The sequence below is a fragment of the Nitrosomonas sp. Nm51 genome, from assembly GCF_900111165.1.
GTDB lineage: Bacteria > Pseudomonadota > Gammaproteobacteria > Burkholderiales > Nitrosomonadaceae > Nitrosomonas.
Genome location: NZ_FOGH01000002.1, coordinates 115344 through 197885, shown reverse-complemented (window position 1 = coordinate 197885; position 82542 = coordinate 115344). Strand labels below are relative to the sequence as shown.

The window sequence follows — 82542 nt, the reverse complement described above, 5'->3', positions numbered from 1 at the left end:
CCAAATCCTATGCGCTTGCGAAAATGAACCAGTTCCGTGCTATGGCAAGGCAGCCTGCGTTGAAATTCCTGCATGCCGCAAAAAGCCTGGTAGTAGGGATTACGTTTCCACTGCAATACCACTGCTTCATCGCTCAAGTTCTCCAACTGCTTGAGGATCAACAACCCAACCATCAGGCGAATCGGTTTACTGGGCGCACCTGTGTCTTCGGTGTAATGAACGCTAAACGCTTTATCAAACTCATGCCAGGGAATAACGGTTGATAGTTTGAGCAGCGGATCAGAAGAATCAAGCTGTAACAACAGGTCTGTTTCAAACAAACTGAGTTGATGAAAAGTTTTGCTGGGTGTGAGCATCGATAAATCACCATTTCGACCAGAAATAAGTGCTCATTTTATCATTTTCTGGTCGATCTGAACAGTACAATTATTGATATTTATAATTAATATCAATCACTTGAATGTATTTAAGCATCGACTAAATAAGTTTGAATATACTTACTCACGGCTGGAGCAGCCACCAGCATCTATTTTAGTAGTCCCAAAAAATCACTTACTTTCACACTCTTATAAACCAAGGATTCGACACAATTAATTTCTTTCCAAAAACAACTGCATATTTGGTTTTAAGTATTTAAAACGAAAAAAAATTCCTACATGATGGCTACACAACGAAATAAATAAAAATATAACCTAAATTAATATCACTAACCTAGTGATTTTATGGTGGGTCTGGTTGGACTCGAACCAACGACCAAGGGATTATGAGTCCCCTGCTCTAACCAACTGAGCTACAGACCCGAATATTGTAATTTATTAGTTACTGGTATCCAGAAAACTACGTAATCTTTCGGAACGTGCGGGATGGCGTAATTTCCGCAAGGCTTTGGCCTCAATCTGGCGGATACGTTCACGCGTTACATCAAATTGTTTTCCTACTTCTTCAAGTGTATGGTCAGTATTCATTTCGATACCGAAACGCATCCGCAACACTTTTGCCTCCCGTGGTGTTAATGAATCAAGTATATCCTTTGTGACACCACGCAAGCTAGCATAAACTGCCGCGTCGGAAGGTGCCATTGTGGCTGCATCCTCGATGAAATCGCCCAGATGAGAATCCTCGTCATCACCAATTGGTGTTTCCATGGAAATAGGTTCCTTGGAAATTTTGAGTATCTTGCGAATTTTCTCTTCCGGCATTTCCATTTTTTCAGCGAGCACTGCAGGTTCGGGTTCTTGTCCGGTTTCCTGAAGAATCTGGCGCGAGATACGATTCATTTTATTGATGGTTTCGATCATATGAACCGGAATACGAATAGTACGAGCCTGGTCCGCGATGGAACGTGTGATGGCTTGGCGTATCCACCAGGTTGCATAGGTGGAGAATTTATAGCCACGGCGGTATTCAAATTTATCAACCGCTTTCATCAAGCCTATATTACCTTCCTGTATTAAATCAAGAAACTGCAAACCACGGTTAGTATACTTTTTAGCAATTGATATAACCAAGCGCAGATTGGCTTCGGTCATTTCACGTTTTGCGCGACGCGCTTTGGCCTCACCGGTTGACATTTTCCGGTTGATTTCTCTGAGATCCTTTATTGAAATACCAATTGTATCTTTAAGCGCCAGCAGTTTTTGCTGCTGCTCAAGAATTTCCGGCTTGTAATGTTCCAGTGCCTGACTATATGTCTTGGCTGCATTGATTTCATTGTCAACCCAGTCAAAGTTTGTTTCATGACCAGGAAATGTTTTTAGGAAATGGCTGCGTGGCATTTTCGACTTGGATACACAAAGCTCCATTATTTTGCGTTCATAGCTGCGCACATTCCGAACTAGGCTGCGCTGTGTATCACAAAGCTTTTCAACCATTTTTGCAGAAAATCGAATACACATCAATTCGTTGGAAATTTTTTCCTGTAACTCCCGGTACTTGCGGCTTCCAGGCCCTTCTTCCTTGAGTACGGCTTGCATGTCCGAATAGCGTGCACGAACAATTTCAAAATGTTCTGACGCACCGGCTTTAAGCCTCATCAAGTCTGCGCTGCCAATTGTGTCGCTGTCATCGGACTCATCATCTGAATCATCATCCATGTCGTCCAGGTCCGCACCCAGCGATTCGCCCATCATTTCTTCATTAACAATATCTTGATCATCCGAGTCAACCAATCCATCGACCACTTCATCAATGCGCAGCTTGTCACTTTCCACTTCTGAAGCAAGTTTAATGATCTCCGCAATAATTGGCGGACACGCGGAGATGGCTTGAATCATATGACGTAACCCGCCTTCAATACGCTTGGCAATCTCGATTTCGCTCTCGCGGGTTAACAATCCGACCGAGCCCATTTCCCGCATGTACATTCGCACCGGATCGGTCGTACGCCCAAACTCCGAGTCTACTGAAGACAGTGCAGCTTCCGCTTCTTCTGCGACATCTTCATCGGCAACGGTAGTTGCAGCATCCGACATCAACAATGTCTCAGCATCAGGTGCTTCGTCATGCACGGAAATACCCATATCATTAATCATGCTGATGATGCTTTCTATTTGCTCGGCATCGAGCATATCGTCTGGCAAATGATCGTTTATTTCCGCATAGGTCAGATAACCACGTTCTTTGCCCAGCACAATCAGTCTCTTGAGGCGCATACGCCGCGCTTCAATATCCTGCGCCTGCAAATTATTTTCAGATGAAGCGGCAGCAGATTCAAGGCTATTGAGCTGTTCTGTAATTGCTGCAGCTTTTGATTTTTTACTGGCCCTGGTTTTTGTTTTCTTCAACGTCTTGGACAAGAAATCTTGTGTAACATCGCTGGAGCCTGAATTTTCAGCTGCACTACTGGCTTTTTTTCGCGCTTTTTTCACTGTATCCGCTGGTCTCTTTGTCTCTGTAGTATTTTGCGCTTGACCCTTTTGTAGTAAAATCTCTTTCCGATCTTCTGCTCCTGCGGCAGACTTTTTCGCCGTTGTCCCAATTGCTTTATCCGGTTTTGTCTTTGACATATACATTTCCAAAATTGGATGAAATTAATTAAAAGTATTAAAGCCGAAAGCGACGGATTATATCAAAAATCTCACTCGCTGGCATTCTGACGACATATCTATGCAACTAATCCTCTGGTATTATTGTCCTGCCCGGCCGTGAACACCAGTCGCCTAAATTCAGGATTGCATATCGATCATATCGTTTTAATCATTAGTGCATAGCCAAGCGCTGGAGTTCGCGCTTCTCCGCATCAGTCAGCAAATTTAAAGGTTTATTATGTAGTTCCTTCATCCGTTTTTTCCGCTGCATTTCCTGCAGTTTTTTTACAGCACCGGCAAATTCCGCTTCAAGATCCATTGCATCATCCCATTCCAGTATTTCGCTTTCGATTTTCTCCAGCAATACACGATAAGGATTATCCTGCAAAAATGACAGAATTGACATTGCTTGTGCGTTATCCACAATATCTGGGTGGCCGTTAAAAAATTCAACGAGGTATTTCAGTGCAGCCAATTCTTCATTAGTGTCATTGTCCAGCACTAGTGTCTCATTTTCCAGATTACGAAAAAATTTTGGATTGTACAACAACAGTAGCAGCAGCCAGCGGCAGGGCGATGCGGGCTGTTTCCGGGCTGTTTTTGCAGGCACACGAACTGAAGCGGTCTGTTTTATCTGTAATAGTGTTGCCAATTCATTCTGATCCAAAGCACTTAGTTCCGACAGCCGTTTCAACAGCATCAGCATCAAAGCTGGCGCTTTGATTCGCTGCAACATTGGCTTGACATCATGGATTAATCGGGCGCGACTTTCGCTCGTTTGCAGGCTTTGTCCACAAGACAATGTATGCAACAGAAATTCAGATAACGGTACTGCCTGTGCAACATGCTGTTCAAATGCATCTTTTCCGTTCTTTCTGACAAAACTGTCCGGATCTTCGCCCTCGGGCAAAAACAAAAAATGAATAGTTTTGCTATCGGTTAATTGATCGAGGCTGTTTTCAAGCGCACGCCATGCTGCTTTTTTACCGGCGTTGTCGCCATCAAAACAAAAAACGATTTTATCGGACTGGCGCAACAACTTTTGAATATGGACACTTGTTATCGCCGTACCCAATGTTGCGACGGCATTATCGATGTCATACTGTGACAAAGCCACAACATCCATATAACCCTCAACGACAATCACATAACCCGCATCCCGGATCGCCCTGCGCGCTAAGAACAGGTTATATACCTCTTGTCCTTTTACAAATAAATCTGTTTCGGGCGAATTAAGGTATTTGGGCTCGCCCTGCCCCACGATGCGCCCTCCAAAAGCAATAATTTGACCTTTTTGATTCAGAATCGGAAACATAATTCGGTCTCTGAACCGATCGTATTGCTTGCCATCCTCACCGGATACAGCCAGACCTGCATGCACCAGTTTTTTTCTTGTTTTCTCAGTTCTGTAATCAGCAAACAAAGCTGATAAGCTGTGCCAGTCATCGGGGGCATAGCCTAACCCGAATCGTGCTGCAGTTTCCCCGCTAACCCCTCGCTGTTTGAGATAGTCAACTGCCTTTTCCGACTGTTTCAATTGTTTCCGGTAAAATTGGGTTGCTGCGCGTATGATCTCGAGCAGATCATGTAAAACACAATCAGTATCACGATCCTCATTATGCGCCGTATTTGAACGGCCCGTACTTACGTCGGACTGCGGTTCAGGCACTTGTAAACCGACGGAAAAAGCCAGTTCCTTAACAGCTTCCACAAATCCGATTCCACGGTATTCCATCAGAAAATTAATCGCGTCGCCGTGAGCGCCGCAACCAAAACAATGGTAAAACTGTTTAACAGCACTTACTGTAAATGATGGTGTTTTTTCAGTATGAAAAGGGCAGCAAGCGACGTAATTGGCGCCGGCTTTTTTAAGAGAAACATGCCGGTCGACTGCATCTATTATATTGACGCGGGCAAGTAAATCATGAATGAATGACTCCGGTATCATGTTTTAAAATCAATCAACTCCCGGCAAAAAAGAAGAGTGAGAAAACAGATCAGTCTAATGATTTTGCCTATTCTAACCAGCTATTTTTGTTTTCACAATTGCCGATACCTTGCCCATATCGGCACGACCGCTAATATTAGGCTTTAATATTGTCATGACTTTACCCATATCCTGCATGCCTTTTGCATCAGCAATTGATATGGCCTCAATAACCAGTTTGTCAATTTCTTCTTCCGACAAACCCCTGGGCATATAAACGCTGAGAATATTCATTTCTTCTTTTTCTACGGTAGCCAGATCGTGGCGCTGCGCAGCTTCATATTGCTGAACTGAATCCCTGCGCTGTTTTAGCATTTTTTCAATTACCGTAATAATCGCCGTATCATCAAGCTCCCGATGTCCGTCGATTTCTTTTTGTTTGATGGCTGCCTGTAATAGCCGAATGGTATCGCGCTGCCGGACGTCACCCGCACGCATCGCGGCTTTCATATCATCGGTAATCTTTTGTTTAAGACTCATCTTCCATACTGAAGCACATTCAGCGCCAATTCAATTTCGATAGTGCAGGTCTTTTAGAAAAAGCTGCCACTAATAAAGTTTAGGCGGCAATAGCTGGCTACGAAGACGTTTGTAGTTGCGCTTGACAGCAGCTGCCAATTTACGCTTGCGCTCCGCTGTGGGTTTTTCATAGAATTCACGTGCACGCAATTCAGTCAACAAGCCGGTTTTCTCAATTGTACGTTTAAAACGACGCATTGCAACTTCAAACGGCTCATTTTCTTTAACTTTAACAGTTGTCATAAATCTTCAAAATCCTCCTATATTATCCTATATACGCACAAAAAGCCTTATATAATACCATAATTTTTTAAAATCGTGTATCTATGATTATTTTAGGGATAGAAACCTCTTGCGACGAAACAGGAATAGCACTTTACGACACAGACAGCGGTTTGTTAAATCATGCACTATATTCACAAATCGACATGCACAGTGAATATGGCGGCGTTGTACCGGAGCTTGCTTCCCGGGATCATATTCGACGTATTCTCCCGCTCATTGAACAGGTACTGAGCAAAGCGCAATTGGCGCTTGGCGATATCAATGCAATTGCCTGCACGCAGGGACCAGGCCTCGCAGGCGCCTTGTTGGTGGGCGCCAGTGTCGCCGCTGCACTTGGTTACGCGCTAAACATTCCTGTACTGGGTATCCATCATCTTGAAGGACACCTGCTCTCCCCGCTATTGTCAACACCAGCGCCACAATTTCCCTTTATCGCACTGCTGGTCTCAGGGGGTCACACGCAGCTCATGCAAGTTAATGGCGTAGGACAATACCGTTTATTGGGCGAAACCCTGGATGACGCCGCCGGAGAGGCTTTTGATAAAACAGCAAAACTGCTAGGACTCGGTTATCCCGGCGGTGCAGCCTTATCAGAACTTGCCCGGCAAGGCCGTCCCGGGAAATTCAAGTTGCCTTGCCCAATGATCGATAGCGGCGACCTCAATTTCAGTTTCAGCGGACTCAAAACTGCAGTGCTGACTCTGATTAACAAGCAGCACATGAATCCTCAGACAAGTGCAGATATTGCCTTGGCCTTTCAGGAAGCCATAGTTACCGTGCTCACCGAAAAATCACTCGCAGCGTTATCGCATACCAATTTAAATCAACTGGTCGTTGCTGGAGGAGTTGGCGCAAATCAGCGACTGCGCCGGCACTTGACACGCAAAACCGCTTCCATCGGCGCGACCGCTTTTTATCCACAGCTGGAGTTTTGTACCGATAACGGCGCCATGATCGCGCTTGCCGGTGCAATGCGATTACAGACAAACGATAAAATCCGTCAGGCTACGGCAGGCAGTTTTACTGTGCGAGCGCGCTGGAGCTTGTCCCCGGGGGGCGTTAACACAAAGCGATAATTCCAGCTAAGACATTATGTGCCCGGATTTATTTTTTTGCTATCAACGCTTCATATTTTGCGCGCAACTGCGCTTTGCTTTCAACAACATCCGGATTGGAAACGATGCAATCAACCGGACAGACCTCAACACATTGCGGCACATCGTAGTGCCCCACACATTCGGTACATTTCTCGGGATCAATCATGTAAATTTCTTCACCCTGTGAAATGGCGCCATTCGGACATTCCGGCTCGCAAACATCACAATTGATACACTCGTCCGTTATGATTAATGCCATTGCTTCCTCAAATATAAACCGTTATTTTCGTACAATTTTATCGTGCAACCTTTGCGCCACAATCGGATGTACAAATTTATCCGCCTTGCCGCCGAGTAACGCAATTTCCCGGACAATTGTTGCTGAAACAAACATGTACTGTTCGCTCGGTGTCATGAATAACGTTTCAACATCGGGATACATGCTGCGGTTCATACCCGCCATTTGGAACTCATACTCAAAGTCAGAAGCGGCGCGCAAACCACGTAAAATAATTTTGGCATCATGTTGCCGCAAAAAATCCATTAACAAACCTGAAAAAGGAATGATCGTCACATTATCACAACCGGATAAAACCTGCGTAGCCATATCAACGCGCTCTTCCAGGGAAAAAAACGGGTTTTTTCCGCTGCTGTCAGCAACAGCCACAATCACCTGATCAAAAAGACGTGCAGCACGCCTGACAAGCCCTTCATGTCCACGCGTCACCGGATCGAAGGTCCCGGGGTAAACAGCCCTATCCATTGCTCTCCACTGTTAAGGACAATTCCAGTAACTGATAATTCACCTTGCCAGCTTGTCCTTTACGCCGCACGCGCCACAGTTCATCGAATGTACAGTGTTGACCGCCTTCAATATATACTTGCCCTCCCTTTGCAAGTCGCTGCGGCAGTTGAGGCAGGATGCCGGGCAACAATTCCCGCCGGTAGGGCGGATCAAGAAAAATAAGGTCAAACCGACGCATGTCGGCAATCAAGAAAGTCAATGCATTCATTTGTACCAAGTCAACGCGATCGGCTTCTAATGCTTTTTTATTCTTCTGCAACGATTGAAATACGGCGCTGTCTGATTCTACCATTACCACTTGTGCAGCACCGCGCGAAGCCGCCTCAAAACCCAGCACGCCACTCCCGGAAAAAAGATCGAGGCAGCGCATGCCACTTAGACTCTGTCCCAGCCAGTTAAACAATGTCTCACGCACCCTGTCAGGCGTTGGACGCAGATCAGACCGGAAGGGAAAGGTGATCATGCGGCTGCGCCAGCTACCACCGATAATGCGCACCCTACTCTGATTCGACGCCATAACCGATATCCGGCTTATTCATCAACCGCTCCAACTATCACTGTCACCATGCTTTCCGGATGAATACGGCGGGAGAACGCATCTTTGATTTGCACCGTGGTTACAGCTTCGACCGCCTTTAAATAATCGTCAAGATACGTCAATGGCAGGTTATAAAAACCTATCATGGCAAGATAGGCCAGTATTTTTGAATTGCTGTCAAGCCTGAGTGGAAAACCACCTATCAAATTCTGTTTGGCTGCGGTCAGCTCCTGTTCGCCCGGTCCTTCGGCGATAAAATCCTTTAATACCGTCTGCGTTACTGCAAGCGCTTCTTCAGATTGTTCCTTTTTCGTCTGCAGGCCAATCTGGAAAGGTCCTTTTTCACGCAGCGGAGCAAAGAAACTGTATACACTGTAAGCCAGTCCTCTTTGCTGACGAATTTCCTCCATCAGACGCGATACAAAACCACCACCGCCCAAAATGTAGTTTCCGACCAGCAGAGGAAAATAATCCGGATCATTTCTACGCATGCCGGGATGGGCAAGTAGAATATGACTTTGTGTCGCAGGGTGGGCAATTCGTTCAATCTTCCCGTGTGTGTCTTTGACAGGTGGTACCGGGCTGTCATCTATTGCTTTACGTGGCAGTTCATTTGTCAATGATTCAGCAATGCTGGCCGCTTCCTGCCTACTGATATCGCCAATAATGGCAATCACCGCATTGGCAGCCGCATAGTGGGATTGATAAAACCTGAGCAGATCTTCTTGCTGCAATGCAGCAACGGTTTCAATGTCGCCTGATCCATTTAATCCGTAGGGATGGTCGCCATAAAGCATTTTCATAAGGGTTCGCCTGGCAATGTAATCCGGCTTGATGCTTGATTCTTTTATACTGGCAATGATTCTGGTTTTCTCACGCTGCAGGATATCCTGTGGAAATTCCGGGTATTGAATAATGCGGGAAAAAATATCTAATGCCACCCGGCGTTCGCGTGCGTGGCTTAACGTTCGAAGCGTAATACCTGCGCGATCTGCATCAAAATTTGAACCCAGCTGAGCACCTACATCGGCCAGTGCGTTAGCGATTTCATCTTCAGACAAACCGCCTGCGCCAAGTTTTAACATTCGGCGCGTCAAATTTGCCAAACCCGATTTCTCAGGAAGATTTTTGCTGCTGCCGGCAGCAAACTCGACACTGATATCGACAATAGGCAGAGCGTTATTTTTCACAAAGTAAACACGCGCTCCGTCTGAAGTCCGCCAAAATTGAATTTCAGGCGAAGCAAATACACTTTGTGAATAAATACTGATCAGTAAAACAAAGATATATTTTTTTATGTGCATAATGAATTCCGTGGAATACATATTAAATGGATCAGCCGCTGTTTCGCAATCCGGAAGTCACACCATTAATCGTTAGATGAATCGAACGTTTTACTTCATCGCTGTTTTCACCGGATCGATACCGTCGCAACAATTCCACCTGCAAATGGTTGAGCGGATCAATATAGGGTGTGCGATTATCAATACTACGTGCCAGCGTCGGATTATCCTGCAGCAACTCGGTATTGCCGGTTATGGCAAAAAGCCACTTAATGCTGCGCTCCCACTCTTGCCGGATACGCCCAAAAATTTGATCGCGCAAAGCCGCATCGGTTACCAATTCCGCATACCGGGAGGCAATACCCATGTCCGTTTTGGCCAGCACCATGTCCATGTTCGATAACAGGGTCTGCATAAATGGCCATGTCTGATACATTTCCTGCAGTAACGCCAGACCGTTTCCGCTTTGATCTTCTTGCAAGAAGGCCTCGACCGCCTGTCCGAACCCATACCATCCCGGTAGCATTGCACGGTTCAGCCCCCAGCTGAATACCCAGGGAATAGCGCGCAAATCCTCAATTTCGTCCGATGCTTTACGCGATGAAGGGCGGCTGCCGATATGCAGACCGGATATTTCACGTATTGGCGTAGATTCCTGAAAAAACTGTTTGAAACCGGGCGTCTCAAACACCAGATTCTGATAAGCCTTGAATGAGTGTACAGCAAGCTTCTCCATGGCTTGATAATAACGTCCGGCATTGTCTCCAATCGGATCATTTCCTAACAGTGTCGATTCGATTGTGGCAGCCACCAGCGTTTCAAGATTTCGCCGGCCGATTTCCGGTTCGGCATATTTGCTGCTGATGACTTCGCCTTGTTCCGTGACACGAATCTGGCCGTTAACGCTTCCCGGCGGCTGCGCCATTATACCTTGATAACTTGGACCGCCACCCCGGCCGACAGTACCGCCACGCCCATGAAAAAGCCTTAATTCGATTTGATGCTTGGCAAATATTCTGGTCAGCTCAATTTCGGCTTTGTAAATTTCCCAGTTGGAAGTGATAAATCCACCATCTTTATTGCTGTCAGAATATCCCAGCATAACTTCCTGTACACTACCGCGCGAAAAAAGCAACCTTTTGTAATAAGGCAAGGAAAACAATTGATCCATGATATCGCCGCAACCGCGCAAATCTGTTATGGTTTCGAACAAGGGAATGATATTTAAACCGAGATGCGGATTTTCTCCGGCCTGAAGCAAACCAACTTCCTTTAGCAGCAATGCCACTTCCAGTACATCTACGACATGGGTTGTCATGGAAATAATGTAATTGGGAATGGCTGCATGCCCAAAACGGCAATGAATTTCCGCCGCCATTTGAAGGATACGCAATTCATTCTGCGTGGATTCAGAATATTCCAGATACGGTGAAAGCAGCGGGCGCGGACTGCTGATCTCATCGAGCAGCCATTGAACGCGTTCATCTTTTGACATTTCTAAATAATTCTGTCCATGTGTTGTTTGCTCATACAGTTCGGCAACAACCTGTTCGTGCACTTTACTATGCTGACGCATGTCCAGTGGGGCCAGATGAAAACCAAAAACATCCGCGGCCCGCCGCAAGTTTCGCAGTGCACCGCGCGCTATCCAGTTTGCCTGATGATGTTTGAGTGATTTGATAATCGTGTCGAGATCATGCACGAATTCGGCGCTGTCCGCATAGGGCGCGGCGCCATCAATCGCTTCTTTTTGCCGAACGGTATGTCCCAACTGCTGACTGGTAGCCGTCAGACGCGCACCGATGCCGATGAATGCCCGACGATACGGCTCATCAATACGGCAGGCCGGAACCTCCGGGCATGTAGCGGCCAATTTTTCCAGTTCGTCAGTCATATTGATAAGCCGTTCGGCAAGACTCATGGTATGACCGATTCTTTCCACTTCCTCGATGTAATAATCAAGCGCCAGCGCCGATTGCTGTTCCACTGCATACAACATTACCTGATGGGTAACATACGGATTACCGTCTCTGTCGCCGCCAATCCAGCTGCCAATGCGCAGAAATGAATTTACCCGGGGCGCTTTGTCACCCAGATGACGTTCCAGCAGATTTTCTATCTTTGCATAAATATAAGGCACTTGCGACAAAAAGGTATAGCTGTAATATGCCAATCCGTTATCGATTTCATCGTTTACAGATAAACGAACTGACCGTAACATACGCGTCAACCACAAAATCTGAATCATAGTGCGCAAATTTTCCTCATTCTGACGCTCTTCATTCGGCGTCAACTGAGTCAGCGCACGCTCCCTTAATAAGCGTTCTATTGTCAACTGACAGTCCAGAATGCTTCTGCGCTGAACTTCAGTCGGATGCGCTGTCAACACTGGAGAAACGACCGCTTTGGCAAAAAATTTGGCCAGCGCTTCACTGTCGATGCCTTTTTCCAGAACCCGCTCCAACGCCCGCGTTACACTCCCGGCCTGAGGAGACGAACCCGCACAAAGATGCGCACGACGGCGGCGATTATGATGCACATCTTCAGCAATATTTGAAAGCTGTGAAAAATAACTAAAAGCACGCACCACCACAACGGTTGCTCTGTTGCTGAGTTCTGTAAGTATCTGGTCGAGCTCCTGGCGCGCTTGTGGATCCTGCTCCCGATGAAAACGAATGGCGGTTTGCCGAATTTTTTCCACCAGATCGAAAGCTGCGTCTCCTTCCTGTTCCCGCAGAATTTCTCCCAGTATACGACCTAATAAGCGAATATCCTCTCGAAGCGGCAAATCCTTATCATCAGAGGATTCTTTTACGGGATGATTTTCAATACCTACAATATGCATAGCGTTACTTCGCCTCTAGTTTAAAAATTTTTTGACATTGCCTTTAATTCAGGTCTGGAACAGTTTGTGTTTGTCCAAGCCGACGCGGGTCATGCTAGAATGGCCGCCTGATCAAAATAGAGAGAATCTTTCATTTTTATTATTTTTATTGAATGTCCAGCTCATTTCACACTCCCAAACGCATAATTATCGCTTCTCGTGAAAGCCTGCTAGCTATGTGGCAAGCTAAACATATCCGGCAACGGTTAATCCAATTATACCCGCAAACCGAAGTTAACATACTCGGCATGACAACCAAAGGGGATCAGATACTCGATCAGTCATTATCAAAAATTGGTGGAAAAGGTCTTTTTATCAAAGAATTGGAGCAGGCCTTGGAAGACGGACGCGCCGATATTGCCGTACATTCCATGAAAGACATGCCAATGAATGTACCTGATGAATTTATCCTGGCAGCCATCACCGAGCGCGAAGATCCGCGCGATGCGTTTGTTTCCAATCAATACAAAAATCTTGATGCACTACCCGCCGGCAGTATTGTCGGCACATCCAGCCTGCGGCGTGAAAGCCAATTGCGCGCGCAATTTCCGTATTTGAATGTCAAGCCGCTGCGGGGTAATGTACAAACGCGCCTGCGCAAACTGGACGAAGGTCAATATGCTGCTATTATTCTGGCTGCCGCCGGACTGAAGCGACTGGATTTGTCAGACCGCATCACCGCACTGCTAAATCCCGAACAAAGCTTGCCCGCAGTTGGGCAAGGTGCACTAGGCATTGAATGCCGTCATGATCGATCAGATCTTATCGCTTTACTGCAACCGCTGCACCATCAGAGAACAGCCTGTTGTGTTACAGCAGAACGCGCCATGAGCCGTGTGTTGGGCGGCAGCTGCCAGATACCGCTGGGCGCATTTGCTGAAATCGAGAACAATCAGCTGAAATTGCGTGGCTTTGTTGCCAGTCCTGACGGTTCACAATTTGTACGTGACGCATCAAGCGGAAACCTGGAAAACGGAGAAGATATGGGTGAGAAAATGGCGCACGACCTGATCGCGCAGGGTGCGGACAAAATTCTTGCTGCAATCGAAACCCAAAGTGGCTGGTAATAATGAATCAGGCGCACTGCCCCTTGCAAGGAATCAATGTACTGGTAACCAGGCCTGAACGTCAATGCGTTTTTCTGGCTGAAAGTATCCGCAAGCTGGGTGGTAATCCGGTTATTTTTCCGGTCTTGAAAATCTCTGACATTAAAAATAAAAAACCGTTGCTGGCGCTTATTCAGCGGCTGGATACATTTGATCTGGCGATTTTCGTCAGTCCCAACGCCGTTGACAAAGCCATGCCTCTGATTCAGTCGCACCATGAATCTCTTGATCCGTTGCTCGCACACATGAAAATTGCCGCTGTCGGCAAAGGCACTGCACATACATTAAAAAAACATGGTGTAAATGAAGTCATTTCGCCGGAAAATCGGTTCGACAGTGAAGCATTGCTTGAACAGAATGCATTACAGCATGTAACAGGAAAGCGCGTGGTTATTTTTCGTGGCAACGGTGGCCGGCCATTGCTCGGCGACACATTGATACAACGTGGCGCTTTGTTGGAATATGCAGAATGCTACCAGCGCAGCAAACCCGATATCAATCCCGGTGCGCTTATATCAGACTGGTCCCAGGGTAGAATTAATGCTGTTGTTATCACAAGTTCAGAGGGATTACAAAATTTGTTTGACATAATTGGCTTCCATGGCCAACAATTGCTGAAAATAACACCTGTATTTACTGCGCACGGCCGCATTGCCGCTAATGCCCGGAAAGCCGGACTTGAAACAGTCGTACAAACGGCGGACAGCGGAGATCAAGGTTTACTGCAGGGCATGCAGGATTATTTTTACAGAAATAAAAATAATCAATTGTTTTTATAAAATAATGTTGTTTACATGAAGTAAATCTAAAAGGGTTTATATGTTCTAACAGGGGAAGGGGAGCGTCAAACGTTGTTGATGGACTGATAGTGTAATGAAACCTGGGCCTTAAATTGAGTTGCTTAGAAAATTGAGATTGCATTGGTGGATAACAGGACAACGGTGTTAGACATGGCCAGTCAAATCCAGGCAAAATGAGCACAGACTGATTTCGGGCGTCAGAAATAACAAGGAGAGGATATGAGACTGATACTTTGGGTGTTAGTACTGTTTGGTGCAGCAGTTGCCGTTGCGCTGGCAATCGAAGAATATGGGACAGGTCATCTCGTCGTGGAAATCCCGCAGTATGAGCAAATTGAGTTGTCGCTCGATTATGCTATTGCCGGGCTTCTCGCAGCTTTTATTGTTTTTTATATTCTGGTTCGGATTCTGAGCAGTTTACTGAACCGCCGGGACATCAAAGCGGAATCTTTGATGCAAACCGGTATAAAAGCTTTTTTTGAGGGTGATTACGACTATGCCAAGAAATGCGCTGCAAAAGGCTTTAAATTGGCAAAAACACCACTTATCAAAGCCATTAATTCAGTAATCGCAATACGCGCGGCACAGCAGACAGCAGACATTTCGACGCGAAATAAACTGCTTAAAAAAACAGAACAAACGTTACAGGATGAAAGAACACTGCGGCTGGTGACCAAAGCCGAAATGCTGCTCAATGACGGCAATTATCAGGAAGCGCTGAACACGCTGCAGGACTTGTATTCCACCGGCGGATTGCAGCCGACCGCCGTTCTGGAACTGGAGATGGAAGCACACCGGCAGGCCGGCAATTGGGACGCTGCTCTTGAAATCAGCCGTATTCTTATCCGCCGTCATCCGCTGAACAAAAAGTATTACGAAATCATACAGCATCAGGCCCATTTGGAAAATTTCAAGATCAAAACCGCTGATATCGATGCTTTAAACAAATACTGGCACAGCCTGTCAGAAACAGAGCAAAAAAGCAGTCGCGTGGCAGTCGCCGCAGCACGTGCTTATATTGCTTCGGGTGATTGCGCCACAGCACATAAAATCATTGAACAGAATGTACAAACAGACTGGGATCCGGTACTCATTGCTTTGTATTCAGAATGTCTAAACTATCATGTCAGCAGGCAGATTGAATGCGCCGAAGTATGGCTGAAAGCACAGCCGGACAATGCGGGCCTGCTGTTAACGCTAGGCAAGTTATGCACGCACTGTGAACTGTGGGGCAAAGCACAGAATTATCTTGAAGCCAGCCTATCTGTTGAACCAACGCCGACCGCACATTTTGCTTTGGCGCAGTTGAATGAAAAACTGGGCAAACATGAACTCGCTATGGATCACTATAATAAAGCGCTTGGATTAACCATAAAACAGAATGACTCAAGCAGATAAAGACGCGCTTATGGCGAAATCTGCCTTGCTCAAATTCGACGGGAGCACGTATACGCTAAGAATGGCTGGTTGAAGGTGTAAATACATCTGAAAAAAAGCCGTCTCTGGAAAGTTTGCGCAAGGCAGTAAAATCGTGATAGGCGGCTTTAACCATCACCGGGGAGCCGCAGGCGTATACCTGGTGATGCTCAAGTGAAGAAAAGTCCTGCATGACAGCTTCATGCACAAGGCCCGTTCTGCCATCCCACCTATCTTCAGGCAGCGCATCGGACAGTACGGGAATAAACGTAAAGTGACCATGCTGCTGTTGCCATTGCTCGGCCAATTCTGCAAAATAAAGTTCGGCTCTGGTGCGCACGCCCCAGTAAAGTCTCATAGCGCGCTTGTGCTCCTTGCCGGCTTCCTGATAAAACACATGTTCAAGTATGCTTTTAATCGGTGCAAAGCCCGTACCACCGGCCAGAAAAATAATCGGCGCATCCTCCGCTGAATCACGCAGAAAGAATGAACCAAGCGGCCCCTCAAAACGCAGAATATCCTTTATCTTCATTTTGGTAAATACATGCGCTGCAAATACGCCACCTGGATAATTGCGCGCATGCAACTGCAGTACATCATCGTCATGTGGCGCATTCGCAAGTGAAAAACTGCGCCGCTTACCGTCTTTAAGCAAAATATCGATATACTGTCCGGCAAGAAATTGCAAGCGCTGGTTAGCGGGCAATTTTAAGGAAATAATCATCACGTCAGGTGCGACACGCTCGAGTTTCTCAACACGGGCAGGCAGTGTTTTTATTTCAATGTCCTTGACTGCGCCGATCTCCTGACATTCGATAACCAGATCGGATAGCGGCGAAGCACAGCAGAACAGTGCCATGCCAGCCAGTTTTTCTTCTTCTGTCAGCGTATCTTCATCATAACGCCCGTAATCGACAGTACCGCTCAACACTTTTCCTTTACAGATACCGCAAGATCCGTTACGGCATCCATACGGCAATGAAAATCCTTCACGCAAGGCGGATTGCAGAATAGTTTCACCGGGTGAAACATGCATAACATGCTCACTGGGTTTTATAATGATTTGTCGCGACATAGGTTGCTGAGGAATTAAAAAATAAACAGGATGAAAACATGCATGTAAAAAAAACAGCACTCATTGTAGGTTGCGGTGATATTGCGTTACGTACCGTGCGGCTTCTGCAAGCAAACTACCGGCTTTTCGGCTTATTTCGTAATCCGGATAATGCAGCGCCTTTTCGCTTACCCGGTGTCATTCCCGTTCAGGGTGACCTGGACCGTCCGGCCAGCCTTAAACGACTCGCCGGCATCGCGCAAATAGTGATTCATCTGGCGCCGCCACCCAATCGCGGTATCCGGGATACGCGTACCGCTCACTTACTTTCAACACTGTCAAAGCAGTCGAAAACTAAACCTAGAATTCTACCACAACGGTTTATCTATATCAGCACCAGCGGTGTATATGGCGATTGCCACGGCGCCATGATTGACGAAACCAGACCTTTGAACCCCATGAGTGATCGTGCAAAACGTAGGGCAGATGCTGAAAATCAAATCCGCAGATGGAGTGTGCGCAATCATGTGCCGGTTTCGATACTGCGTGTACCCGGCATATACGCTGAAAACCGCCTGCCATTGAAACGTATCCGGGAAAATCTGCCGGCCTTTGTTGCGGCCGATGACGGCTATTCCAATCATATCCATGCCGACGATCTTGCGTATATTATCTGCGCGGCCATACGCCACGGAAAACCTGGCAGAGCCTACAACGCCACCGACGACACGCAAATGAAAATGGGCGACTATTTCGACACCGTTGCCGACCATTTTGATCTTCCCCGGCCACCACGCATTCCGAAAACACAGGCAGCAGGCCGTATTTCACCCGGCATGCTGTCGTTTATGAACGAATCGAGACAGATAAGCAATTCGCGCATGAAAAAGGAATTGCATGTCACATTACGGTACTCGACGATTACAGCGGGAATACAGGATGCAAAAAAACATAACAAGGCGTGATAAAGCGAATCAAATCTTTAAATCGCGCCCGCCTAGTGCTCTTTCAACTTGATATTGCCGGCAGGCGATATGCCAGGTGCTCCAAAGCTGATGATTCGAAACCGGTCGCAAATGGTTTCAGAAACTTTGACTATTTACGTTGAAAACGTCACTGCCAGGCCAGCGAGAAAAAGAAAAGCATATTGCCGCAGCATTGGTTCAAGACGTTGCCTGGTACTCAGCCCATATGATATTGTCGGGTTCGGTGCGCTTGTCAGTGACTATGGCAACGCCGTGCCTGGCAATAGCATATGGATAGAGTACCAGGACAGCAATACCCGAGGAGACCCAGAGCCTTTCATAAATTGCATGCGCTGGATATGGTGCTGCCGGATTTGAATTTTCCGACCAGAACAAGGCTTGAAGAAACAATGCAAAACCATATCTTCTCTCAGACCAAGCTTATTGATCGATATCACAGCAACCAGAAACAACCCGCCAGATAAATTACGATGACTGCAGAACAGTTGGTTATTCTTGTGAATCGCAAAGCAGGCACAGCGAGAAAAATGGGGCATACGCATTTGCTTGAGTCGTTAAAGGTTGTCAACAGACCCATTCAACTGCAATGGCTTCACCCCTCAGAACTGTCGTTATGTATACAAAAGCTGGTTAATGACGGTAATATTAACGAACTTGCTGTCGGAGGCGGGGATGGAACGATAAGCCGCACAATCCAGCATCTGGTCGATACAAATATTGTGCTGTTTCCCCTTCCCTTGGGCACTATGAATCATTTTGTCAAGGACCTGAATCTTCCGGCCGATCTCGATAATTTTTTACCTTTATTGAATAGCCATTTAAGCCGCCGCGTTGATGTGGGGTGTGTAAATAATCAGTTTTTTTTGAATAATGTTTCCCTGGGAATGTATCCCCGCGTGGTGCGGTACAGGAGTGTTGTACGATTTTCTCAGCGGTTCCCCAAACTGATTGCAACGGCCTATGCATTGATAAAAGTGTTGCTGCGCCATCAATCCAGACGAGCATTTACATGGTGCACCAATAAAGGTGACGATATTAAATCTCCCATGTTTCTGGTTGCAAACAATTACTATAAATTTGACATGACCTCACTGGTACATCGCAAACGGCTTGACGAAGGGCATTTGATGATTATAGCACCTGCCGATACCAAACTATCTACCCTGTTGGAAGCAATATTGTATGCCTGGACGGATCGTATTGAGTATGCGCGCCGCCTTGACGTCCGTGCAGTAAAGGATATTGTCATCAACATTGATTCGGACACAACCCATGCTGTTATTGACGGCGAACTGACCAGATTGGATGTGCCAATTAAATTGCATATGAAAAAAGCGGCTTTGCGCGTAGTCAATTCGCAAGATGCTAGTGCTCTATCAATATGATATTGCCGGGCCTTCTTCGACAGAGGCAATGGCACAGCGGCGTTCCGCTGGGATCATATAATTTGCTGAATAATCTTTGAATTTGGAAAGCAGTACATATTGTTGAAGATCAATGACAAAAATCCTTCATTTATCTGATTTACATTTTGGAAAGCATTTTTTGCCCGAAGCAGGTGAAGCCGTTCTGGCGCAGGTTGATTCACTGTCGCCCGATATTATAGTGATAAGCGGCGATTTTACGCATCGCGCCAAACCCGGGGAATTTGAAGCGGCACTAAAATTTATGCAGCGTTTGCCGCCCAAGCCCCAGGTTGTCGTTCCCGGAAACCATGACGTACCCCTTTACCGCGTCTGGGAACGCATGCTGAGTCCACATGCCCTGTACCAACACTATATCGCCGGTACTCTGGATTCAAAACTGAACATCGATAATGGAATTATCGTCGGTCTGGATTCAACCGCACCATACAGCGCTATTAAGAATGGTCGGCTCAGCCGAAAGCAACTTCAATTCTGCGAGGATGCCTTTGCAGATGCGCCAGAGGACGCATTCAAAATGGTCGTTATGCATCACCACTTAGTGCCCGCGCCAACATTCGAGCGAACAAGACCGATGCCACAAGCAAAGCGCACGCTGGAAGCATTTACACGCATGCGTGTTGATGTTGTTCTGGCGGGGCATTTACACCGTGCCTATGTTGGCCACTCTCTCGACGTCTATGCAGGTGAAAACCGGAATCACGGTATCATTATCGTCCAATGCGGCACGACAACATCATGCCGTGGCCGCGGTCTGGAGCGCGAAAAAAACTCTTTTAATCTGGTGACGCTTTCAGCCACTAATATTCAAGTCGAGCACTATCATTATCTTGAGCGCAGCACTGTTTTTAAACCAGTAAGCCGGCATATTTTCAAACGCCAGTCGAACAGCAAAATAATAACAGCATAATACTGGCTGCCAGTACTGTCGCCGGAGGGAGCGCAATCTACTTGTCCATTCAGTATTTATAACGGTGTAAAGTTTTTCGACAAATTTCAGTTTTTTGGGATTAGCGCAAGCAAGAACAAGCGGTTGTTTGTTGATTGAGCAACATGGCATCCGTTAAAATGCCATGCTTGATTTTTTTAAGCAATAACAGTGTTGCTTCTGGAATTTCCTTGTTGTTCCATTAATCTGCCAGTGGCTTGAATAACTCTGTCAAGTCTTTGGCTGATAACTGCAGAGCTTCCTCTTTTTTGCCGCCTCGGTAGACGCTTTCGGACAGCGCGCGCTTTCTTTTTTGCATTTCCAGAATTTTTTCCTCAACGGTGTTTTCCGTGATCAGCTTGTATACAAACACCGCTTTATTCTGGCCGATGCGGTGTGCACGGTCCGCGGCCTGGCTTTCAACCGCCGGATTCCACCAGGGATCGTAAATGATGACGGTGTCAGCCTCAGTAAGATTCAGGCCGACGCCGCCTGCTTTCAAGCTGATCAGAAACACATCGGCTTGACCGCTCTTGAATAGCTCAATCGCTTCGTCGCGGCGGCGTGTTTGCCCGGTAAGTTTGCTGTATCCAATTTCCCGCCGGTTTAATTCGGTTTCGATCAATCCCAGCATACGGGTAAACTGCGAGAACACCAGAATGCGCCGTCCCTCCTCCAGTAATTCCGGCAACATCTCCATCAACAAATCGAGCTTGGCGGAGTGTTTGAATTTCTGCGCTTCTTTCAAGCGCAGCGTTCTAGGGTCACAACAGGTTTGCCGCAGCTTCAGCAATGCGTCAAGAATGGTTATATGACTGCGCGCCAGACCTTTTTCGGCAATAGCGTCGCGCACGCGCTTTTCCATGCTGACCCGAATGCTTTCGTATAACGCGGCCTGTTTTTCTAAGAGCGGTACCGAACGGATAATTTCTGTTTTCTCCGGCAATTCATCTGCAACATCGTGTTTGGTGCGGCGCAACATGAAGGGCTCTAGGCGTCTGGAAAGACGCTCTTTCGTTTCGATATCGCCGTGCATCTCGATCGGCGTGCGGTAAGTTTTTTTAAAACGGGCCTGATCGCCCAGAAAATCCGGCATCAAAAAATCATACTGCGCCCAGAGTTCCCCCAGATGATTTTCCATCGGCGTTCCGGTCAGGCATAAGCGATGTTGCGCATCGATACGGCGGGCCACATGCGCCGCCCGGGCTTTCGGATTTTTAATAACCTGCGCTTCGTCCAGAATCAGGTAGTAGTATGCATTGGCCAACAGATGCTGCTCGTCTCTGTACAGCAATGGATACGTGGTCAGCACCAGGTCGAACTGCAAAATTTTGTCAAAATGCTGCTTGCGGTCGCTACCCTGCAATATCAGCACGGTCAGATCGGGCGTGAAGCGTTCTGCTTCGCGGCGCCAGTTGCTCATTAAACTGGTGGGTGCCACGATCAGGCAAGGCTTGTCCATGCGGCCGGACTCTTTTTCCAGCAGCAGATGCGCCAGGGTTTGCACGGTTTTTCCGAGGCCCATGTCGTCAGCCAGAATGCCGCCAAAGCGGTATTCACGTAGAAACTGCAGCCAGTTTAATCCTTTTTGTTGATATTCACGTAACCGGGTGCGCAAGGTAGCGGGTGGCGATACATTGGCTATTCCTTTAAAATTTCTTAATTTCTTGCCTGTTTCAATCAGCTCCCTGCCGCCTGTTAAACTGAACAAACCATAACTCTGACGCTCCATATCTGCCAGCATGGCCGCATTGTAGCGGGAAATACGGGCACCATCGCCGTCGAAATGCGCACTGTCATACAATTCATACAGGATGTCCAGGAAGGGCCTTAACTGCTCTGCGGCAATGTTGACGTATTGATGCTCTCCTATTGGAATGCTAAGCAATTCTGGTAAGTGATCGCGATCGTAGCTTTCCAGTACCGGCGTGATCAACGGCAGCAGCGGCAGTGACTGATTGCCGAGAGTGATGTTGAAATGCATTCTGAACCAGTCATTGCCGCTTTGTTCAATTTCAGCATCCCAGTTTTGCGGTTGCTGGAACTGCAGCCGAAAGCTGTCATCGGTTTCGATTAACCATCCCTGTTCCGTCAATAACGGCAGTTGATGATCGATAAAGTGCGACCAGCGAGCGGCGCTGTCCATGACGGCATTTTCTGCCGGACTGTAAAAAAACAAGTCCTGCTCTGTATGAAGCTCAAAGCGGCGAAAGCCAAATTCAAGTAATGTTTGGACGGCAGCGTTTTCCAAAGCTTGATCCCGGCTAATTCTGAAGAAACCCCGGTTTGTCTTAACAACGCTCACCAGTCTGTCGTGAAATGCTGAGATCGTATGGTCGCCATAATCAAACCGCAGCTTGAGCAGATGGATATACTGCTTGTTATCGAGCTGTTGACCCAGCAGATTCAGCCGTGGACGCGGCGACAGACCGCTCAACTCGATCAGTTCAACCGGCCTGGGTGGCGGCACAGGAAGCTCCGGATGCTCTGTCAACAATCGTAGAGTGAAATCCTCTGCATGTTCAACCGGTACCGGCGGAGCAGACAGCATCTTTCGATATTGCCGATACGTCAGGTTCGCGCAATCCACAGTTCCCATGGTCAAATTTTCTTCGTCCAGATATAACGGCGGCTCCGTCGGCAACAGAACTGCCCGGTTGGCCACAGTGATATCGAGAATATAGGTATTATCCTTGTGAGCATGCCATGATAATTGCAACGGCCTGGGTCCGCCACTGCGCATTGGCGGCGCATGCTGATGCGAATTCCAGAACAGGCGGCCGTTTTGCAGTGCTTTACTTAACACGAGATGACCTAAAGCCCCCGTAATCAGTGCATTGTCCTGATAATTGCTGTCCAAACTTGCAACGAGCCGGAAAAGCTCCTGTTCTTCCAGCGTGTATTGCCGGCTGGAGAAATACCCATAGCGTATATTGGCATGCGTGAATTGTCTTCCAACCGACAGCCCGCCTTGTTTTTTTTCGCGTGTCGTCAGTAGCGATAATGAAAACTCCGCGTTGGCGTCATGTTTGCGCAATACACAAACTATAAATTCTTGTGACGCATCAGGTTCTTCTAAGTTTTCATCTAAACTGGTTAACCAGTTGATATACGCTTTGTCCGCGCTGTTTCTTTGTTGTGGCTTTGTTTGTCTGTGGGCCAGGCATGCGGCTGCGACATGCTTGCAGTTATAACCGACAGGACAACTGCATCGACCGTTAATCTGCAGAAATCGACCGGTTTTGTTGACGGCAATGACCTGGTTATAACGCTGATTACCGCTGCCTACAACGCATGAATTAAGCATCACCGTGTTTGCGGTTTCAGCTGTCACACCCAGATCAATGACTCTGTTATGCAGAAAATAATGTTTACCGCGTATATAGGTTTTTTTGCCGAAAATGCTTTCGATATCTGAAGCCGGTGCTGTTTGGAAGTTTTTCAAATCGGAAGCCTGGCTGTATTAATTAATCAAAATGATCCCAGTCAATAATCGCAAAATATGGTTGTTCTATCGGGCTGACTCTGTTTAACCAGACCGGATTGCACCAACGACTAGAACGCCGGAGCTGACTTTCAAAATGAAGACACGAAACACAGATTATAAAATGAAAAACATTATTTTCGTAGTGTGTACCAAACGTTACAGGGTGAATCTGTTCACTAATTAAAATCAATCTTGGGCAATTAAGTATTCGCCCGGTGCGCAAAGTTGAAGAGCCTCGCTACCTGGAGTTGATACAGCAATACCACTATCCTGGCGATTTAGCCAAGATCGGTCATACACTCTGGTATGTTACCACCCATGGCGATGAATGGGCGGCATTGCTGAGTTTTTCAGCTGCTGCCTGGAAGTGCGGTGTACGTGACCGTTGGATCGGATGGGATTTCCGTCACCAATATGATCGCTTGAAATTAATCGCCAACAACAGTCGCTTTCTGATCTTGCCTGAGTGGCACTATCCCAATCTGGGCTCTAAAGCGTTGTCCTTGTGCCGCCAAAGAATTGCCGGTGATTGGCGAACACATTTTGGCCAGTCCCTGCTCTTGCTGGAAACCTTTGATGATCCGTCGCGTTTCCACGGTACAGTCTACCGCGCAGCGAATTGGACTTGCCTTGGGCTGACACGGGGATATAGCCGCACCCGCGATGGCTACAGCACTGTTGCCACCTCTCCAAAAAAAGAACCGGATTTCGTCGAGATCGCACCGCCTGACCACGGCCGGATTGAAACCCGCCGCATCTGGTGCAGTACGGCGCCGAATGAACACCTCGATTTCCCGCATGTCGGGCAAGTGTTCTTGAGCGAGCGAGAGTCTTTTTACAAAAAAACCAGAAAAGTCACCCATGAAGTCGTTTTGGGGGTAACCAATCGCTCGCCGGAACAAGCATGTCCAGAGCGTATTCTCAAAGTGAATCGCGGTCACTGGATGATCGAGAATCGCTGTCACTATGTGATTGATTGGAATTTCGATGAGGATCGCGCAGCCGCATCCGAATAGGCCACGGCCCAGAGAACATCACTCGACTGCGGCGCTTTGCATGCGGCGTCATTCAGTTCATCTCAAAGGTAAAATCCAGCATCTCTCAGAAAATGCAGCAGTTGAATCGCAATACCCGCTTGGTCTTCGACTATCTTCGCATGACTTCTAATTCAACTCGTACTCGACTGCTTTGATTTCAAGGGGAGAACAAATTTACCGTGCAAACGTTATTACCCGGTTGAAAAGCTACTGTACCTCACCAGCGCTCTTTCAATTTGATTTTGCCCTATACTAGTACATCGTCCACCTTAAAATGACGGATAAAGATGTTTTAAGGTGGACGATGTACTAGTACTATGTTACCAGCTGAATATCTCCGACTATGGGCAATTTAATCACCAGCGGATCGGGACGAATACCGAAAGTCAATCCCAGAAAATTGAGTTCAAGGCCTTCTATGTTGCTGACCACAAACCCCAACAGGCCGAAAAATGAAAACTGAAAGCCACTGCCGCTAGGTGGCGTGGCAAATAGACGATAGCCCAAATAATCTTTTCCGATAGCTGTTGCAGGCAAACTCAGTTCCAATTCAGGTACCGTACGCGCAATCCAGGCGGTAAACGTGTTGGAATTCGGTCCTGGCCATAAGGTGTATTGCCGGGTATAAGGATAATTCTCGACAGCCAGTGCAATGCGCTTGATCAGAGCGTCCACACCATCGCCGCGCTTGTCTGCAAGAATTTCGGGCATGTTGCCAAACCAGCGCCGATCCGGCAGCTGATCATATATCGCCAGAACCGGCAGCTGCCTGCGCTGGCGCCAGCCCAGTACTTCGTAGATTGTAAACGATTCGGCGTTGGAAGGCTTGACGGCGATCCAGGTATGGATGCCGAAATAACCGCGCCAACTGTAAGCACGTGCGCCATAAACCTGTATCACTGCTTCCCGGGTTGATGCCGGATCGGGTGCAATACCTGTCGAGGCGCGGCTAGCCGCCCGCCAGTTGCCCCGGACATCGTAAGAGACGACAGTAATACATACCAGGCCGGTTACAATTGCGGCAAGCAACCATCGTTTGTCAAACTGAAAACGCATATGTCATGCCGCCGGGGATAATTGGAACGCTCGAGATGCCGATCGACATGCGGTGTATTGACTGCGCGAGACAACAAGAAGCTTCACAGAGACTCGTAACTATCGTACAAATTCTAAAACGTCCAATCCTTGAGACTGTTGTTACGTGTTTGCACACTGAGCGAGCCGGTAACAAACAGGGAAACTTTCCGTGCGTTATTCGTATTCGGATAAGGCAATGACAGCATGTCTATGGACAATATCGGGTTCGTAGGGATGTGTCAATTTTGAATACTGAGCCAGTATTTTTTTGACATAGTTTTGCGTCTCGGTATATGGCGGAATACCCTGATGTCTTTCAACCGCGCCTTCACCGGCATTATAGGCCGCAACGGCCAGCGTAACATCGCCTTTGAAGAAAGCAAGCAACCAGCGCAAATAGGCCATGCCGCCTCTGATATTTTCCTCGGCGTCAAAAATATTTTTTACTTCGAAACGCTCCGCCGTTGCCGGAATCAATTGCATCAGACCCTGCGCATTTTTATGCGATACCGCCTGTACATTATACGCTGACTCTACGGCGATAACGGCCATCACCAGATTGGGATCGAGATTGTACTCGGGCGCCAATTTCTGAACAAGATCAAAAAAAGGTTTGTCGGAATAATCAGTCGCGTTGTTGTCCGCCATCGACTGCAGGCATTCAGGCAGTTCCGGATCATGAGACGTATCCAGATAGTCGATCATCTTACTGGCATGCGAATGGCCATGCTCGGCAGCCATAACAAACAATTGTACCGCAATATTGTCATTCCGTCGCACGCCGCGTCCGTTTGCATACATCCAGCCCAGTGCATACAAGGCTTCGTCATAGCCCTGCCCGGCAGCTTTGCAATAAAGCTCCTGCGCGCGGCCATAGTCCCGGGGCACACCTTCAGCATGTTCATGCTGCTTTGCCATGGAAACCAGTATCTTGGCCTTATTTATCGGCTCCTTTGACAGGTGTTTTTTTAGAACTAAAGATACATTGGATACGTTGCTTGCGTTCGCAGCATCCCATAAACTGCAAGTAATCATCAATAGTAGTGGTAATGTCAATTTGTGTAAATGCATATCTTCGATGTTTGCCTTTTTACAAAGAAAACTGCGGCATATCAACCCATTTTTCGGCCGGGTAGAAGATAACGGCCGTATCGCCGCAGTTAGAATCAGGAACAACGAAAAATGCAACATTTAACAGGCACTGTGATTTTTATTCGTTATTCAACGGCCCTGCGCTGCGCTGGTTATTAAATTATGTTCCTGAAAATTCTTAAATTTATTGCGTAAGTCTTAAATTAATTATAAGCAAGATTTGTACCAGCAATAAAAAATATTATCCGTCAGATAATTACCGGGCACTCACATAATAAATTGTTATTAAGTGTAAGATTTGTCGACAACGATATCGATGACCTTGCGCTGCGTGTGCCGGTCTTCGAATTTTTCCAGATAATAGTATATCCGGCAACCTTATTGTGCTGTAATGAATACAATAATCTGTTGCGCCGACTAAGCTTGCTGGCGCTATCTAACTATTTAATGCATATACATATTTCTTTCCATATAAAGTCAATATCTGAAATTGGAATTAAGCATTAAAAATGCCTGGATTTTTAGCTTGACGTTGCGCGAGTTTAACCGAATAATCCGCAAAAAAAAAAAAAAAAAACGAACGGCTCAGATACGAACACAACACATTTTCCGGATTTGAACCACATGGGTTGATGCTGCACTTTTTTTGGTAACGAATATGTGGCGCTGGCAAATTCTTTTTTCTAACTATTCATTTCTGATGGTTATAGGCGGCATGAGCCATGGCGGTTTAACGCAGGCGGCAAGTGAATATCTACCCGATACGTATCAACAAAAAATCGATCGGGCGGTTCAACGTAACGCTATAGATAGACCCGCACTCCTGGCAACGATTACATGGATAAAACAGTTGGCCGAGACTACGCAATCGCCAGAAGTCATTGCCGAGCTTGCCCGGCTGCAATGCGCCAATGCTGAGGTCGAAACTAAGCGCGATAAACAAATTGAGCTTTACAAAGACTGTGTAGCAACCGCTGATCGCGCACTCACAATTCGCTCAAATGAAATCGCCGCCCTGTATTGGAAAGCCGTCGCGATCGGCAAATTGAGCGAAGAAAGCGGCGTATTGAATGCGCTGCACTTAATGCGTCCGATGGAAAAGCTGTTCTTACGCGTTATCGAGCTGGATGAACAATACGATCAAGCAGGCGCTCACAAAGCTTTGGGCCGCATTTACCATAAACTGCCACGGTTTCCAATCAGTTTTGGAAGCACGAGAAAAGCATTATTCCATCTGAAAAGCGCACTCCGGTTATTTCCGAATGACATAATCGCGCGGGCTTTTTATGCTGAGCTGTTGTTTGATCTGGGAAAAAAACAAGAGGCTTACAGGCATGCAAAATATATACTGGATTTTCCCATTGCGGCGGAAAACATCTTCAGATACAGCAGGTTTATAGACATCGCCCGGCATCTTTCCGAAAAAGCAGGTGCATAAGTCTTTAACCCAATAGTGCGCCAGTACATTGGATTTTGGCCTGTAATGATGATGCCTGTTGGTTTTCATGGATTCTGACGAACGTACAGTTTGCACCCACGGATCTACCACTTGCCGGTTTTTAAAGCACCCTGCCCTTCAATTACGTTGATGAGAATTGTGGAGAACGGCCTCAAGCGACCTAAAACTCTTGTTTTTATGATTTCGACAAATTTGCGCCAAAAGTTGTATGATGATGAACAGACATCCTCCACTATGTTTAATTTAATGATAAATGCATGGAATGAAGCGCTTGCAGTTGTTCTAATATGTTCTATTTGGCCGGTCACCGCAAAGGATAAGAGCAACGGATTAAATTGCTCGAACTGGAAACAGGCCTTGCCCCGGCAATAAGCAACAGGCAACTGCCTAAAAAACTTGCAATAATAATTATGGGTAACGAAATACCGTCGGATCATTTCAATCTTGAAGACCTGAAACAATTTGATGCGCGGCTCGAACATGAGACGGACATCATGCACCAATGGTTCTCGCAAGAAAGATTCGCGCATGAACAGAGAATGTTTGGATATGAGCTCGAGGCATGGCTGATTGACAAAAACAGTCTGCCTTCGCCGGTAAATGAGCAGTTTCTAAAAATGCTGAATCATCCATTGGTAGTTCCGGAGCTCGCCAGCTTTAACATTGAATTAAACAGCCTGCCGCAACATTTGAGTGGAAATGTGTTCAGTGATATGCAACACAATCTAAATCAGATTTGTGACCTTTGCCGCCGGCAGGCACAGTTGCTTGGCTCAGATATGCTGACTATCGGTATTTTACCGACGGTCAGGGAGACGGACCTGTCACTGCAGAACATGTCCAATTCGCCGCGTTATCGGGCATTGAACGAACAAGTACTGCGATTAAGACAAGGCAAGCCTTTGCATATTAATATTAAAGGCGACGAACTTCTGCGCATGCAGCATGATGATGTAATGCTTGAAGCGGCAGCGACTTCTTTTCAGTTGCACTTGCAGGTTCCGCTGAACCTGGCAACACGTTACTACAACGCGGCAATTATTTTATCCGGTCCCATGGTTGCAGCAACCGGGAATGCGCCGTTTCTATTCGGCAAACGCTTGTGGGAGGAAACCCGGATTCCATTATTTGAGCAGGCAGTTTCCATTGGCGGGCATGGGCAGCGAATCGATGTCGAAGGTGATTTGAAACGTGTATTTTTTGGCACCGGATATGCCAGAGATTCGTTAATGGAATGTTTTCAGGAAAATTATGAACATTTTCCGGCAATTCTTCCCGTTTTATTTGATGATCCGCCGGAAAAAATGGCACACCTGCGATTGCATAACGGCACTATATGGCGTTGGAACCGCCCGCTGATTGGCTTTGATGAGCAAGGTGAACCGCATTTACGAATTGAACACAGGGTAATCTCTGCCGGCCCCAGTGTTGTCGATATTGTGGCAAATGCGGTGCTGTTTACTGGCGCTGTAAAAAGCCTAATTGAGCGGCAGCAGCCACCCGAACTTGAATTAATTTTCAATCATGCGCGGCATAATTTTTATCGGGCAGCGCGCCTTGGATTGACAGCAGACTTGCACTGGCTCGGCGACAAGCATATTAATGCACAAGCGCTTTTATTGGAGCAACTTATTCCGCTGGCGCGTTCCGGCCTTGAACAACTTGAAATCAACAGTCAGGATATTCAATACTATCTTGGCATTATTGCGCAGCGCGTCAAAAGCGGCCAGACTGGCACCAATTGGCAGCAGCGTTATGCCGCCAGCCATCATTACGATATGCAGACGTTGACAGCAAGGTATGCAAAGCTGCAGCAAAGTGGCATGCCGGTGCATGAGTGGCCGGTTTAGCTGCTTTTAAAATTAATTCAGCATCGCTGGCCTTTCTGGATTCCCAACAAGAAAATATAAACCCTTATCGCGGAAAATAATTTGACTGTAATATTGAAAAACCAATCAAATCTTCATTAGGGAGTGTCACCAGAGAAGGAACACAATGTTGACGATACGGCAGGATATACCCGAGGGTTTGCTAAACCTGCAGGCCCATGAACTGTACAAACAACTGAACGGCCCCACTTTATTCCGGCTGCCCGGACGGCATACGCCGCCGCTTTTCATTTCAGTATTATTGCACGGCAACGAACCCGTCGGCTGGAACGCAATTCGCGATATCCTGTATCGTTATCAGAACAAAGAACTGCCCCGGTCACTATCATTGTTTGTAGGCAATATCGAGGCGGCACAATTTCATCAAAGACATCTGGAACATCAACCGGATTTCAATCGCATCTGGCAGTTCGACACCGGCAATTCAGTGAAAGATGCCGACAGTACGCCGGAATACCGCATGGCTCAACAGGTCTTCGAAACAATGGCAGGAGCCGGCTTGTTTGCCTGCGTGGATGTACACAATAACACGGGCCTGAATCCGCATTATGCCTGTGTCAACAAGCTGGAAACACCTTTCTTACACTTGGCAATGCTGTTTGGCCGGATAGTTATTTATTTCACGCGTCCGCAAGGTGTTTTGTCGCTTGCATTCTCCAGACTCGCCCCTTCAGTAACGCTCGAGTGCGGGCAGCCAAACAACCCGCGGGGCGAGGCGCACGCCATTGAGTATCTGACGGCTTGTCTGAATCTGTCTGAGATACCTGCCCACGAAGTTGCCAAAAATGATATTGAATTATTTCATACGGTTGCCATAGTACGCATCGCACCCGGCATGACCGTAGGATTTCAGGAAGACGAACTGGATTTGCGCCTGATCGACAATATTGATCATCTGAACTTCCGGGAATTGCCGTTTAATACACTGATTGGCTGGCAGAAGGATCAACGCGAACTTGTTCTGAGAACTGCAGACGAACAAGACCATGAAGTATCCGATCGATATTTTCATCTGGATGGTAATGCGCTCAGAATCAGCCGGCCGGTGATGCCCTCGATGCTGACACGCAACATTCAGGTAATTCATCAGGATTGCCTGTGCTATCTGATGGAACGTTTGGTATTACCGGATCCTGCAGCCAGCAATTGCAATAAGACAAAACAGGCTACCTTGAATTCTCCCTAAGCTTACGATCATATCTGTATGTTGAAAAACTCAAATGTGCCGTGCGGGTCGTCTGGGCCTGCCGAAAATTACAATGGTTGCATTCTTTACCACTGATCTTGATCTCACCGTCGAGCAGATCATCGAATACTACCAATCGCAAGTGTCAGGTCTTGCAAAGCAACAACTCAACTCCACTTTTTTGACTATCCAGCCAACCATCGCTCAATGCACGCCAAATTCTCCCGCAATGGCTTTCATCGTATAGTCGCCCGTTTGATAGACTGCTGTTACTCCCTCGTTTCTGTTATTAAACGATGAAAACCGGAAAGCGGTTTGGCCGTTGCCTTTCTCTGCGCCCGGGAAAATTCACCGGTATCGTTGTCGGTTCGCATAGGTTGCTGCATCTTTTGGATAAATTCGCCTCGACCAAGATAAATCTGCCCGCGCAGGTTGCCCCCAATACTGGTCCATCAAACAACAATACGTATGACACTCCCAATTGAATCGTTTGCAGCTAGACGAACAACGCCAGCCAATTGATTCGATTCGCATCGCCCTGATAAATGCCCTCCCTGCGGTCTCCGCGGAAAGTCACGTGTTATACCTCGTCGACCAATTCTATTCTTAACGGCCTTGTCATTTTACCAATTCCCAGCCTTCGATCGGTACTGTGGTTCCTGGATGGCGTAAACTTATCCAGGCTACTTGCTTATAATTGATCCGCAAAACGTAAATGTAACAGATTTTTTCATCATCCAAACCGTCGGTTGAAGCGGTGGAAAAGAAATATGTGGGTATGACAGTAAACGAGCGTCTTTACGTAAGTGGATTGATGGTCTTTTGCAACAGGCTTTTCCACCGCACATTGAAGCAACCCAAAAAACACACACATAGATCGACAGGTTTTGTACCCGGCAGATGACGATGTAATCAACTACAAATCCGTTTTTGAGCTATTTGTTAGACAGGCACGCTATACTCGTCAAGTAACAAACGAATTCAAAGTGGTATCACACAAAACCCAAGTGAGCGGGTTTTATTAAACTGCTTCGAATACTATCGCGTTTTCGTAAGTAATTTGATTCAATCAGCATTGACACACTTATAGCAAAAACAACGTAGCCAGGCTTAGAAAAATAAAAAAACCACCGCTATCAGTCACCGCAGTAATCATGACGCTTGAACCCAAAGCGGGATCACGGTCAAGCTTTTTTAAGGTAAGCGGTATTAATACGCCTAGCAGCGCAGCAAGCAACAGATTCAACAGCATTGCCAGCATCATTACAAGGCCCAGCTCAACGTTTTGATAAATAGCATATGTAAACAGACCGACTACAGCACCCCATATGAGGCCATTTACGATGCTGACACCAATCTCCTTACCGATCAGTTTTAAGGTGCTGCCGGGTTTAATTTGTTCCAATGCAAGCGCACGCACGATCATGGTAATCGTCTGGTTGCCGGAGTTTCCTCCTATACCAGCAATAATGGGCATGAGTGCTGCTAACGCAACCAGCTTTTCTATCGAATCCTCAAACAATCCAATCACGCGCGAAGCAACGAATGCGGTAACCAGGTTAATAGCAAGCCATATCCAACGGTTTCTCACGCTTCTCAACACCGGCGCAAAAAGATCTTCCTCTTCGCGCAAACCGGCAAGATTCAGCGCCTCGTTTTCCGCCTTGTCGCGAATAAAATCAATCACTGAATTTACGGTAACACGGCCAAGCAGTTTTTTATCATAATCAATGATTGAAGCAGAAACCAGATCATAGCGCTCAAACGCGTGCGCAGCGTCCTGTGCCTTATCGTCCGGACGAAGCGTAATCATTTCCTTGGTCATGGCCTCGGCAACCAGCATTTCGGGATCGCTGACAAGTATCCGGTTAATCAGCAGCACACCTTTTAAATGCTCATCTCTGTCGACTACAAACAACTGATCCGTATGATCAGGCAGCTCGTCAAGACGGCGCAAATAACGTAATACAACTTCCAGACGCACATCCTCGCGCACCGTAATCACATCAAAGTCCATCAATGCACCTACGGCGTCTTCCGGATATGACATGGCGGCACGCAGCTGTTCACGTTCTGCAATCGGGAGTGAGCGGAACACATCTTCCATGACATCCTGAGGCAAATCAGGCGCTAAATCGGCGATTTCATCGGCATCCAACTGCTCGGCGGCTGCTACCAGCTCGTGCGCACCCATATCCGTAATCAGCGTTTCCCGTACTGCATCAGATGCTTCCAGCAATACATCCCCATCGTACTCCGGCCTGACCAGTCCCCAGATCAACAACCTGTCCTCCAACGGCAGGGACTCCAGGAGATTCGCGATATCTGCCGGATGCAGCTTGTCTACCAGCCGTTGCAATTCTTGCAGATTTTCTTTTTGGATGGCTGATTCTTTCAGTACACCGCTTGTCTCGTTCTGCAGATTGACAAAACCCTGCAGCAGCCTGTATTTGTTCAATAACGTAACAATCCGCTGAAACTGAGTATGCAGCTTTTCATTTTCTTCATTATTAGTTTCATCAGTCATGGCAAATTAACCCATTGTTATTACAGTCATCACAGGGAAGAAGCAAAACGGTTTTACAGAAAAAATAACTACAAACATTTCACTATTTATGGGCCATATCCCAGCATAAACAGATAAAATAGTGGTTATGCAGTTGGATTTAATTCATTATGGGATTCAGGGTATTTTTGCTGAATGCATCCGGCCGAGCAATACATTCCGCTTTTTCATCAGATGCTGAGAGTTTCGATTTTTATCATAAAAACGCGGATTGGTCACCATAGCCGCTAAGTATGTCGCCTGGTACTTTGTTAAGGACGCTGCTGATTGACCGAAATAATGTTGCGCTGCCGCCTCTACGCCAAAAACACCGTTACCCCATTCGATCATATTCAGATAAATTTCCAGAATGCGCTGCTTGGACATCACCGTTTCCAGCATTACCGTTATAATGGCCTCTTGCAGTTTGCGCCATAGTGATCTTTGTTCAGAAAGAAAAAGATTTTTAGCCAGTTGCTGACTGACAGTCGATCCGCCAACTGTAATTTGACCCTGCGATAAATTTTTCTTAAACGCGTTTCGAATCGATTCATAGTCAAAACCGTCATGCTGGAGGAACTTGCTGTCTTCCGCAACAATAATCGCCCGTTTCATGTCATAAGAAATTTTTCTGTACGGCACCCATGTATGGCGTAAAGTCGCCGCTGGGTTATCTTCACGCAGAATTTTTAGCTGAGATTGCATAAAAGCGCTACTCGGCGGGTTGTTGTGTTTCCAGTAAAGTACGTGACTGAATAACCAAAGCTGATACAAAAATAACGTATAAATCACCAATAAAAGCAAACGCCAGAGCCAGCGCTTGAGAAACCCAGTAAAGCTTGCTTTAGTTGCTGCAGCAGTTCTTCCTACTGCTTTCTTTTTCTTCTTCATTGATAAATTTCATTTATTAACAATGTACTGATAACGTATTCGATCAGTCTGCGCAGGACAAAAAACGATAACAAAATCACCAAAAACAAATTTTAAACGGCTGCAAGCTGGTTTCAATATCCGATGAACACGGCACACCAAAAAGTGACATTGATACAACATGACAACGCTTTCGCATCGCATGCCAATCGCTTAATATTTTTGCATAGCCTATGAGGGTAATCTACAGCAAACAAGCCCAGTACTCTATCAATATGATATTGCCTGCAAGGCACGTCCTGCCATGTATACTGACAAGTTCACTGAACCCGGCAATATCATACTGATAGAGTATTAGTAAGCCGTAAATCGGCTAGAGATGGCAATGTATTTTGGTGAGTTAAAGTTTCAATTGATTAAGTCGTAGACAGAATTTTCTAACCCAAAATGTTGAGTGCGACACTATGAGAATAAGCGTTAATTTTAAATCCGGCCAGCGACAAACATTTATTGTGCCTAAGACAATGCTTGCAACGGATTTTCGTGATCTGGCGGAAAATATTGGAGGAAAAATAGAAAATATAGAATTTTCCTTGGGAGACCAGCATGCAAGTCTTCGTAACACTGAATTAAAAGAGCCGTTTCTTTTGCCTGAGTAAAATAAAGCAAGCTACAATTCTGAACAATACATAATGAACATGACAGCAGGTTGGCAATGTTAATGTCTGAGTTTTCCGATAACCGGCGTTAACGCTAAAACGGTATATCATCCTCCATATCGTCGAATCCATTATTATTTCTATTGTATGTCGATCGTCCGGAAGTCGGTTCATTGGCCTCGCTGTCCGATGAGTCGAAACTGTCGCTACCTGCCCGGCTGCCCAGCATTTTCATGTCGGTTGCAATTATTTCTGTCGTATAACGTTCCATACCGTTTTTATCGGTCCACTTTCTGGTTTCCAGCCTGCCTTCCACATAAACCGAGCGTCCCTTTTTTAGATATTCACCGGCAATTTCAGCTAGTTTTCGGTAAAAAGTAACGCGATGCCACTCCGTTTTTTCTTGTTTCTCACCATTCTTGTCTTTCCATACTTCAGTCGTCGCCAGAGAAATATTGGTCACTGCATCCCCGCTCGACATGTAACGTGTTTCGGGATCTCTACCCAGGTTACCGATCAATATGACTTTATTGACTGATGCCATTTATTTCTTCCTCCTTATTTTCCAGCAATTGATTCACGCTTTCCTCATCAAAACCTGTCATGTCGACTTTCAAATAGGCGACTCTCTCTTGACCCAGCACCAACGCTTCCCGTACACCGGACAATTCGGCAAGTTGTTGAGACAACTGCTGAGATTTGTTTGTACCCATTTCATGTACATGATACATTTTCGAACGTACTGCCGCAGGCGCCTTCATAGTGTAAGCCAGTATTAGCCATATTGCCAAAAGCACGCTGCAAAACACATAGAGAACAAGGTTGCCATGATGTTCCATTAAGTAACCACCTACCGCTGCACCGGTAAACGCACCAAGAAACTGTGTGCTGCTGTATACACCAATTGCCGTACCTTTGGCGCCAACAGGTGCGATTTTTGAGATCAGCGAAGGCAGACTGGCTTCGAGTAAATTAAAAGCAGCAAAAAAAACGAGCAAGGCAAATACTGTGCCCAGGATTGTTTCGGCAGTTACTGCCAGGGCGATCTGGCCGCATAGCAGCAGCGCAATAGCCGCGACAAATACGTGCTTTAATTTGGCTTTTTTTTCACCATAGATGATAACCGGAATAATAAGTAGCATGGAAAAAAACAGAACTGGCAAGTAAACCTGCCAGTGACTTTCTGTTGCCATACCCGCTTCACGCAAAGTTAGCGGCACTTGCAGCCAGAGCGCCATCAAGGTTGCATGCAGTGCAAAAATCCCATAATTTAGACGCAAAAGCTGAGTATTGCTTAACACGCTGCCCAAGCTGTCTGCCGACGCTTCCGTATCCGAATGAAAACGGCTGATTTGAGGATCAGGAATCAGCTTCTTCACGACAAACATAGCAGCCAGTGCCAGCAAACCTGTCATCGCAAAAATACCCGGCACACCGATCCATTGATTCAATATGGGCGCAACAATCAGCGATAGGGCGAAAACTGTTCCTATGGTCATGCCGATGATTGCCATGGCTTTAGTGCGATGTTCTTCCCGAGTCAGATCTGCTGCCAACGCCATAATTGCAGCTGAAATTGCACCCGCACCCTGAATAATGCGTCCTAAAATCACCCAGTAAATATCGTCTGCCGCAGCGGCAATAAAACTGCCAATAGCAAAGAGTATCAGGCCTAAATAAATGACCGGTTTGCGTCCGATACGATCGGACAGCCAGCCCATCGGAATCTGCAGAATCGCCTGAGTCAAACCATAGGCCCCCAGAGCAATACCAATCAACAAATAGTTGTTCCCGTCGGGCAAATGTTCTGCATAGAACGTAAAAACCGGCAGAATAATAAACAATCCAAACATACGCAAACCGTAAACACTAGCCAGACCGGCTGTAGCGCGCAATTCCGTTTGCGACATTTTTTCTGTTGATATTGAAGCGGGCATAAATCAGGTTATGTATTTTCTAAAAAGTTGGGTATATTATCAGGTTGACTCGTACATAGATAGCCAATGGAATTGATTAGAATCCGCGGTGCGCGCACCCATAATCTGAAGAATGTCAATCTCGATCTGCCGCGTAACAAGCTTATCGTGATAACCGGACTTTCCGGATCTGGAAAATCTTCGCTTGCATTCGATACACTTTATGCAGAGGGGCAACGGCGCTATGTGGAATCGCTTTCGGCTTATGCAAGGCAGTTTCTGCAACTGATGGAAAAACCCGATGTCGACTCGATTGAGGGCCTCTCGCCTGCAATTGCTATCGAACAAAAAGCTACATCACATAATCCGCGCTCCACTGTGGGGACGGTAACGGAGATTCATGATTATTTACGTTTGCTTTATGCGCGCGTAGGCAACCCGCAGTGCCCGGCACATCATATCACGTTGACCGCGCAAAGCGTTTCTCAAATGGTCGATCATGTGCTTGAGTTACCTGCCGGAACTCGCCTGATGATACTCTCGCCGCTGATTGTGGAACGCAAGGGGGAGCAAGCCGATTTATTTGACGAGTTATGCGCGCAAGGATTTATCCGTTTGCGTATCGACGGTGAAATACACGATATCGATGATTTGCCCAAACTGCAAAAAAACAAAAAGCATACCGTGGAAATAGTCATTGATCGCCTGAAAGTTTCACCGGATGCAAAGCAACGACTGGCAGAATCATTCGAAGTAGCCCTGCGTCATGCTGATGGGCGCGCATTGGCGGTAGAAATGGACAGCGGTCAGACCCACCTTTTTTCTGCAAAATTTAGCTGTCCCGTCTGCAGTTATTCACTTTCAGAGCTCGAGCCCAGGTTATTCTCGTTCAACAATCCGTTGGGTGCCTGCCAGCGGTGCGATGGCCTTGGCCAGATTACTTTTTTCGATCCAGCGCGCGTTGTGGCATTTCCACATTTGTCATTGGCATCGGGCGCGGTTAAAAACTGGGACAGGCGCAACCAGTTTTATTTTCAGCTGTTAACCAATCTTGCCGAACATTATGGCTTTGATATAGAGGTACCTTTTGAAAATCTGGATGCGGCGGTTCAGGAGATTATTCTGCACGGTTCCGGACAGGAGAAGATACAGTTCACATATCTTAATGAGAATGGCAAAAAAAACCGGCAAAAACACGTATTCGAGGGTATCGTCCCCAACTTGGCCAGGCGTTACCGCGAAACCGAATCACAAACGGTGCGCGAAGAACTCGGTAAATATCTGAACGCTCAAACGTGCCCGGATTGTCTGGGTACCCGGCTATGCACAGCGGCACGTCATGTACTGGTCGATGACAAAGCCATTTATGAAATCAGTGCGCTGCCCCTCAAGCAAACCAAAACGTTTTTTGACCAACTGATTATGCCCGGATACAAACAATCGATTGCCGAAAGAATTATTAAGGAAATTTCCAGCCGTCTGCAATTTCTGAATAACGTGGGTTTGGATTATTTATCGCTGGACCGTTCCGCTGATACATTATCCGGTGGTGAATCGCAGCGTATCCGGTTGGCCAGCCAGATTGGCTCGGGTCTTACTGGCGTGATGTATGTTCTCGACGAGCCTTCTATCGGGTTGCATCAACGTGACAACGACCGCCTGCTCAATACGCTCAAACATTTGCGCGATCTGGGCAATAGCGTCATCGTCGTGGAACACGACGAAGATGCCATCCAACTAGCCGATTATGTCGTCGATATGGGGCCGGGTGCGGGAGAGCACGGCGGCAAGGTGGTGGCACATGGTGAACCGAAAGCCATCCAGACACACAACGAATCTCTGACAGGCGCTTACCTCGCCGGCAGATTATCGATTAAAATTCCGGCCTGCCGCACAGAGCCCTGCAAGGACAGAGTGTTATACATCAATGGCGCTTCCGGCAACAATTTGAAGAACCTGCACTTAAAACTGCCTATTGGCTTACTGGTCTGTGTAACGGGTGTTTCCGGCTCTGGAAAGTCAACGCTGATCAATGAAACACTGTATCGCGCCGTGTCGCAGCATCTCTATGCAAGTACTGCCGAGCCGGCGCCTTTTGAGCATATTGAGGGCCTGGAGTTTTTCGACAAGGTCATCAATATGGATCAAAGTCCAATCGGACGTACGCCGCGGTCAAATCCTGCTACTTATACCGGTCTGTTCACGCCGATCCGCGAGCTGTTTGCCGGCGTGCCGCAGGCGCGAGAACGCGGCTATGCGCCAGGCCGCTTTTCATTTAATGTAAAGGGCGGGCGCTGTGAGGCCTGTCAGGGTGATGGCGTAATCAAGGTTGAAATGCATTTTTTGCCAGATATTTATGTAACCTGTGACGTTTGCCATGGCAAACGGTATAACCGTGAAACCCTGGAAGTGCACTACAAAGACAAGAATATCAGTGAAATTCTACAAATGACTGTAGAAAATGCGTTTGATTTTTTCAATCCGGTACCGGTTGTTGCGCGCAAGCTGCAAACGTTGCTGGATGTCGGATTGGGTTACATTACCCTGGGGCAGTCTGCTACAACGCTCTCAGGCGGAGAAGCGCAACGCGTGAAATTATCATTGGAATTATCCAAACGCGATACCGGCCGTACCCTGTATATACTGGATGAGCCGACGACCGGTTTGCATTTCCAGGATATTGATTTGTTACTCAAAGTGTTGCACAGACTACGTGATCACGGCAACACGGTAGTTGTCATCGAACATAATCTCGATGTCATTAAAACGGCGGACTGGATAATTGATCTGGGCCCCGAAGGCGGTGACGGAGGCGGATGTATTGTTGCCGAGGGAACGCCCGAAGAAATCGCCATGCAACAGAGCAGTTATACCGGACGCTATTTGCAGAGAATATTGAAACCATGAATCTGCGTACCTGTCTGCTGGATAGTTTTCGAGCAGCAGTCGAGGCGGCCAACCCAGCGTGCATTGTACCGCGCTATTTGCCCGATCCGGCGCATGTGTCCGGACGTGTTTTTGTTGTCGGCGCAGGTAAAGCTTCGGCAGCCATGGCTTTGGCGGTCGAAAAAAACTGGCCTGAAAATAAAGCGCTTGAAGGAATAGCGGTAACACGGTATGGGCATGGATTGCCGATGCACCGAATCAGACTCGTTGAGGCCGGCCATCCTGTGCCGGATAAAAATGGGATGCAGGCCGCACAAACCATGCTGAACCAGGTTGGACTGCTGACTGAAGATGACTTGTTGTTGTGTTTATTCAGTGGCGGCGGCTCCAGTTTGCTGCCCTTGCCCGCGGAACATATTACGTTGGCAGATCTTCAGAAACTTACTCAACAGTTACTGCGATGCGGCGCAAATATTCAGGAAATCAATGCGGTACGTAAACATCTATCCTGTATACAGGGCGGATGGCTCGCAGCCGCTTCTCGTGCACCGGTGCGGGCACTAATGATTTCGGATGTGACCGGAGATGATCCAACGCATATCGCTTCCGGACCCTGCGCACCGGATCCAACGCATTTTTCCGATGCCTTGTCTGTACTGGAACGCTATCAACTTGACGCGCCACCCAGTATCAGGCATCGATTGATTGCCGGAGACCGGCAACTAGTGGACGAGACCCCCAAGCCCGGTTCCGCGTTCTTCAAACATGTCGAAAATATTGTAATCGCCAGCGCTCATCAGTCGCTGACAGCGGCTACGAAATATTTGCAGGAGCAACATTTTACTACATTGATTCTCGGAGATGCGGTGACCGGTGAAGCGCGCGAAGTTGCAAAAGTCTATGCGGCTTTTATCAAAGAAATCCATCGATATCCCGATTTATTGAAACCGCCCATAGCATTGCTGTCGGGTGGTGAAACAACCGTTACGGTTAAAGGCGGCGGATGCGGCGGTCGTAATACGGAGTTTTTACTGTCACTGTTGATAGAACTTGATGGGCTGGATGGCGTTTATGCGCTGGCATGCGATACGGACGGTGTGGATGGCTCTGAAAACAATGCCGGTGCCTTAATAATACCAGATACTCTAACGAGAGCACGAAATAAAGGAATCCAGGCCGGGCAATTGCTGGCCAATAATGATGCGTACTGTTTTTTTGAACGGTTGGGCGATCTGGTAATAACAGGCCCTACCTATACTAACGTCAATGATTACCGGGTAATGCTGATAGTATGAATTAATTACGGATTGCCCTGAAATGGCGCCATTTCAGGGGGCAATACAAATAATTTATTAATTGTCAGCACCTCCTGGCCTGGCAAGTTTTTTTTGATCCACCTGTATCGAAGATAGCAGATAGCCGGATTGATACCAACGGCGGATCACATATTCGTAGAAGACCTTGTTTCTCGAGATATTCCGAGCTGACACCAGCGCTTTCCCATATTCAGTCAAAATTACACAGCCCAGATCGAGTTGATTATTCATGTCACGTTGAAAACCAATTTTGGTTGGCCTTCCACAGTAAAACAGCCGGGTATGCTTGCCAAGTTTTTTTTTAACGTACCCACAGGGATTGAAGTTGATTAATCCGCATGTTGCAAGCTGTCCGAGCGCATGCGCGGTTATCCCCTGATCGGTATAGACGCTTGCATTCACATCAAAAATGAGCGGCAGCGGATCACCCTGTATCCAGATGAACTGATGCAATGCTGTAAACAACTTTTTATTGTCTTCGCTCAATTCAGTGCAGGGTTGCAGCTGAGCATCCCCGTTGGGTTTCCTTTGTAACTGTGATTTGTTTTTGCAGTGCGGCGTATGTTGGTTTGAAAACAATCTGGACAAGTTTTTCAGCCATTTCTTCATTGTTTTCAAGTTTGATTTTTTGTTTCCTTGTCAGCTCCGGAGCTGCTGTCGTCTGTATTGCTGGAATTAATATCTGCTTTTTGTGTTTCGTGCTGAACGGTTTGGTCCGTTTCACTTTGCGTGTTACTTTTCTCGATGTTATCTTGTTTTGTTTTGGGCTTGGCTGCTTTTTTGGCGCGTTGTTTCAGTTCTCTATTGATCTCATTGAGAAAATTCAAGTTATCCTGACGGCGCCTCTCACTCTTGTACCAGGCAAGACAGGTCAACGACCCCATAATGATTAATAGTACATTGAGTACATCAACCCCATCAAAAAAAATAAAAACAACACCGGTCGAAACAGCAAAAGCACCGAGAAACGCGGTAAAATGCCACATTTTATTTCCCGCTTTTTGATAGCGCTCACGCCATTCTTCAAGCTTGTCACGTGTTGAAATCAATTCTTCATCTGTCCATTTTTTCATACTCATAGCGAGCGATACTCCCATAAATCGTTTTATGACAAGGTGGTCCAGGTTGTGTGCCGACACTATACTACGTGCTCTGTTCTCTACATCAAAAGGTATTTTAACCTAGAATCCTTATAGAGGTTCTAGGTTAAAGCAATGCCAGGTTATTGCGATGAATCAACTCCGCTTCGTCCACATACCCCAGTATGGCTGCGATATGCGTACTGGCCTTGCCTATAATTTTTCGTGTTTCCACGGCATTATAATTGATCAGACCCCGCGCAATCTCCCTGCCTTCCGGGGTTACACACGCAACAGCCTCACCGCGCTCAAAATCGCCGACAACATCGGTTACGCCGATTGGCAATAAGCTTTTACCATCGATTACGAGCGCATTCACCGCGCCCGGGTCCAATGTAACCGTACCCCGTACCTGCAAATAATCGGCCAGCCATTGCTTTCTTGCAGCCAGAACCGGTATCGTCGCCAACAGGCGGGTACCGATAGCCTCACCATGCGCCATACGCACCAGTACATCCTTTTCACGGCCGGAAGCAATAATCGTATGCGCCCCGCTGCGCGCTGCACGTTTGGCCGCCATAACCTTGGTGAACATACCGCCGCTGCCTATATTACTGCCAACGCCGCCGGCCATTTTCAACAGCGCCGGATCAGCTATGCTCGCCTCGGGCAGAAAAGCTGCGTCATGATTTTTTCGCGGATCGCTGGTATACAATCCGGCTTGGTCAGTTAGTATCACAAGCGCATCCGCTTCAATCAAATTGGTTACCAGCGCCGCCAGTGTATCGTTGTCGCCAAAACGGATTTCATCGGTGACTATGGTATCGTTTTCATTGATGACGGGAATAATATCGAGTTTCAGTAATGCCGTCAGTGTAGAGCGGGCATTCAAATAACGTTCACGATTGGACAAATCGCCATGGGTGAGCAGAATCTGCGCTGTTTTTAATTTGTAATGATCAAAACAGGCCGCATACGCCTGCGCCAGTCCCATTTGGCCAACAGCTGCGGCAGCCTGTAACTCATATAATGCAGTTGGCCGCTCATTCCAACTCAGGCGCTGCATACCTTCGGCAATCGCGCCCGACGAAACCAGCACGACTTCCTTGCCCATAAGTTTGAGCTGGGCGATTTGTTCAGCCCAGCCGCGTAATGCGGCATGATCAAGCCCCCGCCCCTGATTGGTTACAAGACTGCTGCCGACTTTGGTGACGATTCGGCGCGCTGTTCTTAGCATGGCTGATAAATGTTGCTCGGATTTATCATGATGCCGATTAATCGCTGGTCTGTGATTGATGCTGCTCCAGATAATCCATAACGGCGTAAGTCATTTGTTGGCATCCGTCACCGGTCAACGCAGACAAGATGAAGTACCGGTCTGTCCAACCCAGTTTTTCAACAAACGCTCTGCAAACAGATTTGCGCTGATTTTCGGACAACATATCGACTTTATTCAGAATCAGCCAGCGTGGTTTAGCGTGCAGTGCGGCGTCATATTTGCGCAGCTCATCAATCAGTGCCTTTGCTTCATGCATCGTATCCACAGTTTCATCGAATGGCGCCATATCGATCAAATGCAGTAACAGGCGGGTACGCGACAAATGCCTCAAAAAACGATGGCCCAGCCCCGCCCCTTCCGCAGCGCCTTCAATCAGGCCAGGGATATCGGCCATGACAAAACTGCGGTTGTGATCAATACGCACTACGCCAAGATTAGGTTTCAATGTTGTAAAAGGATAATCCGCCACCTTGGGTCGCGCCGCCGACACAGCGCGAATCAATGTCGACTTGCCGGCATTCGGCATGCCCAGCAATCCCACATCAGCTAGCACTTTAAGTTCCAGCTTTAATTCGCATTCCTGCCCGGCTTCACCAAAGGTAAACTGACGCGGCGTGCGATTTGTGCTCGACTTAAAATGTAGATTACCCAGACCGCCCGCACCACCTTTGGCCAGCAATACCTTTTGCTGATGTCGTGTGAGATCAGCAACCACCTCGCCGGTATTGATATTTTTGACGACGGTGCCTACCGGCATGCGCAACTCGATCTCTTTCGCACTTTTTCCATAGCAATCAGAACCGCGCCCATTTTGTCCGTTTTTTGCCCGATATATCCGCGCAAACCGGTAATCAATCAATGTATTGAGATTGCGGTCCGCTATGGCGTAAATACTGCCGCCGCTACCGCCGTCCCCGCCGTCGGGACCACCTTTGGGAATAAACTTTTCCCGGCGGAAACTGGCTACGCCATCTCCGCCCTTGCCGGCTTGCACTTGTATTGTTGCTTCGTCAATAAACTTCATAAAACCACTTGACACCACCTAAAAGATGAACTGGAAAAGCCACAAATAAAAAAGCCCTATCACATGGACAGGGCTTTAACAAGAAAAATTAAGCTTTATACTTGTAATTTTGATTGTCTTTATGCTGGAATAATATCAACAACCTTGCGTTTTAATGCGCCTCTGACACCAAAGCTGACTTTTCCTGTTGCTTTGGCGAATAAGGTATGATCCCTGCCCAAGCCCACATTCTCTCCCGGATGAAACTTCGTGCCACGCTGCCTGACAATAATAGAACCGGCCTGAATCAACTCACCGCCGAATCGTTTTACGCCCAGACGTTTCGATTCTGAATCACGTCCGTTTCTTGAACTGCCGCCTGCTTTTTTATGTGCCATTGTTAAATACTCCTAAACAATTATCCAGAGATACCAGTAATCTGAATCTCGGTATAATTTTGTCGATGTCCCTGATGTTTCTGATAATGTTTGCGGCGGCGCATTTTAAAAATGCGGATTTTGTCATGCCTGCCCTGTTCCAGTACTGTCGCACTTACCTTAGCACCTTCTACAAAAGGTTTTCCCATCGAAACGTTATCACCGTCAACGATCATTAATACTTGGTCTATGACAAACTCACTGCCTTCCTCGGCATCAAGCCGCTCAATTTTCAGCTTCTCTCCGATTTTGATACGATACTGTTTGCCACCGGTCTTTATAACCGCATACATAATATTAAACTCCACACATGACTTTACACAGAACCGGTGATTATACCCAAACCGTCCGCGTTTGTGGAGTAATTTTACATTGTTTTGTCTTTAAACTTGACACACAAGTATCTCATTTCTAACATAGCGTTTTCTTCAAGGTAACAACGTGTCAATAAAACATATCAGGAGCTTAATTGCCCAAGACATGGGTAAAGTAGATGAAGTCATTCGGCAAAAACTGCACTCTCATGTCGCCCTCATACGTCAGATCAGCGAATATATTATCAACAGCGGTGGCAAACGTCTGCGCCCTGCTTTAGTCATTCTATCTGCAGGTTCTTTTGGCTATACAGGGAAATTTCATTACAATCTGGCAGCGGTTGTAGAGTTCATCCATACAGCGACGCTATTACACGACGATGTTGTCGATGAATCCGAAATGCGCCGCAACAAAGAAACCGCCAATGCACTGTTTGGCAATGCTGCCAGCGTATTGGTTGGCGATTTTCTATATTCACGCGCTTTTCAGATGATGGTAGAAGTCAACAATATGGATGTGATGCAGGTACTGGCCGATGCCACCAATACAATTGCCGAAGGCGAAGTTTTACAATTGCTGAACTGCCGCGACCCGAATGTCAATGAAGAAAATTATCTACAGGTGATACGCTTCAAAACAGCAAAGCTGTTTGAGGCAGCCAGCCGGCTGGGTGCAATTCTGGGTAATGCGTCACCAGAGCAGGAAGAAGCGATGGCCGTTTACGGCATGCACCTGGGTACTGCATTTCAGCTCATTGACGATGTGCTGGATTATTCAGGCGACAACCAGGATACCGGAAAGAACCTGGGCGACGATTTGTCTGAAGGAAAACCGACACTGCCACTCATTTACGCCATGCAGACAGGCACCACCGAACAGGCCAATCTGATTCGCAACGCAATCGAAGCTGGCGGGACGGGCGGCTTCGAACACGTTATGGAAGTCATCAGGAAAACAGCCGCGCTGGATTATGCCAAAAAGTGCGCAATGTCCGAAATAGAAACCGCCACTACAGCCATAATTGGCTTACCCGAATCCGAATACAAGGAATGCCTTATGCAACTGGCCAGTTTTGCCGTTACTCGAAATCACTAATTCTTTACCTCAAGAAAAAGCGATGATTGATTTCTCCTGAAGAAAAATCGAGGCCTTGTAATCAACAGCTGCTGCGAAAGTATACTAATAAATGACTAATAGCTGTCACGCCTGACCGTAACATCATATCGCTGCCTGATACCATCCAGATACGCAGACATTTCCTCTTGGGTTTTCATTTGCTGTAACTGTTTGCTGAAGTTTATTTGTTTTTCTTCATCGATTGCTTCAGGCTTAATGACTTGATTGATACGTATCAGAGTATACCCACCCTGCATATTTTCAACACCTGTGTACGCAGGCATACTGTCAGTATCTGCTTTAAATATCGCACGCAACACTTCTTGGTTCAAACCATCTGGCTGCATATAAGACACCTGTTTTGGTTCGCTCCAGGCAACTGTATCTTCCGCACCATTCTGCAAACTTGCCAGTAATTCGCGACCTTCTTCAACAGCCTTTTCTTCAGCAAACAGCCGTTTAAGCCGTTCAACAATTTCATCGCGAACAACCGATAAGGACTGGGCTGTTGCCTGGCGATGCTCCAAAACGCGCGCAGATACGAGCGTGTCCGGCATTACTTCGACCGCCTCGGTGTTGCGTTTATCCACTATTGCCTCATCAGAGAAAATCGCATTCATCATGGATGGATCTGCTAGTACTGACGGCTCATCTGAATTTCGATTGATCCAGCCGGTTTCTTGTATTTTCAATTGAAATTTATCGGCTGCAGGCAAAAGACTGTCACTTTGTTCATAGACAGTATTGCTAAAATCCTCGGCGGCTTCACCAAACATATCACTGGCCATCTGTAACTTTAGTATTTCCTCAATTTGCTTTTTGACATCTGCCAGGTCCGCAATTTTTGCTTCTTTGATTTCAGTCAACTGAATTATATGAAAACCAAAATCAGTCTGGACGAGGCCGCGAATCTCATCCGGCTCCATTTGAAAAATTTCGTCTTCAAATTCTTTGACCATGGCGCCGCGCCCAAAAAAACCCAGATCGCCGCCACGGCTGGATGACCCTGGGTCATCCGAGTACTCCGCCGCGAGTTCAGAAAACTGTTGCGGATTTTGCAGCACCTGTTCCAGAATATCTTCTGCCTTCTCACGCGCGAACATTTTTTCATCTTCTTCAGCAGTCGCCGCCGCAGTAATTAATATATGGCTCGCGCGCCGCTCTTCCGGCTGGCCGAATTCATTGGGATGATCTTCGTAATAAGCCTGAATTGCCTCATCACTCACAGGTTCATTTTCTGCCAGCGTCTCCAGTGACAATACCAGATACTCAACACGCACGCGCTCCGGCAGAAAAAATTCAGACTGATGCGCATCATAGTAGACTCCAATTTCATCCTCAGCGGGTTCAATCTGCGACAAATAATCTCCTGGCTTGATTTGAGCCTGACTGATTTCACGTTGCACCTCACTCAAATAGATAACCCTGTCGGCAACCGTATCAGAAATAAAACCATATTCACTATAACCATCGAGTAATTGTCTTAATAACAGTTCCTGGCGCACCCGCGACTCAAATGCAACAGGGCTCAAACCTTCGTTACGCAAAAAATTTTCATATTGTTTTTTTGAAAATTTATTATCCAGATGAAATTCCGGAATTTGGCTGATCTCGGTGACGATTTGTGAATCCATGACGGCAAAGCCATTACTGATCGCCTCGAGAAACAATAAACGCTGCTGAATCAGTCGTTCAAGCACAGAATCTCTCACCTCGTAACTATCAAGCATCGCACTGTCAAAATTGCCACCAAACATGGCGCGCAGCCGTGCCTGATGATCGCGCAGCGCCTGTTCAAATTCACGACGCTGAATTTCCTCTCCTTCAACAATAGCGACATACCCTTCTTGGCTGTCACTGCGATAAGACTGAACGCCCCAGAACATGAATGGCAATACAGCCAATAAAAGCACTATCTGAACAATTCGTTTTTTGCGACTGACAAAGTTAAACACAGCTATAAAAACCCGTTATTTACACGACATGTGAAAAACCAGATAAAAATTGCAAGGCAGTTACTGATGATGCAGCTTTCAATTGATACATGTTAAAACTAAAACGCCTCATTCAAACCAATGGCGAAATGAGGCGATGAAAACATAATCATTAATCATATTATTGAATACGATAGAGAACACTGGCGGAGTGGACGGGACTCGAACCCGCGACCCCCGGCGTGACAGGCCGGTATTCTAACCAACTGAACTACCACTCCAACAAATGAACACTTTTTACTGGTGGGTGCTGACGGGATCGAACCGCCGACATTCGCCTTGTAAGGGCGACGCTCTACCAGCTGAGCTAAGCACCCCGTCTGTTAAAGGCCGCTAGTTTACTGCATCTTTAAGTGCTTTACCAGCACTAAATTTAGGAACCTTGGCAGCTTTAATTTTAATGGCTGCACCAGTACGAGGATTACGCCCGGTACGGGCTGATCGCTTACCCACCTTAAAAGTCCCAAATCCGACTAATGTCACCGTGTCATTTTTTTTAAGTGCAGATGTTATTGCAGACAACGCCCCATCCAATGCACTACCAGCCGTAGCTTTTGGAATATCAGCAGATTTTGCTATTGCTTCTACGAGTTCGGATTTGTTCATATAATTCCCCTTTTAGGTTTGTTGGTCATTAAATCACAAGCAACTACTGCACAAACGCACTTATATCAAGCCATCCGCACAAGGTCAAGAGATTACATCACTCCTTAAAAAAATAAATCGCTAATCCCAAAAGCATCGTACCCGTAACAAAAGTTTTGTTTAAACAACGTTTTCAAATAAGCAGATAGATAACATAATCATATAAAACTTACTTAACTGTTATCAAAAACCTCACAAGCAAATTTCCGTTTTGGGTTCACGGTTCAATAATGTTTCCACAGCAGCCCTAGCTGGCATGCCATCGTGCAAAATACTGCAAACCGCTTCCGTAATGGGCATATTGACGTTGAGTTTTCGACTCAATTGCAATACAGCCTGTGCAGTATGTACACCCTCTGCAACATGGCCCAATTCATTTAAAATATCGCCAATGGACTTTCCTGCCGCCAGGAGCAGCCCGACACGCCGGTTTCTTGACAAATCACCGGTACAAGTCAACAACAGATCACCAACACCAGCCAGTCCCATGAACGTTTCCATTTTTCCACCCAACGCCAGCCCCAGACGTGTAATCTCCATCAATCCGCGTGTAATGAGTGCTGCGCGCGCATTGTGACCATACCCCATACCATCGGATATGCCAGCGGCAATGGTAATAACATTTTTAATAGCGCCGCCTGTTTCTACACCAATCATATCCCGGCTCGTGTAAATGCGTAAATTTTTGCTATGCAGCTGATTGGCCATTTCACGGGAAAAATCATCATTTTCAGACGCAAGGGTCAAGGCAGTCGGCAAGCCCCGCGCAACCTCTTCAGCAAAACTAGGTCCGGAGATAACGCCGCAGGTCAGTTCATTATCTGAAAACACATCTGCAACAACCTGGTGCGGCAACTTGGCTGCCTTTGGCTCGAATCCTTTACATCCCCAGATAACAGGCGCTTTCACGTTAATTTTAGCAATACTACGCAAAATATCGCCAAAACCGGCTACCGGAACAACAATTAAAACCAGATCCGTATTCTCAAGCGCCTCAGCAAGTGAAGCCGTCAGGTATATAGCGTCAGATAATGGAAAATCGGGGAAAAAACTCAAATTGGCACGGTTGGTCATCAATTCTGACAGATGACCCGCCTCCTTTGTCCAGAGTGTTACCTGATGACGTGCCGACAGATTGATGGCAAGCGCTGTTCCCCATGCCCCTGCACCCAATATGGCAAGATTCATGAACCCCAGACCTGGCTGGCTTTAACAAAACCGCTTTGCCCATCCTGATGACGCACTCTAACCCAACCCGGGATGCTTGAGTCGAGCCACTCCAGAACCACATGTTGCTGTGCCTGGAAAACCAGCTCAGCACCTTCATCTGTTTTATGGTATATGTCAGCCATAGGCACCGTCACAATAACAAACCGTTGTTTTTTAAGATTTCTTTTCTCAATCCAGGCCAAACTTCCACTGCTGTCACGTACTTTGACCCAGCCTTCGACATTGACAACCACTTCTACAGGCAAGTTTGCACCGGCAACAAATAATTTACCTGACTTTACAGACGGTGCGTCGTACATAATGGTGACATTCTCAGCAGTTGAAAAAAAATCCATGTCGGCTTTCACAAGAGAGGGCGCCACACATAGCACACCTGCCAGAAGAACATTTGCCCAGGCGCCATGCAAACACGCTTGCTTGCCTGCTTGTAAAATATATGAGATATGCTGAAAATAACTCATTCTAGCCGACCAGTTAATGATTACTGTTTTTTTCAGAATCTTCTGAATTGGCGCGCTGCTGATTTTGATTATAAACCGCTTCAAAATTGACCGGATTGAGAATCACTGGCGGAAACCCGGCACGCGTTACGATGTCTGAAACCGTTTCCCTCAAATAGGGAAATATAATATTAGGACACCCAATACCGAGAACCGGCGCAATCTCTTTTTCAGGCACATTGCTTATCCTGAAAATACCGGCCTGCTGCACCTCGACCAAAAACATCACTTGATCTTTGACTTTAGCTGTAACCGTTACTATCACTAAAACCTCGTAAAGCCCTTCTTTTATTACATGACTTTGTGTGTTGAGTTGCAGATTAACCTGAGGGGCTTCACGCTCTAGAAATATGCTCGGTGCATTCGGGATTTCAAGCGACAAATCTTTCACATAAATTTTTTCAATATTAAACGCTGGCTGCTGTTGCTCGCTCATTTTATAATTTTGCCTTACTTACGGTGTTAATTCGTATACATTCTCAAACTAGTACTCTACCAATATGATATTGCCAGAGTACTAGGTACTAGGGTACCAGCAAGGGTACCAATTCTCCTTCGTGATCCAATCGTGCCAGATCATCGTATCCGCCAATGTGCTTTTCTCCAATGTATATTTGGGGAACCGTTCTGCGTCCTGTTTTACCCATCATTTCATTACGCTGTTCGGGATCAAGATCAATCCGAATCTCTTCAATTTTTTCCACTCCCCTGGAGCGCAGCAATTTTTCTGCCATTTTGCAATAAGGGCAAAACCCTGTTGTGTACATGGTCACCTTGCTCATTGGTTTATCTCTTGACGACAGGAAGACTGGCGCGCTTCCAGGCATCAATACCACCCATCAAGTTATGCACCTTTTTAAATCCATTTTTAAACAACACATTACTTGCATGACCGGATCGTATACCACTTTTATAAATGACGACAATAGGCTTTTCCTTGAATTTTGACAATTCCACCCAGCGATCTTCAATTTTTTCTGTGGGTATATGTTTTGAATTGGGCAAATGGCCCGTAACAAATTCACTGTCATCCCTCACGTCAAGTACAACTGCATCTTCATAATTAATCAATTCTATCGCCTTACGCGTATCAATTTCTTTTGTGCCGCGCTTTGTAATTGCAGGCCATATCAGCAATACAGCACTCACAATCGCTGCAATCACAAAAAAAATGTTCTCGCTTCGAAGTAAAAAGTAATCCTGAAATATTGATGACTCATCCATAAAAATGTTTTATTCCTGTGTTTTATTGTATTTCTGTCAATCAGCTGATTTTATCAGAAACCAGAAAAAATCGCTTCGCCCTTATCCCCCGAATTAAACTCGTATGTCAGTTGTTTGTCCAAGCGCATAAATTTTCACCTCAGCAATCCGCTATTTATAACTTCCATATCAAATTCAAAACTGCTTCCTTCGGCATTTCACACATTATTTGTTGTATGAAACATGAAACACTTTAGGCCAAAAAAAATTAATTCACCACAAAAATCAGACAGATGCTGTGTAATACAGCAAAATCGAGTAAAATATTGCACTGCACATTCACAAAGAAAAAAACGCAACTCACAATCCCAAATAATACATGAAAAAAATCGTTCTTCTTCGTCATGGAGAAAGTATCTGGAACAGAGAAAACCGTTTTACGGGCTGGACAGATGTTGATTTAACACCCAAAGGTATTGAAGAAGCCCGGAATGCCGGCAAGCTACTGAATGAAGCCGGCTTTGTCTTCGATATTGCTTATACATCAGTACTCAAACGCGCCATTCGTACATTATGGATCACACTTGACGTCATGGATTTGATGTGGTTGCCCATACACAATACCTGGCGGCTTAATGAGCGGCACTATGGTGCTTTGCAAGGGCTAAACAAAGCAGAAACTGCCACCAAATTCGGTGATGAGCAGGTGTTAATCTGGCGGCGCAGTTATGACACCAGACCGCCAGAGCTGAGTCTTGATGATGAACGATATCCCGGTGCGGATATACGATATAAATATCTTAGCCATGCTGAATTACCACGAGCGGAATGCCTTAAGGATACTGTTGCCAGATTTCTGCCTTACTGGAAAGAATTTATCGCACCTCAGATCCAATCAGGAAAAAAAATTATCATTACAGCCCATGGCAATTCCCTGCGGGCTCTAATAAAATATCTTGACGATATTCCAGATCAGGAAATTCTCAATTGCAACATTCCGACTGGCATCCCGTTAATTTATGAATTGGACGACCAGCTCGCCCCGTTACGCAGTTATTACCTGGGTGACCAGACGCTGATTCAAGATGCCATGCAAAAAGTGGCTAATCAAGGAAGATCAGCAGGATAACCGGCAGTAAATAAGGCGCATTTTTCAGCCAGGCCGCTGATGCATGCCAACAAAGCGACTTTTCGATCACTCGAGAATACATAACCGGACGTGAAACCAGCACAATTCACAATTTCTTCTTCATCAGTCTTTCTCGTCTTAAGCTGTATCCTGTTGCTGTGCCACTCTCCCGCAAACGCTTCAGAAAAGCAACAGCAGTTGGAAAAATTGCGCAGCCGTATCAAAGTACTGCACACCGAATTGGCAGCTCAGGAAATAAACAAACAGGATGCTGTTGATGCGTTGCGCGACACTGAACATGCTATCAGCGACATTAAGCGCAAGCAATTCCAGTTAAAAAAAGACAAACAAAAAATCGAAGATGCCCTGAAAAGGGTATCGACTCAGCACAGACAGCTCAAACTAATTATGGAAGCGGAACAAGATCAATTGAGCGAATTACTTTTTCAACAATATCTGGGAAACGAAAGAAACTATTTGCGCACGCTATTAAATCTACAGGACCCCAACCAGATTGCACGCGACATATATTACTATCAGCAACTCTTCGACGCGCGCGCAACGCATATCGACAATCTTCATAACGGCTTGAATCAATTACAGACACTCGCACAATCGGTTCGTGAGAAAAGAGCACAGTTCTTTTCTATTGAAACTGAATATGCGCATCAAAGCCAACAACTCAAACAAGAACAGTTAAAACATAAAACTACGCTTGCACGCATTTCCAAAGAAATCGAACAACAACACAATGAAATTGGTAAACTTATTCGGGATGAACAGCGCATTACAAAATTAGTTAATGAGATAACCAGGATATTTAAGCAGGAAAATCAACGTAACACACTAAATAATACGCGCCTCCCGAATTCCAAACACCAAGATAGCGCATTCAAAACACTTAAAGGTAAATTGAATTTGCCGGTTCGCGGGAAACTTGTGCACCGTTTTGGTGGTCAACGTTCAGGTAGGCATGTAAAGTGGAAAGGTTTGTTTATCCGTTCAGCTGCAGGCAGCGACGTCAAGGTTATCGCAACTGGACAAGTAGTTTTCGCTGATTGGCTGCGCGGATTTGGCAATCTTATCATTATTGACCATTCACAGGATTATATGAGCCTGTACGGCAACAATGAAATGCTTCTAAAGCAAGTTGGTGAAATAGTTAAAAGTGGCGATACCATCGCAACAGTAGGCAATAGTGGCGGCAATCCTGAAGCTGGTCTGTATTTTGAGTTGCGTCACAAAGGCAAAGCATTTGATCCGTTGACATGGATCAAAATAGAATGAGTGATGTATACGGACAGTTGGCCCAAAATTTTTTAAAAACACGTCTTTAAACAGACCAAATCGCCATATAACCAGCATTTAGGTTTGTTTTTAATGTATGATCAACTGAAAAAAAACAGTATAAATCTATAATTCAATTGTTTAACCTATTATAATTTTAATCACTTAAAGTTCGTAAGTGCGGAGACAGCATCATGAGTAACATAGTAAAAAAAGCAGGTCTGATTTTTGTTGGCGCAATCACAGGCGTGATGCTCAGCTTGAATTTTTCCGCTATCGCCAAAAGAGATTCAACAGAAATCATGCATCCGCTGCCGATCGAAGAACTTCGCACTTTCGCGCAGGTATTTGGGCGCATAAAGAGTGATTACGTCGAATCCGTGGAAGACAAGCGGCTGATCACTGAAGCCATCAACGGCATGCTGGTTGGTTTGGACCCCCACTCTTCTTATCTAGACAAGGATGAATATAAGGAACTACAAATTGGCACGCATGGTGAGTTCGGCGGATTAGGAATTCAAGTCACCATGGAAGACGGATTGGTCAAGGTAATTTCACCAATTGAAGACACCCCCGCTTTCCGTGCCGGCATCCAAACCGGCGATTTGATTGTCAAGCTGGATGATACCGCAGTCAAAGGCATGACCCTCACAGAGGCGATCAAACTGATGCGCGGCAAGCCCAAAACCGCTATCAAGATAACTGTAATCCGGGAAGGCGAAAAAGAACCACTGGTATTTAATCTGGTTCGCGATATTATTAAAATTCAAAGTGTTAAATCAAAGCTCCTGGAACCGGGCTATGCTTATATCCGCATTACTCAATTTCAGGAACATACCGGTGAGAATCTGGCCAAAGCCATTAAAACGCTTTTTTCTGAAAGCACCACGCCCATGCAAGGACTAATTCTTGATTTACGCAATGATCCGGGCGGATTATTGAATGGTGCAGTTGCCGTATCGTCTGCTTTTCTACCGGAAAATGCACTGGTCGTTTATACTGAAGGTCGTACTGCGGATGCAAAAATGCGATTACACGCCAATCCCGAGTATTATCTTCGCGGCCATGGCAGAGATTATCTGCGAGATTTACCATCTGAAGTTAAGACTGTACCCATGATCACCTTAGTCAACGGAGGATCAGCATCAGCCTCTGAAATTGTGGCTGGCGCGCTGCAGGATCACAAACGTTCCATCGTTATGGGTTCACAAACATTCGGCAAGGGTTCTGTGCAAACCGTGTTGCCATTGGGCAACGACACCGCTATTAAACTGACCACAGCGCTCTATTATACGCCTAACGGACATTCCATCCAGGCAACCGGTATTACGCCGGATATATTGGATGAATCAACAGACGACGACCAACGTTTGCGCGAAGCGGATTTAAGTCGCCATATAAGCAACGGTCAAAAAAGCGAAAAGAAGACCGCAGTTGAAAAAACTGCCGAAGAACCGGCCAACAAGCCTAAAAAAGACGATGATCGCGGCCCGATTGAGTTTGGATCCGAGGATGATCTGTTGCTTATTCAAGCCATGAATTACTTTAAAGGCATCACCGCATCGCCTGAAAAGAAGGTTGACAGCGCAGGCGGCTAGCATTTCTCCGAAGCAACCCACACTTGAATAATCGCCAGTTGCTCCGGTACAGTCGCCATATTTTGCTTCCCGAAATTGACATTTCGGGTCAGGAAAAACTGCTTAAGACACATGTACTGATTATAGGAGCCGGCGGTCTGGGATCGCCGGCTGCGCTTTATCTTGCCGCCAGCGGTATTGGAAAACTGACAATCTGTGACGGCGACACCGTAGATCTTACCAATCTCCAGCGCCAAATCGTACATCCTTCAAGCGCAATAGGTTTGTCCAAAACGGAATCGGCGCAACACACATTGTCCAGACTCAATCCGGAAATAAACGTTATTTCCTATCCAAACCATGTAAAAGAAGCTGATTTGCAACAACTTGTTGCGGTATCAGACGCAGTCATAGATGCAAGTGATAATTTTGCAACACGTCACAGCATCAATAAGGCCTGTGTTGCACTCCAAAAGCCTTTAATCTCGGGGGCGGCGGTTCGGTTCGAAGCGCAAGTATCGGTTTTTGATTTACGTCTGCAACACAGTCCTTGTTATCATTGTCTCTATCCACTGCACGGAGAATCAGAGGATATGCCATGTGCAATCATGGGTATCTTCTCTCCACTGGTTGGGATTATCGGCAGTATTCAGGCCGCGGAGACGCTCAAAATATTGTTGAATATCGGCAAAACGTTAAATGGCAGACTTCTGTTATTAGACGGTCTCACCATGAACTGGCGTACAATCAAACTCAAGAAGGATCCTTTCTGTGAGTTATGTCAACTCAACTGAAAGTTTCTTGTTCTGCATTGATAACAACCCTGACGGCTTTTTATTTCATGTTTTGGTCAGATACACACCAAACATGGATTCTTAGCAGCTACTTGTTTTTAGACAAACATTTTGTTAATACAGACCATACTTGATCTTATCTCTTTAAATCTTTCACTCTGGTTTTTGCAGCAGAAAAATTCCCCAGGCCAGATAGCCATGCTTACCGCCGTCTATCCAATGGTTCAAGCCGGCTTTCATACGTTCAATATAAGCCGGATCGATCTTTCCAATTAATTCACTGGTATGCCGCTCGGTTTCATCAAGAACACGTTGATAATGGTTGATCAACTGCTGAGTAAGATTATCAAACTTGACCACATCAAAACCCAACCGTTCTGCAACCTGGCGATAAAAGCCTGGCGAGCCTAATGAGGGCAGATGAATGCGGTCAAGTATCGGTTGCAAAACACCAGGCGGGCAGTCATCGGCCTGCATCGGATCGGTAAAAACAAAGTACCCGCCCGGTTTTAGCACTCGAAAGGCCTCTGCCAATACCTGCTCACGTTGTGCACTGTGCAAAATTGCATCCTGTGACCAGATAACATCAAAACCAGTTGTACCCTCGGCGCTTTCGAACGGCAGTGATTCAAAGCTACCGTCAATCACCTGAATTTTTTCAGACAGATGCGCAGCCAAATTCAGTTCGCGCGCGCGCTGGTTCTCAATTTCACTTAAATTTACCGCCTTTACCTGCACACCATAAGTTTTCGCAAGATAACGGGCGGCACCACAGTAACCGGATCCCAAGTCAAGAACAACTTGGTCAGCTTTCAACTCTGACAGGCAGTCTGCCATGGTCTGCACAGTTCGATGACTCGCCACATTAATCGGTTCATCAAGGTCTTCATATAAGCCGATATGAATGTCTTCTCCACCCCATATCGTACTGTAAAAATGATCAGCATCGTCGCTGTTATAGTAATCACGCGCGGTTTCAACAGCGGCGGACTGTGTTTTACTTGAATTCATATTATTCATCGGTTGATTGATAGGCTTTTTCGGCGATATGAATAAAAAAATCTGGTTCGCTTTCCCGGTACGTCTCCTGAAAATCTCCAAACGTTTCAGTATGCTGAAAACCAACTTCTTGCATCAGCCGTTTTGTGTAATCCTTTCTGAGTGGAAACATATTCAAAAAATATTTATCGCCATCGGGAAAACAGTACTCAAACCGCGCCAATCCCTTGTCGACATGCACCGGTTTTACCGAAACATTCGTACCACAGTAATAATAGGTATGCGTACAGGTAAATCCGAAATCCATTAGCGCATCGTAATTACGCTGATCCAGAATTAACACGCCGTCATGACGCAACGCGGCATAAAACTCGGCAAGTGCTTTACGCCGGTCATTCTCATCGAACAAGTGTGTAAATGAATTACCCAGACAGATAATCGCATCAAATTTCTGATGCACGTCACGATTCAGCCAACGCCAGTCAGCCTGTACAGTACGCAAAATATGCCCACGTGACCTGGCATTGGCGAATGCCTTGGACAGCATTTCCGCGCTGCCATCCGCACTGACCACTTCGAACCCGGCTTCCAGCAATCTAACCGAGTGAAATCCGGTTCCCGTCGCCACATCAAGCACCTGTTTGCAGCCTCTTTCTTTAAGCTTATCGATAAAAAAAGAGCCTTCCGATTCAATCCGCGCATTCCAATCAATCAGTGAATCCCATTTTTGTACGAATGCATGCACATATTCTGCACGGTATTGGTCCGTTTCGCGAACCGATACCGGATCGGAACCATAATCCTGTTTTGTTTTAATCGATGTAGTATTCATTTCGTTCTCCATGAAGTGTAAAAAACTGCTGTAGCAGTAATTACCAAAACAGCGACACAAAACACCGGAAAAATTCCAGAGTCAATCGTTGTCTATCGGTCACAATCTAGCGCAAACCTGGACCAGTCTGGCAAAATCGAGCTAAAATTATTATTTTCAGGTTACTTTACATGCAAATCTGGCGAAGCAAGCCTTCACCAAATTATAAGACACCGCTTGCGCTGACAATCGGCAACTTTGACGGCGTACATTTAGGCCACCAAGCCATACTATCCCGTTTGAAGGAAACTGCAGACAAACTAGGAATAGCTGCTTGTGTCATGACTTTTGAACCGCATCCACGCGAATTTTTCGCGCCAGATCAAGCACCTACTCGTCTCACCAGCTTCAGGAAAAAAATGCAGCAACTGGCCAGATTGAAAGTTGATTATGTACGAGTATACCGCTTCAACTATGATTTCGCAAAGATAAGTCCTGAAACGTTTATTGAGAGGATACTGAATCATGAGCTTTCTGTGCGCTGGCTGCTGGTTGGAGACGACTTTCGTTTTGGAGCGCGCCGAGCCGGGAATTTTGCCCTGTTGAAAGCATTATCAGCACAAAACGGTTTCGAAGTGGAAAAAATGCCGAGCTTTTTAATCGAAAAACAGCGTGTGTCAAGCAGCCATATCAGAAAATTATTGGAGACCGGTGACCTGCTCACAGCGCGCCGTTTTTTAGGCAGACCGTTTAGTATCAGTGGCCGTGTCATAGACGGCGAAAAACTGGGGAAAAAACTGGGTTTTCCAACTGCCAATATTCAGATCAAACACAACCGCCCGCCGGTATCTGGCATTTTTGCGGTTAACGTGTTCGGCACCGTTCAGTCGGACCCATCCGTTGTACTGCCGGGCGTTGCCAGTCTTGGCGTCAGGCCAACGGTTCATAAAAACGGCAAACCGGCGCTGGAAGTCCATTTATTTAATTTTGATCAGTCGATTTACGGTCATCATTTGCAGGTCGATTTTCTGCATAAACTGCGTGATGAAGAAAAATATCCTGATTTAAGAACGCTTACTCAACAAATTAAAAGAGACATTACACAGGCAAAACAATTTTTTAATCAGGCAATTGATAAAAACGATTTTGCAATTGAATCGTGTAAAAAATTGTAATCACGTATAATTCGCTTAAATACAACATGATGTCATAAAACAGCAACACTCAATGCTGATTCATATAAGATTGTGCAGCGCAATTATTTGCTAGCTGCATCGACCCGGAACGATTTTAAACATTTTTCATGACTGATTATAAAAAAACGCTTAACCTGCTCGACACACCTTTTCCAATGCGCGGCAATCTCGCTAAACGGGAACCCGCAATGCTCGACTCCTGGCAGCAAAAAAAACTGTATCAGAAAATCCGTGCTGCAAGTAAGGGGCGCCCCAAATTTACACTGCACGACGGGCCGCCGTATGCAAACGGCGACATTCATATCGGACATGCCGTCAATAAAATTCTCAAGGACATTATTATAAAAAGTAAAACGCTGGCTGGTTTCGATGCGCCCTATATTCCGGGATGGGACTGCCACGGCCTGCCGATCGAACATCAAATAGAAAAAAAATACGGCAAGCAGCTGCCTGCCGGTAAAGTGCGTGAACTCTGCCGCACATTTGCAGCGGAACAAATTACGCGCCAAAAAACCGATTTTATTCGCTTGGGTGTTTTGGGCGACTGGGATCAGGCCTATCTCACCATGAATTTCCAGACTGAAGCGGATATTATTCGCGCACTGGGAAAAATTTATCAGAATGGCTATCTGTATCAGGGACAAAAACCGGTTAACTGGTGTATTGATTGCGGTTCTGCCTTGGCAGAAGCGGAAGTCGAATACGAAGATAAAACTTCTTCGGCAATCGACGTTGGTTTTGACATCATTCAGACAAATACCGATGACGCCGGAATGCAGTTGCAAACTGCCTTCAAACTTAGCACCGGCACCCTGTCCGGCAACAAAATCATGGCAGTCATTTGGACAACCACGCCCTGGACGCTGCCGGCCAACCAGGCAGTCTGCATACACCCCGATTTTGATTATGAACTGATTCAAACAGAACGGGGCTTGCTCCTGCTGGCGGCCGAATTGAAACAGGTCTGTCTGGAGCGTTACGGCCTAAAAGGGAAAACGCTGGGTCAATGCAAGGGACAGGCGCTTGAATATCTGCCCCTGCAGCACCCGTTCGAAAACCGTGGCGTCAAAATCATCTGCGGCAGGCATGTCACGCTGGAAGCCGGCACCGGACTGGTGCATACCGCCCCCGCCCATGGCCTGGATGACTATTTTGCCGGTCAACAGTACGGCTTGCCTAACGAGAGTCCGGTCGACGGCGATGGCAAATTTATGGCAGACAAGCCTCTGGTCGGCGGTTTATTCGTTTGGAAAGCGAACGACATCGTCATCGACGCGTTACAGGCCGGCCATTCCCTGCTCTGTTTGAAAAAAATAGAACATAGCTATCCGCATTGCTGGCGGCATAAAACGCCGATTATTTTCCGCTCAACACCGCAATGGTTCATCGGCATGAATCTGGAGAAAAATCCTGACACAAACGCTGATGCTGCCGGTCTGAAAAAACCATTGCGAAGCCTTGCCATGCAGGCTGTTGACAGCACCCGTTTTTATCCGGCCTGGGGAAGAGCGCGGCTGGAAGCCATGATTAAGAACCGTCCGGACTGGTGCGTTTCCCGGCAACGCAATTGGGGCGTGCCGATGGCATTATTTGTGCATAAAATAACCCACAAGCCACACCCGCGCGCACATGCGCTGCTTGAACAGGTTGCACAAAAAGTCGAAAAGCAGGGCATTGAAGCCTGGTTCTCGCTTGATGAAACCGAGTTACTCGGTGAAGACGCCCAGAACTATACAAAACTTACCGACACACTCGACGTCTGGTTCGATTCGGGCACAACGCATGACACCGTAATTAAACCCAGCCTACAGCTCGAGTACCCGGCCGATTTATACCTGGAAGGCTCGGACCAGCATCGCGGCTGGTTCCAATCCTCGTTGCTGACCGGCTGCGCCATTGACGGCCATGCCCCGTACCGGTCGCTGCTCACACATGGCTTTGTCGTTGATGGCAGCGGCCATAAGATGAGCAAGTCCAAAGGTAATGTAATCGCGCCGCAGAAAGTCATGGACACCTATGGCGCCGACATTTTACGCCTGTGGGTTGCATCTACCGATTATTCCGGAGAACTTTCGATTTCAGAAGAAATTCTCAAGCGAGTCGTTGAAAGCTACCGCCGCATCCGTAACACACTGCGCTTTCTGCTGGCCAATCTGGCCGATTTCGATCCACGGAAAGATATGCTGACGATTGCGGACTGGCTGGAAATCGATCGTTATATGCTGGCATACAGCAGCGATTTCCAGAACGAGCTCGTACAGATTTATGACCGCTATGAGTTCCATCAGATTGTACATAAACTGCACAATTTCTGCTCTGAAGATCTGGGAGGCTTTTATCTGGACATTCTTAAAGACCGATTATATACCGCTGCAGCCGGCAGCCAGCCGCGCCGCGCCGCGCAAAGCGCGCTCTATCATATCTCACACAGCCTGGTACGCCTGTTTGCGCCCATCCTGAGCTTTACCTCCGAAGAAACCTGGGAACACCTGGCCGGTCAACCTGAAGACAGCGTGTTGCTGCATACTTGGCATCGTTTTCCTGAGCAGTCTGACACACAGCAATTATGCGAACGCTGGAGTAGAATTCGAACATTACGCGCCCAGGTACTGAAAAAGCTCGAAGACGCCAGAGCGCAAGGCAAGATCGGATCATCTTTGGCCGCAACGGTCAATATCCGTGCAGGCGGCGGTGATTTGGCGTTGCTGCAATCTCTTGGAAATGACTTACGGTTTGTTCTGATCACTTCGGAATCCAGTTTGGAAGCGGCTGATAACTCACAGGAAATTGTGGTTACAGTTACACCAAGTATGCATCCGAAATGCGAACGCTGCTGGCATTATCGCAGCGACGTCGGTCAGAACCCGGGACATCCCACATTATGCGGACGCTGTGTATCCAATCTCGATGGCACAGGAGAATACAGACAACACGCATGATCAATGATCAAGGTTGCAATTTTTACAGTGGTATGAAACGCTGAAAAAAAACGGCAAACGGACATACACGAACATGAAACTACATTATTCACTTAGCATCGCCCTGATTGTTTTAATACTGGATCTGGCAACCAAGTACTGGGTGGAATCGGCACTGGTCTACGGACAGCGAATTGCAGTAACAGATTTTTTTAATCTGGTACTCACTTACAATACCGGTGCAGCATTCAGCATCCTGAGCGAAGCATCCGGCTGGCAACGCTGGTTCTTGAGCGCGATCGCTGCTGGCGCATCCATTGTCATTATGTATCTTCTGCACAAATATAAAAACGAGCGACTGTTTTGCTTATCGCTCAGTTTGATTCTAGGCGGAGCTATCGGTAATCTGTGGGACCGCATCACGCTTGGACATGTCGTCGACTTCCTGGATTTCTACATCGGCGATTATCACTGGCCGGCATTCAACATTGCAGATTCGGCAATTTTCGTCGGTGCGGCCCTGCTCGTTATTGACAGCTTTTACAATAAAGAAAACGCACAAAAAGAAGCCGACAATAAAACCGGCGGCAAGGAAAAAGCTGAAAAGCTTTAGCGGTTACTTACTATTTTTGTTAGATTTTTTATCTTCTTTAGTGATCGGACTCTGCACCGTATAACCTTTTTCCTTCATTTTATAGCCACCGTACGCACCCGCTCCCGCCGCCGCAGCCATCCAGCAACCTGACAATAGCGGCAGCAAAACAATTAATGCCACTACAGTATGAAATTGTTTTCGTTTCACAATTCACCCCCGGTAACTCATACACAATATTAAATAGTATCCGCACCTAATCCGGCGCTGCCTGGCTCGCAAACAAACTCAAACGCATGATCAATTCTACAGCGCAGGACTCAATTTAGTTTATGGCTTACAAACCGTTTCGGCAATCTGTTTAAAAAAAGAAGATTCGGGATACTCAAACCATTCCTTCAATTCATCATGGTGCGCACCGATGGTGCTGCCTTTCGCCATTACTTCCGGATAAAGCAGCATGGTATAGGAACGCGTACGGTCAGCCTTACAGTCAAACTCGTAAAAAGTCTTTAATGATTGATAGCCACCCTTTTGTTTTTCATCATAGCTGGACAAAACCCACACTTTTTTGTAATGGTTGCCACTTTGCCGCACTGTGGCCGGATCAAAAAAATGTTTCGCATGTCTGTCGGGGTCTTCATGGACTAACTTCCATTCCGCAAATACTGGTGCGCAAAAACCAAATAAACCGATCAGCAAAACTGTAAAAAAATTTTTTTTCATTGTAGACAGATTATTTTCAAATACGAAAATGCAAATTTGGTTATTCTATGGTAAAAGAACGGAACAGTGAACAATATGCTGGCAAAAACCTGTTGACTGAATGGCCTGTGTTGTCCGGTGTCGATACGTACATCGCCCATGATATGTCAAACTTTCAGGCAATGATTTTAGGAGCAAGGCCAAAATAACTTGAACACTTTATCCTGTATCGGGCATTTTACGAGGGAGTACTTAGGCCATATTGTTCAAGTTATTTTGGCCTGTATCCTTAAAGGATGAAGATAGAGATTACAGCCATACATCCGGATTTACATGAGGCGCATTACTTCTGCCCATAATGGAATCCACTGGGTAGCCCCCTTAAACGTCAACGCGCCCTGTGCATGTATGTGCTGTTCAGGTATAGCCTCTCACAATCTGACCAGCCTCACCATCATGTCATGATTGTCCATGCAATTAGGGGAAATTTAATCGTTTAACCGCTCGGCAAATAACACATTATTTCTGGTGCATGTTTCCAGAATGCGAGCAAAAGGGTTTGCCTGGCCATGATTCATGACGAAAAGTAAATTGACGCCTACCGGAACTTGCCAAGCACGCTGCACTGTATTCCTGATTGTCTCAAATTACATACTGGAACCTGCCAATCGCTGCGCAGATCATTTACGCGATACAATCTTGCCGCGCTCATCTACACCGTATACTTGGAGTACTTCTTTGCTAGACCAATGCCAGTCGTTGTAGCCTTCGTATTGAACGCCCCTTTTGTTTGGTAGTTATTATCCCACTGCTTGGAGACACATCGATGTCGCCTTGGATAATGGGCGTTTATTCAATTACAACTGGCCTGCGAACCCGTTCATTCGATTTCTTCACTCGCGCCAACGACATTCTAGTACTCTATCAATATGATACTGCCAAGTACGGCGTTACTGTGGTGTTATGCAACAAGACACAGCACGTAGAAAAGGGGCACTCCCTTTTCAAATACTGTAACGCAGTTGCAGAGTAACACGGTAACGTCCCGTGGGTGGGCTTGTCAGCATCCATCGGCTGCGTTGCGTCTTTTGGCAGGCAATTAGAATGACTATTGCCTGCAAGGCACGCCTTACCATGTACACTGACAAACTCGCGGAACCCGGCAATATCATATCAATCACAATGGAATGGACGGAGTCTTCATCAACCATTTGCCGGAAGGCATTGTCTATAATGGGCATTATAGAGGATAGCTCAGGCTATCTGGTGGCTAATCCGGCAAGGACACAGCCACAGATACCCCGATGCATTCTTTTCTTAAAAAGAATTGTTGAGAAAGTTTAAGTATTTCGGACAGCTATTAAGGTAATACCATTTCAAGAAGACAGACAGCATCTAGAATTTAAAAGTAACCTGCGTATAGCCATAGTTAGTATCTGAACCACCCGCTACACCATTATTCGCTTTATCGAAGTAGTCGCCTTTAAACAAATGTGTGTATCCGAAGTCAAAACTCATACGTTTCAAATAGCTGAACTTCGGATCCCATCTCAGATTGAGATCGAACAAGTTACCCAGAAAGCTGCCTGAATTACCGGTTACATCCTGCAGGCCGGTGCCGACAAAAGTACCGCGTTTGTCGGCGAGCCAGAATGCGCGGTGGGACATCATCAATCTGACAGTAGGTGTAGGCTGAAGTGTTGCACGGAAACCGGCAGGCGAGAAAATATTTGACGGAAAGAAGACACCTAAAATACCGGTAGGCCCGTACTCGACACGGCGTTTTGCAAACAGAAAATCGAACTGTTTGTTTGGATCAGGATCTCCCGATATATAGTCAAATTGATACAGAATCCTGAACGGCATTTTTGCTAAATCAAAACTATATCCGATTTCCCCATGATGCCGATGCGCAAAATAGTTTACTTCATTAACTTCACCAAATTGATATGTCGATTCGATTTCATAGTCCAGGCGATTAGTTGTAGGTTTAGCAAAAAGCCGAAAACCAGGAGTGGAAATATTACGCTGCCTAACTTTGTTCCCTTCGTTTAACTGAAACCAATACACATCAAAGTTGGCCCAGGCGTAATCTCGGTTGGTAATCTGCGCGCCTGAGAAAAAGGTAACTGGCGAAAAATCATCCAGTTCGGTCGCTTTCCGGTTGACAGGCGATGTGCCGAACATTCTTAATCCCCAGCCTTTATCACCTTCACCCACGGTCAATTGCACACCGTCAAATGTCGGCGTCAAAGTACCAAAACGATGACCGGCTACCAATCGTCCTTCACCGAAGTCCAGCACCATTCGGCCAACTTCAAGTTTTCCAGGCAGTCCTGTTCTGAAGAAATTATCAGTCTTCATATCGACATGAAGCTGGGTGAAATCAAAATGATTTGCAAAAACCGCTGAGCCTGCCTGCCCATATTCAGCAAGCGGTGCGCGGATATCAGTCAATTCAAATGTAAGCCCCAGTGGTTCGTTCCGGTTAATACCGATCAAAAACCTTGTCCGTTGGTGAATTTGCTGGTTATCGCTGCCTGTAGGAATTGCCTGTGTAAAACCATGATCAAAAGCCTCATACCGTGTACGATGTTCTATCGCCAGATCCAGCCAGTCGGGTGTATATGCGGTAAGCGGCGTTTCATGATGTCGCATCAGTCTTGTCAAGTTATCGAAATCGCCCAGGAAATGCCCTGTATCACCTATTACAACATCTTCATTTACGGCTTTAGAGGCTCCTTGTGCTGTAACAATTGCATTATTGGCTTGTATTGCAGATTCTTTTAACTGCTCCATATTCGCAGTGAACTGTTTTTTTTCTTCAGCAATTGCGGTATTAGCATTCGAGCAAATAAACGCCAAAAAGCATACTATCAGACCGGTTATCAACGTACCTTTCGGCCTGGATGATTTGCATTTAGCTTGACTGCCAGCATTACTGCAAGATGATAAAACTGTAACCGGCGTCACCGCAGAAACTGCGTGCCTTTGTAAAGTCGGCCGGCTGTTTTTCCAGAACCCGCTTTCCTCAAACCGGCGTTTTGAACTGCCAACCCATGAAATGTTATTTTTTATCGTTGAAAGTATATATTGCTGGTTTAAAAGCGGCATTCTCGATCTCGCGTCAAAAAACACCAATAACTGTCTGGTCAAATGGGTAATAAAACTACAGTCAAACCTGTTTATCATCTGTTTTCACCTCTCCGATTCTAAAATTGTTGAGCGCAGTTGCGCTTTCAGTGCATGTCTTGAAAAATTCACATAAGTATCAGTGCCGTGCGTCCGATCCATGGTAGCTTCCCACGTTTTTTAGATACTTATCAATACTTGCAGCGACATCTTGAGTATTTTTCATGACCAACACATTCATCATCTTATTGTTTTATAATGCCACGCTACCACGCTAGTTAGTTTACCGGCAGGCGTATCAAGAAACTGTTAATTTTTTGTAAAAAAAATGTTAATCATGTTTTTTACAACAATGAATGGTCAGCCAAATCCAAAAAATTACTTTCTGATGATAATGATCATTATCCGGATGTCAGCTTCTATGCCGTCGCACTCGAGAAAGAAATTTACCATTATGGAACAAACGGATAGCGGATATATTAGACACGGACAGCAAGGCTACGCACACCAATGAAGCTTCCGCCAAGTGTTGAAAGATATAGATACTATCAGCATAGATGGCAAAATGCATGAAAAGAGAGCGTGTCTACCAAGCGCTTATGGTGCAGCTCAAATATTGGGGTCCACTTCTTGCCTTTCTGCAACAAGTGTGGCGGTTAAAAAATTGAAATCTTTCCTGCCAATTATCAGCTACAGGCAATGTTCAGCAATCAGTTCGGCCAGAATATCCACATAGGGCTGAACGTTTGACAATGCAAGATATTCATCAGGCTGATGCGCTTGGGCGATATTTCCAGGGCCTAAGATGACTGTCTCAATGCCGAGTTGTGTCAGGTAAGGACCTTCGGTGCAAAATGCAACCGCATGTGCGTCAGCCTGACTATACAGCTCGCAGTTTCTGACGATGCGAGAATCTTGAGGTGTCAACATGGGGGGCGTGCCCGGTTTTAATGGAAAACATTCCCATTTTATTTCCGTGCCAGCAAACAGCGCTGTCAAACGCGCATGCAGTTCGTCATGCACAGATTGAACATCCATGCCTGGCAACAGACGCAAATCGAAATGAACTTCACACTGATCGCAGATACGGTTGGGATTGTCGCCGCCATGGATATGACCGAGATTCAGAGTAGGCACTGGTACGGCAAATCGATTATCCTGATAGCGGCGCTGCAAATCATTTCGCCAGCGCATTAATTCTCCCAGCACCTGATGCATGGATTCCATCGCATTCAGGCCCAATGTTGGATTACTGGAATGTCCGCCCCGTCCAATCAACCGTATGCCGTCCATAACCATGCCCTTATGCGCATTGGCCGGCTTGAGCCCGGTCGGTTCACCAATGACCGCATAACGTACAGGCGGGCGGGTTTTTTCAACCAACATGGCGGCACCCTCCATTGAACTTTCTTCATCGGCTGTCGCCAGTACAACCAGCGGTCGTTTGAATCGGGATGCATCAAATCGTTTAAATGCCTCAATGATCAGCGCGAAGAAACTTTTCATGTCGGCCGTTCCGAGCCCATACAAACGATTTTCCCGTTCGGTTAACCGAAAAGGGTTAAAGCGCCAGAATTTCTCTTCGCACGGCACCGTATCGGTATGCCCCGCCAACATTAATCCTTGGTTTTTTCCATGCTCCTGTACAGGCCCAATAGTCGCAATCAGATTGGCTTTATGCGGTTGCCGAGGCAACGGCATGACCTGCACCGTAAAGCCAAGCGCCTCGAACCAGCCGGCCAACAAATCGATTACCGCGCGATTGCTGGTGTCAAATGACGGATTAACACTGCTCATCGAAGGTATGGCGATAAGCTGATGCAGCATGTTCATGAGGTTGGGCGTGGTCTTTTCCATGATTGTTATCTGTGCAAGGTCGCGGTTCTCCTGCAGCACACCTTCTGCAATGAACTCTTAAAATAGCGACTAAGGATTGACCGCCAAGGATTCCAGATATTCAACCTTAACTTTACCGAGTCCTTGTTTATCCAGCCCTATTTTTTTTGCGGCGCCATGAGACAGGTCAATTAATCGGTTTTTCTTAAATGGGCCGCGATCATTGACCACGACATCCACCGAACGCCCGTTACGCAAATTGGTTACCCGCACTTTGGTCGGCAACGGTAAGGTTTTATGTGCGGCCGTTAATCCATGCGGATTAAATCGTGTACCCATCGCGGTTCGGCTGCCGGATTCCGAGCCGTACCAAGAAGCGATTCCATGTTCACTGTAACCCGTTGCAGAACGCATTGGATAATACGTTTTCCCTCTCACTGTGTAAGACCGATTATAGGATGCGTTCGATGGCTGTGGCGGCTGCACTGTAACCGCCGTTCTCGGCACGGGTGGTTTTATTGGCGACGTACAGCCGGCAAAAAGAAAGAGAAAGACAATTAAGGCCGACAAGATAGCCAAAGCAATATTTTGACTATTTTTTCCTTTTAAACGCCAAACCAGTGGTGAAATATCCCGCTTTTGAATTGTGTTCATCATTTTTGAATCATACTCGTTGTACATAAAGTATATTAACCGTTTTCTGCTCCGGAGAATGTGTATTCACATGAAGTCGCGGCTACTGAATAACTTGTATGCAGGTCTGTTCGTATCTGTAGCTATACGTACTCTATACGTACTTTTACTACAAGTTTTACTCGAAGATCAAGTAGATTCAGGAATGAATTTAAGCAGTCAAGGCAAGATAATAATGATGAAGACGGATAATCTGTGTTTTTAAATGACCAACATCCTCATTATTAACGATAATGTCGTCTGCTTTTTTCAGGCGGCACTGGCGGCCAACCTGCGCTGCCATGATAGTTTTGACATCCGCAGCACTCAACTGGCTGCGCGCCATGGTCCGGACCAACTGTAACTGCTCATCGCAGTCGATGACAAGAATGCGCTGAATCAAATGATCATAATCGCCTGTTTCTAATAATAATGGAATGATTACAATCACATAGGACGAATAGGATTGCTGGATACGATGAGATACTTCAGTGAGAATAAGCGGATGCAACAGCTTCTCGAGTTTTTGCCTGCTAGCGTTGTCAGAAAAAACCAGCTTGCGCATTGTTTCCCGGTCAAGTGCGCCGTCGCGGGTAATAAAGGCTTCACCAAACAAATCGCGGATTGCCGGTATTGCGGCGCCATCGGCTTGCGTCAATTGATGAGCGATATAATCGGTATCGATAACATCAATACCCAATTCCGTAAAGATATCACCAGCCGCGCTCTTACCGCAACCAATGCCACCTGTCAAACCCACGACAAACATGACGGATCAGAATAATCCGAAGTAAGCGTGGTTGATTTCCTGCCCCCAGAATAAAGCTATGAGCGCACCGCCTGCCAGATATGGTCCAAAAGGCATCATAATGTCTTTGTGAAGCTTGGCAGCGATGATAAGACCAACACCGACAATCGCACCAACCAGCGATGAAAGCAGAATAACCAGCGGCAGAATGCTCCAGCCTAGCCAGGCGCCGATAGCCGCCAGCAGCTTGAAGTCGCCGTATCCCATACCTTCTTTGCCAGTGATCAGTTTAAAAATCCAGTAAACCCCCCAAAGTGACAAATACCCCGCAACTGCACCGATAACAGCAGATTGCAAATTCGTAAAGCCGGTCTGCATATTGACAAGTATGCCCAGCCACATCAGCGGTAAAGTAATATCATCCGGCAGCAGGTGCGTATCAATATCAATAGCTGCCAATGCGATAAGCGCCCATACAAATAGCAAAGCAGCAATCATCAACCAGCCCCACCCAAAATGCCAGGCAACAAAACCGCTGATTATGCCGGTAACAGCTTCGATAATCGGATAACGCACAGATATAGGCGCATGACATTCGGCGCAGCGTCCCCGCAAAAAAAGATAGCTTAAAATAGGTATATTTTCCCAGAATGCAATCTTGTGCCGGCAATGCGGACAAATCGAGCGGGGAACAGCAAGATTGAAAACCGGGGATGCTTCAACGGGTTTACCCTGAAACTCCGCGCATTGCCGTTGCCAGCTTTTTTCAATCATCTTGGGCATGCGGTAAATAACCACATTGAGAAAACTGCCGATCATCAGACCAATGATGACAGTCAGCGTAATCAATAATGAGGTGGATTCCTGTAATTGTGCGATCATAGGTATCAAGATTAAGTGTCTGGCAGCCTAGGGGATGTTAACAATTAGTGAATTGTTTCTGTTCATTAATTGTTAACATCCCCTGGGAATGATTGTACCCTGTATATTACCTGCTGACAGGACTCTAACGCCAATCAACAACTAGGAAAATTTTTATAGTCGCAGGCTGAATGTTTAGCCAACTGCCATACCCATTTTAAAGATCGGCAAGTACATTGCTACCACCATACCACCAATCAAAGTGCCCAACACCACCATAATCATGGGCTCCATCAGGCTGGATAACGCCTCTACGGCATCATCCACTTCTGCCTCAAAAAAATCGGCTACTTTACTGAGCATGGAATCCAGAGAGCCTGCTTCCTCGCCGATGGCAACCATTTGAAGCACCATATGCGGAAAGAGCTCAGTACCGGTCATAGATGACGTCAGGGAGTTGCCTGTACTGACTTCAATCTGAATCTTTTTAGTCGCTTCGTAATAAACATAATTGCCTGCCGCACCTGCAACCGAATCGAGCGACTCGACAAGCGGTACTCCGGCAGCAAACATGGTTGATAGTGTCCGTGACCAGCGGGCAATCGTTGCTTTGCGAATAACGTCACCAAAAATGGGCAATCTGAGCATTAGGCGGTCGATAACCCGTTGCATGGCTGGCGAACGTTTCCAAATATAAAAAAAAGCATAAATACTGCCGCCAAGCGATCCGAATATAGCCCACCAGTATTCCACAAAAAAATCCGAGAGCGTCATGACAAACAGCGTAGGTCCAGGTAAATCCGCGCCGAAATTATCGAATAAATCTTTGAATGACGGAATCACAAAAATCATCATGATCGCAGTGATGATAAATGCCACGACAATAATCGATATAGGATAAAACAGTGCAGACTTGATTTTTCCTTTAATGGCCTGAATTTTTTCTTTGTATGTAGCCAAACGATCCAGCAACGTATCGAGAATACCGGCGGCTTCACCCGCCCCCACGAGATTGCAAAACAGATTATCAAAATACAGCGGATATTTACGAAATGCATCGGCCAAATTGTTACCGGTTTCCACATCGGTTTTAATATCCAGCAGCAGTTTTCTCATTGCAGGATTGTTATGTCCCTTGCCAACGATATCGAAAGCCTGCAGCAACGGCACGCCGGATTTCATCATAGTCGCAAGCTGACGGGTAAACAAAGTAATATCTTTGTTCGTTATTTTTCCTCCCGACTGATTGACTTTCTTGATTTTTGTAACTTTAATCCCTTGGCGGCGCAACGCCGATGTAACGACAACAGAACCGGCCGCGCGCATTTCGCCTTTGATCTGCTTTCCGGTTTTGTCCTTACCTTCCCAGGAAAAATTGATTTCTTTAACTTTTTTATCTGTACGTGCTGTTACAGCGCCCATAATTACTCCTTGATATTAGGAATGCGATTTAATCAGGCATGGATAACTGATTATTTTCGTTGTAATAGATGGCAGTATATACGGCACGATACCGTGATAACTTAGCCACAAGCAGCATGCCATGCAACGTGATCGCAGAAAACAGAAGAGCAGCTTGTTCAACAGAATAATGCGAATTCAGGATGATTAGGCGTTACTGCTTCGCGGCCGTTTCATTGTATAAAATGGCGGCGATCAATTTGGATTCTATTTCCAGAAACTGCTTGTTGTTATTGCGGGACGTTGATGATTCGCGCCAAAGCGGATTCTGGCGCAACGTACTGATAAATCCGGGCCAGCCATCCGGCAGTTTGATTTTTTCCGGCGCATCGACTTGCATCGTATCATGAGCGGCATGGCCACGATGCATCAGTTTTTCCAACAGCTGTTTCTGACGCAGATACAAAACCTGCAATGTAGCGTCATCGACGCATAGCCATTGCGTACCGCGGACGGACGCCTTGATTTCATCACCGTAACGCTTGAAAGTAGACCATCCGGCACCCGCCAGTGCGCCCAGCGCGCTTGCTGCACCCAGGCTCAACCCGCCCACCATCAAATCAATGCCTGCACCGGCTGCTGCACCCTTTGCCGCAGCGCTGCCGACATCCAGTCCGTATGCTTTCAGAATACCCGGCGCAAAAATATCCAACTGCCATTGGCCGTTACTGACCGGAATTTTCTGAATTGCGATATCTTTCTTCGAAAAATTGAAAATCGCTAACAAGTCCTTGAGACAGTTTTGTTCCGCTTTCCGTACATAGTCGTGCAACCGGTCTTCATTCAACGATTCAGCGATATGACGATACTTTGCGTTTATGCTTTCGCGATAGCAGGCCACACTCACAATCAATTCCACAATACGTTTTGCTCCTGATAGGCAAAGCTGCTTCCAGACCTTGGCACGATAATCAATCAACTTCTGCAGATGGTCGTAATGTGCTTCGAGCAGTGTCTGAATTTTCTGATACAAACGTTTCTCGGCTTCAAACGTAAACGCAACCGTATCAAATTCAAGTGTCGCATGGATATTGTAAGCTGCCAGTTGTTCACGCCAATGGTTTAGTTCCAGTTTATGTCCGGCAATGAAATTGAAAACCGGTATCACCGGCTTTGATGACCGTGTGAGAATTTCCAGTTCAACGCGATATTTTTCCAGAAAAGGTTCGCGCACATCAATTACATAGAGCAAAATATCACTACGTAAAACCTGACGAATGACTTTTGCTTCCTGCTCCAGCGGGTCATGCATGGAAATATTCGTGACGAATTCCTCAAGAATTTTTACAGGCGCTACCGCTCTGGATTTTTCGCTTATTTTTTTCAAATGCGCGTACAGTGCATGCGTATCTTCCAGTCCGGGCGTATCATGCAGATTCAAGGCGGGCAAATCGCCCGCGTTAATCGTTGCTTGTTCCACATGGCGCGTGGTGCCGGCTGCATCTTCTATTTCACCGAATTCAGTACTGCGCAGCATGGTGCGAATTAACGATGTTTTACCTGTATTGGTATGCCCGACAACAGCGATATTCAGCAGACGATGTGAAGGTTGCGCCATGATCATTATTGGGTAATTATCTGTTCGGCAGGAATCTTGCATGCCTGTGCCAAGCGAAACCAGGCCTGCTCCCGGTTGTCGGCAACGGACACGACAGGATTTTTATTCAGCAGCACCAGCCAGGGATTGCATCTGCTTGCGGCAAGCAAATCTTTGACGATACGTTGAATACCGCGATCAGGCAAACGGTAAGCGGCAACGCCGATCAGCAAAGGTCCGCTCAGTGAGCTAACCAGCTTAACCGCATCTGCATGGGTTTGTTGGTCAATAATATTCAAACGGCAGGTTACAGAACCAGGCCAGATAACGCTATCGTCGAGTTCAATGCCCACTGCATGGGCATTTTCCGGTATCGCGTTGTTAACAGGCGTACAGAATACCTTTACCGGCTCTTCATCCGCTAACGGATCCGCATCAATAATTCTAGAATTATCTTTGCGTCCCATTAGACGCTGGCGCAAATCAATATAATAAGGCAGGTACAAATCAAGCTTGAACCGGCGTTCTGACCACTTTAACATCAATGCTGAGAAGGCAAGCAACAACAGCCGCGGCAACAGGCCGTAAATCAATAACACGCCAATCAGAAACTGTGCCCAGGCGCTGCGTGTTTGCGCATCCTGCTTTATAACACCCATTCTGCTTGCAGCAATCTGCTGGCTGTCGGGGATTTCAAGGCCAACCAGAGTCAAAGGCTGGCCCAGTGATTCGGTCAGTCTGGGCAGGCTATGTTCGGGCAACAACGTGGTTCCCCAGATAAAGTTATATTGTTTGGCCAGCATGAGCAAAATCAGCAGCAATAGACCTGCTGCCAGATAGCTCAACCAGAATTGATGCGTGAGCACACTAATACGCCATTTGCCAACGGTACCGGTCAGGCAGCTTTCCCACCAGGCAAGTCTTGCCAGTGATTCGGCCGTGTCCTTTTCTTTTTTGCGAAAGGGCCACCACCCTGCCAGTTGTGCGGCAACACCACTGCTCAGACCCTGTACATTCAATGCAATACCGATAAACCACAGTATCAGCGATAACACATGAAAACCCAGCAGTACCGAAAGCAGCCAGTAAATATTTAAAGTATGCAGTGCACTCACCGCATTACCCGCCGCGAGACAACCAAGAATGACTGCTGCGATCAAACAGACCCAACCCGCGCGCATGAACTGTTGACGTGGTTTTACAATAGCATCTTCCAGCCTGTTATCCCGAATCAGCATGTTGGCGCGTGCAGTCAACCGTTGCGTAAAATCGGTATATTTAAAATCCGCCATCGACTGGCTTTCCATTTCTGCCGCGCCGTCATATGACAGTTCTTCAGATTTTACTGATTCGATAACGCGTATCTGCTCAACGCGCACCAGTTCGGCGAATGAATTTTTTTTGACAGACATTGAATAACAAAAGTAACAACAAATAAAAACCGGTTATGGTTATCGATTAACTATAAATTATAGCGATCATACAGCTGCCGGGAATCAGCAAACCGGCACAAAATTGACATACATTGTCAGGAGAAAATATGATGACGGTACCTTTTGCACTTACGGACTAATTTTTTTGACTTATTGTTAGCAGGACACTTCATGAAACCCGTTGCTATTTTCAGATATCTGCCCATCGAAGGGCCAGGCTATTTTGCCACATTTCTCGATAACAATCATATTCCGTGGGAATTGATCAAAATCGATGCAGGCACTGAAACACCAGCTGATGTCGAACCGTACAGCGGACTGGTTTTTATGGGCGGCCCGATGAGTGTGAATGATGATTTGCCCTGGATTGAGCCAACGCTGGACCTGATCCGGCAGGCGATCGCGCGGGAAATACCTGTTCTGGGACATTGTCTGGGCGGTCAGTTAATGGCTAAAGCACTCGGCGGCGTAATCACACAAAACGCATGCAGGGAAATGGGCTGGGGGACGGTACAAGTGGCGCAAAATACGATAGCACGTACTTGGTTTGATGATTTGTCAGAATTTGAAACCTTCCACTGGCATGGCGAAACCTTTAGCCTGCCGGAAGGCGCCGCCTGTATTCTGTCCAGCCCGCATTGTACAAATCAGGCCTTTGCCGTCGGTATCCACCTGGGTATGCAATGTCATGTTGAAATGACAGAACGTATGGTCAGGGACTGGAGTGATGTCAATTTCCAGGAAATTATTCAAATGGATGGACCGGCTGTGCAGTCTCCCCCCGAGATGGAAAAGAATCTGTCTGAACGCATAGCAAAACTTAATACCATTGCCGATCATGTATATGCAAAATGGATCACTGCTTTAAAATAGAATCCGGACAGATGCAGTTGAATATTAATCCAGATCCAGCCCCATCAGCAGCGACATAAATTTTTTTCGTGTTTCGCTGGAAGCATCCCGGTACAGCGTAAATCTGGCATGCTTCTCAGGTTGTGCCGTATCAATCTCAATACCCCAGAGCGGCGCCAGTGTCATGGGAAGATTGGAGTAACGCACGTCAATCAGCACTTCGGCCTGTCCGGGCTGCTCGCTCCAGAGCGCGACCAGACCATCGGAAAAATGCGTAAAGCGCTCGATGTCATCAGCCAAAACGGATGAAACCGGCAGACCGTGCATATCGCGTGAAATATCGAACAATTCAATTGAGCCTCCCGGATAAACGCGCACACCTGAAAACAGACCTGTCCGCACAGCATCGACATGCAGTTTTCCCTCAGACTGGTAGATCGAGCGCCAGAGTACCAGATTAGCCAGTGTCGGCTTGACCAGCAGCCGCTCAATGGTATGTCCTCGTTCAGCCGCCAGTGTTCCGGCAACATTCTCTGCACGCTGTAGCTGCATCCAGCCAAACGACAGATAAAGTGCCGCCAGCAGCAATCCGGCACGCGCCACGGTCACGGTGTACTTCTTGCACGCAATCACAACTGCGATCAGCAGAATTAACGTAAAGACCGGATCAATAACCGAAATGATGTTGAACGCCACGCGTGCATCACTGAACGGCCACAACAGATGCGTGCCATAACTGGTAAACGCGTCCAGGACGCCGCTTAGGCAATACCCCAGAAACGCAAACAAGTAAATACGCGCAAACGGCAGGCGTCTGCGCAAAAAGGGCCACAGCAATAAGGCCGCAATCAATGCGCCAAACGGCACAAAAAAAATGGAATGCGTAAAGTGCCGGTGAAACTCGATATTGAGCAGCGGATCGTTTTCTGACCGGATCAGAATATCCGCATCCGCAACCAGCCCGGCAAAAAAACCAATGCCTGCAGCAATCCGCGTTTCATTGTGTTTGGCCCCGGACTGCGCCATGCCCGCGCCAAGCAAACCCTGTGTTAATAAATCCATCGTTTGCGGAATATCCGGTATGCCACAAAAATCAAAATTCCGGCAACATCGTCAGTCAGCGTCATTGTTATTCACAAAAATAGGCATTACCGGAAAACATAATCTTTTGCTCGATGCCGGGGATCGCATAGCGGGCCGTATTGTAGGTCTGCAACACATGGACGGCGTTACCGCCAAGCCTGGCAGTTTCCGCGCGCAATTTGTCGCGTGCGATAATCATTCGCTCCGGATAGGTTGCGTCGTTGTCCTCTGAGGTACCTGAAACCTTACCGAGCATTTTACAGCCTGTCAGATCCTGCTCCTTGCCGAGCATCAGCAGGATCGGTTCGTCTGTTTTGGGCGCAGGCTTTTCAGCCAGCACTGGCAGGCCGGTCAACAGCAAGGCCAATCCAGCGACCGGAATCAGCCTCCGGGTTTTTAATTGAACATACATAATTAGCTCCATGAACAACTAGCCACTTGTTTTTATTTGCAATTAAATGCTGTCAGAGGTGCTGTCATGTGTTATGTGTTATGTGTTATGTGTTATGTGTTATGTACATTTATGCGCGTGCAGATTTTTGATGAATGTTCGTGAAAAGCACGCAGAGCACAGCCGCAGCTATGTTCAAGCGCCTTGAATATGCCTTGACATATCCCGCGGCACAAAAACTTGATCCTTCTGTCCGGAAAACAAACAGAATTCACATTACACATGACGCCCCCTAAAACTGTTGATATAGTTTAACACCGTTGACGCTGTTGTTTCAGCATCAGCGTGCCGTCATTCAGGCTCCGGCAAGCGCTGACGCAAACACTGTCTGCTGCCATGCACAATTTAACGTTCCAGGCCATAAACAGACCCATGCCGGTTTTTGTGTTAATGTGTGTTTGTTTATTTGTGTGTTTGCATTCACTTCATAATTGCATACCATGACTGCAAGCCAATAAATTTGTAACAAAAACCGGCATGTACCGAATTATTCGCTTATCTTTCACATTTCGCATACCGCGACCGCGCTGGCTGCAGAGCTGCCTGTTCTATTTGTTAACTGTATGGGTTTTGGCAGCCGCGCATATATCGCCGCCAGTTCATGCCGTCGCGCTGCTGTCTGATGAACTTGAACTTTATTTGCCCTGGACAGAATACCGTGGACAAACCTATTCTGTGCTCATGGGTGCGGCAACCGGAGACGCACAGGAATTCCGGCTGGATACAGCAATAGCACGCAAAAACGCTGCGCCTGGAACAGCGCTTGCGAAGGCCGGCGAAGATCTAACCATTGTCATGCCGTTGGTCGGCTACCGTGGCGAACTGTACCACGCAACGCTGACCTATGACAGCGGAAACATGTTTCAGATCGCACATGCCGAGCCGGTCTCTGCCACCGAAGGCAGGGGCACGCCGCTTTCAGTCACATTGATAGAAACCAGAACAGTCAACCAGATTGCGGAAAAATATCCGATTGCCGCCATCGCTGGATTTGAACTGCGCTTTGATGTTGCCGTATACCGGGTCGGCTACCGGACGCAGGATGCGCTCGGCAATCCTGTTTCAGCATCCGGCGTTGCCGCCGTGCCAGCGGGCATACCGACGGGCGCGCCGCTGCTGAGTTTTCAGCATGGCACCATTACCCGCAACGACCATGCGCCAAGCATCAATCCTGAAGAAACGGGCGTTGATCTGGCGCTGTATCTGATGGGCGCGCGCGGCTATCTGGTAACGGCACCGGATTATTTGGGATTCGGCGAGAACGCCGGTCTGCATCCGTTTATGCACGCCAAGTCGCTGGCATGGCCGGTGATCGATCTGATCCGTGCTGTTCGCTCGCTGGCTGCAAACAGCGGCTTTCCGCTCAACGGACAGTTGTTTCTGGCCGGTTATTCCGAAGGCGGTTACGCCACCATGGCCGCACAGCGTGAAATCGAAACTCACCACGCTGACGAATTCATGATAACAGCCTCGGCGCCAATGGCGGGCGCATACGATTTGTCCGGCACCATGCTGCAGCAGGCGTTATCAGACGATCCGTTACCCAGGCCGATGTACTTTTCCTACATACTGCTCGCATACAACCAGATTTACGGCTTTGATGACAACCTCGCAAACCTGTTTAACGAGAACATCGCCGCTACTGTGCCAGAACTGTTTGACGGATCGAACGATGGCGATACGATCGATGCAGCGCTGCCGGCAACTGGCAACGATTTATTTTCACCCGTCCTGCTGGCAGCGCTGGAAAACGGCGGCTACCACCCATTGAGAGCGGCGCTTGCGCACAATGATGTATACCGCTGGACGCCGACTTCACCCACGCGCCTGTATCATTGTTTGGACGACGATCGCGTGCCGTATGAAAATTCCACGGTAGCAATGGACTACTTCACTGCCGCAGGCGCCGATGTCAGGCTTGAAACACTGTTCTCCGGCGGTCATTCAGACTGCGCAATTCCGGCGCTGCTCAGCGGCAACGCCTGGTTTGATTCACTGGTCGTGCTGCCATAAGCAATCAATAGATTATAGATAAAATTCAACATCAGGTGACCAGCGAAACCGGTTTACATTGTCGGTAGTCACCTGATGTTCGGATAATTCAATATAATGGCCGTAGACATGCAACGCTTCCACACGCGCCTGCCACGAGTTGACGGGTTTGCCCGCCTGCAGTTTCTCGATCATTTCATCGATTGCGGCGGCGTTGCCTGCCAGCGAGCAATGCACGCGATTCGGGTCTTTAGCATCGTTCGAGGCGCCGCCTGCAAGTTCGCGCTGTTGCGCACCCCGGATAAATGTCTGCCTGAACATGACGTTCTGTACGTTTCCGGTCACATAAAAGCTTATTTTTTTCAATGCCGCACCATAATTTGATTTGCGCTTGAATTTACATTGCCCGGCGGCTATTCCGATAAGAACTTGATCTTTCTGATAAACGCTTCCGACGCACCTTGCGTATTGCTGGTATTCTTCTGGAAAGCGAGCGCAGTAATCGGCGGCGTTTTCTCCTGATTGAAGACAGTCCTGAAGCGCTCGTCCACTTCGAAATCTGTTGTGATGATTTTGCCCGATTGGTCGCCCGAGGCCACACAAAAATACCTTCCACCCTCACGCCAGAGCTTGCCGGTATACATTTTGTCTTTTTCTTCCTGTTTGCCGATAAAAGGGCTCAAAAAATATGGCGCGGATTTGATGCCAAGTGGCAGCCCGCTCGGCAGTTTTTTCGTACCGAACGACAGCATGACCGCAATGGGCACACTGTTAATGCCATTATTCCAGTCCGCCCCTTCGGGATACCGGTTAACGCCCCAGACGATTTCCACACGTTTGACATTGTGAATAAAATCCTGTTGCGCCAACTGCAGACCAAACAGCCCGACCGCCTCGTTCTGCGTACTGATCACCAGGGCGTCATTTTCAAACCGTGGATTGAGGGCCTTTGCGTTCAGCTCAAATTCAAAACCCTGTTGTTTTAACCAGGACAACGCGCTGCCCTCGTCCTGTCCGGTAAAGTCTATCTCATGAATCACTTTTTCCGAGGCCAGAACGGTGGTTGCGGAAATGAAGAACAATAGACAGGTGATCACGACACCCCATCCATGTTTTATGGCTTCAGGTTCTGTACATCGCATCTTGCTTACCTCATAAAACGACTGAATGTGTTTATCAAAAATCAAAAAACGCAATCGCTTTTCATTAGGAACGTATTTTAGCGAATTGGTTGCCAGAACGCCATGCAACCGGAACAGTCAAGACCCAATTTCCTGTTAATCCTGTGTTATCGCAAACAGCCGCTGATATTCACGGATGGCGTAACGGTCTGTCATGCCCGCGATATAATCGGCAATCGCCTGATGACCTTCGTGCTCGAATTTTTGCTGATATTTGACGGGAAGCAGACGCACGTTGGAGCTGAACGCCTCGAACAGGCGTTTGATGGTATGTGACGCCTTGCTGCTCATCCGCATGACGCGAAAATGCAGGTATAAGTTGTCATACAGGAATTTCTTCAACTGTTGCTGCTCTTGTTTGATGGGATCACTGAAACCGATCAACGGTTGCGCCTGATACACATCGTCCAAGCTGGCTAATTGCGCCTGAGCGATGTTTCGTCTGCTTTGCGCGGTCAGATCGGTCGCCAGGGTATTGATCATGCAGCGCACGGTTTCGTAAATCAACCGCCGTTCGGTCAGGTCGGGATACGTCGCCATGACTGCTTCCAAATGCCGGGAAAAGATACTGACCTCTCGCAGCTGTTCGAGCGATATCAGTCCAGAGCGCAAACCATCATCAACATCATGATTGTTGTAGGCGATTTCATCGGCAAAATTCGCCAGCTGCGCTTCAAGCGACGGTCTTTTGTTTAGAATAAAACGTTCTCCCACCGCGCCCAGCTTGCGGGCGTTATTTTTTGATGCGCGTTTCAGGATGCCGGCACGGGTTTCAAAACACAGATTCAACCCGTCAAATGCTGCATAGCGCTCTTCCAGGATATCAATTACCCGCAGTGACTGCAGATTATGTTCGAAACCACCGTATTCCTTCATGCACGCGTTCAATGCATCCTGTCCGGCGTGACCGAACGGTGTATGACCGAGATCGTGCGCG

At 46.8% G+C, this 82542-nt stretch carries 74 protein-coding genes and 3 tRNA genes (1 of these 77 cut by a window edge); 26 read left to right on the top strand and 51 right to left on the bottom strand.

Annotated features, from left to right (window positions below):
* The 6 genes from BMY60_RS01895 to rpsU all read right to left on the bottom strand — a co-directional run.
* A partial coding sequence (locus BMY60_RS01895) for a transposase (protein WP_143057326.1) occupies positions 1–356 on the bottom strand: 356 nt, incomplete at its 3' end.
* A gap of 367 nt (positions 357–723) precedes the next feature.
* Positions 724–800, bottom strand: a tRNA-Ile gene (locus BMY60_RS01890).
* A 15-nt stretch (positions 801–815) separates the two neighbouring features.
* On the bottom strand, positions 816–3005 hold the full coding sequence (rpoD, locus tag BMY60_RS01885; RefSeq protein WP_177166536.1) for an RNA polymerase sigma factor RpoD: 2190 nt from the start codon (positions 3003–3005) through the stop codon (positions 816–818).
* 193 nt (positions 3006–3198) lie between these two features.
* A complete protein-coding gene (gene dnaG, locus BMY60_RS01880) occupies positions 3199–4974 on the bottom strand; it encodes a DNA primase (protein ID WP_090330749.1) in 1776 nt (591 codons plus the stop codon).
* 72 nt (positions 4975–5046) lie between these two features.
* Complete coding sequence (locus tag BMY60_RS01875; protein ID WP_090330747.1) at positions 5047–5493, bottom strand: GatB/YqeY domain-containing protein; 447 nt, start codon at positions 5491–5493, stop codon at positions 5047–5049.
* Between the two features lie 69 nt (positions 5494–5562).
* On the bottom strand, positions 5563–5775 hold the full coding sequence (rpsU, locus tag BMY60_RS01870) for a 30S ribosomal protein S21 (protein WP_090330746.1): 213 nt from the start codon (positions 5773–5775) through the stop codon (positions 5563–5565).
* An 83-nt stretch (positions 5776–5858) separates the two neighbouring features.
* On the opposite strand from rpsU, the gene tsaD reads away from it, so the two are divergent.
* Positions 5859–6893 carry a tRNA (adenosine(37)-N6)-threonylcarbamoyltransferase complex transferase subunit TsaD gene (gene tsaD / locus BMY60_RS01865; protein WP_090330744.1) on the top strand — a complete coding sequence of 345 codons (1035 nt, stop codon included), beginning with the start codon at positions 5859–5861 and terminating at the stop codon, positions 6891–6893.
* Between the two features lie 28 nt (positions 6894–6921).
* Here tsaD and BMY60_RS01860 read toward each other — a convergent pair whose 3' ends face one another.
* Genes BMY60_RS01860 through ppc form a run of 5 tightly spaced genes read right to left on the bottom strand, consistent with a single transcriptional unit; the run spans position 6922 to position 12385 of the window.
* Positions 6922–7173, bottom strand: coding sequence for a YfhL family 4Fe-4S dicluster ferredoxin (locus BMY60_RS01860; protein ID WP_090330743.1), 252 nt, complete (start codon positions 7171–7173; stop codon positions 6922–6924).
* 21 nt (positions 7174–7194) lie between these two features.
* Positions 7195–7677 (bottom strand): pantetheine-phosphate adenylyltransferase, encoded by a 483-nt coding sequence (gene coaD / locus BMY60_RS01855; RefSeq protein WP_090330741.1) that lies wholly within the window; start codon positions 7675–7677, stop codon positions 7195–7197.
* A complete protein-coding gene (gene rsmD, locus BMY60_RS01850) occupies positions 7670–8236 on the bottom strand; it encodes a 16S rRNA (guanine(966)-N(2))-methyltransferase RsmD (protein ID WP_090330740.1) in 567 nt (188 codons plus the stop codon). The genes coaD and rsmD overlap by 8 nt, the downstream gene beginning before the upstream one ends.
* Positions 8237–8250: 14 nt before the next feature.
* Positions 8251–9561, bottom strand: a complete 1311-nt coding sequence (locus BMY60_RS01845) for a M16 family metallopeptidase (RefSeq protein WP_090330781.1) — start codon at positions 9559–9561, stop codon at positions 8251–8253.
* 31 nt (positions 9562–9592) lie between these two features.
* Complete coding sequence (gene ppc / locus BMY60_RS01840; RefSeq protein ID WP_090330739.1) at positions 9593–12385, bottom strand: phosphoenolpyruvate carboxylase; 2793 nt, start codon at positions 12383–12385, stop codon at positions 9593–9595.
* Positions 12386–12537: 152 nt separating this feature from the next.
* Here ppc and hemC point away from each other — a divergent pair, with 152 nt between their 5' ends.
* The 3 genes from hemC to BMY60_RS01825 all read left to right on the top strand — a co-directional run bounded on the left by hemC (position 12538) and on the right by BMY60_RS01825 (position 15728).
* Positions 12538–13491, top strand: coding sequence for a hydroxymethylbilane synthase (gene hemC / locus BMY60_RS01835; RefSeq protein ID WP_090330737.1), 954 nt, complete (start codon positions 12538–12540; stop codon positions 13489–13491).
* A gap of 2 nt (positions 13492–13493) precedes the next feature.
* Complete coding sequence (locus BMY60_RS01830; protein WP_090330735.1) at positions 13494–14309, top strand: uroporphyrinogen-III synthase; 816 nt, start codon at positions 13494–13496, stop codon at positions 14307–14309.
* A 240-nt stretch (positions 14310–14549) separates the two neighbouring features.
* Positions 14550–15728 (top strand): tetratricopeptide repeat protein, encoded by a 1179-nt coding sequence (locus BMY60_RS01825; protein ID WP_090330734.1) that lies wholly within the window; start codon positions 14550–14552, stop codon positions 15726–15728.
* Between the two features lie 55 nt (positions 15729–15783).
* Here the strand turns inward: BMY60_RS01825 and BMY60_RS01820 are convergent, their stop codons facing one another.
* A complete protein-coding gene (locus tag BMY60_RS01820) occupies positions 15784–16821 on the bottom strand; it encodes a CDP-6-deoxy-delta-3,4-glucoseen reductase (protein WP_090330732.1) in 1038 nt (345 codons plus the stop codon).
* Between the two features lie 38 nt (positions 16822–16859).
* Here BMY60_RS01820 and BMY60_RS01815 point away from each other — a divergent pair, with 38 nt between their 5' ends.
* The 4 genes from BMY60_RS01815 to BMY60_RS01805 all read left to right on the top strand — a co-directional run bounded on the left by BMY60_RS01815 (position 16860) and on the right by BMY60_RS01805 (position 20120).
* The gene (locus BMY60_RS01815) at positions 16860–17765 is read left to right on the top strand and encodes an SDR family oxidoreductase (protein WP_090330731.1); all 906 of its coding nucleotides are present in this window, start codon (positions 16860–16862) and stop codon (positions 17763–17765) included.
* A 290-nt stretch (positions 17766–18055) separates the two neighbouring features.
* Positions 18056–18250: a hypothetical protein gene (locus BMY60_RS15190; RefSeq protein ID WP_143057325.1), complete on the top strand. Its 195-nt coding sequence runs from the start codon at positions 18056–18058 to the stop codon at positions 18248–18250.
* Positions 18251–18256: 6 nt separating this feature from the next.
* Entirely contained in the window at positions 18257–19171 is a 915-nt protein-coding gene (locus BMY60_RS01810; RefSeq protein WP_090330729.1) for a diacylglycerol/lipid kinase family protein, read from the top strand.
* Between the two features lie 112 nt (positions 19172–19283).
* Positions 19284–20120: a metallophosphoesterase family protein gene (locus tag BMY60_RS01805; RefSeq protein ID WP_090330728.1), complete on the top strand. Its 837-nt coding sequence runs from the start codon at positions 19284–19286 to the stop codon at positions 20118–20120.
* Between the two features lie 220 nt (positions 20121–20340).
* Here the strand turns inward: BMY60_RS01805 and BMY60_RS01800 are convergent, their stop codons facing one another.
* Positions 20341–23583, bottom strand: coding sequence for a DEAD/DEAH box helicase (locus BMY60_RS01800; RefSeq protein ID WP_218141597.1), 3243 nt, complete (start codon positions 23581–23583; stop codon positions 20341–20343).
* Between the two features lie 209 nt (positions 23584–23792).
* On the opposite strand from BMY60_RS01800, the gene BMY60_RS01795 reads away from it, so the two are divergent.
* Positions 23793–24641 (top strand): Druantia anti-phage system protein DruA, encoded by an 849-nt coding sequence (locus BMY60_RS01795; protein ID WP_090330727.1) that lies wholly within the window; start codon positions 23793–23795, stop codon positions 24639–24641.
* Between the two features lie 336 nt (positions 24642–24977).
* On the opposite strand, the gene BMY60_RS01790 is transcribed toward BMY60_RS01795, so the two are convergent.
* Both BMY60_RS01790 and BMY60_RS01785 read right to left on the bottom strand, forming a co-directional pair.
* On the bottom strand, positions 24978–25718 hold the full coding sequence (locus BMY60_RS01790) for a DUF3750 domain-containing protein (RefSeq protein WP_090330725.1): 741 nt from the start codon (positions 25716–25718) through the stop codon (positions 24978–24980).
* A 195-nt stretch (positions 25719–25913) separates the two neighbouring features.
* Positions 25914–26774 carry a transglycosylase SLT domain-containing protein gene (locus BMY60_RS01785; RefSeq protein ID WP_090330778.1) on the bottom strand — a complete coding sequence of 287 codons (861 nt, stop codon included), beginning with the start codon at positions 26772–26774 and terminating at the stop codon, positions 25914–25916.
* A 715-nt stretch (positions 26775–27489) separates the two neighbouring features.
* Between BMY60_RS01785 and BMY60_RS01780 the strand changes: the two genes are divergently transcribed.
* The 4 genes from BMY60_RS01780 (at position 27490) to BMY60_RS01765 (ending at position 31612) form a co-directional block, all read left to right on the top strand.
* Positions 27490–28269 carry a TRAP transporter TatT component family protein gene (locus BMY60_RS01780; protein ID WP_090330724.1) on the top strand — a complete coding sequence of 260 codons (780 nt, stop codon included), beginning with the start codon at positions 27490–27492 and terminating at the stop codon, positions 28267–28269.
* A 356-nt stretch (positions 28270–28625) separates the two neighbouring features.
* Positions 28626–30140: a glutamate-cysteine ligase family protein gene (locus BMY60_RS01775; protein WP_256250624.1), complete on the top strand. Its 1515-nt coding sequence runs from the start codon at positions 28626–28628 to the stop codon at positions 30138–30140.
* A gap of 145 nt (positions 30141–30285) precedes the next feature.
* The gene (locus tag BMY60_RS01770) at positions 30286–31365 is read left to right on the top strand and encodes a M14 family metallopeptidase (RefSeq protein WP_090330722.1); all 1080 of its coding nucleotides are present in this window, start codon (positions 30286–30288) and stop codon (positions 31363–31365) included.
* A gap of 34 nt (positions 31366–31399) precedes the next feature.
* Positions 31400–31612 (top strand): hypothetical protein, encoded by a 213-nt coding sequence (locus BMY60_RS01765; protein ID WP_090330721.1) that lies wholly within the window; start codon positions 31400–31402, stop codon positions 31610–31612.
* An 837-nt stretch (positions 31613–32449) separates the two neighbouring features.
* Here the strand turns inward: BMY60_RS01765 and mgtE are convergent.
* Complete coding sequence (gene mgtE, locus BMY60_RS01760; RefSeq protein WP_090330719.1) at positions 32450–33892, bottom strand: magnesium transporter; 1443 nt, start codon at positions 33890–33892, stop codon at positions 32450–32452.
* Between the two features lie 156 nt (positions 33893–34048).
* Positions 34049–34801, bottom strand: coding sequence for a monofunctional biosynthetic peptidoglycan transglycosylase (gene mtgA, locus BMY60_RS01755; protein ID WP_090330718.1), 753 nt, complete (start codon positions 34799–34801; stop codon positions 34049–34051).
* Positions 34802–35244: 443 nt separating this feature from the next.
* Here mtgA and BMY60_RS01750 point away from each other — a divergent pair, with 443 nt between their 5' ends.
* Positions 35245–35439 (top strand): hypothetical protein, encoded by a 195-nt coding sequence (locus BMY60_RS01750; protein ID WP_090330716.1) that lies wholly within the window; start codon positions 35245–35247, stop codon positions 35437–35439.
* A gap of 94 nt (positions 35440–35533) precedes the next feature.
* Here the strand turns inward: BMY60_RS01750 and ssb are convergent, their stop codons facing one another.
* Together ssb and BMY60_RS01740 are read right to left on the bottom strand one after the other, a co-directional pair.
* Entirely contained in the window at positions 35534–35983 is a 450-nt protein-coding gene (ssb, locus tag BMY60_RS01745) for a single-stranded DNA-binding protein (RefSeq protein WP_090330715.1), read from the bottom strand.
* A complete protein-coding gene (locus tag BMY60_RS01740; RefSeq protein WP_090330713.1) occupies positions 35967–37349 on the bottom strand; it encodes an MFS transporter in 1383 nt (460 codons plus the stop codon). The genes ssb and BMY60_RS01740 overlap by 17 nt, the downstream gene beginning before the upstream one ends.
* A gap of 93 nt (positions 37350–37442) precedes the next feature.
* On the opposite strand from BMY60_RS01740, the gene uvrA reads away from it, so the two are divergent.
* A complete protein-coding gene (gene uvrA / locus BMY60_RS01735) occupies positions 37443–40262 on the top strand; it encodes an excinuclease ABC subunit UvrA (protein ID WP_090330712.1) in 2820 nt (939 codons plus the stop codon).
* Positions 40259–41536, top strand: a complete 1278-nt coding sequence (locus BMY60_RS01730; protein WP_090330710.1) for a glycerate kinase type-2 family protein — start codon at positions 40259–40261, stop codon at positions 41534–41536. Before uvrA ends, BMY60_RS01730 begins: the two co-directional genes overlap by 4 nt.
* Positions 41537–41593: 57 nt before the next feature.
* On the opposite strand, the gene BMY60_RS01725 is transcribed toward BMY60_RS01730, so the two are convergent.
* The 6 genes from BMY60_RS01725 to rplU form a co-directional block, all read right to left on the bottom strand.
* Complete coding sequence (locus BMY60_RS01725) at positions 41594–42043, bottom strand: hypothetical protein (RefSeq protein WP_256250623.1); 450 nt, start codon at positions 42041–42043, stop codon at positions 41594–41596.
* A 128-nt stretch (positions 42044–42171) separates the two neighbouring features.
* Positions 42172–42636 carry a hypothetical protein gene (locus BMY60_RS01720; RefSeq protein WP_143057324.1) on the bottom strand — a complete coding sequence of 155 codons (465 nt, stop codon included), beginning with the start codon at positions 42634–42636 and terminating at the stop codon, positions 42172–42174.
* Positions 42637–42763: 127 nt separating this feature from the next.
* Positions 42764–43873, bottom strand: coding sequence for a glutamate 5-kinase (proB, locus tag BMY60_RS01715; RefSeq protein ID WP_090330707.1), 1110 nt, complete (start codon positions 43871–43873; stop codon positions 42764–42766).
* Positions 43874–43910: 37 nt separating this feature from the next.
* A complete protein-coding gene (gene cgtA, locus BMY60_RS01710; protein ID WP_090330705.1) occupies positions 43911–44939 on the bottom strand; it encodes an Obg family GTPase CgtA in 1029 nt (342 codons plus the stop codon).
* A 119-nt stretch (positions 44940–45058) separates the two neighbouring features.
* Positions 45059–45316 carry a 50S ribosomal protein L27 gene (gene rpmA, locus BMY60_RS01705; protein WP_090330704.1) on the bottom strand — a complete coding sequence of 86 codons (258 nt, stop codon included), beginning with the start codon at positions 45314–45316 and terminating at the stop codon, positions 45059–45061.
* Between the two features lie 20 nt (positions 45317–45336).
* The gene (gene rplU / locus BMY60_RS01700) at positions 45337–45648 is read right to left on the bottom strand and encodes a 50S ribosomal protein L21 (protein WP_090330702.1); all 312 of its coding nucleotides are present in this window, start codon (positions 45646–45648) and stop codon (positions 45337–45339) included.
* Positions 45649–45796: 148 nt separating this feature from the next.
* Between rplU and ispB the strand changes: the two genes are divergently transcribed.
* Complete coding sequence (gene ispB, locus BMY60_RS01695; RefSeq protein ID WP_090330701.1) at positions 45797–46765, top strand: octaprenyl diphosphate synthase; 969 nt, start codon at positions 45797–45799, stop codon at positions 46763–46765.
* 95 nt (positions 46766–46860) lie between these two features.
* Here the strand turns inward: ispB and BMY60_RS01690 are convergent, their stop codons facing one another.
* The 9 genes from BMY60_RS01690 to BMY60_RS01650 form a co-directional block, all read right to left on the bottom strand.
* Entirely contained in the window at positions 46861–48741 is a 1881-nt protein-coding gene (locus BMY60_RS01690; protein WP_090330699.1) for a SurA N-terminal domain-containing protein, read from the bottom strand.
* Between the two features lie 183 nt (positions 48742–48924).
* Positions 48925–49001, bottom strand: a tRNA-Asp gene (locus BMY60_RS01685).
* A 20-nt stretch (positions 49002–49021) separates the two neighbouring features.
* Positions 49022–49097, bottom strand: a tRNA-Val gene (locus BMY60_RS01680).
* 16 nt (positions 49098–49113) lie between these two features.
* On the bottom strand, positions 49114–49386 hold the full coding sequence (locus tag BMY60_RS01675) for an HU family DNA-binding protein (protein ID WP_090330698.1): 273 nt from the start codon (positions 49384–49386) through the stop codon (positions 49114–49116).
* Positions 49387–49617: 231 nt separating this feature from the next.
* Positions 49618–50613, bottom strand: coding sequence for an NAD(P)H-dependent glycerol-3-phosphate dehydrogenase (locus tag BMY60_RS01670; protein WP_090330696.1), 996 nt, complete (start codon positions 50611–50613; stop codon positions 49618–49620).
* On the bottom strand, positions 50610–51116 hold the full coding sequence (locus BMY60_RS01665; protein ID WP_090330695.1) for an SH3 domain-containing protein: 507 nt from the start codon (positions 51114–51116) through the stop codon (positions 50610–50612). The genes BMY60_RS01670 and BMY60_RS01665 overlap by 4 nt, the downstream gene beginning before the upstream one ends.
* A 13-nt stretch (positions 51117–51129) precedes the next feature.
* Positions 51130–51591 carry a protein-export chaperone SecB gene (secB, locus tag BMY60_RS01660; RefSeq protein ID WP_090330693.1) on the bottom strand — a complete coding sequence of 154 codons (462 nt, stop codon included), beginning with the start codon at positions 51589–51591 and terminating at the stop codon, positions 51130–51132.
* 88 nt (positions 51592–51679) lie between these two features.
* Positions 51680–51937 carry a glutaredoxin 3 gene (gene grxC / locus BMY60_RS01655; RefSeq protein WP_090330692.1) on the bottom strand — a complete coding sequence of 86 codons (258 nt, stop codon included), beginning with the start codon at positions 51935–51937 and terminating at the stop codon, positions 51680–51682.
* A 4-nt stretch (positions 51938–51941) separates the two neighbouring features.
* Positions 51942–52379 carry a rhodanese-like domain-containing protein gene (locus tag BMY60_RS01650; protein WP_090330690.1) on the bottom strand — a complete coding sequence of 146 codons (438 nt, stop codon included), beginning with the start codon at positions 52377–52379 and terminating at the stop codon, positions 51942–51944.
* Positions 52380–52737: 358 nt separating this feature from the next.
* Between BMY60_RS01650 and gpmA the strand changes: the two genes are divergently transcribed.
* From gpmA to BMY60_RS01630, 4 genes are all read left to right on the top strand, one after another.
* Positions 52738–53487 carry a 2,3-diphosphoglycerate-dependent phosphoglycerate mutase gene (gpmA, locus tag BMY60_RS01645; RefSeq protein WP_090330689.1) on the top strand — a complete coding sequence of 250 codons (750 nt, stop codon included), beginning with the start codon at positions 52738–52740 and terminating at the stop codon, positions 53485–53487.
* 90 nt (positions 53488–53577) lie between these two features.
* Complete coding sequence (locus BMY60_RS01640; RefSeq protein ID WP_143057323.1) at positions 53578–54774, top strand: murein hydrolase activator EnvC family protein; 1197 nt, start codon at positions 53578–53580, stop codon at positions 54772–54774.
* A 194-nt stretch (positions 54775–54968) separates the two neighbouring features.
* A complete protein-coding gene (locus BMY60_RS01635; protein ID WP_090330686.1) occupies positions 54969–56372 on the top strand; it encodes a S41 family peptidase in 1404 nt (467 codons plus the stop codon).
* Positions 56373–56395: 23 nt separating this feature from the next.
* Positions 56396–57145 carry a HesA/MoeB/ThiF family protein gene (locus BMY60_RS01630; RefSeq protein WP_090330684.1) on the top strand — a complete coding sequence of 250 codons (750 nt, stop codon included), beginning with the start codon at positions 56396–56398 and terminating at the stop codon, positions 57143–57145.
* Positions 57146–57298: 153 nt separating this feature from the next.
* Here the strand turns inward: BMY60_RS01630 and BMY60_RS01625 are convergent, their stop codons facing one another.
* Positions 57299–58156, bottom strand: a complete 858-nt coding sequence (locus BMY60_RS01625; RefSeq protein ID WP_090330773.1) for an SAM-dependent methyltransferase — start codon at positions 58154–58156, stop codon at positions 57299–57301.
* A gap of 1 nt (position 58157) precedes the next feature.
* Positions 58158–58976 (bottom strand): glycine/sarcosine N-methyltransferase, encoded by an 819-nt coding sequence (locus BMY60_RS01620; RefSeq protein ID WP_090330683.1) that lies wholly within the window; start codon positions 58974–58976, stop codon positions 58158–58160.
* A gap of 170 nt (positions 58977–59146) precedes the next feature.
* Here BMY60_RS01620 and BMY60_RS01615 point away from each other — a divergent pair, with 170 nt between their 5' ends.
* From BMY60_RS01615 to lspA, 3 genes are all read left to right on the top strand, one after another.
* Positions 59147–60130 carry a bifunctional riboflavin kinase/FAD synthetase gene (locus BMY60_RS01615; RefSeq protein WP_090330681.1) on the top strand — a complete coding sequence of 328 codons (984 nt, stop codon included), beginning with the start codon at positions 59147–59149 and terminating at the stop codon, positions 60128–60130.
* A 128-nt stretch (positions 60131–60258) separates the two neighbouring features.
* Positions 60259–63090 (top strand): isoleucine--tRNA ligase, encoded by a 2832-nt coding sequence (ileS, locus tag BMY60_RS01610; protein ID WP_090330680.1) that lies wholly within the window; start codon positions 60259–60261, stop codon positions 63088–63090.
* Between the two features lie 73 nt (positions 63091–63163).
* Positions 63164–63682 carry a signal peptidase II gene (gene lspA, locus BMY60_RS01605; protein WP_090330771.1) on the top strand — a complete coding sequence of 173 codons (519 nt, stop codon included), beginning with the start codon at positions 63164–63166 and terminating at the stop codon, positions 63680–63682.
* Between the two features lie 3 nt (positions 63683–63685).
* On the opposite strand, the gene BMY60_RS01600 is transcribed toward lspA, so the two are convergent.
* The 10 genes from BMY60_RS01600 to BMY60_RS01540 all read right to left on the bottom strand — a co-directional run bounded on the left by BMY60_RS01600 (position 63686) and on the right by BMY60_RS01540 (position 76025).
* Entirely contained in the window at positions 63686–63871 is a 186-nt protein-coding gene (locus BMY60_RS01600; protein ID WP_090330678.1) for a hypothetical protein, read from the bottom strand.
* Positions 63872–63991: 120 nt separating this feature from the next.
* Positions 63992–64387, bottom strand: coding sequence for a surface-adhesin E family protein (locus tag BMY60_RS01595; RefSeq protein WP_090330677.1), 396 nt, complete (start codon positions 64385–64387; stop codon positions 63992–63994).
* Between the two features lie 1374 nt (positions 64388–65761).
* Complete coding sequence (locus BMY60_RS01580; RefSeq protein ID WP_256250621.1) at positions 65762–67480, bottom strand: alginate export family protein; 1719 nt, start codon at positions 67478–67480, stop codon at positions 65762–65764.
* Between the two features lie 708 nt (positions 67481–68188).
* Positions 68189–69355: an acetylornithine deacetylase gene (argE, locus tag BMY60_RS01570; RefSeq protein ID WP_090330767.1), complete on the bottom strand. Its 1167-nt coding sequence runs from the start codon at positions 69353–69355 to the stop codon at positions 68189–68191.
* Between the two features lie 69 nt (positions 69356–69424).
* Positions 69425–69991: a septal ring lytic transglycosylase RlpA family protein gene (locus tag BMY60_RS16490; RefSeq protein WP_305728764.1), complete on the bottom strand. Its 567-nt coding sequence runs from the start codon at positions 69989–69991 to the stop codon at positions 69425–69427.
* Positions 69992–70178: 187 nt separating this feature from the next.
* Positions 70179–70775, bottom strand: a complete 597-nt coding sequence (coaE, locus tag BMY60_RS01560; RefSeq protein ID WP_090330671.1) for a dephospho-CoA kinase — start codon at positions 70773–70775, stop codon at positions 70179–70181.
* A 6-nt stretch (positions 70776–70781) separates the two neighbouring features.
* A complete protein-coding gene (locus BMY60_RS01555; RefSeq protein WP_090330669.1) occupies positions 70782–71636 on the bottom strand; it encodes a prepilin peptidase in 855 nt (284 codons plus the stop codon).
* Between the two features lie 174 nt (positions 71637–71810).
* Entirely contained in the window at positions 71811–73037 is a 1227-nt protein-coding gene (locus BMY60_RS01550; protein WP_090330668.1) for a type II secretion system F family protein, read from the bottom strand.
* Between the two features lie 193 nt (positions 73038–73230).
* Positions 73231–74634, bottom strand: a complete 1404-nt coding sequence (locus BMY60_RS01545) for a GTPase/DUF3482 domain-containing protein (RefSeq protein WP_256250619.1) — start codon at positions 74632–74634, stop codon at positions 73231–73233.
* Positions 74635–74639: 5 nt separating this feature from the next.
* A complete protein-coding gene (locus tag BMY60_RS01540) occupies positions 74640–76025 on the bottom strand; it encodes a DUF2868 domain-containing protein (protein WP_090330665.1) in 1386 nt (461 codons plus the stop codon).
* A gap of 192 nt (positions 76026–76217) precedes the next feature.
* Here BMY60_RS01540 and BMY60_RS01535 point away from each other — a divergent pair, with 192 nt between their 5' ends.
* Positions 76218–76919 (top strand): type 1 glutamine amidotransferase, encoded by a 702-nt coding sequence (locus tag BMY60_RS01535; protein ID WP_090330663.1) that lies wholly within the window; start codon positions 76218–76220, stop codon positions 76917–76919.
* Between the two features lie 24 nt (positions 76920–76943).
* Here the strand turns inward: BMY60_RS01535 and BMY60_RS01530 are convergent, their stop codons facing one another.
* Positions 76944–77960 carry a metal-dependent hydrolase gene (locus tag BMY60_RS01530; protein ID WP_090330662.1) on the bottom strand — a complete coding sequence of 339 codons (1017 nt, stop codon included), beginning with the start codon at positions 77958–77960 and terminating at the stop codon, positions 76944–76946.
* Between the two features lie 67 nt (positions 77961–78027).
* Entirely contained in the window at positions 78028–78393 is a 366-nt protein-coding gene (locus BMY60_RS01525; RefSeq protein ID WP_177166534.1) for a DUF4156 domain-containing protein, read from the bottom strand.
* A gap of 516 nt (positions 78394–78909) precedes the next feature.
* Here BMY60_RS01525 and BMY60_RS01520 point away from each other — a divergent pair.
* The gene (locus BMY60_RS01520) at positions 78910–80445 is read left to right on the top strand and encodes a lipase family protein (RefSeq protein ID WP_090330659.1); all 1536 of its coding nucleotides are present in this window, start codon (positions 78910–78912) and stop codon (positions 80443–80445) included.
* Between the two features lie 12 nt (positions 80446–80457).
* Here BMY60_RS01520 and BMY60_RS01515 read toward each other — a convergent pair whose 3' ends face one another.
* The 3 genes from BMY60_RS01515 to BMY60_RS01505 form a co-directional block, all read right to left on the bottom strand.
* Entirely contained in the window at positions 80458–80790 is a 333-nt protein-coding gene (locus BMY60_RS01515; protein WP_143057322.1) for an acylphosphatase, read from the bottom strand.
* Between the two features lie 47 nt (positions 80791–80837).
* On the bottom strand, positions 80838–81566 hold the full coding sequence (locus BMY60_RS01510; RefSeq protein ID WP_143057321.1) for a DUF3047 domain-containing protein: 729 nt from the start codon (positions 81564–81566) through the stop codon (positions 80838–80840).
* Positions 81567–81701: 135 nt separating this feature from the next.
* Positions 81702–82542, bottom strand: the 3' portion of a protein-coding gene (locus BMY60_RS01505; protein WP_090330654.1) for a deoxyguanosinetriphosphate triphosphohydrolase. It continues 281 nt past the right edge of the window; 841 of the gene's 1122 nt are visible here — the last part of the coding sequence; its start codon lies off the right edge, out of view — the gene reads right to left on this strand; its stop codon occupies positions 81702–81704.

Bases quoted from the DNA above. Each gene is read 5' to 3' on its own strand.
- BMY60_RS01790 (WP_090330725.1), bottom strand. From the start codon at position 25,718: ATGCGTTTTCAGTTTGACAAACGATGGTTGCTTGCCGCAATTGTAACC.
- BMY60_RS01820 (WP_090330732.1), bottom strand. From the start codon at position 16,821: ATGTCGCGACAAATCATTATAAAACCCAGTGAGCATGTTATGCATGTT.
- BMY60_RS01765 (WP_090330721.1), top strand. From the start codon at position 31,400: ATGTGCCGTGCGGGTCGTCTGGGCCTGCCGAAAATTACAATGGTTGCA.
- BMY60_RS01720 (WP_143057324.1), bottom strand. From the start codon at position 42,636: ATGAGTATGAAAAAATGGACAGATGAAGAATTGATTTCAACACGTGAC.
- ileS (WP_090330680.1), top strand. From the start codon at position 60,259: ATGACTGATTATAAAAAAACGCTTAACCTGCTCGACACACCTTTTCCA.
- BMY60_RS01780 (WP_090330724.1), top strand. From the start codon at position 27,490: ATGTGGCGCTGGCAAATTCTTTTTTCTAACTATTCATTTCTGATGGTT.
- BMY60_RS01620 (WP_090330683.1), bottom strand. From the start codon at position 58,976: ATGAATACTACATCGATTAAAACAAAACAGGATTATGGTTCCGATCCG.
- BMY60_RS01540 (WP_090330665.1), bottom strand. From the start codon at position 76,025: ATGTCTGTCAAAAAAAATTCATTCGCCGAACTGGTGCGCGTTGAGCAG.
- BMY60_RS01810 (WP_090330729.1), top strand. From the start codon at position 18,257: ATGACTGCAGAACAGTTGGTTATTCTTGTGAATCGCAAAGCAGGCACA.
- grxC (WP_090330692.1), bottom strand. From the start codon at position 51,937: ATGAGCAAGGTGACCATGTACACAACAGGGTTTTGCCCTTATTGCAAA.
- proB (WP_090330707.1), bottom strand. From the start codon at position 43,873: ATGCTAAGAACAGCGCGCCGAATCGTCACCAAAGTCGGCAGCAGTCTT.
- BMY60_RS01625 (WP_090330773.1), bottom strand. From the start codon at position 58,156: ATGAATTCAAGTAAAACACAGTCCGCCGCTGTTGAAACCGCGCGTGAT.
- ssb (WP_090330715.1), bottom strand. From the start codon at position 35,983: ATGGCATCAGTCAATAAAGTCATATTGATCGGTAACCTGGGTAGAGAT.
- BMY60_RS01650 (WP_090330690.1), bottom strand. From the start codon at position 52,379: ATGGATGAGTCATCAATATTTCAGGATTACTTTTTACTTCGAAGCGAG.
- BMY60_RS01555 (WP_090330669.1), bottom strand. From the start codon at position 71,636: ATGATCGCACAATTACAGGAATCCACCTCATTATTGATTACGCTGACT.
- BMY60_RS01845 (WP_090330781.1), bottom strand. From the start codon at position 9,561: ATGCACATAAAAAAATATATCTTTGTTTTACTGATCAGTATTTATTCA.
- argE (WP_090330767.1), bottom strand. From the start codon at position 69,355: ATGGAAAAGACCACGCCCAACCTCATGAACATGCTGCATCAGCTTATC.
- BMY60_RS01635 (WP_090330686.1), top strand. From the start codon at position 54,969: ATGAGTAACATAGTAAAAAAAGCAGGTCTGATTTTTGTTGGCGCAATC.
- BMY60_RS01785 (WP_090330778.1), bottom strand. From the start codon at position 26,774: ATGATTACTTGCAGTTTATGGGATGCTGCGAACGCAAGCAACGTATCC.
- BMY60_RS01550 (WP_090330668.1), bottom strand. From the start codon at position 73,037: ATGGGCGCTGTAACAGCACGTACAGATAAAAAAGTTAAAGAAATCAAT.
- BMY60_RS16490 (WP_305728764.1), bottom strand. From the start codon at position 69,991: ATGATGAACACAATTCAAAAGCGGGATATTTCACCACTGGTTTGGCGT.
- BMY60_RS01595 (WP_090330677.1), bottom strand. From the start codon at position 64,387: ATGAAAAAAAATTTTTTTACAGTTTTGCTGATCGGTTTATTTGGTTTT.
- uvrA (WP_090330712.1), top strand. From the start codon at position 37,443: ATGGAATTGATTAGAATCCGCGGTGCGCGCACCCATAATCTGAAGAAT.
- BMY60_RS01860 (WP_090330743.1), bottom strand. From the start codon at position 7,173: ATGGCATTAATCATAACGGACGAGTGTATCAATTGTGATGTTTGCGAG.
- BMY60_RS01875 (WP_090330747.1), bottom strand. From the start codon at position 5,493: ATGAGTCTTAAACAAAAGATTACCGATGATATGAAAGCCGCGATGCGT.
- BMY60_RS01740 (WP_090330713.1), bottom strand. From the start codon at position 37,349: ATGTCGCAAACGGAATTGCGCGCTACAGCCGGTCTGGCTAGTGTTTAC.
- BMY60_RS01805 (WP_090330728.1), top strand. From the start codon at position 19,284: ATGACAAAAATCCTTCATTTATCTGATTTACATTTTGGAAAGCATTTT.
- BMY60_RS01580 (WP_256250621.1), bottom strand. From the start codon at position 67,480: ATGCCGCTTTTAAACCAGCAATATATACTTTCAACGATAAAAAATAAC.
- BMY60_RS01670 (WP_090330696.1), bottom strand. From the start codon at position 50,613: ATGAATCTTGCCATATTGGGTGCAGGGGCATGGGGAACAGCGCTTGCC.
- rpsU (WP_090330746.1), bottom strand. From the start codon at position 5,775: ATGACAACTGTTAAAGTTAAAGAAAATGAGCCGTTTGAAGTTGCAATG.
- BMY60_RS01530 (WP_090330662.1), bottom strand. From the start codon at position 77,960: ATGGATTTATTAACACAGGGTTTGCTTGGCGCGGGCATGGCGCAGTCC.
- BMY60_RS01535 (WP_090330663.1), top strand. From the start codon at position 76,218: ATGAAACCCGTTGCTATTTTCAGATATCTGCCCATCGAAGGGCCAGGC.
- BMY60_RS01770 (WP_090330722.1), top strand. From the start codon at position 30,286: ATGTTGACGATACGGCAGGATATACCCGAGGGTTTGCTAAACCTGCAG.
- lspA (WP_090330771.1), top strand. From the start codon at position 63,164: ATGAAACTACATTATTCACTTAGCATCGCCCTGATTGTTTTAATACTG.
- BMY60_RS15190 (WP_143057325.1), top strand. From the start codon at position 18,056: ATGGATAGAGTACCAGGACAGCAATACCCGAGGAGACCCAGAGCCTTT.
- tsaD (WP_090330744.1), top strand. From the start codon at position 5,859: ATGATTATTTTAGGGATAGAAACCTCTTGCGACGAAACAGGAATAGCA.
- mtgA (WP_090330718.1), bottom strand. From the start codon at position 34,801: ATGAAGAAGAAAAAGAAAGCAGTAGGAAGAACTGCTGCAGCAACTAAA.
- BMY60_RS01665 (WP_090330695.1), bottom strand. From the start codon at position 51,116: ATGAGTTATTTTCAGCATATCTCATATATTTTACAAGCAGGCAAGCAA.
- hemC (WP_090330737.1), top strand. From the start codon at position 12,538: ATGTCCAGCTCATTTCACACTCCCAAACGCATAATTATCGCTTCTCGT.
- BMY60_RS01730 (WP_090330710.1), top strand. From the start codon at position 40,259: ATGAATCTGCGTACCTGTCTGCTGGATAGTTTTCGAGCAGCAGTCGAG.
- ppc (WP_090330739.1), bottom strand. From the start codon at position 12,385: ATGCATATTGTAGGTATTGAAAATCATCCCGTAAAAGAATCCTCTGAT.
- BMY60_RS01545 (WP_256250619.1), bottom strand. From the start codon at position 74,634: ATGGCGCAACCTTCACATCGTCTGCTGAATATCGCTGTTGTCGGGCAT.
- coaE (WP_090330671.1), bottom strand. From the start codon at position 70,775: ATGTTTGTCGTGGGTTTGACAGGTGGCATTGGTTGCGGTAAGAGCGCG.
- BMY60_RS01750 (WP_090330716.1), top strand. From the start codon at position 35,245: ATGAGAATAAGCGTTAATTTTAAATCCGGCCAGCGACAAACATTTATT.
- rplU (WP_090330702.1), bottom strand. From the start codon at position 45,648: ATGTATGCGGTTATAAAGACCGGTGGCAAACAGTATCGTATCAAAATC.
- BMY60_RS01510 (WP_143057321.1), bottom strand. From the start codon at position 81,566: ATGCGATGTACAGAACCTGAAGCCATAAAACATGGATGGGGTGTCGTG.
- secB (WP_090330693.1), bottom strand. From the start codon at position 51,591: ATGAGCGAGCAACAGCAGCCAGCGTTTAATATTGAAAAAATTTATGTG.
- BMY60_RS01520 (WP_090330659.1), top strand. From the start codon at position 78,910: ATGTACCGAATTATTCGCTTATCTTTCACATTTCGCATACCGCGACCG.
- rpmA (WP_090330704.1), bottom strand. From the start codon at position 45,316: ATGGCACATAAAAAAGCAGGCGGCAGTTCAAGAAACGGACGTGATTCA.
- BMY60_RS01675 (WP_090330698.1), bottom strand. From the start codon at position 49,386: ATGAACAAATCCGAACTCGTAGAAGCAATAGCAAAATCTGCTGATATT.
- coaD (WP_090330741.1), bottom strand. From the start codon at position 7,677: ATGGATAGGGCTGTTTACCCCGGGACCTTCGATCCGGTGACGCGTGGA.
- BMY60_RS01525 (WP_177166534.1), bottom strand. From the start codon at position 78,393: ATGTATGTTCAATTAAAAACCCGGAGGCTGATTCCGGTCGCTGGATTG.
- gpmA (WP_090330689.1), top strand. From the start codon at position 52,738: ATGAAAAAAATCGTTCTTCTTCGTCATGGAGAAAGTATCTGGAACAGA.
- BMY60_RS01825 (WP_090330734.1), top strand. From the start codon at position 14,550: ATGAGACTGATACTTTGGGTGTTAGTACTGTTTGGTGCAGCAGTTGCC.
- cgtA (WP_090330705.1), bottom strand. From the start codon at position 44,939: ATGAAGTTTATTGACGAAGCAACAATACAAGTGCAAGCCGGCAAGGGC.
- BMY60_RS01830 (WP_090330735.1), top strand. From the start codon at position 13,494: ATGAATCAGGCGCACTGCCCCTTGCAAGGAATCAATGTACTGGTAACC.
- dnaG (WP_090330749.1), bottom strand. From the start codon at position 4,974: ATGATACCGGAGTCATTCATTCATGATTTACTTGCCCGCGTCAATATA.
- BMY60_RS01815 (WP_090330731.1), top strand. From the start codon at position 16,860: ATGCATGTAAAAAAAACAGCACTCATTGTAGGTTGCGGTGATATTGCG.
- rpoD (WP_177166536.1), bottom strand. From the start codon at position 3,005: ATGTCAAAGACAAAACCGGATAAAGCAATTGGGACAACGGCGAAAAAG.
- BMY60_RS01615 (WP_090330681.1), top strand. From the start codon at position 59,147: ATGCAAATCTGGCGAAGCAAGCCTTCACCAAATTATAAGACACCGCTT.
- mgtE (WP_090330719.1), bottom strand. From the start codon at position 33,892: ATGACTGATGAAACTAATAATGAAGAAAATGAAAAGCTGCATACTCAG.
- rsmD (WP_090330740.1), bottom strand. From the start codon at position 8,236: ATGGCGTCGAATCAGAGTAGGGTGCGCATTATCGGTGGTAGCTGGCGC.